General features: G+C 46.8%; 125 protein-coding genes and 3 pseudogenes (2 of these 128 cut by a window edge). 118 read left to right on the forward strand and 10 right to left on the reverse strand.

What is annotated here, in order from left to right; translation table 11 throughout:
* From LPY66_RS01400 to LPY66_RS01500, 18 genes are all read left to right on the forward strand, one after another.
* Window positions 1–224: the 3' end of a DUF3732 domain-containing protein gene (locus LPY66_RS01400; RefSeq protein ID WP_337986358.1), read on the forward strand. The gene continues 1,747 nt to the left of window position 1, outside the view; 224 of the gene's 1,971 nt are visible here — the last part of the coding sequence; its start codon lies beyond the left edge, outside the window; its stop codon occupies window positions 222–224.
* A gap of 276 nt (window positions 225–500) precedes the next feature.
* Window positions 501–1,046: a hypothetical protein gene (locus LPY66_RS01405; protein ID WP_337986359.1), complete on the forward strand. Its 546-nt coding sequence runs from the start codon at window positions 501–503 to the stop codon at window positions 1,044–1,046.
* Window positions 1,047–1,412: 366 nt separating this feature from the next.
* Window positions 1,413–2,198 (forward strand): ParA family protein, encoded by a 786-nt coding sequence (locus LPY66_RS01410; protein ID WP_337986360.1) that lies wholly within the window; start codon window positions 1,413–1,415, stop codon window positions 2,196–2,198.
* On the forward strand, window positions 2,188–3,198 hold the full coding sequence (locus LPY66_RS01415) for a ParB N-terminal domain-containing protein (RefSeq protein ID WP_337986361.1): 1,011 nt from the start codon (window positions 2,188–2,190) through the stop codon (window positions 3,196–3,198). The genes LPY66_RS01410 and LPY66_RS01415 overlap by 11 nt, the downstream gene beginning before the upstream one ends.
* A 1-nt stretch (window position 3,199) precedes the next feature.
* Window positions 3,200–3,391, forward strand: coding sequence for a hypothetical protein (locus tag LPY66_RS01420; protein WP_337986362.1), 192 nt, complete (start codon window positions 3,200–3,202; stop codon window positions 3,389–3,391).
* A gap of 14 nt (window positions 3,392–3,405) precedes the next feature.
* The gene (locus tag LPY66_RS01440) at window positions 3,406–11,778 is read left to right on the forward strand and encodes a GNAT family N-acetyltransferase (protein ID WP_443112450.1); all 8,373 of its coding nucleotides are present in this window, start codon (window positions 3,406–3,408) and stop codon (window positions 11,776–11,778) included.
* A gap of 197 nt (window positions 11,779–11,975) precedes the next feature.
* Entirely contained in the window at window positions 11,976–12,224 is a 249-nt protein-coding gene (locus tag LPY66_RS01445) for a hypothetical protein (protein ID WP_337986365.1), read from the forward strand.
* An 8-nt stretch (window positions 12,225–12,232) separates the two neighbouring features.
* Window positions 12,233–13,294 (forward strand): DUF3991 domain-containing protein, encoded by a 1,062-nt coding sequence (locus LPY66_RS01450; RefSeq protein ID WP_337986366.1) that lies wholly within the window; start codon window positions 12,233–12,235, stop codon window positions 13,292–13,294.
* Window positions 13,295–13,498: 204 nt separating this feature from the next.
* Window positions 13,499–14,470 carry a phosphoadenosine phosphosulfate reductase family protein gene (locus LPY66_RS01455; protein ID WP_337986367.1) on the forward strand — a complete coding sequence of 324 codons (972 nt, stop codon included), beginning with the start codon at window positions 13,499–13,501 and terminating at the stop codon, window positions 14,468–14,470.
* 21 nt (window positions 14,471–14,491) lie between these two features.
* Entirely contained in the window at window positions 14,492–14,794 is a 303-nt protein-coding gene (locus LPY66_RS01460) for a hypothetical protein (protein ID WP_337986368.1), read from the forward strand.
* Window positions 14,791–15,573, forward strand: a complete 783-nt coding sequence (locus tag LPY66_RS01465; protein ID WP_337986369.1) for a JAB domain-containing protein — start codon at window positions 14,791–14,793, stop codon at window positions 15,571–15,573. Before LPY66_RS01460 ends, LPY66_RS01465 begins: the two co-directional genes overlap by 4 nt.
* Window positions 15,574–15,605: 32 nt before the next feature.
* On the forward strand, window positions 15,606–16,103 hold the full coding sequence (locus tag LPY66_RS01470; protein ID WP_337986370.1) for a ribbon-helix-helix protein, CopG family: 498 nt from the start codon (window positions 15,606–15,608) through the stop codon (window positions 16,101–16,103).
* On the forward strand, window positions 16,084–17,319 hold the full coding sequence (gene mobP3 / locus LPY66_RS01475; RefSeq protein WP_337986371.1) for a MobP3 family relaxase: 1,236 nt from the start codon (window positions 16,084–16,086) through the stop codon (window positions 17,317–17,319). The genes LPY66_RS01470 and mobP3 overlap by 20 nt, the downstream gene beginning before the upstream one ends.
* 78 nt (window positions 17,320–17,397) lie before the next feature.
* Window positions 17,398–18,063: a hypothetical protein gene (locus LPY66_RS01480; protein WP_337986372.1), complete on the forward strand. Its 666-nt coding sequence runs from the start codon at window positions 17,398–17,400 to the stop codon at window positions 18,061–18,063.
* A 2-nt stretch (window positions 18,064–18,065) separates the two neighbouring features.
* Complete coding sequence (locus tag LPY66_RS01485; RefSeq protein WP_337986373.1) at window positions 18,066–18,749, forward strand: hypothetical protein; 684 nt, start codon at window positions 18,066–18,068, stop codon at window positions 18,747–18,749.
* A 3-nt stretch (window positions 18,750–18,752) separates the two neighbouring features.
* Window positions 18,753–19,052 (forward strand): hypothetical protein, encoded by a 300-nt coding sequence (locus tag LPY66_RS01490; RefSeq protein ID WP_337986374.1) that lies wholly within the window; start codon window positions 18,753–18,755, stop codon window positions 19,050–19,052.
* Window positions 18,991–19,383, forward strand: a complete 393-nt coding sequence (locus tag LPY66_RS01495; protein WP_337986375.1) for a hypothetical protein — start codon at window positions 18,991–18,993, stop codon at window positions 19,381–19,383. Before LPY66_RS01490 ends, LPY66_RS01495 begins: the two co-directional genes overlap by 62 nt.
* Window positions 19,384–19,482: 99 nt before the next feature.
* Window positions 19,483–19,947: a TRAG family protein gene (locus LPY66_RS01500; RefSeq protein ID WP_337986376.1), complete on the forward strand. Its 465-nt coding sequence runs from the start codon at window positions 19,483–19,485 to the stop codon at window positions 19,945–19,947.
* Window positions 19,948–20,055: 108 nt separating this feature from the next.
* Here LPY66_RS01500 and LPY66_RS01505 read toward each other — a convergent pair whose 3' ends face one another.
* Entirely contained in the window at window positions 20,056–20,589 is a 534-nt protein-coding gene (locus tag LPY66_RS01505) for an AAA family ATPase (protein ID WP_337986377.1), read from the reverse strand.
* 165 nt (window positions 20,590–20,754) lie between these two features.
* Here LPY66_RS01505 and LPY66_RS01510 point away from each other — a divergent pair, with 165 nt between their 5' ends.
* From LPY66_RS01510 to LPY66_RS01655, 30 genes are all read left to right on the forward strand, one after another.
* Window positions 20,755–22,356, forward strand: a complete 1,602-nt coding sequence (locus LPY66_RS01510) for a VirD4-like conjugal transfer protein, CD1115 family (protein ID WP_337986378.1) — start codon at window positions 20,755–20,757, stop codon at window positions 22,354–22,356.
* Between the two features lie 15 nt (window positions 22,357–22,371).
* Complete coding sequence (locus tag LPY66_RS01515) at window positions 22,372–22,731, forward strand: Mbov_0395 family pilin-like conjugal transfer protein (RefSeq protein WP_337986379.1); 360 nt, start codon at window positions 22,372–22,374, stop codon at window positions 22,729–22,731.
* A gap of 63 nt (window positions 22,732–22,794) precedes the next feature.
* Window positions 22,795–23,046, forward strand: coding sequence for a DUF6133 family protein (locus LPY66_RS01520; RefSeq protein WP_337986380.1), 252 nt, complete (start codon window positions 22,795–22,797; stop codon window positions 23,044–23,046).
* A gap of 78 nt (window positions 23,047–23,124) precedes the next feature.
* Window positions 23,125–23,424: a SpoVG family protein gene (locus LPY66_RS01525; protein WP_337986381.1), complete on the forward strand. Its 300-nt coding sequence runs from the start codon at window positions 23,125–23,127 to the stop codon at window positions 23,422–23,424.
* Between the two features lie 63 nt (window positions 23,425–23,487).
* Entirely contained in the window at window positions 23,488–24,321 is an 834-nt protein-coding gene (locus LPY66_RS01530) for a conjugal transfer protein TrbL family protein (RefSeq protein ID WP_337986382.1), read from the forward strand.
* Between the two features lie 25 nt (window positions 24,322–24,346).
* Window positions 24,347–24,550 (forward strand): mercury transporter, encoded by a 204-nt coding sequence (locus LPY66_RS01535; protein WP_443112451.1) that lies wholly within the window; start codon window positions 24,347–24,349, stop codon window positions 24,548–24,550.
* Between the two features lie 35 nt (window positions 24,551–24,585).
* Window positions 24,586–24,906: a hypothetical protein gene (locus LPY66_RS01540; RefSeq protein WP_337988178.1), complete on the forward strand. Its 321-nt coding sequence runs from the start codon at window positions 24,586–24,588 to the stop codon at window positions 24,904–24,906.
* A complete protein-coding gene (locus LPY66_RS01545; RefSeq protein ID WP_337986384.1) occupies window positions 24,906–25,067 on the forward strand; it encodes a hypothetical protein in 162 nt (53 codons plus the stop codon). The genes LPY66_RS01540 and LPY66_RS01545 overlap by 1 nt, the downstream gene beginning before the upstream one ends.
* Before the next feature lie 8 nt (window positions 25,068–25,075).
* The gene (locus LPY66_RS01550) at window positions 25,076–26,167 is read left to right on the forward strand and encodes a DNA cytosine methyltransferase (RefSeq protein ID WP_337986385.1); all 1,092 of its coding nucleotides are present in this window, start codon (window positions 25,076–25,078) and stop codon (window positions 26,165–26,167) included.
* A gap of 140 nt (window positions 26,168–26,307) precedes the next feature.
* On the forward strand, window positions 26,308–27,468 hold the full coding sequence (locus LPY66_RS01555; RefSeq protein WP_117415751.1) for a tyrosine-type recombinase/integrase: 1,161 nt from the start codon (window positions 26,308–26,310) through the stop codon (window positions 27,466–27,468).
* Window positions 27,465–29,282, forward strand: a complete 1,818-nt coding sequence (locus LPY66_RS01560; RefSeq protein WP_117415750.1) for a site-specific integrase — start codon at window positions 27,465–27,467, stop codon at window positions 29,280–29,282. Before LPY66_RS01555 ends, LPY66_RS01560 begins: the two co-directional genes overlap by 4 nt.
* Complete coding sequence (locus tag LPY66_RS01565) at window positions 29,272–30,819, forward strand: site-specific integrase (protein WP_117415749.1); 1,548 nt, start codon at window positions 29,272–29,274, stop codon at window positions 30,817–30,819. Before LPY66_RS01560 ends, LPY66_RS01565 begins: the two co-directional genes overlap by 11 nt.
* Complete coding sequence (locus LPY66_RS01570; RefSeq protein ID WP_018213979.1) at window positions 30,803–31,231, forward strand: DUF6262 family protein; 429 nt, start codon at window positions 30,803–30,805, stop codon at window positions 31,229–31,231. Before LPY66_RS01565 ends, LPY66_RS01570 begins: the two co-directional genes overlap by 17 nt.
* Complete coding sequence (locus LPY66_RS01575) at window positions 31,228–31,437, forward strand: hypothetical protein (RefSeq protein WP_018213978.1); 210 nt, start codon at window positions 31,228–31,230, stop codon at window positions 31,435–31,437. The genes LPY66_RS01570 and LPY66_RS01575 overlap by 4 nt, the downstream gene beginning before the upstream one ends.
* A gap of 156 nt (window positions 31,438–31,593) precedes the next feature.
* Entirely contained in the window at window positions 31,594–31,779 is a 186-nt protein-coding gene (locus LPY66_RS01580; RefSeq protein ID WP_337986386.1) for a DNA cytosine methyltransferase, read from the forward strand.
* Between the two features lie 46 nt (window positions 31,780–31,825).
* Entirely contained in the window at window positions 31,826–32,047 is a 222-nt protein-coding gene (locus tag LPY66_RS01585) for a hypothetical protein (RefSeq protein WP_337986387.1), read from the forward strand.
* Between the two features lie 22 nt (window positions 32,048–32,069).
* Window positions 32,070–32,525 (forward strand): prepilin peptidase, encoded by a 456-nt coding sequence (locus LPY66_RS01590; RefSeq protein WP_337986388.1) that lies wholly within the window; start codon window positions 32,070–32,072, stop codon window positions 32,523–32,525.
* A gap of 109 nt (window positions 32,526–32,634) precedes the next feature.
* Window positions 32,635–36,444 carry an S-layer homology domain-containing protein gene (locus LPY66_RS01595; RefSeq protein WP_337986389.1) on the forward strand — a complete coding sequence of 1,270 codons (3,810 nt, stop codon included), beginning with the start codon at window positions 32,635–32,637 and terminating at the stop codon, window positions 36,442–36,444.
* A gap of 77 nt (window positions 36,445–36,521) precedes the next feature.
* Entirely contained in the window at window positions 36,522–37,346 is an 825-nt protein-coding gene (gene cpaB, locus LPY66_RS01600) for a Flp pilus assembly protein CpaB (RefSeq protein ID WP_443112513.1), read from the forward strand.
* Complete coding sequence (locus LPY66_RS01605; RefSeq protein ID WP_337986391.1) at window positions 37,336–38,088, forward strand: ParA family protein; 753 nt, start codon at window positions 37,336–37,338, stop codon at window positions 38,086–38,088. The genes cpaB and LPY66_RS01605 overlap by 11 nt, the downstream gene beginning before the upstream one ends.
* Complete coding sequence (locus LPY66_RS01610) at window positions 38,081–39,433, forward strand: ATPase, T2SS/T4P/T4SS family (RefSeq protein WP_337988179.1); 1,353 nt, start codon at window positions 38,081–38,083, stop codon at window positions 39,431–39,433. The genes LPY66_RS01605 and LPY66_RS01610 overlap by 8 nt, the downstream gene beginning before the upstream one ends.
* Window positions 39,430–40,359 carry a type II secretion system F family protein gene (locus tag LPY66_RS01615; protein ID WP_337986392.1) on the forward strand — a complete coding sequence of 310 codons (930 nt, stop codon included), beginning with the start codon at window positions 39,430–39,432 and terminating at the stop codon, window positions 40,357–40,359. The genes LPY66_RS01610 and LPY66_RS01615 overlap by 4 nt, the downstream gene beginning before the upstream one ends.
* A gap of 30 nt (window positions 40,360–40,389) precedes the next feature.
* Window positions 40,390–41,262 carry a type II secretion system F family protein gene (locus LPY66_RS01620; protein ID WP_337986393.1) on the forward strand — a complete coding sequence of 291 codons (873 nt, stop codon included), beginning with the start codon at window positions 40,390–40,392 and terminating at the stop codon, window positions 41,260–41,262.
* Window positions 41,263–41,273: 11 nt separating this feature from the next.
* Window positions 41,274–41,672 (forward strand): DUF4320 family protein, encoded by a 399-nt coding sequence (locus tag LPY66_RS01625; RefSeq protein WP_337986394.1) that lies wholly within the window; start codon window positions 41,274–41,276, stop codon window positions 41,670–41,672.
* Window positions 41,669–42,214: a hypothetical protein gene (locus tag LPY66_RS01630; RefSeq protein ID WP_337986395.1), complete on the forward strand. Its 546-nt coding sequence runs from the start codon at window positions 41,669–41,671 to the stop codon at window positions 42,212–42,214. Before LPY66_RS01625 ends, LPY66_RS01630 begins: the two co-directional genes overlap by 4 nt.
* Window positions 42,215–42,324: 110 nt before the next feature.
* Window positions 42,325–42,849, forward strand: coding sequence for a DUF6550 family protein (locus LPY66_RS01635; protein ID WP_337986396.1), 525 nt, complete (start codon window positions 42,325–42,327; stop codon window positions 42,847–42,849).
* Between the two features lie 70 nt (window positions 42,850–42,919).
* Window positions 42,920–44,653, forward strand: a complete 1,734-nt coding sequence (locus LPY66_RS01640) for a hypothetical protein (protein ID WP_337986397.1) — start codon at window positions 42,920–42,922, stop codon at window positions 44,651–44,653.
* Window positions 44,654–44,673: 20 nt separating this feature from the next.
* On the forward strand, window positions 44,674–45,126 hold the full coding sequence (locus tag LPY66_RS01645) for a DUF3846 domain-containing protein (RefSeq protein ID WP_337986398.1): 453 nt from the start codon (window positions 44,674–44,676) through the stop codon (window positions 45,124–45,126).
* 149 nt (window positions 45,127–45,275) lie between these two features.
* Window positions 45,276–45,965, forward strand: a complete 690-nt coding sequence (locus LPY66_RS01650; protein ID WP_337986399.1) for a hypothetical protein — start codon at window positions 45,276–45,278, stop codon at window positions 45,963–45,965.
* Window positions 45,962–47,803, forward strand: coding sequence for a VirB4 family type IV secretion system protein (locus tag LPY66_RS01655; RefSeq protein WP_337986400.1), 1,842 nt, complete (start codon window positions 45,962–45,964; stop codon window positions 47,801–47,803). Before LPY66_RS01650 ends, LPY66_RS01655 begins: the two co-directional genes overlap by 4 nt.
* A gap of 45 nt (window positions 47,804–47,848) precedes the next feature.
* On the opposite strand, the gene LPY66_RS01660 is transcribed toward LPY66_RS01655, so the two are convergent.
* Entirely contained in the window at window positions 47,849–48,160 is a 312-nt protein-coding gene (locus LPY66_RS01660) for a helix-turn-helix domain-containing protein (protein WP_337986401.1), read from the reverse strand.
* A gap of 160 nt (window positions 48,161–48,320) precedes the next feature.
* Between LPY66_RS01660 and LPY66_RS01665 the strand changes: the two genes are divergently transcribed.
* From LPY66_RS01665 to LPY66_RS01695, 7 genes are all read left to right on the forward strand, one after another.
* Window positions 48,321–48,878 carry an SLOG family protein gene (locus LPY66_RS01665; protein WP_337986402.1) on the forward strand — a complete coding sequence of 186 codons (558 nt, stop codon included), beginning with the start codon at window positions 48,321–48,323 and terminating at the stop codon, window positions 48,876–48,878.
* 76 nt (window positions 48,879–48,954) lie between these two features.
* Window positions 48,955–49,773, forward strand: coding sequence for a C39 family peptidase (locus LPY66_RS01670; RefSeq protein ID WP_337986403.1), 819 nt, complete (start codon window positions 48,955–48,957; stop codon window positions 49,771–49,773).
* A gap of 43 nt (window positions 49,774–49,816) precedes the next feature.
* Window positions 49,817–49,966, forward strand: a complete 150-nt coding sequence (locus LPY66_RS01675) for a hypothetical protein (protein ID WP_337986404.1) — start codon at window positions 49,817–49,819, stop codon at window positions 49,964–49,966.
* Window positions 49,944–50,981, forward strand: coding sequence for a hypothetical protein (locus LPY66_RS01680; protein ID WP_337986405.1), 1,038 nt, complete (start codon window positions 49,944–49,946; stop codon window positions 50,979–50,981). Before LPY66_RS01675 ends, LPY66_RS01680 begins: the two co-directional genes overlap by 23 nt.
* Window positions 50,982–51,010: 29 nt before the next feature.
* The gene (locus LPY66_RS01685) at window positions 51,011–51,067 is read left to right on the forward strand and encodes a hypothetical protein (protein WP_337988180.1); all 57 of its coding nucleotides are present in this window, start codon (window positions 51,011–51,013) and stop codon (window positions 51,065–51,067) included.
* Window positions 51,068–51,521: 454 nt separating this feature from the next.
* The gene (locus LPY66_RS01690) at window positions 51,522–53,765 is read left to right on the forward strand and encodes a molybdopterin-containing oxidoreductase family protein (protein ID WP_337986406.1); all 2,244 of its coding nucleotides are present in this window, start codon (window positions 51,522–51,524) and stop codon (window positions 53,763–53,765) included.
* Between the two features lie 25 nt (window positions 53,766–53,790).
* On the forward strand, window positions 53,791–54,228 hold the full coding sequence (locus tag LPY66_RS01695) for a 4Fe-4S dicluster domain-containing protein (RefSeq protein ID WP_337986407.1): 438 nt from the start codon (window positions 53,791–53,793) through the stop codon (window positions 54,226–54,228).
* 2 nt (window positions 54,229–54,230) lie between these two features.
* On the opposite strand, the gene LPY66_RS01700 is transcribed toward LPY66_RS01695, so the two are convergent.
* The 3 genes from LPY66_RS01700 to LPY66_RS01710 all read right to left on the reverse strand — a co-directional run bounded on the left by LPY66_RS01700 (window position 54,231) and on the right by LPY66_RS01710 (window position 56,702).
* Entirely contained in the window at window positions 54,231–55,388 is a 1,158-nt protein-coding gene (locus LPY66_RS01700; protein ID WP_337986408.1) for an MFS transporter, read from the reverse strand.
* 88 nt (window positions 55,389–55,476) lie between these two features.
* A complete protein-coding gene (locus tag LPY66_RS01705; protein ID WP_337986409.1) occupies window positions 55,477–55,848 on the reverse strand; it encodes a prolipoprotein diacylglyceryl transferase family protein in 372 nt (123 codons plus the stop codon).
* A gap of 35 nt (window positions 55,849–55,883) precedes the next feature.
* Entirely contained in the window at window positions 55,884–56,702 is an 819-nt protein-coding gene (locus LPY66_RS01710) for a LysR substrate-binding domain-containing protein (protein ID WP_337986410.1), read from the reverse strand.
* Window positions 56,703–56,927: 225 nt separating this feature from the next.
* Here LPY66_RS01710 and LPY66_RS01715 point away from each other — a divergent pair, with 225 nt between their 5' ends.
* Window positions 56,928–57,941: a YeiH family protein gene (locus tag LPY66_RS01715; protein ID WP_337986411.1), complete on the forward strand. Its 1,014-nt coding sequence runs from the start codon at window positions 56,928–56,930 to the stop codon at window positions 57,939–57,941.
* On the opposite strand, the gene LPY66_RS01720 is transcribed toward LPY66_RS01715, so the two are convergent.
* Entirely contained in the window at window positions 57,925–58,152 is a 228-nt protein-coding gene (locus LPY66_RS01720; RefSeq protein ID WP_337986412.1) for a hypothetical protein, read from the reverse strand. The two genes, LPY66_RS01715 and LPY66_RS01720, sit on opposite strands and share 17 nt — an antisense overlap.
* Before the next feature lie 189 nt (window positions 58,153–58,341).
* Here LPY66_RS01720 and LPY66_RS01725 point away from each other — a divergent pair, with 189 nt between their 5' ends.
* From LPY66_RS01725 to LPY66_RS01770, 11 genes and pseudogenes are all read left to right on the forward strand, one after another.
* Window positions 58,342–59,157 carry a sulfite exporter TauE/SafE family protein gene (locus LPY66_RS01725; RefSeq protein WP_337986413.1) on the forward strand — a complete coding sequence of 272 codons (816 nt, stop codon included), beginning with the start codon at window positions 58,342–58,344 and terminating at the stop codon, window positions 59,155–59,157.
* Window positions 59,158–59,741: 584 nt separating this feature from the next.
* Window positions 59,742–60,425 (forward strand): Rossmann-like domain-containing protein, encoded by a 684-nt coding sequence (locus LPY66_RS01730; protein ID WP_337986414.1) that lies wholly within the window; start codon window positions 59,742–59,744, stop codon window positions 60,423–60,425.
* A complete protein-coding gene (locus LPY66_RS20940; protein ID WP_443112452.1) occupies window positions 60,391–60,510 on the forward strand; it encodes a hypothetical protein in 120 nt (39 codons plus the stop codon). Before LPY66_RS01730 ends, LPY66_RS20940 begins: the two co-directional genes overlap by 35 nt.
* Before the next feature lie 74 nt (window positions 60,511–60,584).
* The gene (locus tag LPY66_RS01735) at window positions 60,585–61,562 is read left to right on the forward strand and encodes an SLAC1 anion channel family protein (protein ID WP_443112453.1); all 978 of its coding nucleotides are present in this window, start codon (window positions 60,585–60,587) and stop codon (window positions 61,560–61,562) included.
* 133 nt (window positions 61,563–61,695) lie between these two features.
* A pseudogene (gene selD / locus LPY66_RS01740) lies at window positions 61,696–62,722 on the forward strand (selenide, water dikinase SelD).
* 11 nt (window positions 62,723–62,733) lie between these two features.
* A complete protein-coding gene (gene yedF, locus LPY66_RS01745) occupies window positions 62,734–63,354 on the forward strand; it encodes a sulfurtransferase-like selenium metabolism protein YedF (RefSeq protein ID WP_337986417.1) in 621 nt (206 codons plus the stop codon).
* A 17-nt stretch (window positions 63,355–63,371) separates the two neighbouring features.
* Window positions 63,372–64,514, forward strand: coding sequence for an aminotransferase class V-fold PLP-dependent enzyme (locus LPY66_RS01750; RefSeq protein WP_337986418.1), 1,143 nt, complete (start codon window positions 63,372–63,374; stop codon window positions 64,512–64,514).
* A complete protein-coding gene (locus tag LPY66_RS01755; protein ID WP_021315377.1) occupies window positions 64,511–64,747 on the forward strand; it encodes a DUF3343 domain-containing protein in 237 nt (78 codons plus the stop codon). Before LPY66_RS01750 ends, LPY66_RS01755 begins: the two co-directional genes overlap by 4 nt.
* A 103-nt stretch (window positions 64,748–64,850) precedes the next feature.
* On the forward strand, window positions 64,851–65,321 hold the full coding sequence (locus LPY66_RS01760; protein WP_337986419.1) for an HAD family hydrolase: 471 nt from the start codon (window positions 64,851–64,853) through the stop codon (window positions 65,319–65,321).
* A 93-nt stretch (window positions 65,322–65,414) separates the two neighbouring features.
* The gene (locus tag LPY66_RS01765; RefSeq protein WP_443112514.1) at window positions 65,415–66,194 is read left to right on the forward strand and encodes a radical SAM protein; all 780 of its coding nucleotides are present in this window, start codon (window positions 65,415–65,417) and stop codon (window positions 66,192–66,194) included.
* Window positions 66,195–66,371: 177 nt separating this feature from the next.
* Complete coding sequence (locus tag LPY66_RS01770; RefSeq protein ID WP_337986421.1) at window positions 66,372–67,316, forward strand: LysR family transcriptional regulator; 945 nt, start codon at window positions 66,372–66,374, stop codon at window positions 67,314–67,316.
* Window positions 67,317–67,331: 15 nt separating this feature from the next.
* Here the strand turns inward: LPY66_RS01770 and metF are convergent, their stop codons facing one another.
* Window positions 67,332–68,189, reverse strand: a complete 858-nt coding sequence (metF, locus tag LPY66_RS01775) for a methylenetetrahydrofolate reductase [NAD(P)H] (RefSeq protein WP_337986422.1) — start codon at window positions 68,187–68,189, stop codon at window positions 67,332–67,334.
* Window positions 68,186–70,462, reverse strand: a complete 2,277-nt coding sequence (gene metE, locus LPY66_RS01780) for a 5-methyltetrahydropteroyltriglutamate--homocysteine S-methyltransferase (RefSeq protein WP_337986423.1) — start codon at window positions 70,460–70,462, stop codon at window positions 68,186–68,188. Before metE ends, metF begins: the two co-directional genes overlap by 4 nt.
* Window positions 70,463–70,806: 344 nt before the next feature.
* Between metE and ymfI the strand changes: the two genes are divergently transcribed.
* From ymfI to LPY66_RS01975, 39 genes are all read left to right on the forward strand, one after another.
* A complete protein-coding gene (ymfI, locus tag LPY66_RS01785) occupies window positions 70,807–71,547 on the forward strand; it encodes an elongation factor P 5-aminopentanone reductase (protein ID WP_337986424.1) in 741 nt (246 codons plus the stop codon).
* 118 nt (window positions 71,548–71,665) lie between these two features.
* A complete protein-coding gene (locus LPY66_RS01790) occupies window positions 71,666–72,076 on the forward strand; it encodes a DUF3842 family protein (protein WP_158208028.1) in 411 nt (136 codons plus the stop codon).
* A gap of 10 nt (window positions 72,077–72,086) precedes the next feature.
* Window positions 72,087–72,275, forward strand: coding sequence for a CooT family nickel-binding protein (locus LPY66_RS01795; protein ID WP_337986425.1), 189 nt, complete (start codon window positions 72,087–72,089; stop codon window positions 72,273–72,275).
* A gap of 306 nt (window positions 72,276–72,581) precedes the next feature.
* Entirely contained in the window at window positions 72,582–73,394 is an 813-nt protein-coding gene (locus LPY66_RS01800) for a class I SAM-dependent methyltransferase (protein WP_337986426.1), read from the forward strand.
* Window positions 73,395–73,436: 42 nt separating this feature from the next.
* Window positions 73,437–73,967: an FmdE family protein gene (locus LPY66_RS01805; RefSeq protein ID WP_337986427.1), complete on the forward strand. Its 531-nt coding sequence runs from the start codon at window positions 73,437–73,439 to the stop codon at window positions 73,965–73,967.
* Between the two features lie 43 nt (window positions 73,968–74,010).
* Complete coding sequence (locus LPY66_RS01810) at window positions 74,011–75,096, forward strand: FecCD family ABC transporter permease (protein WP_337986428.1); 1,086 nt, start codon at window positions 74,011–74,013, stop codon at window positions 75,094–75,096.
* On the forward strand, window positions 75,093–75,845 hold the full coding sequence (locus LPY66_RS01815; RefSeq protein ID WP_337986429.1) for an ABC transporter ATP-binding protein: 753 nt from the start codon (window positions 75,093–75,095) through the stop codon (window positions 75,843–75,845). The genes LPY66_RS01810 and LPY66_RS01815 overlap by 4 nt, the downstream gene beginning before the upstream one ends.
* Window positions 75,846–75,916: 71 nt before the next feature.
* Entirely contained in the window at window positions 75,917–77,035 is a 1,119-nt protein-coding gene (locus LPY66_RS01820) for an iron ABC transporter substrate-binding protein (protein WP_337986430.1), read from the forward strand.
* Window positions 77,036–77,156: 121 nt separating this feature from the next.
* The gene (locus LPY66_RS01825) at window positions 77,157–77,732 is read left to right on the forward strand and encodes a flavin reductase family protein (protein ID WP_337986431.1); all 576 of its coding nucleotides are present in this window, start codon (window positions 77,157–77,159) and stop codon (window positions 77,730–77,732) included.
* An 85-nt stretch (window positions 77,733–77,817) separates the two neighbouring features.
* On the forward strand, window positions 77,818–78,312 hold the full coding sequence (locus tag LPY66_RS01830) for a flavodoxin family protein (RefSeq protein ID WP_337986432.1): 495 nt from the start codon (window positions 77,818–77,820) through the stop codon (window positions 78,310–78,312).
* A gap of 613 nt (window positions 78,313–78,925) precedes the next feature.
* Window positions 78,926–79,519 carry a DUF5714 domain-containing protein gene (locus tag LPY66_RS01835; protein WP_021315130.1) on the forward strand — a complete coding sequence of 198 codons (594 nt, stop codon included), beginning with the start codon at window positions 78,926–78,928 and terminating at the stop codon, window positions 79,517–79,519.
* Between the two features lie 14 nt (window positions 79,520–79,533).
* On the forward strand, window positions 79,534–79,854 hold the full coding sequence (locus LPY66_RS01840) for a biotin/lipoyl-containing protein (RefSeq protein WP_337986433.1): 321 nt from the start codon (window positions 79,534–79,536) through the stop codon (window positions 79,852–79,854).
* Window positions 79,851–82,178: a pyridine nucleotide-disulfide oxidoreductase/dicluster-binding protein gene (locus LPY66_RS01845; protein WP_337986434.1), complete on the forward strand. Its 2,328-nt coding sequence runs from the start codon at window positions 79,851–79,853 to the stop codon at window positions 82,176–82,178. Before LPY66_RS01840 ends, LPY66_RS01845 begins: the two co-directional genes overlap by 4 nt.
* On the forward strand, window positions 82,179–82,394 hold the full coding sequence (locus LPY66_RS01850) for a DVU_1557 family redox protein (protein WP_337986435.1): 216 nt from the start codon (window positions 82,179–82,181) through the stop codon (window positions 82,392–82,394).
* Between the two features lie 3 nt (window positions 82,395–82,397).
* Window positions 82,398–83,183, forward strand: a complete 786-nt coding sequence (gene trsM / locus LPY66_RS01855) for a DVU_1556 family methyltransferase (RefSeq protein ID WP_337986436.1) — start codon at window positions 82,398–82,400, stop codon at window positions 83,181–83,183.
* 66 nt (window positions 83,184–83,249) lie between these two features.
* Window positions 83,250–84,665 (forward strand): radical SAM (seleno)protein TrsS, encoded by a 1,416-nt coding sequence (gene trsS / locus LPY66_RS01860; RefSeq protein WP_337988181.1) that lies wholly within the window; start codon window positions 83,250–83,252, stop codon window positions 84,663–84,665.
* Window positions 84,649–85,041, forward strand: a complete 393-nt coding sequence (locus LPY66_RS01865; protein WP_337986437.1) for a hypothetical protein — start codon at window positions 84,649–84,651, stop codon at window positions 85,039–85,041. The genes trsS and LPY66_RS01865 overlap by 17 nt, the downstream gene beginning before the upstream one ends.
* Before the next feature lie 4 nt (window positions 85,042–85,045).
* On the forward strand, window positions 85,046–85,936 hold the full coding sequence (locus tag LPY66_RS01870; RefSeq protein WP_337986438.1) for a phenylacetate--CoA ligase family protein: 891 nt from the start codon (window positions 85,046–85,048) through the stop codon (window positions 85,934–85,936).
* A gap of 108 nt (window positions 85,937–86,044) precedes the next feature.
* Complete coding sequence (locus LPY66_RS01875; protein WP_337986439.1) at window positions 86,045–86,431, forward strand: PadR family transcriptional regulator; 387 nt, start codon at window positions 86,045–86,047, stop codon at window positions 86,429–86,431.
* 129 nt (window positions 86,432–86,560) lie between these two features.
* Window positions 86,561–87,259, forward strand: coding sequence for a class I SAM-dependent methyltransferase (locus tag LPY66_RS01880; RefSeq protein WP_337986440.1), 699 nt, complete (start codon window positions 86,561–86,563; stop codon window positions 87,257–87,259).
* 110 nt (window positions 87,260–87,369) lie between these two features.
* Window positions 87,370–88,362, forward strand: coding sequence for a radical SAM protein (locus tag LPY66_RS01885; protein ID WP_337986441.1), 993 nt, complete (start codon window positions 87,370–87,372; stop codon window positions 88,360–88,362).
* 37 nt (window positions 88,363–88,399) lie between these two features.
* Complete coding sequence (locus LPY66_RS01890; protein WP_337986442.1) at window positions 88,400–89,404, forward strand: ABC transporter substrate-binding protein; 1,005 nt, start codon at window positions 88,400–88,402, stop codon at window positions 89,402–89,404.
* 12 nt (window positions 89,405–89,416) lie between these two features.
* Window positions 89,417–90,211 carry an ABC transporter permease gene (locus LPY66_RS01895; protein ID WP_337986443.1) on the forward strand — a complete coding sequence of 265 codons (795 nt, stop codon included), beginning with the start codon at window positions 89,417–89,419 and terminating at the stop codon, window positions 90,209–90,211.
* Between the two features lie 8 nt (window positions 90,212–90,219).
* Window positions 90,220–91,029, forward strand: a complete 810-nt coding sequence (locus LPY66_RS01900; protein ID WP_337986444.1) for an ABC transporter ATP-binding protein — start codon at window positions 90,220–90,222, stop codon at window positions 91,027–91,029.
* Window positions 91,030–91,126: 97 nt separating this feature from the next.
* Entirely contained in the window at window positions 91,127–92,230 is a 1,104-nt protein-coding gene (locus tag LPY66_RS01905; RefSeq protein ID WP_337986445.1) for an ABC transporter substrate-binding protein, read from the forward strand.
* Window positions 92,231–92,248: 18 nt separating this feature from the next.
* Window positions 92,249–93,043 (forward strand): ABC transporter ATP-binding protein, encoded by a 795-nt coding sequence (locus tag LPY66_RS01910; protein ID WP_337986446.1) that lies wholly within the window; start codon window positions 92,249–92,251, stop codon window positions 93,041–93,043.
* Window positions 93,027–93,947 carry an ABC transporter permease gene (locus LPY66_RS01915; RefSeq protein ID WP_337986447.1) on the forward strand — a complete coding sequence of 307 codons (921 nt, stop codon included), beginning with the start codon at window positions 93,027–93,029 and terminating at the stop codon, window positions 93,945–93,947. The genes LPY66_RS01910 and LPY66_RS01915 overlap by 17 nt, the downstream gene beginning before the upstream one ends.
* A 61-nt stretch (window positions 93,948–94,008) precedes the next feature.
* Window positions 94,009–95,385 (forward strand): dihydrolipoyl dehydrogenase, encoded by a 1,377-nt coding sequence (lpdA, locus tag LPY66_RS01920; RefSeq protein WP_337986448.1) that lies wholly within the window; start codon window positions 94,009–94,011, stop codon window positions 95,383–95,385.
* Between the two features lie 81 nt (window positions 95,386–95,466).
* On the forward strand, window positions 95,467–96,465 hold the full coding sequence (locus LPY66_RS01925; RefSeq protein WP_337986449.1) for a lipoate--protein ligase: 999 nt from the start codon (window positions 95,467–95,469) through the stop codon (window positions 96,463–96,465).
* Between the two features lie 236 nt (window positions 96,466–96,701).
* Entirely contained in the window at window positions 96,702–97,085 is a 384-nt protein-coding gene (locus tag LPY66_RS01930; RefSeq protein WP_337986450.1) for a hypothetical protein, read from the forward strand.
* Window positions 97,086–97,178: 93 nt separating this feature from the next.
* Entirely contained in the window at window positions 97,179–97,778 is a 600-nt protein-coding gene (locus LPY66_RS01935; RefSeq protein WP_337986451.1) for a DJ-1/PfpI family protein, read from the forward strand.
* A gap of 368 nt (window positions 97,779–98,146) precedes the next feature.
* Entirely contained in the window at window positions 98,147–99,040 is an 894-nt protein-coding gene (locus LPY66_RS01940) for a metal ABC transporter solute-binding protein, Zn/Mn family (protein ID WP_337986452.1), read from the forward strand.
* Window positions 99,037–99,813, forward strand: coding sequence for a metal ABC transporter ATP-binding protein (locus tag LPY66_RS01945; protein WP_337986453.1), 777 nt, complete (start codon window positions 99,037–99,039; stop codon window positions 99,811–99,813). Before LPY66_RS01940 ends, LPY66_RS01945 begins: the two co-directional genes overlap by 4 nt.
* A complete protein-coding gene (locus LPY66_RS01950) occupies window positions 99,806–100,654 on the forward strand; it encodes a metal ABC transporter permease (protein WP_337986454.1) in 849 nt (282 codons plus the stop codon). The genes LPY66_RS01945 and LPY66_RS01950 overlap by 8 nt, the downstream gene beginning before the upstream one ends.
* 19 nt (window positions 100,655–100,673) lie before the next feature.
* Entirely contained in the window at window positions 100,674–101,087 is a 414-nt protein-coding gene (locus tag LPY66_RS01955) for a Fur family transcriptional regulator (protein ID WP_337986455.1), read from the forward strand.
* A 319-nt stretch (window positions 101,088–101,406) separates the two neighbouring features.
* Complete coding sequence (locus tag LPY66_RS01960) at window positions 101,407–102,609, forward strand: cation diffusion facilitator family transporter (protein WP_337986456.1); 1,203 nt, start codon at window positions 101,407–101,409, stop codon at window positions 102,607–102,609.
* Window positions 102,610–102,621: 12 nt separating this feature from the next.
* Window positions 102,622–103,071 carry a DUF362 domain-containing protein gene (locus tag LPY66_RS01965; protein WP_337988182.1) on the forward strand — a complete coding sequence of 150 codons (450 nt, stop codon included), beginning with the start codon at window positions 102,622–102,624 and terminating at the stop codon, window positions 103,069–103,071.
* Window positions 103,072–103,169: 98 nt separating this feature from the next.
* A complete protein-coding gene (locus LPY66_RS01970; RefSeq protein ID WP_337986457.1) occupies window positions 103,170–104,036 on the forward strand; it encodes a damage-control phosphatase ARMT1 family protein in 867 nt (288 codons plus the stop codon).
* Between the two features lie 4 nt (window positions 104,037–104,040).
* Complete coding sequence (locus tag LPY66_RS01975; RefSeq protein ID WP_337986458.1) at window positions 104,041–104,517, forward strand: DUF134 domain-containing protein; 477 nt, start codon at window positions 104,041–104,043, stop codon at window positions 104,515–104,517.
* Window positions 104,518–104,565: 48 nt separating this feature from the next.
* Here LPY66_RS01975 and LPY66_RS01980 read toward each other — a convergent pair whose 3' ends face one another.
* Window positions 104,566–104,931 carry a winged helix-turn-helix transcriptional regulator gene (locus tag LPY66_RS01980; protein WP_158208056.1) on the reverse strand — a complete coding sequence of 122 codons (366 nt, stop codon included), beginning with the start codon at window positions 104,929–104,931 and terminating at the stop codon, window positions 104,566–104,568.
* A gap of 168 nt (window positions 104,932–105,099) precedes the next feature.
* Here LPY66_RS01980 and LPY66_RS01985 point away from each other — a divergent pair, with 168 nt between their 5' ends.
* The 9 genes and pseudogenes from LPY66_RS01985 to LPY66_RS02025 all read left to right on the forward strand — a co-directional run bounded on the left by LPY66_RS01985 (window position 105,100) and on the right by LPY66_RS02025 (window position 111,630).
* Window positions 105,100–105,498, forward strand: coding sequence for a pyridoxamine 5'-phosphate oxidase family protein (locus tag LPY66_RS01985; RefSeq protein ID WP_337986459.1), 399 nt, complete (start codon window positions 105,100–105,102; stop codon window positions 105,496–105,498).
* 182 nt (window positions 105,499–105,680) lie between these two features.
* On the forward strand, window positions 105,681–105,890 hold the full coding sequence (locus LPY66_RS01990; protein WP_337986460.1) for a DUF5320 domain-containing protein: 210 nt from the start codon (window positions 105,681–105,683) through the stop codon (window positions 105,888–105,890).
* 26 nt (window positions 105,891–105,916) lie between these two features.
* On the forward strand, window positions 105,917–106,267 hold the full coding sequence (locus LPY66_RS01995) for a DUF5320 domain-containing protein (protein ID WP_337986461.1): 351 nt from the start codon (window positions 105,917–105,919) through the stop codon (window positions 106,265–106,267).
* An 84-nt stretch (window positions 106,268–106,351) separates the two neighbouring features.
* Window positions 106,352–106,800 (forward strand): annotated as a pseudogene (gene def, locus LPY66_RS02000) (peptide deformylase).
* Between the two features lie 221 nt (window positions 106,801–107,021).
* Window positions 107,022–108,398, forward strand: coding sequence for a thioether cross-link-forming SCIFF peptide maturase (gene scfB / locus LPY66_RS02005; protein WP_337986462.1), 1,377 nt, complete (start codon window positions 107,022–107,024; stop codon window positions 108,396–108,398).
* A gap of 11 nt (window positions 108,399–108,409) precedes the next feature.
* Window positions 108,410–108,655, forward strand: a pseudogene (locus tag LPY66_RS02010) (flavin reductase family protein); the annotation flags it as partial.
* 45 nt (window positions 108,656–108,700) lie between these two features.
* Entirely contained in the window at window positions 108,701–109,603 is a 903-nt protein-coding gene (locus LPY66_RS02015; protein WP_337986463.1) for an MBL fold metallo-hydrolase, read from the forward strand.
* 31 nt (window positions 109,604–109,634) lie between these two features.
* A complete protein-coding gene (locus LPY66_RS02020) occupies window positions 109,635–109,994 on the forward strand; it encodes a CGGC domain-containing protein (protein WP_337986464.1) in 360 nt (119 codons plus the stop codon).
* A gap of 55 nt (window positions 109,995–110,049) precedes the next feature.
* A complete protein-coding gene (locus LPY66_RS02025; protein ID WP_337986465.1) occupies window positions 110,050–111,630 on the forward strand; it encodes a hypothetical protein in 1,581 nt (526 codons plus the stop codon).
* A 148-nt stretch (window positions 111,631–111,778) separates the two neighbouring features.
* Here LPY66_RS02025 and LPY66_RS02030 read toward each other — a convergent pair whose 3' ends face one another.
* Window positions 111,779–112,333 carry a hypothetical protein gene (locus LPY66_RS02030; protein WP_337986466.1) on the reverse strand — a complete coding sequence of 185 codons (555 nt, stop codon included), beginning with the start codon at window positions 112,331–112,333 and terminating at the stop codon, window positions 111,779–111,781.
* Between the two features lie 554 nt (window positions 112,334–112,887).
* Between LPY66_RS02030 and LPY66_RS02035 the strand changes: the two genes are divergently transcribed.
* The 3 genes from LPY66_RS02035 to LPY66_RS02045 form a co-directional block, all read left to right on the forward strand.
* Window positions 112,888–113,589 carry a response regulator transcription factor gene (locus LPY66_RS02035; protein ID WP_337986467.1) on the forward strand — a complete coding sequence of 234 codons (702 nt, stop codon included), beginning with the start codon at window positions 112,888–112,890 and terminating at the stop codon, window positions 113,587–113,589.
* Window positions 113,589–114,503 carry a sensor histidine kinase gene (locus LPY66_RS02040; RefSeq protein WP_337986468.1) on the forward strand — a complete coding sequence of 305 codons (915 nt, stop codon included), beginning with the start codon at window positions 113,589–113,591 and terminating at the stop codon, window positions 114,501–114,503. The genes LPY66_RS02035 and LPY66_RS02040 overlap by 1 nt, the downstream gene beginning before the upstream one ends.
* 101 nt (window positions 114,504–114,604) lie before the next feature.
* On the forward strand, window positions 114,605–114,782 hold the 5' portion of the coding sequence (locus tag LPY66_RS02045) for an ABC transporter ATP-binding protein (protein ID WP_337986469.1). Its footprint extends 500 nt past the window's final position; the window shows 178 of its 678 coding nt (coding positions 1–178); it begins with the start codon at window positions 114,605–114,607; the stop codon falls past the right edge of the window.

A 114,782-nucleotide genomic window follows, 5' to 3' on the forward strand; every position in this document is an offset into this window, starting at 1 on the left:
ATGACAAAGAACTTGACCCAACATTGGATGATGAAGATAGGCTTGCTGTAGAAAAAATATTTAAAACTATGGCTTCTGCAATGGCAATGGCTAATAAACCAGTGCAAATTATAGTATTGGAGCATGCAGATGAAAGTGTATGGGGAAAGGTTGAGAGAGTACATGAAGTATGCGAATGGAGAGGCGAAAACCAGAAGTTAATACCAAAAGAATGGATTGATTAATATCCATATGCATGAAAAAGATAGAATACTGATATTAGTTGAAGGTAATATAAAACTTATGTTAGTAGTAGATCACCCAATTTGAGTTTTACTGCTAAGGGAACCACCAGCTTAGCACCTTTTTATCTACTCAAGGGGAAAGATCAAGACAAGCAATCTTGAACAAAAAACTCGGCATCTTGATAGATAAAAGGGAAAAAATCAAGCATAGCTTCAAGTACATACTGATCGAAATAACAGAGCTTTATAAACAATGATTTACAAGAGGAAAACCTTATGAAAGTATTTTTAGATGAAGCAGGAAATACAGGATGTGTAGATGAATATCAGGATAAAAATTGGTGGTACAGGTTAGATAATAACTGTATCATTATCAATGATGTTCATTTCAATATCCATTCATATTATGAAAACTTAAAGATTTTCACAGAAGAAAATATTGGAGATAAGGAAGCGTTAATTGAGATTACAAACTCAATTATGTCGCACCTTATAACACTAGCCGAAAAAGTGATTGGCTTATATAATGAATACCTGAATGGAACTAAAACAGAAGAAACCCTTGTTAAAGATATGGAAGCAGTTATTCCTTCAATTGATAAGTATTATTTTGAAGAAACTGATCTCGCTATACCCCCAATTGAGCTAAAAGAGTGGAGTCAGTGTTGCTCAAATTTATCTGCTACAATACACGATTTCACCTTGTTCTATAACAAGAGGTATTTGTCAACCAGAACAACTGATAATAGGATTGCGTGTATGAATATAACGGTAAGTAGATATTATGAGGATTTAGAAGCGCTTAAAAAAACTGGGTTATGATTAATGCCGGAATAATAATCGGTATTGCGGTTTAAAAATCAAAAAAAACAGCTATTTGTATCGAATAAAGCCTTCAAGAAGTCAACACGCTTTTGAAGGTTTTATTGCTTACAAATTACTTGGGTTGTAAAGCAAAATGTAGCTACTAATTCGACGAAAAAAAGCCTGCAACAGGCTATGGTTTCGGAATATACCCGGCCGCCAAGGGGATACCAGACTGGTACGGCATCTTCGCTGGTGCTATAATAGGGCTAAATTAGGGAAACCGTTGAAACAACAGGGTTTTCACTGATTAAGCCCTATTTTTTTACGCCCTTTTTAGGGCACAAAAATTAGCAATCTAAAATAAAAAGGAGGAAAGAGCAGATGTGCAAAATAATTACGGTTGCAAATCAGAAAGGTGGTGTATCAAAAACAACTAGTGTTCGCAACCTGGCCTACTCCCTTGGGGAGTTAGGCCTTCGTGTTTTGGCGGTTGACTATGATCCCCAGTCCAATTTATCAGCTTCCCTTGTGTTGGAAGATACCCATGAAATTGGCACAACGATAGCAAATTTAATGACAATGGCAATGGATGAGGAAAAACTGCCGTCTAAGAGTGAGTATGTTTACCGGCGTGGGAAACTTGACTTTATCCCCAATGACATCCATTTGTCGGTTGTCGAATCCAATCTGCGGTTGGAGATGGGAAGCGAAAAATTGCTTTTCAACATTCTTGAGCCTTTGTGTAAGGACTATGACTATATCCTCATTGATACAAATCCCTCCCTTGGCCCGCTGACAATCAACGCCCTTTCCGCAGCAGACAGCGTTCTCATTACAATCAACCCTGAGTTTTACGCAACCATAGGGCTCCAGGATCTGACCAAGACCATTCTGAAAATAAAACGCAGGATTAACCCTAAAATTGAATTTGAGGGTATCCTTATGACCATGTGCGATATGCAGACAAATCTGCACAAAGAAGTCAGCGCGGAAGTGAATGAAGCATACCGGGGAGGCATGAGAGTTTTCAAGACCTCCATTCCTCGCTCCATCAGGGTGGGCGAAGCAAACCGCTGCGGAATGAGCATCATGGAATACGACCCCAAATCCAAAGCCGGACTTGCATACATGGAATTTGCAAAGGAGTTGAGTGGGTATGCCGGATAGACCTGCACCGAAACGGATTAAATCAATGGACGAACTGCTTATGGCAGTGGAACCGGAGGGTCAAGCAACCGATATAAAAAACGGTGTAGTCCGCCTGAAGTTTACTGAGGTGGACCCATACCCCAATCATCCTTTTCGCTTGTACAGCGGTGAGCGTTTGGATGATATGGTTGCAAGCATCAGCAATTATGGCATCCTGACCCCAATGATTGCCCGCACCAAGGATAACGGAAGATATGAAATGCTTGCAGGGCACAACCGCATGAACGCCGGCACACTGGCAGGACTTGACGAAGGCGAATTTATTATCAAGGAAAACCTGTCGGATGAGGAAGCATGGATGTATGTCATCGAAACCAATGTCATGCAGCGTTCCTTTGCCGATATGCTGCCGTCTGAAAAGGCGGCAGTGCTTACTTTACGGCATTCAAAAATGTTCTCGCAAGGCAAGCGCAATGACATTATCGCAGAGCTTAAAATGCTTGAAAATCCGCAGTACATCAAGGGAAAATCGACTTCTCCCCTAATAGGGGAAAAGTTGCACAGCGATGTTCAGTTGGGCATTGAATATGGCTTGTCAAAAAACTCCGTATCGCGATTATTACGGATTGATAAATTGAACGAAGCGTTGAAAGGACGTGTTGATACTTCCGAAATAGGAGTTTACCCTGCCGTCGCCCTCTCCTACCTTGCCGAAGCGGAACAGCAGGAAATTGAAAAGGTGCTGTCCGAAAATGAATTCAAAGTGGATATGAAAAAGGCGGAAATGCTCAGAAGCTACTCCGAAAGCAGCATACTGAACGAGAAAACCGCCTATCAAATCCTTTCGGGTGAAATCAATAAAAAGCCGAAATCAACCACACCACCCCCTGTCAAAATCAAGCACAAGGTCTATTCCAAGTATTTCCCCGCAGACACAAAAGCAAGCGAGATCGAAAGAATCGTTGACGAGGCCCTCGAATGGTATTTTTCCAACAAGGTAAAAGAGGAGACGGCTTAAAATGACAAGAAATGTCTTGACCTGTGTGAAATGCGGAGGCAATGACTTTGAGGTATCCTACGGCACAGACTGCTCCCGTGACGAAAAAGGAAATGAAAATTGGGAGCTGGCGCTGGTCTGCAACCACTGTGGCTACTTGACAACCGTAGCCCGCACCAGAGGATATATAGCGGAAATCGAGCCTGTCAACTAAGAGGAGGTGAAATTTTGAGAAAGGATGAAAGACTGAGGACGGTCTATGAAACCATAGCGCCCCACATTACCCGTACCGAGAGCGCATGGCGGGATTATCTCGGTTTTGCGGCACGGTTTTATAAATACAGCTTTGACAACGCCCTGCTGGTGTACGCGCAAAATCCAAACGTCACCATGCTTGCCACTACACCGATATGGAACAGATTCGGCAGATACATCGATAAAGGCGCAACAGGACTGGCGGTCTGCGAGTATGACAAGGCCAGGCTGACCATTAAGCACCTGTTTGATATCTCTCAGACCCATGGCCGGGAAATCATACCGACAAACTGGCAGCTTGATGATAAGATGAAAACAGAGCTGACCAGCCGTCTTTCCTATGCTCACAATCTTACATCCTCCGGTTTTGGCGAGTGCCTGAACCAATTGGCGGAAGAAGCGGTTGACGAGCGCCTGGACGATTATCTGCAAGATTTTGACTTTGACCTTGAAGGCCACCTGTTTTCACAGTTGCCCCAGGACGGATTGCTCAGTCAAATCCAGGAGATCGTCAAAGACAGCGTAACCTACTTTATCGGCAAGCGATGCAGCCTTGCAGATGGTGAAATCCATACCGGCGACGGGATGATCACCATTGCCCATTTCGACAGCATTCCGTTGATTGCAAGGCTCGGATACACCGTGACCGATATCTCCAAAGGCATACTTCTGGAAATAGAACGGACAATCAGAATAATTGAACAGGAAAAGAGGATGACACATGAGCAAAATCGAGATGAACTACACCGAGAAGGACGGAGTGCTGCTCCCGAACCTTCAAATCTCCAACAACAGCGAGGACGACAGCCAACCCCTGGGCAAGTACGGCAGAATGGCGATGGAATACCTGCACAAAAACCATCCTCAGCGGTTTATGATTTTGAAAATGGATGGCACGCTGATGGGGATAATGCACCGGGTCCACAGGGAAGCGGTGGAGAAAATCGAATACATCACCCAGCAGATGCTGGAGGCCGAACCGATGCCGGCAACGGAGGACATCCTGGAGAAGACCCGCCATCTGAACAGCTTGCGGTCGGCAGCGGAGGAAATCGTGCTGAACGAGATCATATTCAAAGCGAGGTAAGCCCGCCGCCCCCAAATAATCAAAAGGCAGAGCCGCCCGAAAGCGAACAGGAGTCGCCGTCGGATGGCTCTTTTTTTATGCCAAAGGCACAGGTTGAGGCAGCGAGACAGACTGGACGAAAAGCATCCTATATAAATGTAGAATACACGGATGAACAGGTACGGGAATATTACGAAGACATTTTAAAAAGCACCGATCTCTATCCTCTTGAAATGTATGAGAAAATTCAGGAGCTCTTTACGGACAACATGCCTCTTGAAGACAAGGCGGTCGCCCTATCCAAAATTTACGAGGACTACGGCAACGCGGAATATCAGGCGGACGTATTGCTGAAAACCACTCACCGGGGTGCGGACGGGATGTCGTTTTCCTTCGGGAACGGTGATACACACATGCCATGGCACACCATCGCCCACATCATAGAAGTCCTTATGGACGAAGGCGAATATCCGGCGCCTATCCCGGAGGAAAGCCTTGCGGACAGAATCGGTGACTTCAACATCCCCGATGAGATTGATGAAATGCCCATTGCAGACGAGAATACTTCTCCCATCGCCCAGGAAAAAGATGAACCAAGCGAGCAGGAGCTGTATGCCTGTGTGGATAGGTATCTTTGCAATACGCAAATCGTGTATAAAGGCTGGCATGGTGAAATAGCGGCGGAGCTTGCCAATGATAATGAAATAGATGAATATCTGATGGCCGACTATTTCCGGGACCTGGATGAACGCGAAACGCGGATTGATGATCACATTGTCACCTGTTTTGTGGAGGATAACGGCGTTGAATTTCAGATTGACCGCTATGATGTCGCATTGTCCTGGACGGAGCTTGCTAAAAAGATAAGGACCCTAATCGAAATTGGCGCTTTCCCCGTGCCGAAAACCGTAGATATAAAAAAAGAGGGACAGCCACCATTGATCAATGTCCTGGTGGTGGAGCCGGAGAAAAAGCCCTGTCTCACCGCCATTCCAAGAGGAAGCAATGCCTTGCAGGAAAAAGTCGGCGGACGGATTACCACCCTTAAAATCGGGGACGGCATAGATGCTGTCTGCGCTGAGGATGCCGGCTTTGAAACCACACCCATCAACCGTATGATAAACGGCCAGCCTATCTTCGGCACCTTTGTTGTGGCAAGGGTGAACTACAATACAGGTGAATATGAATCTCTGCAAGAGGCCGACATCCAAAAGTACATGACAGAACTCGCCACCCCGCTTGTAGACATTACCAGACTGGTTGCGGAGTATGAGGAAATAGAAGCCACGCAGGAAGATACCGCGCAGGATATTGAAGCGATGGGCTTTTATCCCCCGCAGCTAGGTTATGAGGAAGACCCTAATGTCCGAGGCAGTGCTAACTTTACACAAATTGAGGGCAACCCCAGGTTTGACGAAACAGAACCCTTTGTCCCAAAGCCTGTAGCTAATCAGCAGATGACCCTGTTCGATATAGAAGCTATCCCGAAGGACAGGGAAGCGGAATTGATTGAATATGTGCTGCTGGAGGGCAGCTTAATCGTCGGAGGCAAACAGCGTGTCTATGAATTTGCCATGACCCGGCCCACCGGTTCTGCCTTTGAAAAAATGTTAAAGAACGAATACGGCATTGGCGGCCATACCGTCGGCAAGCATGGCATCGGTTTTGAAAACCATAACAGCAAGGGGATCGTGTTTGACTGGACCGATGATAAAGGAGAAAAGCACGAGACCAAAATCACCTGGATTCGGGCAGCTATTGGCATTCAAAGGCTCATAGATCAGGGACGGTATATCGGAAACCCCACACCCGCTCGTACAGTTGAGACTGAGAAACCCGATGAAGATAAAGAAATCGATTCCCATATCTTTTTTAATATACAGGTTCAAATCAGGGAAACCCATCTGGATTATCACAACGGGCAGCATGATTTTTTGTCTGAGGCGCTCTATAACGGCTTCCTCGTTGGAGCCTTACAATACAGCGAGTATGAAGGCATTCCCCATATCAGCCATATTGAAGTGCTTGCGGATTACCGCCGCCGGAGTGTGGGAACGCAGCTCCTTCAAGCGCTCCAAAGCAAATATCCCGACAGGGAGATCGAATGGGGCATGACGACGGAGGACGGTGCCGCCTTGAAAGATGCCGTCACCTTTGAGGTGGAGAATGAGGCGTATACCGAACTGCAAAAGGAATATGACCGGATTGCCGGCCAGCTTGCGGAGTTGGAGGCCGAATGGGCAGATAAGGCAGTACCCGATGAAATTTCAACACATTGGAACGGCCTGCATGACCGGCAGCAGGATATTGAAGAAACGCTGTATGATGAAAAACCGTATAAAAGCTTTGTGCAGACGGCTGTACCCCAAACAGAAACCGAGCCGGTTACGGAGCCTGTTTCCAAACCCAGTCCTGCCAAAATCAATTTCCGCTATTCCGGGGACTATGCCCTCTACCCAGGCGGCGAAAAAACCAAGTACAAAAACAATGTGGAAGTCATCAAGCTGCTAAACAAAATTGAAAGCGAAAAACGGCTTGCCACCCTTGATGAACAGATTATCCTGGCCCGGTATGTGGGCTGGGGCGGGCTTGCCAATGCCTTTTCCGATACGGCCAGCGGCTGGGAGAAGGAATACCACGAATTGAAGCACCTGTTGGATGAGAAGGAATACGCGGATGCCTTGAATTCCGTTATTACCGCCTACTACACAGAACCGGAGCTCATACGGCGAATCTACAAAGCTTTTGAGGGCTTTGGTTTTACAGGCGGCGAGGGCAGAAAGATACTTGACCCCGCCATGGGAACGGGGAACTTTTTTTCCGTGCTTCCCGAAAGCTATGAGGGAACGCCCTTGTATGGCGTGGAATTGGACAGCATCACCGGCAGGATCGCAAGGCAGCTTTACCAAAAGGCGAATATTCAGGTGCAGGGTTTTGAAACTACCCGTTTTGAGGACAACTCCTTTGACATTGCTATCGGGAACATCCCCTTTAACAACATCAAGCTCTATGATAAACGGTACGACAAAGAGGATTTCCTGATCCATGATTATTTTATAGCCAAATCCCTTGACCTTGTAAAGCCCGGCGGCATCATCGGCTTTATCACAAGTAAAGGTACGATGGATAAGAGGGATACCGCTGTCCGCGAGTATATTGCCCGCAGAGCGGACCTGATCGGAGCCATCCGGCTGCCGAACACGGCGTTTAAGGCTCTTGCCGGAACGGAGGTTACGGCGGACATCCTGTTCTTTCAAAAGCTGGAGCAGCAGCGTACCGGCGATAAATACTCCCTTCCCGATTGGGTATTTACCAACATGCGGAAGGCCGACTCTATCAGTCTCAATCAATATTATATCGACTATCCCGAAATGGTGCTCGGTGAAATGAAGTTTAGCAGAAATATGTATGGGCGTGAGGATGACACGGCCTGTATCGCTCCCGAAGGCCAGGACCTTTATGCGGAGCTTGACAGAGCCATCGGAAATTTGCACGCCGCCTTTACCGCCGAAGCAGACCAGCCCTTTGAGGAAATAGAGGAAGCCGGGGAAGAAAACGCGGGCGAACTGGACGCTCCCGAAGGGACAAAAAACTATACCTATGTGGTGCAGGACGACAGGATTTGCTACTGCGAGCGCAACAAGCTGATACCGCAGGACTACACCGGCAAACGCGCCGAGCGCATCAAGGGCTTGTGTGACATCAGAAAGGCGCTGTTGGAAGTCATCCGAATTCAGACCAATGATTACGCACCTGACGAATTGCAGCAGGCGCAGAAAACCTTGAACGGAGTGTATGACCGCTTTGTAAGACAGTGCGGCGCCATCAATGACAAGGCCAACATCGCCGTATTCTCCGATGACGACCAGTTTCCTTTGCTCCGTTCCATTGAGGACCAGAGTGAGGATAAAAAATCCTGGAACAAGGCCCCCATTTTTTATAAGGCCACCATCCGTTCCTACCGCCGCCCCATCCATGCCGAAACAGCCAAGGAAGCTCTGGAAATATCCCTGAACCTGAAAATGAAAATTGACCTTTCCTATATGGAAGAGTTGACGGGCAAATCGGCGGATGAACTTATCCATGAGCTTGGAGACCACATCTATCTCAATCCGCAGAAATACTACGGCAATTATTATGAAGGCTGGGAGCTGAACGAGGAATACCTGAGCGGACAGGTGCGGGATAAGCTGCTCTATGCCAAACAGAAGGCCGAAGAATATCCCGAACTGTTTAACAGGAACGTGCAGGCTCTGGAAACAGTGCAGCCCAAATGGCTGGAGCCCTCCGACATTGACTTCCGCATCGGAAGTCCCTGGATACCCATTGAATATTTCCAGCATTTCATGCACGAAACCTTTGGCACTACGAATTATCTGAGGGACTTAATTACAGTTGACTACATGGAATATACCACCACCTGGCGCGTCAACGGCAAGACAAGGGAGCTCACCTCCGTTAAGGTCAACAACACCTACGGCACAAAGCGGGTCAACGCCTATCAAATTTTCGAGGATTGCCTCAACCTCCAATCCACCACGGTCCGCGATCCGGTCCCCTATGTGGACAGAAACGGCAAGGACCAGGTTCGGTATGTGGTCAATGCCAATGAGACCATGATTGCGCGGGCCAAGCAGAATCAAATCAAGGAAGCTTTTGCCTCATGGCTTTTTAAGGATAAGGACAGAGCTGATATCCTGCTTAAACTATACAATGAGAAATTCAATACCATCCGTCCCCGTGTCTATGACGGCAGCCACCTTATCTTTCCCGGCATGAGCGAGGAAATGGAGCTGCGGCCCCATCAAAAGAACTTCGCGGCACGGGTTATTTACTCCGGTACAGGACTGGCCGGCCATGTTGTGGGCGCCGGCAAAACGGCGGCGATGATTGCGGCGAGCATGTATCTCAAAAATATCGACGCCATCAAGAAACCCGTCTATGTGGTGCCGAACCACCTGACGGAGCAGTGGGCAAAGGAGTTTTACCGGTTCTTTCCGCAGGCCAGCATCCTGGTTACCACCAAAAAAGATTTTGAAGCGAAGAACCGGAACAAGTTTGTTTCCAAGATCGCTATGGGTGAGTATGACGCGGTGATCATCGGCCATTCCCAGTTTGAAAAAATACCTATTTCCAAGGAACGGCAGGAAGCACAGATCAATCACGAGATCAACCAGCTTTCCTATATCATCAAAAAAATAAAGGAAGAAAAGGGAGAAAATTGGGCGATCAAACAAATGGTCATCTTTCAGAACAATCTCAAAGCCCGCCTCGACAGGCTGGCGGCAGAGGAAAAGAAGGATGACCTTTTGAATTTCGAGCAGCTTGGCGTGGATTATATGTTTGTGGACGAGGCCCATGCCTATAAGAACTGCTTTACCTACACTAAAATGCGCAACGTGGCAGGCCTTGGCCGATCCGCAAGCCAGCGGGCGACGGATATGCTTTTGAAATGCCGGTATTTGCAGGAAATGGGCAGCGGTAAAGGCGTGGTGTTTGCCACCGGTACGCCTATCTCCAACAGTATGAGTGAAATGTACGTCATGCAGCGGTATTTGCAGCCGCAGATGCTGGCAAGATTGGGACTCAACTATTTCGATTCCTGGGCGGCCACCTTTGGCGAGGTGATATCGTCCCTGGAAATCACGCCGGAAGGCTCCGGCTACCGCATGCGCAACCGCTTCGCCAAGTTCCACAACCTGCCGGAGCTGATGAATATCTTCCAGCTTGTGGCGGATATCCAGACCGCTGATATGCTGAACCTCCCCGTCCCTGAAATTGAGGGCGGCAAGGCAACCATTATTGCCACCGAAGCTACACCCTTCCAGAAGATGATTATGGAAAGCTTTGTGGAACGTTCGGAAAAAATCCGAAACCGCGAGGTGGAGCCCCATGAGGATAACATGCTCAAGCTCACAGGTGAAGCCAAACTGATGTCCATTGATCCCCGCCTGGTTTACGAGGATGCCCCCAATGACCAGGACAGCAAACTGAACATCGCCATCGGCAATGTCTTCGATATTTGGCAGGAAAGCACGGAACAAAGGCTGACGCAGCTTGTGTTCTGTGATTCCGGTACACCAAAGCCCGAACAGTTTAACGTCTATGATGAAATGAAAAGGTGTCTGATGGAGAAAGGTGTACCGGACGAAGAAATCGCCTTTGTCCATGACGCTAAAACCGATGAGCAAAGAGAAGCCCTGTTCGAGAAGGTACGCATGGGAGAAATCCGTATCCTGTTGGGCAGCACAGGCAAGCTCGGCACCGGCACAAATGTGCAGGACAGGCTGGTGGCAGTCCATCATCTGGAATGCCCGTGGCGGCCAAGCGACATTGAGCAGCGCGACGGCAGGATACTCCGCCAGGGCAATCAAAACCTTGTTGTCAGAATCCTGCGGTATGTTACGAAAGGAACCTTTGACAGCTATTTGTGGCAGATCCAGGAACAAAAATTGAAATATATCTCACAGGTGATGACAGGCAAGAGCATTTCCCGATCCTGTGAGGACATGGATGAAACGGTGCTTTCCGCTGCCGAAGTCAAGGCGATTGCGACCTCCAATCCTCTGCTGGCAGAAAAAATGGAAGTGGACAACGAGGTTATCCGGCTGAAGCTGCTCAAAGGCAACTGGAATAATGAGCATCTGACCCTGGGACGAAATATTAATAATCAATACCCCGAGACCATTGCTTATTGTGAGAAAAAGATTGCGAGTATCGGCAAAGATGTGGCATTGCGGGAGAAAACTGAGGGGAAAGATTTTTCCATAGTGATTGATGGCAAAACCTATAATGAGCGCGTCAAGGCCGGAGAGCAGCTCCTGCTGATGACGAAGCTCAATGACCTTGCGGTAAACGGCGAACCTTCGTTAGTCGGTGAATTTAGGGGCTTTCACCTCTTGCTTGTGCTGAATGCCTTTAAGCAATTGGAACTGCTGGTTAAGGGCAACAACACCTACAGCACGCCTCTTGGCGACTCATCCCTCGGTGGTATAACAAGGCTTGAAAACGTGATCGAAAAGATACCGGCGGTACTGATGAATATGGAACAAAAGCTGGCAGATACCCAAACGCAGCTTGAAGAAGCGAAAAAGGAAGTCCAAAAGTCTTTTGAGTTTGAACAGCGTCTGAATGAATGTTCCGCAAGGCAGGTGGAGATCAACACCAGACTGGAGTTTAAGGAGCTTCAAAAGCAGGAGGAAGTCATTTTTGACGAAAACACCGCGGCTGAGACAGAGAAGACCTGTAATGAAGAAGCCTGGGAGACGGAATATGCTTAAGCCGCTTCCCAGGCATAGTTTTTTTGAAATTCAAGGAAAGGATGTGATAGTTATACCGATGGTGGCAACACAAAAGCCTTATACCTTGTCTGTGGTACCTGATGACGATCCGGTCAGCCCGCGCGAGGACAGGGACAATTTCGGTACAATAGTCTGCTTCCATAGGCGGTACACGCTGGGCGACGAACATCATTACGATGGCGCCGGAAGACAAACGGCTGTTGGAATACCTGCTGACTCTGCCTGAAAACCGGGCAGAGCTTTTTAATCGGACAGAGTTAAATCAGATTTACACCCTTACTATTGCCGCCGGACAATCGGGCGATCTGGACAAAACTGCGCTTAAAACCCTGGAAGCCATCGTATATAAGCTGGACAGGGTGCTTCCTGCCCTGCCTGAAACGGCGGAAAATGTGCGGGAGATTGATAACGAATTGGAGGTGTGACGCAGCCTATGGCACAAACGGCAACGAAACCCCTTCGCTTCACAGAGGCACAGATCGAACAGGCCAACCGGATCAGCCTGATGGAGCTTGCTCAGCAGTACGGATTCAAGCTGGAAAAGGGAGGGCGCAAAGCCTTCCATGCCCAAAATTCCGGTGGTCTCTACATCTTCAAGGACAGCAACCGCTTTTACCACTGGACCTCTAATTCAAAGGGCAGTGCCATTGATTTTGTGATGAAGTATGACGGCAAAACCTTTACCGAAGCGGTAGCACAGTTAATTGGCGAAAGCTACGAGCCTTATGTCAGGGAGCGCATCCCCTACGTAAAAGCAGAAAAAGATCCTCTTGTCCTGCCCGACAAGGCCGCCAACTTCAAGCGGGCCTATTGGTATCTGGTGAGCATTCGGGGAATTGCACCGGAGGTTGTCTCTCTTCTGATGAACGAGCGAAAAATCTACCAGGAAGCGAAATACGGCAACTGCGTGTTTGTTGGCTATGACAGGGATAAAAACCCGAAATACTGCTCCATGCGGGCGGCTCGCAAGGAAAGCGATTTTAAGCAGGATAAAGAGAATTCCGACAAGAGCTACCCCTTCTATGTAGAGGGCAAAAATGATACCGTCATCGTTTCCGAAAGCCCGATCGACCTGATGAGCCATGCCACCCTTGCCAAAATGCACGGTCTGGATTGGAAGCAGGATCACCGCTTATCCCTCGGCTGCACCTGGGACGGCGCGCTGGAGAGATACCTGAAGGACCACCCTGAAATTAAAAAAATTGTCTTTGCCCTGGACAACGACTTCAACGTCAGGGATAAAGACGGCAAGCGAGCACCCAATTACGGACAGGTGGCGGCAGAAAAATACTGCGGAAAATACGGCGAACAGGGCTATGCCTGTGCCATTCACCGGCCCCACCTCAAAGATTTCAACACGGACCTGACGGAAACCCGTAAAGGCAAAAGCCCGAAGGAACTGGACGCCATGCGGGTTTCCATCCTGGAAGCCGAATTTGAGAGCGAGGTGCGGGATGAGCCGGAGGACGAATCGGAGGACGAGCTGGAGCTCTGATTTTCTTTTCACAGGAATACCCCTTCCCCAATCGGGGAAGCCCGAAACGAAAAAAACGAAGGTCGCAAGACCCTCGTTTTTTTCAGTTAAGGCAGGAATAGATTTGTTGAACAAATCGTCAAAACAGCTTGCCGACAGTGTCGGCAACGTTGTTAAAACCCTATATATATTGTTAGTTTTTTGTTAAAGCGAAAGGATGTGTTCATGGAACGCTGGCAGTTGGTACAGCGCCAGAGTCTCCCGCTTGAAGCAAAGATCATATTAACAGAGAAAAGAATTCGTGAGTGGGTGGATTACTATGGCCTTTACGGAACCTATGTTAGTTTTTCCGGCGGCAAGGATTCCAGTGTTCTCCTGGACATTTGCCGCCGCTTGTATCCGTCCATGACGGCGGCGTTTTGCGATACGGGCCTGGAGTATCCCGAAGTGCGGGAGCATGTAAAGCGGATGCCCAACGTGGAATGGCTGAAACCTAAAGTCCCTTTTAAGGAAGTTTTGCAGAAATACGGCTATCCCATCATCTCAAAAGAGTATGCCGACTATATCCACCGGTTGCAGCGTTCGCCGGACAATGAGGCGGTCCGCAATAAAGTGATTAACGGGATCTGCGTCAGCGGACGGCCAACCAGCTTTAAGCTTCCGCAGAAGTGGCATCATCTTATCGACAGCGGAATTAAAATAAGCGCGGACTGCTGCGGCGTAATGAAAAAATCGCCGCTGAAATCCTTTGAGAAGAAAAATAGAGTGTTTCCCATCATCGGTGTAATGGCGGCTGAGAGCAAACGCCGGGAACAGAATTATCTGAAAGACGGGTGCAACGCCTTCAAGCTAAAGCGGCCCCAGTCACGCCCCATCTCCACATGGACGGAGCAGGATATTTTACAGTATATCGTCATAGAAAAGCTGCCCATTGCCAAATGCTACGGCGAAGTCGTACCGGCAAGCGGGCAGCTTTCTTTATTTGACCCGCCTCTGCTGGAAACAACCCTGTGCAAGCGTACCGGTTGCATCTTCTGCGGCTTTGGCTGCCATCTTGAGAAAGAGCCGAACCGCTTTCAACGGTTGAAAGTGACGCACCCGAAGCTGTGGGAGTATTGCATGAAGCCTGTGGAAATGGGCGGGCTGGGGATGAGGATGAGGCCGGTGCTGCTTGCCTATGGCGTAAAAATCAAATAAACCAAAGGAGTTTTCACGATTATGGAACAAAATACTGCGATCAGGCAAAAAGACTATGAAAGGGCTTCGCAGCTTTTAGGGAGGCTCTTTGAAGTTGATTCGGATATTACCGAACAAATCAACAGATGCCTCCAAGATTACGGAGTCAATGGGTTTTTTAGAAATCTTGAGAGCTTCGGTTTTTCAGAAGATGTTTTTGAAAAGCTGAAGGCAGTCGCAATGGTGCTGTTTGGAATGGGCGAAGAAGCAGCAGTGACGGGTATGCCGAAAAATACCCCCGAAATACGGAAGCCTGAAGAACCGAAGGGTGGTGCGGGGCTGTGAAGCAAAACTACGATGAGGATTATGCCTCCAGCTTCATTAAAGGAATCACCCGCCTTACGGGAATTGCCGAAACCAAGCTGAGAAAATATGCGGCTGAGAACAATCTCTTTAATGTGCTGGAGCATCCCAATACCATTGACCCCAACAAACAGCAGCTTGAAAAAATCTATGTCTTAAACGAATTTATCTCTACTTACCGGCTTCTCAAGCTACAGGAGAATGAAAACAAGCTGGTATTTAATTCCTCCAAAGTGGCAGGAGAATACTTTGTATCCCTATTGGGCGGCATTAAGGACAGAGAGAAGTTTATGGCTGCTTTTCTGGATACCTGCAACAATATCATCGAGACAAGAACCTTCTCCGAGGGAAGTATCGGAGAAGCGCCCGTTTATCCGAGAATGATACTGAAAGCTGCCCTGGACTGTGATTGCAAAGCCATCATCCTGGCACACAATCATCCGGGAGGAAGCCTGTCTCCATCCATCCAGGACCGGGATCTCACCGAAAGACTGCTAGCTATTTTTGTGCCACTTCAGATTGATGTACTTGACCATATCATTGTCGCCGACACCAAATACTGCTCAATGATGGAGCAGGGCACCCTGCCGCAGCCGTCCAAAAATATCTGCTATGATGCAATTTCTTTGAATGACAACAAGGCGGTCAAGGAAGATGAAGCAGACTTCTATATGGATATTTCGGACAGGGACGATATAGACCTGGACGGTATGTCGTTTTTTGAACCTGAGGACGAGGAAGAAGATGAATGGGAGCTTTGAACGGCTGTCAAAAGGCGAAAGGAGCGTGTCTTATGGCAAAGACCGGTAAACAGCAGAATGAAAAAATCACCACCTCCATTTATCTTACAAAACAGATGTGCGATGAAATTGATAAAAAGGCAGACCGGGAACATATTTCCCGCAACGAGCAAATCCGCAAGTATCTTGAAAAGGGCCTGGCGATTGAAAGCTATGAAGAAAACATCGACCTCATCACCGCCATTATCCACCAGGAAATCGACGCCTCCATCAAGGCGCTGGGCAACCGTCTGGCCGGAATGATCAACCGTATGACCATCATCTCTGCGGCGGGCTACTATGCCAATATTGCCCTGATTGCCGACCTCATCGACACCGACCGCTATTCTTCCTTTGAAAAAATCGAGCGTCTTGCCCGTAAACGCGCCCTGGCCTATGCCAACATGAAAAGCGGCGACGCGCTCAAAGCTTTTCTGAACGACGAGGAAATGAAAAAGGCGGTCAACGAGCTAAAGGGAGGAACCTCGGCCTATGTCGATTTTGATGTATAAACAACGGTTCCGCAATCCCAATTACCGAAAGACCCCCAAATGCAACTACGCTCATATCGGCTATATCGCTACCCGCCCCGGTGCTTCTAAGAATGAGGGAATGCGGCACGGGCTGTTCGGAAAGCTTTCCCCCGGCGAGTTGGTGGAGTTTGAAACCTGGCAGGAAGTTGCCAGAGAAGTCCGGGAGCTTTCCTATAAAAAGGTCAACATCTTCCGCAGCATCATTTCCTTTGCCCCCGAAACCGCTGCGGAATTGGGGCTGAATGACCACAAGGCATGGGAGCAGTACATCGAGCGGCACATCCAAACATTGGCGCAGAGAAACGGCATCAGCGTAAAAAACCTGTCCTGGGCATGCGCCCACCACAACGAGCGAAGCCATCCCCATATCCACGTTGCCTTTTGGGACAAAAACCAGAGGGTAATGAAAAACTTCGTCCATCCTAAAATCGGCGACAGCATCCGCATACAGCTCATCAAGGAAACCTTTGCGGATAAGATTGAACAGTATTGCAGGGCGAAGGACAAAGCCAAAGGCGAAATCAAATCCGTCACCGATGAATTGGTATGCGAATTTGACGAGTACGTCAAGGCGGCCCATCCGAAGGAATACCAACGGCTAAAGGAGCTGGTGGGACGGATTGACGCGGACGAACTGGGTGCGGCTCCCCTGGACGGTATCCTGGGAGACATCGATTTAACCCCGCTGATTGTTAGATTGTTCGACCTGAAAGATAAAATGCCGAAGAAAGGCCGCCTGTTTTACAAGCTGCTGCCCGAAGAAGTCAAAGCCGAGGTGGACGCCTTTGTTGACGAACTGAAAAGCGGCAACGAGTATATCCGCAATCTGATCAACGATTACGCGGACAGCAAGTGCGCCCTGGCAATGCTCTACGACACCGACCCGGAGAATACGGAAAAACACCAAGAAAAGGCAGTCAAGGAAGCGGAAAAGCTGATTGCCAACAAACTGCTGGGCGTAATCAAAGCCATGCTGAACAAGGAACGGGAATTATCTCATATGGAGTATACCGAGGCCAGGAAGCACTACTATACCGAGCAGATGATTTGTGAAATCCTGATGATGCTGGAGCAGAACATCGTAAGCCTTGATATGGAATACGACGACAAAGCAAAGGTCATGAACACCGAGCTTTCAAAAGCGGCAAAAAAGGAATGGTACTTGCGGCATAAGGACAGGGGCATGGAACGGTAATAAAGCCTTGATTTTTTATTACCGTTCTGTAAGCGTGTAAAAACGCGGAGACGATTGCGAAAGGAGTGATACTTTGCCATGAAAGAATTAAGCGAACCGCTTTATCGGGCGTTCATCGGGCGGGTGCACAAATTGGGCTATACGGTTGTAGAGCCGGAGAACAAGGACCAGCCTGCGGAGCTTTTCAAGGATGACCAATATATCGGTTTCCTGCTGCCCAATGGGGCGATTTACTACAGAACCGGCATGGGGATGGAAAAAGAGGTACACAGGCTGACGGACATTTTGCTGGAAATGAAGCCTCCTTATGCCCTCTATGCTGATGCCGCTTATCTGCCCTTCAAGGGCGTTGAAAAATATAAAATGCTCTGTGAGTTTGGCGACAGCCTGTTGGCCGCAAGGCTGGATGATGATGGCGAACTCCGGTTTGTCACCTGGCTGTACGATTACGGCCATGAGGGTGTCAGGCACACCCGGTATTATGATACCGACTTTGCAGCGGCCAAACAGGATTTTGCGGTACGCTGCGGGCTAGTAGACGAAAAAAGGGTGTTTTCCGATAAGGAGCTTGCCGCTTTGTATGACGCCTGCGTGTATCGCGGCAGAAACGATGAAACCCTGAATTGCGACAGCGGAAAACTTCTGCAAGGGCTGGTGGAAAAACTGGAAAGCCTGGATTGTCTGGCGCCTGAGCTTTCCCGGCAGGAGCCTGAGCAGGAATCCGAAAATGAATTGGAGGTGTGACCATGCGCAGCAAGATTGATTTTTACAAGCAGTTTTTTGAGCAGCTTTCCAGGCAGGGGTTCGAGGTGAGGCGTTCCGATTCCTCCGATTACCTGGCCGACATCTACTACAAAAGGCAGCTCATCGCCTTTTACACCAAAGCCGACACCATCGAGAAAAATCCCTTTGTAACGGTCAAGGACAAGCTTCTGAACCTCATCAATGACACTGCGAAAGCTACAGCGGTCAGAGTCGGCATTTGCTCCGAATGCCCTTATACCGAGGACAATGAAAAGCTCCCCAACGGTTCCTACAAGCTGGCCGAGTATAACGGAGTAACTCTGGCCTGTAAGCAGCATCACCTGTTCGGCTATGTGTTTTCCACCTACCGGACTGTGCCGGAAACCGATCAGATCATCCAGCGGCAGTTTCATTATAATAAGGAATTTGCCGGACAGGACTTTGCAAAGCGCAGCGGCTTGGTGGACGAAAAGGCTTTGTTTAGCGAAATCGAGCTGATGGTCCTGCACTCCAATCTTGTAAAACTGTCCATGAAAAGCGAGCATCTCAACAATGACGAAATGCTTGAACTCGGCAGGATGATTGAGAAAATCGAGGAAGTTGTTCCCGAGCTGCAAGACAGGGACTACGACTTTGATTTTGAGGAAGAATTCCGGCAGGACATGGATGCTGAGATTGGAGGGTGACACATGGGCGGCAAAAGAAACCAGACCATTGCCATTGCAAGGTTTTTGGCCTACAAAAACGACTTGAACAAGCGGCTGGAGAATATGACGGACGAGCAGTACATGAAAAACCCCCTCGGCCTTGAGGTGGGACAGTATGTGGATGACCTGCTGAAATACTGCTCCGAAAGCACGGTGGACACGGTATTGAAGCATCAGGACGATTTGATTTTGCGGCTGGGCGAGGACTATCTGAGCATTGTTGCCTTTATGCCGTATGCGGAGGGAGGCGGAATCCATGCCGGACAGCAGGCCCAACGCTAACCTATGGGGCAATATCATCACCTGCGTCGAAATCGCCTTCGGCATTTATGAGATTGTGGGCGACAAAAGCAAGGGCATTATGATGACCAAGGCGGACGCCGAAAAAATACTGCCCGAAGCAGTTGCCGCCAGGGGTGAACCGGAGGGGGAAAACCTGTGCTTTACCGATGAGCTTTCCACTTCCCTGGTGGGAGACGAACTGGTCCGGCAGGGACTGGTCACCGACCCGGATTTTATCGCAAGGCAGGAAGCCGCAAAGCAGCTTGACGACGCGGAATACGATACGAGCTTTGAAACCTTCAACGAGATCGAGTTTGAACTGGAACTGTGAGGTGACTGAATTGAAACGGTGGCTGGAAAACACGCCTGTAAAAAATGAAATCGCCGAAACCATGATAAGCGAACAGGAGCAGGGCCTGGAGGTAGAGCCATGAAAATAAGACCAAAGCTGATGATATGCTCCCTGATATTTTTGACCGGCGGCTTTGTCAATCTCTTTTTTTCCACTGCCATCCACGGCCTATTGTCCAGGCAGATGACGGTGTTGAAGCTGCCGCCTATCGGCCAGTGCCTTGCCAGCCTGTTTTCAAGCAAGCAGCATTTTCTTCTTTACCTCTGCTTGCAGAGCTTCATACTGATTCTGTCGGTCATGTACTTTCTCACCAACCTGCGGCCCTATCAGTCGGATTTGACGGAGATCACGCCGGACATTAAGACACCCGTGGCGGTTGGACAGTACCAGCATGGCTCGGCGCGATGGCTCAAAGACGGAGAAAAGGGCAAAGCCTTTGCAAGCTTTGTTTTAAATCCCGACAATCCACAAATGAAAGAACTGATCGAAACAGGCTATGACAATTTGGAATTTTTCAAAAAAGAAAAGACCGGGGGCGGTTAACCCCCCGGTCAGATGGAATGGCATTATAGGGATTGTCCTAAAAAAGGCTTATGCTACATTCCCGTTTTGCTCATAATGTACGACAGCTAAAAGCAAATTCATTTATTACTATTTGATGGATAGAATATATAAATATTGTTTGACAATCATTTCGGCATTTTCAGAAATGGGTTTTGTCCCATCGACATGTATTATAGGACATACGAGAGTTTCTGCCCATTGCCCGATTTTGGATAAAGAACGCGACTCCACAAAATCAACAAATTTCAAATGCTGTTCGTACATATCACCGCCTTCACGAATGCGTTCTCCATGCTGTTCACAAGCTCGCTGTTTTATGCGTTCAATACGAATTTCAAGCGGTGCTGACATAAATACAGCCAGCTCGTACATTGACGAAATTTCTTCTCCAAAATTTCCAGTAACGGCAGAAATAACAAATAAACGATACTCTTTAATATCGGAAAGCATTAAATTTAAACAATCCTCTCGTGTACGCTCTACGGTGTATGGAATTCCTGATTTTACAAAGTGATAATCTTCAATGTCCATATTCTTGAAACCCAAAACGCGCGCTAACTCTCTTCCAAGAGAAGATTTTCCGCTACCGTTTGCACCAAAGACAATTATTCCTCTTGGCATCTTTGCACCTGCCTAAAATATAAATAATTGGAACTTTATGTCAATATTTACATCTGTACGAACTTCTGATGCCCCCAGAAATTCTATTTATATAAATCATAGCTTACCACTTATAAACACTTCCCTCAATTAATAATTTGTAAACAAAGAAAGGAGTCGTAGCCTATGCGAACAATCAAATACCTGTTTCATCACCCCAAGCTGATACCCAAACGAAAATTGAATACCGATGAGGACGCCGCCTTTGCTTTACGCGAGGGCGGCGTTGTTATTGGTGTAAAAAAGGAGGGCGATAACGAGCGTATTTATTATGTGGGCGAGGACAGCCATCTTTTGTGTATCGGAGCCACCCGCAGCGGCAAGACCCGCAATCTGGTGGTGCAGTCCATCTGCACCCTGGGATTGGCCGGGGAATCCATCGTGGTTAGTGACCCGAAAGCGGAGTTATACGACTACACCGCGGAGTTTCTCAAAAAACTCGGTTACAGGGTGCTGGTGCTGGATTTCAAAACCCCGTCCAAAAGTATGCGGTATAACCTGTTGCAGCCCATTATCAATGCGGTCAACCGGGGCGACACCGATCGCGCGGAAATGCTGGCCTGGGATCTGACCAACAACCTTGTTGGCAAGGCGGAGGGCGAAAAGATATGGATTAACGGTGAATGCTCCATCATTGCCGCCGCCATCCTCTGCGTGGTCTGCGATAACAAACGCCGGCCCGATTATCAGAACCTCACCAATGTCTACTGGTTTATTGCTGAAATGGTAAAGATGATCGGAAACAAAATGCCCCTCTTAGAGTACGTCAAAAAACTGCCGCCCTCCCATCCCGCCAAGGCGCTGCTCTCTATTTCCGATGTGGCGCCGTCAAGGACAAGGGGCAGCTTCTACACCTCTGCCTTGACAACACTCAGATTGTTTACCTCCAGGTCCATCTATTCCGTTACCCATACCAGCGACTTTGAATTGCAGGACATCGGGCAGGAAAAGCACGCATTGTTCATTATATTGCCGGACGAAAAGACCACCTTTTATCCGGTGGCCTCCCTCATCGTGTCGCAGCAATATGAGCAGCTTGCTAATTTGGCCGATGCGAGGGGCGGCAGGTTAAAGCAGCGGGTGAACTTCATGCTGGACGAATTCGGAAATTTCACCACTATCAGTGACTTTACGAACAAACTCACAGTAGGCGGCGGGCGTGGGATGCGGTTCAACCTGTTTATCCAGTCCTTTTCCCAATTAAAGGAAAAGTATGACGAGAACATTTCGGACACCATCAAGGCCAACTGCCAGACCTGGGTTTATTTGCAGGCCGACGACATGGATACTTTGCGGGAAATCAGCGAAAAGCTGGGGACCTACACCGTTTCCAGCTATCAGCTATCGGCCAGTCATGCAAAGTACACTACCCCTTCAAGCTCCCACAGTATCAGCCTGATTGAACGCAAGCTTTTGAATGTAGACGAAGTGCGGCGGGTTTCCCGTCCTTACCAGATCGTCACGTCCCGGACCCATCCCGCCATCATGGTTGCCCCCGACCTGTCGGAGTGGTATTTCAACAAAATGCTCGGCCTGGGGGACAAGGAGCATAATCGCAGGTTAAGGGAAGAACGGGAGCAGAAACGCCAGGTTGTCACCGACGTGGACAAGGAAATCGCCCTGTGGAATATCTGGGTCTACTATCAAAAGGACATCATGCGCAAGCTCCAGCAAAAGGCCGCCGAGGGCAAAGTACAGCCGGCAAACGGTGAAGATGATTCAGATTAAGGAAAGGAGGATTTTATGAAATCGAACAACGCAACAAAAAAGACAGGCAGGCTTTTGAAGAAAGTCCAGGTCTCCGTTGCCGTCTTAGCGGCAACGGCAATGACGGCGGTGCCGGCCTATGCTGCCGACGGCGTTCAGGGCAGCAAGCTTGTCACGGGGACGGAAAAGCTGATCGGCGATGTCACCACCTGGTTGATGGTGCTGGCTCCGGTGGTGACGGGCCTGCTGATCATCTATTTTTGCATCCGCCGCTCTGCCGCCGATGAAATGGACACCAAAAAATGGAACAACCGTATTACGGTAGCCATTGTTTCCTGTATCGGCGCCGTACTCGGTTCGGCCACCCTGAACCTGATTATCGGCTACTATCAGTAGCTCAGGCAGAAGTCTGACAAATACAGTATTTTTTTATCAATCATATTAAAGGAGGATTTTTCTATGCAAGACCTTATGAACAAGGCAAAGACAAAGGCGATGACAGTCGCATATTCCGCAAAGGCAGGACTGGACAAAGTGAAGGCCGCCGTATCCAGCCGTGACGGTCAGGGTGCGCTTGATACCGCTGTCACTGTCCTGATTTCGATTGTTTTGGGAGCCCTTATCCTTGGCGGCCTGTATCTCATCATCAATGGCACGGTGCTCCCTCAAATCACCGAGCGTATCAGAGAGATGTTCAATTACAAAGGTTGATTACAGGCAACCCAATAATCATATCTGACCGGCAGAGGCACCACCCCTGCTTACTTTATTTTACGGAGGATTTGGAAAATGAAGATTAAGGCTGAAATGAGGAGCATTTTTCAGAACAGCGGCAAGCTGAAAGCCGTGTCCAACCTTGTGCTGGAGGACAGCTTCGTAGTGAAAAACGTGCGGGTGATCGACGGCAAAAACGGCCTGTTTGTGTCCATGCCCAGCCGTCAAAACGCCGACGGCAGATACTCCGACATATGCTTCCCCATCCGGTCCGAAGTGCGGGAGCAAATCGAAAAAGAGGTGTTGGATGCCTACTATGAGGCGCTTGCAAAGGACGAACAGGCCGGGGACAGAACGGACAGCGACGCTTTGTAAAGCAAAATCTTTGAGGGAGTACCGCGCTGTGCGGTACTCCCCCGAAAGGGAGGTGAGGCCAATTTGGAAGTGCTCCTGGTATCGCTTATCGTCGCGCTTTTAAACGGTGCAATCGCCTATATCGACGGCCTTTTAACAGGAATTGTGCCCATGACCCTGTATGCGGAGCAATATATGACCACTGTATCCGGCACGAATATCGCGGATACCCTTTTCAATATTCTGTTCGGCTTCGGCGTGTCGCTCATCGTATTGAAGTTTCTAAAAAAAGGGTTTGAAACCTATGTGCTTTGGAGCGACGGCGACGCGGACGAAGAACCCCTTTCCCTGCTGACCAACTTTTTCAAAGCGTTGGCAGTGGCCGTCTGCTTTCCCACCCTGTACCAATGGATGGCTGCCATTGTGGAGAATATGACGGACCAACTGCTGGCAGCGGTGGGGGCGGCTACGGATTACGGCTGGAAGGCATGGGTAGACGGCATTTCCTCGATGGGGCTTGTGACGGCCATCTTCGGGCTGATTTTTATCATCTGCTATTTCATGCTGTACTTCCAGTTTCTCATGCGGGGGCTTGAAATCTTTATCCTGCGGGTGGGCATTCCCCTTGCCTGTGTGGGACTTCTGGACAATGACAAAGGGGTTTTCAAGGCGTACCTCAACAAGTTTTTCCAGTCCATGCTGGCCGTGGTGGTGCAGATTGTCCTTGCCAAGCTTGGCGTGGGGTTAATGCTCAATATGCATATTTTTTGGGGTGTGGCCTGTATGATACTTGCCATTCGAACACCGCGCTTTCTTCAGGACTTCCTCATCACGACGGGCGGCGGTGGCGGCGGGGTTATCAACAATGTGTACCATTCCGTGAGGCTGATCGGCATGGCGCAAAAATTAGCAAAGTAAAGGCGGTGGATGGGCATTGGTTACGATGGACGACATTTCAAAGGCAATTATCATCCTTGTCCGACTGGGTGCCGCCGCAAGGTTTATCTACTGCATGATAAGGCTCGCTGGTGCCGAGGAAGAACAGACAAAATATAAGAAACGGGCGAAAAACACCGTCATTTTCTACGTGCTGGCAGAATGTATCTGGCAGATTAAGGACCTGGTGCTGTATTACTATGCAGCGTAACGGCGTAATGACGATTGTTGGAAAAGGAGGGTTTTATGGAGGATGAAAAGTTGTATATCCCTATGGGGGTTAAGGCCGAAGCCGAGCTTTTCCCCGGCTTCGGCAAAAAGCAGCTCCTGCAAGCGGTGATTGGTTCGCTGGGTGCAGGAGTTGTTTCCGCTTTTGTATGGCTGCTTTCGCAAAGCGTCACCTTCACCGTTATTGGCGTACTGGCCGGCATTGTCGGCTCGGTGATGATGACCACCAAGGACCAGACCAATCTATCGGTGGTGGATCAGGTTCAGAATATGGTACGGTTTGCGAAAAGCCAGAAGATTTATCCATACCGGTACGGCGATGAATGGAGGTTGGGCTGATGTACGCGATGATACCCGTATATTACCCGTCCGTCGAGGTACACCCCTGTATTGTCAACGATATTTTCAGAGAGCTGATGAAAATAGAAGAACAAAAAAATATTGTGGAAGAAAACGAGCTGAATATGGAGCTTGATGAGGATATCGGACAGGAAATGTGAGGCCGCCCATGCAGACGACCTTCATAGACTTTTTTGCAGGTATCGGGGGCTTTCGTGCGGGGCTTGAAGCCTGCGGCATGAAATGCATCGGACATTGTGAAATCGACAAATATGCAGATAAAAGCTATCGGGCTATATTTGATGTGAAGGAGGATGAATGGTTTGCACGCGACATCACCAAAATCGAACCGGGAGATGTGCCCTGCGCCCATCTCTGGACTGCCGGATTCCCCTGCCAGGATATCAGCGTTGCTGGCAGCCGGCGAGGGCTTGACGGAGAACGAAGCGGCCTGTTTTTTGAAATTGTTAGACTCATCAAAGGCAAAGCTGCCGAAGATCGGCCCCAATGGGTTATCCTTGAAAATGTTAAAAATTTGTTTTCCGTTCATAACGGATGGGATTTTACGACCGTTCTCTTTGAAATGGCCGCCCTCGGCTATGATTTGCAGTACGGATTGGTTAATTCGAGAGATTTCGGAGTCCCGCAAAACAGAGAACGGGTCTACATTGTCGCTCATCGACATACTGGAGACGGATGTACCGGAAGGATATTTCCTCTCCCAAGCGGCAATGGAAAAGCTCTTATCCAAATCATAGGCGGGATGCAGGGACGGAGGGTTTACTGCCCTGAAGGAATCAGCGCCACCCTCACCGCACAGGGCGGCGGCGGTGGCTCCAAAACGGGGCTTTACTGCATGGGTTTGGGTGTCCACCGCATTGACGGTATTAAGGAAGGGCTGGAACTGGCCCATGCCATTACCGCCGGCGATTACCGGGGACTGGACCGGAACCAGACGCAAAACGCCGTGTTGGAGGGCTGCGAAACCTGCTTGCAGGCGGAGGATAAAAACGATTGCCCCTTCTGCTTCATCGATCTGAATAAAAACCCGAAGCTGACCGACATTGCACGGTGCATCAAGGCCCATTATAACGTCGGAGTGACCAACAGAGGCGCGGATAACTCCGGGGTTTTGCATTTGTGCAGGCGGGTTGGCAGGGGACTGGCGCAGACCCTGGAAACGAGCTGCAATCAGGGGATTATCTTGGCCTGTGGGCGGATACGACGCCTGACGCCAAGGGAGTGCTGGCGGTTTATTTAGGAACTATACACGGTAGTTAATTACACGATAGAAAGACGATGTAAAGCCATGTTACTACAGCCTTCTATAAGCGTGTTACAATATCTGTACCTGTAGGGTACTCTGCAGGAATTTTATTGTACATCGTATAGGAGGTTCGTATGGAAAAAGAACAACGAGTTTTCAAGGTGATGCGCGCACTGATGCCAGCACCGTCAGGTGGTGAAAGGGAACTATGGCTGATCACAAGGCACGGCATCCCGTTTTACCAGATCAATGAATGGCTGGACTTGAAGAGCATTCGAAAGATCAGCACCGGAAAGGAGTACGCACACAAGCTTTGTGTATATCTTAACTTTCTGCATGGGCAGGGAATATCGTTTGAGGATGCCGTAACAGATGATGTTATGGCATTTTTAATGCGGCTTATGGGTAGGAGCTATGAGGACGGAGGCGTTATTCGGCTGCGGGCCCCATTGTCATACAGCACCCTCAGCAAGTATGTCACTGTCATCACCGAATTCTACAAATGGCTCGAACAGACCGGTATGCATCATGTTGAGTTTCAGACAATGGACAATGCGAAGAGGGCCCAAAAATCGTTTCTCTATGGCCAGATCAGTTCTTATGAGTACAAATACATTATTGACCGACACATGTTAAGGCTGACCGCGAAACGGGAGTACATCAAATGGTATACGGATGATGAAGTGGTGACCATCTGCTCCTGTTTTCTGACATTACGCGATCTGGCTATATTTTTGGTCACGCTGGAAGGCTTCAGGATAGACGAAGTACTAAGCATGCAGCTTGAAGATTATGATTCTCAAGCTGGCCGTATCAGTCCGAGCCGGTCAAAAGGTAAACCGGACGCATCTTCGGGAGATTTCAAGCACCGCACTGTCTTTCTTCCGCAATCAACACGTGATGTGCTGGACCGCTATCTTTTGACAGAGAGGTCCCAGGCGGAAACACAATCCGGCCTGCTCAGTCAGACTATCTTTATCAATCTGAAAGCCGGGTGCAGCCAGGGTACTCCCCTTGCATACCGCAATTACTGGGAGATTTTGAAAAAGTGTGCGGCACGGGCGGGTCTTGACAGCAAAAAAATCCGTACCCACAGCGGACGCAGCACGAAAGTCATGCAATTTCTGGAGCATCAGGCGGCGCATCCGGAGAACAACATTTCCGATGCGATGATTTCGGAGCACTTTGGCTGGAAGAGCCTGGATTCTATCGAGCCATACCGCAATTACAACAATCCGATTATCGCCAAGGCGGTGTTTGATAAGCTTCAAAAGGCAAAGGAGGGGCAAAGATGAACTCCTCATTTACAGCATTGGAAGAATCACTGTGCTCTAGAAGCAGCCTACAGCCGGTACTGGATTCTGTCGGAGTATCGGAAATGATCCGGGCTATGGAAAATGCCCCGCCAAATTTGCTCACGGCATACTTTCAGGAGAAAGCAGCAGAATTTACTGTCAGGCGCGAGAACGTTACGAGTTTTAAGCTGCTCCAGGCCGCATTTACAGACAAAAAGCAGGCAAGCAGGTTTTATGGGACACCCATCGCTGATGTAGTTAAAACAATTGCTGACATCGAGTTTGAGAAGCAAAAATCACTTTTCAGGAGGGAAAACCGCCAACAATTGAGTGTCCATAACGATATATGGCAGCTGTTTTATCTAACCGGACCCAATTTGAGGAGCAACAGCTACGATTTCAGCAAGATCCATTGCGTCTCGCTGCGCTTGGAACTGAAATACTTTATGCTGTGGTACCTTCAAGGCCGTAGCGACTATCGGACCCCGGTTCTTGCTGCAGTAATCAAGGGAGTCAATTTCCTCAGCAGCAATAACCCAGGCATCCACTATTTCGCGGATATATCCGATGTGGATGCCCGTCAACTCTACAACTATCTGGAAAACGACTGCTTATCCAAGCACGGCGGCAGACTGTCCGTCAAGTCCGTTGCCAACACCATGCGTGCCTGCGGCCAAATCATAGACTACCTTTGCGGAGACATGCGTGATCCGAGCCTCCGGACACCGATACCGACGGGGAATCCATTTGCAAAGTACCGCTTTTTCAATCTGGACAACATGTCCAGAAATACTGAGATAATCCCCGACCCAGTAGCGGCGGCGATTGAAAAGCATAGTCACGAGTTAAGCGATACACACCGGGTTCTATACAGCATTTTTATCAATACCGGGCTGAGATTGTCGGAAGTCGTACTGCTGAAAGAGGACTGTCTGGCACCATCACGTTTTGAGGGGCTGATGCTCCTGCGCTATGTGCCGCACAAAACATTAAGCGCCCGGCGCAAGCGCGGCATCGGCGATACCTGTGAAATGCTGATCCCTGCTTTTCTGTCAAGAGAAATCACCCGTCAGATTAAGAGAACCCAAAGCCTGCGGGAGGAATATGGTGAGCCGTATATCTTCATTGTGAAAAATGGGAGCCAGCGTCCTTCGCTTCCCTGCGGTGACGGGTTTTGCGATGCGGTAAACAGGCTGATTGCGAAGCACTGCATTACTGATGAAAATGACCACCTCTGGAAGCTGACCACAAGGCAGTTCCGAAAAACCATTGCCGTCATGCTGGTCGAAAGCGGAGCATCCATGACGGAGCTTGCCTACTGGCTGAGCCATCTCTCACGCAAAACCTCAATGAAGTATTACGCCGAGGTTCGAAAGAAGCGGCTTGCTGAAATGAACACTTCCTTTTTTAGAGAAAAATTTGATCTTCTGCTTAACAACGAGCAGCTTGATCAATTCAGCGAAGAACAGCGGCGGCTCTTGTTTGTGGACTTCCGCCTTGAACAGCGCAGGGTTGAATTGGGATTCTGTATGCGCGTTTTTGCCGATGGAGAATGCCGGGAGCGCAGCCGTACGCTAAGCTGTGTAAACTGCAAAAATCTTTGTACAGGCAAACCGTATCTACAGTACTGGATAGCCCTGCGGGATTCCCAGCGCAAGCTCGTGGACGGGCTTGTTGAGTCCTACCGGGAGATGGGGATTGCGGATTACCAGTCATACCGGCAGTATCAGCAGGAAAAAGCGCTGCTTGATTCCTACTCGGATACCGTGACAAAAATCGAGGCAGCTTTTGGAGGTGGTTTGTATGCCAAGTAATGCTGCGGTGCAGGAAAACTTTCAGGAAGATCGTAAAGTGGAATACCGCGCCTTTGTTGCCAGTATTTCAGGCAGCGATTGCTTTGGTGACGACATATGGCACTGCGACAGGCTCAAAAAGCATCCGGCTGACAGATCCTGTGTGCTCCACTTTGTGAATGTCCCGGAACAATTTAAGGAAGCAGCCAAATACTTCATTGTGCTGAAACTGCTTGGAGGCATGCGAGTATCATCAGCCCGGCAGCACGTGATCCGGCTGATATGGTTCCTGCAGTTTCTAGAATTGCAGGGTGAAGAAGATGCTCTGTATTGTTGCACGCCGTCCTTTGTCGCTGGATTTAAAGCATATCTGGATGGGAATTGTACAAAGGAACAGGTAAAAAACGGCATATGGCAAGTCATCAAGAACTTTTTTGATGTCATGCAGGGATGGGAAGGCCGGAAGCTATACAATCATTTCGCCGGAAACCCATTCGTTCAGCCTTTACACTATGACGAAAAGCTGATTCCTCCTTTTGTTGAACGCCAGCTTGACCGGTTATTTCTAATGCCGGAAATACAGCTTCATATTCGGGTCGCGTATTGGATTATGAGGCTTTTTCCCACGCGGGTCAGCGAGGTCTGCGCAATGGAGCCGGACTGCGTCAAGCAGTTTGACGGGCATTTTATTCTGTTCCTCCCCTCATGGAAGCAAAACGGCGGCTACAACCTGGCAGAGATGCGCAGCCTCCACATTGAGTATGAGGGGATTGGGAAATATCTGATAGACCTTTTACATGAGCAGCAGGAAGCGCAGCGTGCCCTATCGCCTTATCTGCCGGAAAATCAGCGGGGACTGCTGCTGGCCTACAAGAAAGCCTGGTACAGATACGGAAAATGGGCCGAAACAGTTGTCCGGAAGCACAATGTCCTGACAGCTACCCCTAACCATATCAACGTGTTCTTCAAACGATACTGCGAAATGTATGATGTCCGTGATGAAAACGGAACCCTATATGTTCTGAAAAGCCACATGCTCAGACACAACGGCATTACAGACCGGCTGGCAGAAGGCTTTACCATAGAGCAGATCGCCCACATGACAGGCCACAAGAACGACCAGATGATTCTCAAATCATACAACCATCTCGACCTGCGTCCGGAGGTTCTTACGGAAAAGCAGAGGCTTGTTTTGGGGGAGTCTGACGAGTCATCTCCGGTTATGTTTCATGGGAGAATCCTGAGCATGAACCCGCAGACGGAGGCCAGGCTGCTGGAAAACCTGCGTGCCCACAGGGTGCGCGGCGGCATATGCAGTGATATTACCGGATGTAAATGCGATATGCAGGCTTGCTTGAACTGCCGCTATTTTATTCCTGAAATCGAGCAGATTCCGTTCTTTGAGGAACAGGCCGAAGCCTGGCGCATAAAAGCGGTGCGGTTCAAAGCCTTTCCTATCATTCAAAAAAATGCCGCTGCAAATGCTGTTCTATATCAGGAGGTTGTAAACAAAATGAAAACATATCTGGAGGTAACTGGCGATGAGAAAAATTCCTGATTCCCTGCTCAATCTACAGCAAAAGCAGCGTGAACAAACGATATCCGCTGTTAAAAGCACGATACAGGAGCTGAAGGCGGAAGGGTGTCCGGTTACCATAAAACGCTTATGCGAACGGACGGGGCTTTCACGTTCGGTATTCAGCAAGCCGCACGTGAAAGCCTTGATGGATGAGGAACTCTTCCATATCCCTGCAAAGACTGTATCCGAAGGGACGCTGGAGAGTCAATATGCGAAGCTACTCCTGCAATTGGAGAAATCCAAGCGCCGGGAAAGCGATCTTAAGTCTGCAAATATTCAATTGCGTGAAACTGTACAGGAATTGCGTTCTGAATGTGAGCTGCTGCGGGGGGAACTTCATTCCCTTATGCAGCGTGGAATGCGGCTTCAAGGAGGGGGTGAGCGAAAATGATATTGAACAGGAAAAAGCTGAGGGCTTGGGAAAAATCCGCGCACATTTTGTTTACCAAAGAGCAGGAGGCTATTATTCTTGAACGGTTTGGCACCGAACCGGGAGATGGGCATGAATGGTCTGAGCAGGATATTGCTGAGCAGATTAGAAAAATTGTGCGCGACAATCCGGCACCACCGCCAAAACTGCCTGATTTTCTGAAATGACATTTCCATATCTCCGCAGCATTGAATACAGCATATGGCCTCGGCCTGTGCTGTATTTTTTATCACCAAACATCACAAAACGGTTTTTCGACCAATATTTTTTGAATCGTGTATGTACACGATTCAAAGCCATGATAATCAGGAGGCGATTCTATCGTGTACACCACAAAAACTAAACAAAACTGGCGTTTGCAGGGCTTTTCGGACGAAATGTTTGACAGGACCAGGGCGGTCAATTCGGACAATCAGCTTTACCATCAGGCCGGAAACTCCGTCACCGTAACGGTGGTATACACCATCGGCATGAGGATTTTGGAAGCACAAAATAAGATGGGAGGGTAAAAAATGATTCAGACGGCTAAATACCTGCTGTGCGGCAGACTTTCCTGTGACGAGCACGGCAAAGCTCCTTTACTGCTATCTTACGGATACCGTGGGCCGCAAACGGAAGCTTGCCAGGTCATCTAAAAAAATCGGGGCCGCCGTCGGCATTTCAAGAACCGCTGTCAGCCGCAATATGCACCTTCTGCGGCAAAACGGGTTGATTGAAATCGTGCCCCAATTTACCGATGACGGCGGCAGGATTGCAAACAAATATATTTTAAAGTGACGGGAGGTGCATAGGCGGAGCCATGATCAACTGGCTGATATTGAAAGGCGTACTGTTTTCGGCTTTGCTCCTTACAGCGGCGGTTTGGGATATCCGCAGGCGTGAAATCCCTGATTGGATACCGCTGCTCATCTTTTTAACAGGTATTCCACTGATAAAGCCGCTGGACGCCTTTTCAGGGCTTGTGGTGACAGGACTGCCGTATTTGCTTGCGGCAGTCCTGTCCCGTAAAAGAGAAGGTTTTTCCATAGGCGGCGGCGACATCAAGCTGATGGCCGCCTGCGGCTTTGTCTTGGGTGCCTGGGGCGGTATACTTCAAAGTATTGCCGCCCTGACTCTTTCCCTTGTCGCTGGTATCGCCATTTGCGCTTTCCGGAAAACGAAAAAGCTGAATGCCGTTTTATTACCCCTTGCACCGTTTTTCTGTGCGGGGGGTATTTTTTCATACTGCGTGGTTGTGTTCTTAGCGCCGTCATAAAGCTGTAAGACGATAAGGATTACAACGCTTGTAGAGCAGAGCCAAGGTCAGATGTTATGACCCTGGCTCTTTGAATATCCATAAAAATTTTGGAAAGGAAGGAAAACCCATGAAACATAAAGGTAAAAAAATCGGCATCCTCGTCCTTGTTCTGCTGTTGCTGCTTGGCGTTGGCTTCTATGTTGAAACGCTTCTGGTGAAGGATGCCATGAATGAAAAGAAATCGGAACAGCCGGCAAGTATTTCCTCAGAGGTTAAAGATGCAGGTCAGGACAATCTGGTTATCGCAGATCTGGATGATCTGATAAACAGCAGTACCGACAATGGAAAACCTTCGGACGTTGAAATAACAGGGAAAGACAATCAGAATAATTATAATGAGTCAACGAACGCACCTGACAAAGACAAGCAATCCCCAGACAGCACGTCCGGTGATTCCGGCCAAGGAAGTCCGAGCGGCAGTGATTCTGACAACACCGGCTCTGCTGGCAGCGGTTCAGGCGGCAATGGGTCTGGTAGCGGAGGTTCAGACAATAATAGTTCGAATAGCGGCGGTTCAAACAACAATTCGGATAATAGCAGTTCAGGCGGCGGTTCTCACTCCTATCCGCAGTCGCAGGTGAGCTTTGAACTGCCAGCCACGGCACACACCGATACCCAACTCAATATAGCAACTTCCTTAAACTACACCAAAGCCCTCACCTGGTCGCTTGCCAGAGAAGCGGCAGACGGTGTGTCAATTCCAGTTGATACGACAACAGCAATAGACGGATCCCTTACAACCAGGGGCGGCACCATTACTTTCAAGGAAAGCGGCAGTTACACGCTGACCGCCACCGCTGTCAATTACGGGGGCAGGGAAACTGTCTTTTCCAAAAACATTACGGTTTATTCTGTGATAGACACAGGCTTTGACCTGCCGGAATACACGCACACGGATAAGACGGTAACCATTACCAATGACGCGGAGCTTGACGGTCTTGACATTGTATGGTCGGTCGCCAGGGATAGTGAAGCGGTGCAATGGGACAGTGCAATAGACGGCACCTTTTCCAACAAGGGGGGAACGATTGCTTTTATGGAAAAAGGCCGCTATACGTTGACTGCTTCCGCTACCGATGCCACCGGCAGAACATTTGCCCACAGCGAGGACATTGAAGTTTATTCGGTGGCGGGTGTTGCCTTTGAACTTCCCGCTGCCGCGCACACGGACACGGCCATCGAACTGACCACCACTCTGACGGAGATGGATGGGCTGACTGCCGAGTGGAGTCTTGCCCGCAACGGCGAACAGGTGCCCATCGGCGATTACATGGAAGGTAGTCTGACCGACAACGGAGGAAGCATTCGCTTTTTGGACAAGGGCGTATATGCTTTGACCGCCAAAGTTACGGATAAAACCGGCAGAGTTTTTGAAACCACGGCATCTATTGCGGTATATCCTGTTGGAGCAGCCGGATTTTATCTGCCTGAAATTACCCATACGGATACCCTTGTGAAGGTGGAGGCCACGTTCCTGAACATCGATACCGCCACCGCTGTCTGGAATCTGACCAGGAACGGTATGCCGGTCGCTCTCAACGATTATATTGAAGGTCCGTTGACCAATGACGGCGGCACCATCCGTTTCAAAGAGAAAGGAGAATATGTATTAGAAGCCGCCTTTACCGATGGCGCGGGCAGAATTTACAGTTACGCTTCATCAGCCATCGTCTACCCTGTTCCGAGCCTTGTATTTCAGGTGCCTGCCACTGCGCATACCGACAGCGTTATCAAGATAGATACCACAAGCACCGAGATGGACGGGCTGACAGTAGAGTGGCTGGTGGACAACACCTATGGATTTCAGGATTGGGACACTTACATTGACGGGAAGCCAGGCAATGACGGCGGCACCATCCGCTTCAAGCATGCCGGTGTCTACGAGCTGGTGGCGAGAACAACAGACGCTGCCGGGCGGGTATTCCTGTTTGAGAATGGGAATAAGATTGAGGTCCATCCTGTACTCAACATCCGATTTGAATTGCCGGAGACAACCTATCCCGACCGGACTATTGACCTCAGAACCAACGGCAATATTGGCGTTCTGCCCGTCGAATGGAACGTATCCAAGGACGGAAACATCGTCCCGCTTACTTGTGTCGAAGGTACGCTAAATTCTCAGGGCGGGAAAATCCGTTTTACCGAAGCGGGTCAATATACCCTGACCGCTTCCATGACCGACGCCCTCGGCAGAATATTCTCTTATACAGATTCCGTTGCGGTCTATCCCATACCGGAAATACAAATGGCATTGCCGCAGACTGTGTATGCGGGGGAAGCTGCTGCGGCAGCCGTGAGCGGAAGTGGCCTTGATAACCTCACTGCCGTCTGGACCATATCGGAAAATGGCGGAGAGAACAAATCGTATACCGAGTATGCCGATGGTGATCTTTCTAATCAGGGCGGCAATATTACCTTTAAAACAAAGGGGAGCTATGTGCTGACCGTTACCATGACGGACGAGCTTGGCAGAACGTTCTCCCAAAGCAAAACCATTACCGTCTATCCGATACCCGACATGCAAATCAGTTTGCCGCAGCTTACGTATAGTGGAGAAGCCCTTCCGGTCACAGTTGCGGGCAGCGAGCTGACCGGATTAGGCATGGCGTGGAGCATCTCAATAGACGGAGGCGCAACGGCGCCGTACACTCAATATGCGACCGGAACCCTCGGCAGCAATGGCGGGGAGGTGCGGATCAGCACGGACAAGACTATCACGGTAAAGTTTACGGCCATCGCCACAGATGAAAATAACCGCAACTTTACGTTTGTTTCCGGTACGGCAACCGTAAAGCCCGTCGTGCAAGGTTCCTTTAAAATCCCGTCCTCCGTTCATGTCGGCACAGGCTTCACGGTTACGATGGGGAGCGTCTCCGGCCTGGAGGGCAAGAGCATTGTCTGGTCGCTGACCCGCAGCGGCAACGCGGCAAGCTATACCGGAACCTTGACCAACGGCGGGGGCAGCATATCCATCAGCGCTACCGGAACCTATACCCTGACAGCCAGTGTCACCAATGATGTGGGCAGGACGTTTACTCACTCCGAAAGCGTCACCGCCACCAACACTGCCCCGAACAAGCCGACCGCAACCGCAACAGTGACAAGAACCGCCAGGGATGCGAAGCTGCTTGTCAACTTTGCCGTATCCGCTACCGACCCCGACGGGGATACGGTAACCTATGAATATTCCGGTCAGAGTGCGGACGGCTATTATGCAGTTGGCGCTTATGCCGTCAAGGTCAGAGCAAAGGATGCCCATGGCCTGTATTCCGACTGGACAACAATCAGCTTCACCGTCGCCAATTCAGAGCCAACCACGCCGGTTATCACAAGAACACCAAACGGCAACAGTGTCCCGCCGAATACACCGGTTACCATCACCGCATCCAGCACCGATCCCGATGGAGACGTCATTACCTATGTATGGGAGGGCCGACCGGCTCAAACATCCACCTATCCGCTGGGCAAAAATACTGTCCGTGTAAAAGCGGTGGATGCAACGGGCGCGGAATCCTCCTGGGCAGCGATTGTATTTTTTGTGTCAGACAGCACGAATGGCGGCGGCATGACGCTGACGGGTCCCGAATCGGTGATACTGGAGCAAGGCATCGCAGGCGCAACCATTACCGAGTATACCTTCACCGTTCCGCCTGTAAGCGGGCATTCCGGCAGCGACTATGGACGGGTGCGCGGCTATAATATACGGACCGGCGCATGGGATCAACTGGACTATCAGACAACAACAAACGGCATCACCTTCAGCCGGACACTGACACCGGGTGTATATTCGCAGTTGGAGTTTTATTACTACACCAATCACAATTGTATGTACAACAAGAGCAATATCACCTATTCGGTAACCTATTACTTTGAATAGCCAGGACAGGCAGCTTCCCCTAGCGGCGGGAGCTGCCTTTTTTACCCCAATATCAAAAAACAGGAGGAATTTCCATGATGAATCTTACCATTTTTAAAAATAGAACCGTTATCGGCCTGATTTGCATTGCCCTTTCCCTGATTATATGTTTTGCTCTGACACCGCTTCTTAACAGCGCGGCACGCGCCCAAACGGAAATCGTGCGGATTTCGGATACCGTTAAAAAGGGCGAGGTGATTACCGCGGGCAAGCTGGAAACGGTAAAAATCGGCGCCTACAATCTGCCGGACAATGTGGTGAAAAGCAAGGATGAGGTTATCGGCAAATATGCTGACGCCGAACTGCAAAAGGGGGACTATATCCTTTCCACCAAAGTGTCCGGGACACCCCTCACTGAATTTGAATACCTGGCCGGGCTTGACGGGACAAAACAGGCGATGTCCATCACCATCAAATCCTTTGCGGCGGGACTGTCGGGCAAGCTGGAGCCGGGCGACATCATATCCCTTATCTCTGCGGATTCCGGCAATACAGGGATTACCGCAGTACCGCCGGAGCTGAAGTATGTCAAGGTATTGGCGGTAACTTTAGGCACGGGAACGGACAAGGAATACAAGGCGGGCGAGATAAAGAGCGGTGACGGGGAAAAGGAGCTTCCTTCTACCCTGACCCTGCTGGTAAATTCCGACCAGGCCAAGGTGCTGGCCGGGCTTGAGCAAAACGGCAATCTCCAGGTAACCCTTGTTTATCGCGGGTCAAAGGACAATGCGGACAAATTCTTAGCGGCGCAGGACCGGTATTTTAAAACAGGTGAAAGCGCGGCTGCCGATACCGTTGAAAGCAGCCCGCAGTCGGTAGAAGCAAAAAACGCAACGCAGGAGGATAAAAACAATGCCGAATAAGGGAAAGCAGATTCTGGCGGTCTGGGGCAGCCCGTCCAGCGGCAAAACCGTAACGGCTGTGAAAATTGCCAAAGAGTTGTCCATAAACAGGAAAAATGTCGCGGTTGTTTTCTGTGATGGGGTCTGCCCGGCCCTGCCCACGGTGCTGAAAACCAAAAAAACGGTGGAGGGCTCCATTGGCGAGGTGCTTTCTGCCCCAAGCGTAACCCAGGAGCTTATCTTGAAGAACTGCATATGTCCCGGCAAGAATCCATATATCAGCTTTCTCGGCTACAAGGCGGGAGAAAATGTCTTTACCTATGCCGAATATGCCAAAGAACGGGCGGTAGACCTGCTGGTGCTGCTGCGCCATATTGCCGACTATGTGGTGGTGGACTGTTCCAGTGCCTTGACCGACAGCATTCTGTCCACGGCGGCCCTGGAGGTAGCCGACACGGTGCTGCGGCTGGGAAGCTGCGATTTAAAAAGCGTGTCTTACTATATGTCCTGCCTGCCGCTTATTGCCGACCGCAGGTTTAAACCGGAGAAGCACATCAGGGTGCTGTCCAACGTAAAACCCAGGCAGGATTCGGGCGGGTACGAAAACACTTACGGCGGCGTTTCCTACAGGCTGCCCCATGTGGCTGCCATCGAGGAACAGTTTTATTCCCTTGCCCTGCTGGACAGTCTTTCCGGCAAGGAAGCAAAAGCTTATCAGACTGTCATCCTGGCAATCACAGAGGAGGTGTTTGGGAATGCCTAAGAATATCGGCCTGTTTTTCAATACGGCCAAATATCAGAAAGCTTTTTCGGAGGTTTTGCAGGAGGTGCAGGAATACATTTCTGGCAAGTATGCCACCATGATAGCCCATAACCCGACGGAACAAAAACAGCAAATTACCGCCTATATCTCCAAATACCTGACCGACTACAGCCTGGGTGTGGAGGGGCTGACGCTGGATGAGCTTGTGGAAAGGCTCTACAGCGAGATGGCGGAGTTTTCGTTTTTGACCCAATACCTTTTCGCTACCGATATCGAAGAAATCAACATCAATTCCTGGAAGGACGTAAAAATCACCTATGCCGACGGCAGGGTGGTTCCCTCCGCTGAAAAATTCAACAGCCCCGAACATGCCGTCGATGTGGTGCGACGCCTGCTGCATAAATCCGGTATGATTCTGGACCAATCACAGCCAGCTGTCGTAGGGCATCTGAGCAACAAAATCCGCATCACCGTGTTAAGCAACCCATTGACCGACCATGACAAAGGGGTTGCGGCTTCCATCAGGATTGTCAATCCGCAGAAGCTCGAACGGGAGGACTTTATCCGCAACCGTACCGCAACCGCCGAAATGCTGGACTTTTTAAGCGCCTGCCTGCGGTACGGGCTTTCCGTGTGCGTGACCGGATCTACGGGCAGCGGGAAAACCACGCTGATGAGCTGGCTTTTGTCCACCATCCCCGATGATAAACGTGTGTTTTCCATAGAGAACGGATGTAGGGAATTCGACCTTGTGAAAGAGGACGAAAACGGCAAAGTGGTCAATAACGTAGTGCATACTGTCACCCGGTTTTCGGAGGACAAAAAGCAGAATATCGACCAGGAAAAGCTGCTGGAGTATGCCCTGACCTGCAACCCCGACGTGGTATGTGTAGGCGAGATGAAATCCGCCGAAGCGTTTGCGGCGCAGGAAGCAGCCCGGACGGGACACGCCGTCATTACCACCACCCATGCCAATAGCTGCAACGCCACCTACTACCGCATGGTAACGCTCTGCACGCAAAAATATGACATTAACGACCGGACGCTGTACAACCTTGTTACCGAAGCGTTTCCCATTGTCCTGTTCGTGAAAAAGCTGGAGGACAGTTCAAGGAAGTGCATGGAAATAACCGAGTGTGAGATCTTGCCGGACGGAGAGCGGAGGATTCATACCCTTTTCCGTTTTCATGTTGAAGAAAATGCGGTGGTGGACGGAGCGGTAAAAATCCGGGGGGGATTCGAGAGGGTAAATACCCTATCCGAGAGCTTGCAGAAAAGGCTGCTGGAAAACGGTATGCCTGTGAGTCTTTTGAATAAAATCACGAAAGGAGAGGGTACCGCATGACATTTCTTATTATGGTGGCGTTCATCGGGCTGATTGCCGGAAGCTTTCTGCTTCTGAGGCTTTCTCCCTTTGAATTTGCCGAAAACATGATCAGGCCGCTGCAAAACCGGAAGAAACCTATCGGAAAACAGATTGAGGAAGCAAAATTACCCAGGCAGGCGCGGGGCATCAGAAAAACTATTCAGGAAACCAAAGAAGTGCTTGTCCTTACAGGCAAAAGCACAAAATTCGGCGCGTTATGCGCCCTTTCTTGTTTTTTGCTTGTGGTTGGCGTGCTGGTTTCCATGCTGCTGGACAATTTCTTTATGATACCCGTTGCTGCCGTGGGAATGGCTCTCCTGCCTTTCTGGTACATCCTGTTCACTGCTCATTCCTATAAAAAGCAGATGAACGCCGAGCTTGAAACGGCGCTGTCGGTTATTACGACTTCCTATCTCAGAAATGAAAGCATCATCACGGCGGTAGAGGAAAACATCGCCTATTTGAATCCTCCGGTTGCAGACATCTTTCAGGGCTTCCTTGCCGAAACGAAATTGATCAACGTCAATGTCAAGCAGGCCCTTGGAGCCATGAAACCCAGGCTGAACAGCCCTGTGTTTCACGAATGGATCGACGCCATGACCGCCTGCCAGGAGGATAAAACCCTGAAAACCACCCTGACCCCGATTATTTCCAAGCTGTCGGATATGCGGGTAGTCTCTGCCGAACTGGATTATATGATGTATGAGCCTTTAAAGGAGTTTATCACGATGGCGCTGCTGCTCATTGGCAACATACCGCTGATCTATTTCCTGAACAAGGACTGGTATGCGGTGCTGATGAATACGGGTTTCGGCAAGTCCATACTGGCAGTCTGCGGCGCGGTGATATTCGCGTCCCTGGCCGCGGTAATCCGGCTGACGAAGCCGATTGATTATAAACGATAAAACGAAAAAATCTGAAATGAGGTGAAACTATTGGATGTCCTTCTATTTTTCTTTGCCCTATTTTTTGCGGCAGGGATCTATTTTATTATTGCCGACGCTTTGAATCTGCCGGCCCTTGCAGCCACGAAAGCGGTATTGACGGTGGCAAGGCAGGATAAAAAGCAGACCATGAATCTTGAAACAGTCATATTTGAGCTTTCATCAAAGCTTTCCAGGTTTATCACCATTGACGGTTACAAGCGCCGAAAGCTGGAAGCTTCTTTAAAATCGGCGGGGATGAAGCTGACCCCCGAAACCTATCTTGCCAAAGCATGGGTAAAGGCAGGACTGACGGCGTTTTTCATCCTGCCCGTTCTGCCCATTTTCCCGATCCTGGCTCCGGTGATTCTGTTTCTGGCGGTAGCAATATTTTTCAGGGAACGGCAGGCAGCCGATGAAATGGTGAGGCAAAAACGGGAAAAGATCGAATATGAGCTGCCGAGATTTGTTTCTACCGTTTCCCAGGAGCTAAAGGCTTCCCGTGATGTGCTCTCCATTCTGAAATCCTATCAAAAAAACGCGGAAGAAAGCTTCAAGCAGGAGCTCGAAATTACCATTGCTGACATGAAATCAGGCAATGAGGAAACGGCGCTGACAAGACTTGAGGCAAGAATCGGAAGCACCATGCTCTCCGACGTGGTCAGAGGCTTGATCTCCGTTAAGCGCGGCGACAATAGCACGGTCTATTTTGAAATGCTGAGCCACGATTTCAAGCTGCTGGAATTGCAGCGGCTGAAGCTTGTTGCGATGAAACGGCCCGGCAAGGTCCGGAAATACTCTTTCTTTATACTCGGCTGCCTTCTCCTGATGTATCTTGGTGTTTTGGGCTATGAGATTATGCATGCTTTTGGAAAGCTGTTTTAGGAGGTGGGGCTATGCTAAAAGTGCTGAAATCCAGAAGCGGACAGGGGTATATTGATGTGGTTGTGCTGGTCCTTGCGGTAATGATGGTGCTTGCCCTCGTGCTCAGGGTTGCCCCCGTGTTTTCCGCCAAACAGCAGCTTGATACCTTTGCGGCGGAGCTTTGCCGCACGGCTGAAATCGCCGGGCATATCGGAAGCGAAACCACGGCAAGAGCCAATCGGCTTAAAGATGAAACCGGCCTGGACCCGGCAATCAGTTGGTCGAAAACGGGCAACATCCAGTTAAATGAAGAATTCACCGTGACACTTTCCACCACGGTCAATATCGGCCTGTTCGGTGATTTTTCTTCTTTTCCCATTACCCTAACCGCCAAGGCGACAGGCGTTTCGGAGGTGTATTACAAGAAATGACAAAACTGAGGAAAATCATATCAGATAAATCCGGCAGCTCCGCTCCTTTAACGGTCGCGATTGTCCTTGTCGTGATGATACTGTCCTGTACGGTTTTTGAATATATGCGGCTGATGGTCATTGCCAGCGGTGTGCGGGATGCGGTTCAGGCGGCAATGGTTGAGGTTGCCACCGGGAATTGGGACGACGCCTACAACGGACTGCGCGAAGGCTACAGCGGAGGCTATACGTTAAGCGGAGCGGATTGGGTAGTCAAAATGGATACCGGAGATGTGTATTCCCGTTTGGAAAGCACCTTGGGCGTGAAAAAAGAAGGCGGAAAATATGTAAAATACACAGGCCCCGATGTGGAATACACCCTGTCCGGCCTATCCGTCAGTATGCAGAACGCTCCTCTTGCCCCATCCAACGTCAGCGGCATCTCCCAGCTATCCGCGACGGGGACTGTGGATATGGAAGTACCCTTATCCTTCGGGTGGGGCCATCTTCCCCCCTTGAAAATCACCATGAAGCTGAAAGGCGGATTTACGCCGAAATTCTAGCAGGAGGAGCGTGCATTTAACCTGTGGACACGGCGTTATTTTAAATGGTATAATATGTATGGAAATATACTTCGTTTTTATAGATAAAACCTATAAAGGAGGTTGATCTAATGAGCAAATTAAGTGCCAAAACTCAAAAGAGGCTGCTGGTCTCAGGACTTGCCGCCTTATGTGTCGTTCTGGCAGTTGCCGTTTTCTCCTTTGTCGGAGGCAGCGGTGAAAAGGATAAATCAAATATTACCGCAAAGAATATAAGCAATAAGGTAACAGTGGATGATATAAAGACCGGCAGCGGGACGGAAAACCAGGCTTCAGACAAAAATGTAGTCCTCGATATCGGTAAACAGCAGGATGTTGAAGTGCCGATTACCAAAACCCCCGAAAAAACAGCTGAACCGGAAAAACCTGTGGTCAAGGATGAAGACGCCTTGAAAAATTCCGATACACCGCCTGTATATGATAAAGAGCAGACCACTGTGGAGAAAAAAAGCAGTGAGCCCAAAAGCGGGGATAAAAAGGGCGGCAAGGTATATATCCCCGGCTTTGGATGGGTGACCGATGAAGGCGGCGGCGGAAAAGGTGAAGTTGTCGATTCGGACGGAGACATCAATAAACAGGTTGGACAAATGAATTGAAGAAATGAATAAAGTGCAAGGAGTATGGTGAATGTGCCATACTCTTTTTATTTTGACTGGAGGTGCTCATTTGCAAAGAATTATATCCCTCCTGCTTTGCCTTGGACTGCTTTTCTGCTTTTCGCCGCTGCCTGCGCTTGCCGATACGGGCGGCAGCGGCAATCTCGATGGAGGCGGAGCGGACATTGGACAGGGAACAGGTGAAAGCTATTGGAACAGCGGAGATGACGGCGTTCGAGTAACGGTTGTCAGTGCGGCTACAGGTTCGCCCGTTAAGACGCCGATTGATTTAACCAACCGAAAATCTGATAATACTGACTACCATTTTGGAAAAGTAAGCAAAGTCAGTTATCGAAATGGGGTACATTTATCTGTAACGACAAGCCAATATACCTATAAAAATCCGGTACAACCCTTGCCGCGTATTATCAGCAGTGATGGCAGTGTAAATATAGAGGCAATAAAAAATTATTTCTGCTCCGAATATGCGGTAAAACTAATTGCCGAAACGGCTGGAATTCCCTATGACATGCTGATCAGCGGAGAATACAAGCTTTTTTTGGAGCCCATTTCCTACTTCACCTTTCAAGGGCAGAAAGTGGCCATGACCGCGACGGAGGCAGCCCTGTACGACAACCTGTTAAGCGGTGGTTTGCGTTCCAAGATGGGCGCTCTGACCCATAAAAATCTGCCCCTTTCCATGTTCCTAGAAACGTCGGATTTGGGCTTTGCTGCTTATTCCGGAGCAACGAACCAAAACCAGTCCAACGATACCATTATTGCTGAGCTGGGGCTTGGCATTGTGCGGTTTGCTGGCCAGCCTGCAACTCCGCCCGTTGAAACGGATTACGATTATGAATACAGGGTTGATACCGATGTAATAACCCCGGTTATGCTCTATACTTCCGGGGAAATCAATCCTGACAGTCCTGCAAAAGTAACTTTCAGGATAAAGGGCAGTACGTATACCGTCAGCAATATCGTCATTCCCGCAGGCGAAAGCCAACTTGTATGGTGTAAGTGGCGTACTCCTGCCAATCCGGAGGAGATCAGCATTACGGTAAGCAGCACCAAAGGCACATTAAGCCAAACGTCAATTCAGGCAAAAATTATCCGTCTGGATGAAAATGAGCCGTCGAATCCGACGGCAACAGACAGAAATGACGGTTTCTCGACAGTCGGGATTCCGTCAAGGACAGTAAAAACCTCAGCCTCCTGGGGTGTTTGGTGGGCGCAATGGCATCCCTATTGGGTATGGATATCCCATTGGGTGTGGGTTGGCGGTGAGGACGACGGAAGCTGGGAAGATCATGGCCGATGGGAGGACCACGGCTGGTACGATTTTTTTAAGGACAACTATTCCGCATCCCTTTCCGGTAGCATGAGCCTTTTGCCGGATGATAAAGTACCTACCGCCAGCGGTAACACCATGAGATCAGGCTATGGGGTAAAGACCACCGTCAATGCGCAGTTTACAACCAACGCGCCGTCCTCCCATGTGACAGGGGCGCAGACGACGACTGCCTATTTCCCCGAATTCCATTATAAGGATTACTGGCGCTTGTTGGACCGGACGGCAAGCGGATATTCCGCACAATTCCAGTTTAAGACAAACAAGTATTCCACCTACAACCGCAGGGTTCACTTTTTGCCGCTGTGGTATCCCAACGGGCAGTACACGGTGGATACCTACATTCAGGATGCCTGGACCCCTGCCGGGATGCTGTCAATCAGCGAAAGGGATGATGTGACGGTTTCCGGCTCACTTTATGATGATTGGCACCTTGCGCCACTTGTCCCATAAACGCGGAAGGAGTTTTTTTAATGGAAAACGAAACGGATATGAGAAAGCTGCGTGTTTTGGTTGTGAAGCCTGAAAAGCCGCCTTATGTCGTCGAAATTGAAAACAATCTTCCGGTCCTGCAGGAGCTGGTGGGCGGAGATATACAGTATGTCGGGCTCGATAGGGACGCTTTCTTCTACTGCAATGAGGAAGGCAAGCTGTTGGGGCTTCCAGGAAATCGCAAGCTGGATAACGGTGATATTGTGGCAGGGACTTTTATCATCTGCCGTGAAGATGGAATAGGTGAAGAAGTTTCACTCACGGATGAACAAATTAAAAAATATATGCAGCGGTTTAAGGAACCGGAAAGATATGCCACCCGGGAGGTTGAGGACGCGATCTGTGTCAGCGTTAAATCTTATAATAGCAGGGACGACTTTTTTAAAGCTCTTTTTAATGACGAAGATGAGGACGAAGACGAAATGGAGCTATAATTAACGGGCCTTTTGGGGCTGTATCTAAACGGGTGCAGTTCTTTTTTATCTGGAGGCGGTTACGCCTGGGGCATAGAAGCATGTTCAAATCGGTACATTGCGAAGACCGAAGGCATTCAGGAAATCGAAGAAAGCGAGGTGGAAATAGCTTGATTTTCCCCATTATCATGATTATGGTATGCGCTGCCCTGGGGGGCGGCGCTTTTCTTTTCATCAGCCTGTCGGATAAAAAGAAAAAACAGGCTGCGGCAGCAGATGGTCAGCAAAAGACGGCCAACGAGTTTGTCAACGTCAAGGACATCAAGGGCAGGTATCTCTACACAAGAGATCAGCTTGTCCTTTGTTATTTGAAAATAAGCCCTATCAGCATCGACCTGTTCAGCAAGAGCGAAAAGCAGCAGTTGGTCAAGCAGCTTACGGCGAGCATGTCCGGCGTTCAGCACCCTTTTAAATTTCTTGCCGTATCCCGTCCGGTGGATATTACGCCTTTGATCTCCGAACTGTCAGCGGCGCTTGCCACCTCCGACCCCAAGCAGAAGGAGCTTTTAAAGCAGGAAATCCTGGAAATGACCACCTTTGCCCTGTCCGGCGAGGTGGTGGAGCGCCAGTTTTACATCGTCCTATGGGAAAAAGCCGACGAAGGCGCCGAAAAGGAACTGCTGGTGAAGGCCAAGGATTTCGCGGGAAACTTCGACGACTGCGGGATTGGCTGCGAGATTTTGGAGCAACAGGATATTGTGAGGCTCTGCAACCTCATCAACAACCCCGCCTATATGCACCTGGAGGACACCGACTTTACCCCTTCCATTCCCATTTTAGGCGGAGGTGTTGTATTTTGATAGGAATCTCAAAAAAAAAGGCCGAGTTCATACCGGTTAACGAGGCCCTGTTAAACGTCATTTCGCCGATGGGGCTTGAAATCAAGAAAAACAGCCTGGTGATCGGTGAAAACACCGGAAAGATTTACGGCGTTGTCCGCTATCCGCAAAAGGTGGATACGGGCTGGCTGAGTAAAATCACCAACATACCGGGCACCCTTGTTTCCATCGGCATTCAGCTTGTAGACAATGGTGCTTTAATTTCAGCCATATCCAGGAGTATTATTCAAAACCGGGCCACTGCCGATGGTGCCAAGGACCCTCTTACCAGGCAAAGAAGTGAAAAAGCTGCGGAGGACGGAGAACGCATTATGCTCCAGATCGACCAAAACGGCGAAACCGTGGCGCTGATGAGTCTTGTCATCATGCCGGTAGCCCATGACGAAAAAAGCTTTGTCAAAGGATGCCGGCGGGTGGAGAGTGTTATAACCGTGATGAAATGCAAGGTCAGGACTCTTGCCAACCTGCAAAAAGAAGGCTTACAGACCATTTCTCCCACCTATCCGTCCAATCCGGTTGTGGAGAGCATTGTGCAGCGTATTATCCCCATGAGCACCTTTGTAGGCGGCTTCCCGTTTGCAAGTTCCGGCTTCAATGACGGCACCGGCTATTATTTTGCCAAGGACAACAATGGAGGATTGATCATTGTGGACACCTGGAAGCGCGGCAATGACCGTACCAATTCCAATATGGTCATTATGGGCGTTGCCGGCGTGGGCAAATCCACAGCCGTCAAACATATTGCCCTGGCCGAATACATGAAAGGCATCAAGCTGATTTTTATTGACCCTGAATCAGAGTACCGGGATCTTTGCCTGAATTTGAACGGCGACTGGATTAACGCGGGGGGCGGTGCCAACGGCAGAATCAATCCCCTGCAAATCCGACCAGCACCGAGGGACAGCGAGGATGAGCCGGACGAAAAGGGCGGCAAGCTGTACCGGGACGAGGGCAACGGCATGTCGGACATGGCGCTCCACGTTAAGAATCTGGAGATATTCTTCAATCTCTACCTACCGAGCCTTACGGACATGCAGAAGGCCATCCTGAAACAGAGCGTTATCGAGCTTTACAACCGGTTCGGCATTTATTGGGAAACGGATATTGCTACACTGTCCAATACACAATTTCCCACCTTCAGCGATTTGCATGGGCTGATCACCGAAAAAGCGGAGAAGGACAAAAACAATCCCGTTTACCGTGACCTGGCTTTGCTGCTGTATGATGTAGCCAACGGCAGCGACAGTTTTTTATGGAACGGCCACACCACCGTTGAGACCCATTCCCGCTGCATTTGTCTGGACACTCATTCCCTGCAAAACACAAGTGAAAACATCAAACGGACGCAATACTTCAACCTGTTGACCTGGTGCTGGGAGCAGATGTCCAAAGTCAGGACCGAGCGGGTATTGCTCATTTGCGATGAAGCCTATCTGATGATCGACCCCCAGGTGCCGCAGAGCCTTGTGTTTTTGCGCAATGTGGAAAAACGGGCCAGAAAATATGAAGCAGGACTAATCATCATCTCCCACAGCGTCGTAGATTTTCTTTCCCCTGAAATCAAGATGTACGGGCAGGCTCTGCTGGACATCCCCTGTATCAAAATCATCATGGGGACCGACGGAAAGAATTTGCAGGAAACAAAAGAGCTTTACAATCTTACCGACGCGGAGGAAGAATTGCTGGAAGGAAAGAAACGGGGCCACGCCTTGTTTGTGATCGGCTCCAAGCGTCTGCACGTCAATTTTGAGATACCTGAATACAAGTTTGACTATATGGGTAAGGCTGGAGGAAGATAAAAAAAGCAGGCTGCATCGGTATCAATCTCATGCAGCCTGCTTTTCTCATTTTGTCTTTAAGTCCTTAATAATAGCCAGAAGATGCTCCAACTGGCCATCATCTAGTTTTTTTAACTCACCCATCAAGCCATTTAATTTTGTCGGAAAGTTTACTTCGTCATCAAAAAAATCCTTTGGGGGGACATTCAGATATTCGCAGATATAAAAAAATCCTGTCATGGACGGTAGCGACTTTTTGTTCTCAATTTTATTGATATAGCTTTCGCTTTGACCTAAAGACAGGCTCATATCCCTTGCGGAAACCCCTTTTTGTGTGCGGAGCCTGGTTAATCTTTCGTAAAATAAATCCTCATACATTACAATTTACCCCCTCATATATATGATTATAGACAATACATTGGCTCATTATACGGAATTACAGCATATGTTTTTATTGACACGGGGAAATGTATTCCATATAATGTAAGAATATATATGCTAAGATTCTTTATTATTAGGAAAAAGGTGGTTGCCTAAAATGATGATGTTTATTAAAGAAGCCAATATAAAGTCTGCCTGCTGCTTTGCGGGACCCCGCCCTCAAAGTCTTCCCCTTGGGTTTGACGAAGAAAACGCCGGTTTCCTGCGGTTGAAGCAGGTACTGAAGGAGCAATCGGTCCATTTGATTGAAGCTTTGGGAGTTACCCATTTCATCAGCGGTGTTGATTTAGGTGTCGGCCAGTTTGCCGCAGAAATCGTCCTTGACCTCAAAAGAGACTATCCCGAAATTACCCTGGAGTGCGTTATTCCCTGTGAGGATCAGGCGGCAAAATGGACGATAGCGCAGCGTGACAGGTACTTTTCTATTGTGGAACGATGTGATAAGGAAACCCTTTTGCAGCGTCATCACACTAAGGATTGCATCAAAAAGAAAAAAGAATACATGGTCAAGCAAAGTAATTATGTGCTTGCGGTATGGAACGGCAAACCTGGCGGCCCGGGCAACATCCTTTCTCTTGCCCGCACCCTGGGAAAGACTGTGATTCTGATTGACCCCAATACATTTGAAGTGCGAACTGATTCTAATAAACACTAGCGACACAGCCCAATAAACCGTAAAGGCGCTCCTGCTGACAGGAGCGCCTTTTAAATGATGGAGGTGATTCGATTTTATGGCAATTGATCCGGCAACGGCAAAATTTCTCGCACAGGCGGCCTTAAAGCTTGCAACTGATGAGGAAGCAAGAAAAAGGCTGCTGATGATTATTCTTACACCCTTGCTGTGTGTAGTTCTCATCCTGACGGCCTTCGTTTATATCCTTACCCACCCGCTGGAATTTTTGGGTGAGTTTTTCGATAGCCGGGCTATTACCGAGGTAGAGCGGCTGCAAAACGACTACGGGATGTACCAGTACCTTGCGACAACGGATTATGAAAGCGGCGTAATATCCTATAAGGGCGTGGTCTTTACCAATGGAGTCACGCCGGTGGTTTACTATAACCAGAGAGATGAGCGGTTCAGAGACAAGCCTTACGGGACGGACAACATCGGCGGGTACGGCTGCGGCCCGACCGCAATGGCTATAGTAGTATCCAGCCTGACGGGGAAAACAGCTGACCCTGTGGAAATGGCAAAGTGGTCTTATGATAACGGGTATTGGGCTCCCGGCAGCGGTTCCTATCATTCCCTCATTCCGGGCGCAGCCAAAGCCTTTGGTTTGCAGGTAGAAGGCTGCCCGGCAAAAGAACCGCAAAAAATCGTTGATGCGCTGTCCTCCGGTAAGCTGATGGTCGCACTGATGGGCAAAGGACATTTTACATCCAGCGGGCATTTCATCGTACTTAGGGGCGTGACTGCCGAGGGAAAAATCCTTGTGGCGGACCCGGCCAGCAAAAAGCGCAGCGAACAGGAGTGGGATTTGTCCGTCATACTGAATGAAGCAGGTAAAAATGCCGGGGCGGGCGGCCCGTTCTGGATTGTTTCGACATAAGAGGCCCTTTACTTTGGTTGATAGTTTAATACGGAGGTGGACAATGAATAACCGGAAAAAATTGATTGAACTGTTTATCTATGTACTGGTTGTGGTGATTGGGATTATCCTGCTTTTTACCGCAAATCTCAAAAAGCAGGATAACAAGCCCTATGACGGAGGTGTGAGCGTTGCTGCTGTATCTTTCGAGTGATGGGAAAAGCGGACTGGCCGACTTTATGGAAGGGCAGGAGCTTGTAATAAAGAAGCTCATCGGCAGGTTTTCCTTAAAGCAATTTGTCGCCAAGGATTTGAGGAATTATGTCGGCTGCAAGTATTTCGCCATAGATGTTTCCTGTATAGAGGAACAGCTTGATGATTTTATCATCGCTCTCCAGTCCTTTCAGATCATGTTTGACGCGAGAATCATTCCGGTTCTGTCGGATATGGAAAACATAGACTGCTATATCGGCAGGCTGGTCGATATAGGGGTAACGGATATTGTAACCGCCGACAGCATAGACGGCATCAGGGATGAGCTTGCCGAGTGCTTATCCGCAGATGGCAGGCAAAGGTATAAACAGTTATCTGAAAGCTTTAAGCAGGATACTGCCTTTGAAAAAGCCCAGAAGGCTAAAGAGATAGTCAAATACAAGTGGAACAGCCGAAATGTGAAAATTGCCATTGCCGGCACGCAGCGGCGGAGCGGCGTTACCGTCACCGCCTTTAATCTGGTGGCCTGGCTCATTGCCAGAGGGGCTTCCGCCTGCTATGTGGAGGCCAATACCAATCGGCATTTGAACTGGATCGTCAATATCTATGATGCGGAAAAAGACGGAGAAGCCTATCCGGTCGGCGGTATCGACTGCTATTTTACAAATGAGATGGATAAGGATTACAACTTTATTATCTACGATTGCGGGGAGTTCAAACAGCCCGACATGAAACCCGACACGATATTCAGGAAGGCGGACATCCGTCTACTCTGCGGAAGTATCCTGCCCCATGAGGCAAAAGATTATCTGCAAGTACTAAATGCTTGTAAGGATATGGACATTTATAAATTGGGTTTGTGTGTGCCGAAGCCTTTGCAGGAATTTTGCAGGGAATCGTTAAGCAAAGATATTCTCATAGCGGAAGCCTCCCATGACCTTTTTGATAATAATATTAACGGACATATCTATATGCCGGTGATGGAGCGGTATACTATAAAGGGACAAGAGGATTAGGAGGATTTAAAAAACTGGTAATCGGAAGTGTGGCTCAAAAAGTAGTAAGTTATTCGAAAGTACCGGTTATGGTTGTTAAAGAGTGAAAAACTTCAAGGTCTCAGACTGGATAGAAATCAAATAGTTTTTTCTAAAAATGTGGTGTAACTCAGATGAGGGGAGCATTCGCTCGCGCAAGTGGTCAGGGATTCGAGCTCCGTCATCTCCACCATATTTAATAAACAAAATTGATGATGGCCAATTGGAATATTCGAAGATGGATGCTAACTGTCAAAACATTTGAATGCCCATAATTTGTTGTTTTTGTGACTGATGGTTCAGCACACTGGAAGGAAATTAAGGAAACTTGTAGAATCGTTCAATCCAAGAATGCAGATTGAATACCGACGGAGTGCGTATAACAATCTTGCGACCGGTTGTCGCTGGCGGTAGTCTGTTAACGAAAAAACGGGCGAAGTCTAGCTAAACGGTTGAAAGGCACATTGAGATTCACTTCTGGAAAAATATTACCTTCTGAATTGTATTATAAGGGGTGAAAAGATGACAGCAAAAAATAATGGTATTCAGGCAGGAACCCTTGGGCTTACTATGGATGAAGCGTTAGCACTGGCCCAAAAGAATGGTGAACAGGTAGTTCCTGCCTTTTGCGCGATGTGTGGCCCCACACCAATGTGTTGCGGTATTTATGCTTTTGTTAAAGAAGGTCGGTTTACGAAGGCAGCAGGCATGCGGGAATTTCCTACGAATCAAGGCGCTCTCTGTCCGAAAGGGCAGGCGGCTCCGCAATGGGTGCATTCTCCGGATCGATTGAGATATCCGTTGAGAAGAGTGGGGAAAAAAGGCGAAGGTAAGTTTGAGAAGATCACCTGGGAGGAAGCGGTCGGGATTGTGGCCGATACCCTCAAACGCCAAAAAGAACAATACGGCCCGGAATCACTGGCCATACTGGCACCGGCAATGAGGACCTATAATGCCTATATTAAACGGTTTCTTACTGTTCACGGCAGCCCCAATTACGGCCATAGCGGGATTTGTGCGCTGCAGCGGGCCTTTTCTTTCATGTATACGCTTGGTGATTGGCCGCAAGCGGAGATTAACCAAAGCGATCTGATTATTTATTGGGGAAGGCAGCCGATATTTTCCGGCCCGGCCATGAGCGGGCCAAGAATGCTGCTCAAGGCCAGGGAAAGAGGAGCCAGGATTATCGCCGTTAAACCTTCTGTGGAATCCGATGTGAGCAAGGCGGATATTTGGGTTCCACTCAGACCTGGGACAGACGCGGCCCTGGCTCTGGCTATGCTTTATGTGGTTGTCAATGAGGAACTTATTGACAAGGAGTTTGTACAAAATTGGTGTTACGGCTATGAACACTTAAAAGAGCATATTCAGAAGTATCCTCCGGAATGGGCTGAAGAAATTACCGGAGTTCCGGCTAAGCAGATTGAAAAGGTTGCCAGACTTTACGCCACAACAAAACGGGCATCAATCGACCTGGGAAACGGGGTGGAACATGCTCCTTCGGCTAATGACGCCATCCGGTCCATCGCCATTCTTATAGCGATAACCGGTCATCTGGACCGCCCGGGTGGAAATGTCTTTACCATTCCTGATCCTGCCCAGCCTATGCCGCTAGACATCACCATGCGGGAATGGTACACCCGGGAAATGGTTGAAAAACTGGTTGGACCTGAGTTCCCCAAGCAGTTTCAGCCTTTTGTGGAAGGTTTTACTTCCGCTTATTACCGGGTTTTGGAAAGCGTACTCACGGAATCCCCTTATCCGGTACGGACAATCATTGCTCCGGGGACGCAGCCCGGAGCGAGTACCCGTGGCTCCAAAAGGGTCATCGAGGCCCTAAAAAAACTGGATTTTTACGTGGTGGTTGATGTGGCCCGGACTGCGGATATGGACTATGCCGATATCGTAATTCCCGTTACGACGTCCTACGAGTCGGACCATCCTTTTGAGGCTGTCGGCGGACGCCTGATGGCCCGCAATAAGATCATTGAACCTTTAGGCGATTATCATTCGATTTATAAATTTTTTCTTGATCTTGCTTTCAAAATGGGATATGGCACGGATTTTTGGAACGGGAGTATGGAGCAATCCATGAATGATCAACTGCAGCCATTTGGGCTGACGCTTGCTGAACTTAGAAAATATCCTACAGGTTTTGTTTATGAGAAACCGGTTCCCCGTACCTATGAAAATTACCGGCAGGTATTTACGAAAAAAAGCCCCAGGCTTAACCGCATGCCATTCTTGCCTCACGGGAAAGTGGAGATCTATAATACGTCCTTCGAAGAAGCCGGCTTTACGCCACTGCCCGTATGGCGGGAGCCGCCCGAGAGCTTGACCGGCACACCCCAGCTTACTTCAAAGTATCCGCTCATTCTTTCCGATTACCATACCTCGAAAAATTACACAGCCTCCTGGCAGCGCAACGTACCTTATCTCCGAGAACTGCAGCCTGATCCTGCAATCCATATTCACCCGGATACGGCTACAGCCCGGGGAATTCAAGACGGAGACTGGGTCATCGTCGAGTCACCTCACGGCTGGCTGAAAGTAAAGGCGGAGTTCTACCCGGGAATCAGGCCGGATACGGTGATGATACTCCATGGCTGGTGGCAGGGCTGCAAAGAATTGGGGCTGGCGGATTACCCGTTACTGGATGGCGGCGCGAATGTGAATATCATGTACAGCCTCGATCCGGAAAAAACGTTTGACCTCCTTATTACGGCGATGAGCAGCCAAACGTTGGTAGAGGTCAAAAAAGCGTAAATAGGAAGGAGCGGGCAGGAAGAAGATGACAACAGAGCATATTTCCTTTAGTCCTGAAGATTGTATTCAGTGCCATGGGTGTGAAGTGGCCTGTAAAAGTTGGAGAAATGTCGAACTCGGCGTAAAATGGCGAAGGATTGAACGAATTTGGCTGGGGCAGTATCCTGAAATCAAGAGTGTTTCCGCCTCGATCGCCTGCAGGCATTGTGACGATCCAGCCTGTATGCATGCCTGTCCGGCAGGGGCCATCGAAAAAGAGGCTTCGAAAGGGGTGGTCTTGGTCAACCGGGAAAAATGTACTGGCTGTAGGGTTTGCCTGGAAGCTTGTCCTTATTTTGTCCCTCAATTCGGTGCCGACGGCAGGATGCAGAAATGTGATCTGTGCTTTTCTGAGATTGATCATAATTTAAGCGTGCCGCCGTGTGTTGTTACTTGTCCAACCAAAGCATTACGCTTCAGGTAGCCTTAACGTTCAGAGAGGTCAGAGCGTTTTTTGGTTTTCAAAGTAAGGCCGAATAGCCCTGCTAGCAAGGGTAGCCATATTAATAAATTAATGGCAAAAGCAATACTTGAATATTCCACCAATATTCCTACTAATCCTACTCCAAGTCCGCCAATTCCAATTCCAAACCCCAGCATTAGCCCTGATGCCATCGCGGCATTTTTACTGATAATATTTTGGGCAACCACCACTGTAACTGAAAAGGAGGCCAAAAGTGCTGCACCAGCCAGAGCTAACAGTACATAGGCGTAAAAGCCATTCGTGTTGAGAAAAAAGAAAAACAGTGGACTGGCTAGGACCAACGAACCTACAATGACTGCTTTCCTTCCAATTCTGTCAGATAGATACCCGCCGACAACCCCGCCTATGGCTCCGCAAAAGAGCATCACAAACAGCAGATGGCTGCCGGCTAGGAGGGAGACATTCGTTTTTTGCAGGTATAACGGCAGAAACGACATCAGCCCAAAGTACGCCAGAGAACGGAGGGCTACGACGAATACTAATTTTGTAAGTTCAAACCAATTAGAACGCAGGATAGGCATCAGAGGGGGAACCGTTTTTGCCTCAGATGAAACCCTGGGTGCTGAAAACCAGAGCATAATGGCGACAAGCACTCCCGGCAGGATAAATAAAGGAGTCATAACCAAAGTATAGGTTTGAACAAACGGTACAACCAGCAGCGGAGTGAGTGCCCAGCCAACATTTCCTCCGGCAGTAAAACACGATTGCCAAAAACCTTTTCTATTACCGCTTACGGCCGAAACCATAGCGGATGCCTGGGGGTGAAAGGCAGCTGTTCCTAAGCCCGCGAGAGCTGCAACAAGTATAAGAAGAGAATAATTTTTAAGCAATCCGACTAAACTTATTAACACTGCCATCCAGATTGTTCCCACATATACCAACCAACGCTGATTTTTTTGATCGACCAGATAACCAAAAACCGGCTGAAGCACTGACGATGTGACAGTGAAAGCAGAAATCAAAAAAGCGCCTTTACTTACTCCGAGTCCGGCTGCTACCAAAAATGGCAGCAGAGTCTGAATGTAATTCATATAAAAATCATTAAACATATGGGCGAGCGAAAGGGAAAATATTTTGCCCTTATTGGATACCTTATTCAAGATGGAACATCTCCTTTTCCTAGAAATTATTATTTGAAAACTTCATTAATTTCTCCTTATATTTTTCGGGTTGAGAATATACTCAGTGTCAAAAGAATTGATTAATTATTCGCTTCCGGTTTTCTACAGCGGTAAGTATACCCCCGTAAATGGCCAGTCCTCCATTACGTATGTTAAAAACTTCAAGCAAATTATCCTTATAATTCGACCATTCGAAGGCGACATAATAGAGCCTTGCTCCGATAATAGCCAGAGGCGTTACAACCAGTAAAAGATCACTAACATCACTCTGTTTAATGCCAAAAGTATTAGAATCTTTATTGGCAAGCAAAAAAGCGAGTATAAAGCCAGTTACGATGATAATGCCGTACCAATGTACACCCATCCCAAAAATGCTGAAAGCAATTGGGTCAATTGTAAAACTTAGTCCTAAACCCGGAAATGTTATTGGTTGTGTCATTTGATTTCCCTCTCTAAAGTGATAAACAGTGAGACTTACAAGAATTTGAATGTTCTCAGTTTCTCCAGAAATTCTTCCATTGCTTTAGAACTTATTGGTTCTTTTCGATGGATAATACATAACCGGCGCGATAGAGGGAGCTTATCTTTGCTCTTTATGAACACTGCCTTCAGTTCCTTCGCTTCAATCTCTTTGCGCACAACCAGCAGGGAAATGACGGTAATTCCCAGGCCATTGATGACGGCTTCTTTAACACCCTCATTGCTGCTGAAAACAAAAGTGCGTTTCATTCTGACTCCCAATGACTGCAGGAGTTGATCGCTGAAAGCGCGGGTCCCGGAGCCGGACTCCCTTAAGATCCATACCTGATCCTGAAGATCTTGCACGGAAGCTTTGTTTAAAGCTGCGAGCGGATGGTCCAGAGCGACGATCAAGGCCATTTCGTCATGCATAAATGGTTCGATTTCGATATCAGGAAAGGTTACTCGACCTTCGACTACGCCGATGTCCAGTTGGTTTTGACGAAGGGCTTGCGTTATTTCTTCCGTATTGGCAATCGTAACTGAGACATCAACATTGGGGTAATCAGGCGAAACCTCAGTCAAAAAGCGGGGCAAAATATATTCGCCCACGGTAAAGCTGGCTCCGATTTTCAAAGTTCCTGTTACAATCTGTCGCAGATCGTCTATTTCTCTCTTGGCTTGGTCATAGTGGGAGAGAATTTCTTTGGCATGTTGAAAAAGAATTTCTCCGGCAGGAGTAAGGACGAGTTGTTTGGGCGAGCGATGAAGCAACTTGATTCCGAATTCATTTTCCAGATTGCGGATGTGCAGACTGACACTTGGCTGGGACATAAAAAGTTCTTCGGCAGCATGGGAAAAGCTGTTTTTTCAATAACAGCGATAAAGACCCTGAGAGATTCTGTGATCAAGCAAGTAACCTCCTGACTTGGGATAATCTTATTAAATTGCTTAATACTTTCTATAAGATATCCGAATTGTAAAGCAAGATTTCAACCCTTATAGTGAATATTGAACGAAAGAGACATGGACAGAACTAGAAAGGGTTGAAGGTTGAAGATGCCAAAGAATAAAGAATTGCCGGTTAATCCTAAATGGAGAAGTATAAATTTTTACGGAGGTATATTGTTTACCGTCCTGATTGCGGCAGCCGGTACAATAGCCGCCAAATTGCCGGTTCTGGACCAAATCGGAGCGATGCTGACTTCGATACTGATTGCGGTATTGTTCCGGAATTTTTTTGGCTATCCGGAAAGCCTGCGCACGGGTATTCAGTTTTCAGCGCAGAAAATTCTACGTTTTGCCATCATTCTCTATGGCTTTAAATTGAATATTGATGTGGTTTTAACCCAAGGCGGCTCGCTTTTGCTGCATGATGTACTGACGATTATTGTAGCTGTCGGTACGACCATGCTTTTGGCGAGACCTTTTAAAGCGGAAAAAGTACTTTCCCTCTTGTTGGGAATAGGCACCGGTGTGTGTGGTGCGGCAGCTATCGCTGCTGTATCTCCCATCGTGAAAGCGGATGATGAAGATACGGCAATTGGTGTCGGTATCATCGCTTTAACGGGCACTATTTTTGCGCTCGGGTATGCCATGCTGAGAGCCATTTTACCGATTACCCCGGAACAATTTGGAATTTGGAGCGGAATCAGCCTGCATGAGATCGCTCATGTTGCAGCCGCCGCAGCACCGGCAGGGTCAAATGCTTTGGCGGTCGGACTGTTGGCCAAGCTGGGCCGGGTTTTCCTGCTTATTCCTTTATGCCTTATCTTGTCCTTATGGATGCGGCGTAAAGACAAAGATAACGTGACACAGGGTGCCCCTTTCCCATGGTTTTTGGTTGGATTCCTGGCGACAAGCATCATTGGGACTTATATTCCTATTCCTAAAAATATCCTATCCGGGATCTCCAATGTGATCGGTCCCTTCCTATTAGCCTCCGCAATGGTCGGTTTGGGTCTCAACGTTCACTTGGCCAATCTGCGCAGCCGTGCGCTGCGGCCGTTTCTAGCGATGTTTGTTGCTTCAATCATTCTTTCCGTATTCTCTTATTTTACACTTTGGTTTTGATTTTCCCTTCTATTTCAGCAATGAGTCCCTGCAGCCGAATCGTATCCTCTTCATATTCGCGGGCCTGTTGGGCTACCTTGGAACTGGAGACATGCAAACCGGTTTGGCCCAAAACAAAATTTTTTTCTATTTGAAGTTCTTCCAGTTCTTCCTTTAGCACCGTCAATTGTTTCCTTAGCTCGGAGTCTTCCATTGTATTCGGTTTTTCCATGATTTCTATCTCCTTTTATAATTGTTTTTTAACAGTAAGCTTCCAAAAAATCCTGAAAAAGATAACAGGTTCTATTATATAAAAGTTTAGATATAATTTACGATTGGTAATAGGAAATTGTCAAGAAATGTTTATGATGATGGCCGAAAGGTAAAAAGTAAATTGTTCAATATATAAAAGGAGAACATAATGGAACAATTTTTATGGCTAATCCCTTTAGGTTTTATTGTTGGGACATTTGGAACGCTGATTGGGGCAGGCGGAGGCTTTATTTTAGTTCCTGTCTTGCTTTTGCTGTACCCTGGAAAAAGCCCTGAAACAATTACCAGCATTTCTCTGGCTGTTGTTTTCTTTAATGCGTTATCAGGGACTTTGGCCTATCGGAAAATGAAAAGAATTGATTATAAATCGGGTTTGATTTTTTCTGCAGCGGCCCTACCCGGCTCTATTTTAGGAGCGTTTACAACTTCGTATATACCAAGAAATATCTTTGATGTGATATTTGGTGTGCTGCTACTCGCAGCCTCGGTCTTTTTGCTGCTTCGCCCTAAAAAGGAGAGCGATTTGGCAAAAGAGGTGCCCAAAGGTTATATGATCCGCACCCTTACCGATGCGGAAGGCAATACGTATTCCTTTTCGTATAACCCTGTAGTTGGGATCAGCTTAAGCCTTATTGTCGGTTATGTTTCGAGCCTTCTGGGTATAGGCGGGGGAATTATTCATGTTCCGGCGCTTGTTCATCTTTTGAATTATCCTGTTCATATAGCTACCGCAACTTCCCACTTTATTTTGGCATTTATGTCCTTGTCGGGCTCCATCGTACATCTTGCGTCCGGCATACTCTCTCAGGGTATGTGGCAGACCATAGCTCTCGCTATCGGTGTATTGTTCGGGGCCCAATTAGGAGCCAGGCTATCCAAACGTTTTCAGGGGGTTTGGATTATCCGGTGCTTGGCGGTCGCTCTTGGACTCGTCGGTATACGCATTTTTATAATGGCCTTTTAAGAATGGATTTCCTTAAGAATGCATTCTTAAGGAATATCTTAAAACGCCTTCGCTTCAATGTCCTCTATTCTGAAAACCACTGCTAAAACCGCTATTTTGCCGACCGGAGAATCCACCTTGGCCCTTTTCAACGGACGCTGTTGTATTGATTAAAAAGCAAATACCGATAGAAATAATGACGGTAAAGATCAAAGGGATTAATGTGTTTCTGTTTTTTAATATATTGGCTGAAACTTTGGCTATCCATTTTTGATGCAGGATTAGATGGAGAAGAATAATGACTGCCGTCAAATATCCTGTCCAAATGTGAAGATGTTTAAGGTTTAAGTCAGAAAACAATGGAAGGACTGAATTGAGTCTCAAATGCTGAATGATTCCGGTTGAGATGCAAGTGAACGCAAAAATAAATAGAGAAGTATTTAACATAAAATTTTTTTCATTGGACGAAAGCATGGATAGCAAACCCCTTTCTTCCGTTCTGCCTGTAATTGACATATGTTCAAAATAACTATACAATTAATATCAGGCATATGTCTATAAAATATATGCGTCTGATCTTAAAAATAGAGTAGGGGGTTTTTGACATGATTTTAGAACGTGTTTATGATTTAGCCCTGCCAAGGATTGAGGGGAAGAAAATCAAAGATGTCAGGGTAGGACTGGGGCTGATGGCCGTTGTGCTTGATGACGGCTCCTTAGGCGTTACTTATGTATTAAGAAAAGAAACAATCGATGGCTGCTCACTCCTTCCCCAAGGCGGGAAACTCATCGGGATGCCGGCCCAAGAAATTGCCGGATGGGCTCTGCGGGGTAATAATGTTATCAGTTCCGCCATGGGGCTGGCGGTATTAAATTCAGTCGCTGAATTTAAAAAATTGGAACAGGTTGAAAATGCCGACGGCTCCGACGCCGCATTTTCCGTAGAAATTAAACCGACCGATACGGTTGGGGTTATTGGTCATATTGGACCCGTTATTTTTAACCTTAAAGACAAAGTTCAAAGCCTGCTTGTGTTTGAACGGGGCGAGAACCTCGCTGAAGGGGTTTACCCGGAAAGCAAAGAATCCAAGCTCTTGCCGGAGTGCCAGGTGGTTTTTGTCAGCAGCACTTCTCTAATCAACCGGACACTGGAAAATGTATTGGGTTATTGTACCGGCGCCCGGGATATGGTGATGGTGGGGTCCATCCAGCACGCCTTTATACCCTCAGGCTTTTCAGGGGAGCGGAGTGACGATGCTTTCCGGAATAAGATGGCTGCCGGAGCATAGGGACCCTATCCTCACCGGCATCAGCCAATGCGCCGGGATAAGGCAATTGATTCAATACGCGCAAAAGATGTCGGTACGCGTGTAGTTGTTGTCAACTCATATGAACGCAGCAATTCCGGACTGGAACAAAGAGAAAGTCAATCAAGAAAGGAAATGAGTATGGAGAAACAGTCGGCTGAGGAAGCAGTGCCCGAAAACAAACTGCAGTATTTCCCGATTAGCTTTTTCGCCAGCGTTATGGGGGTCAGCGGTTTGGCCATCGCAGTTGAGCGTTATGAACAAGTTTTTAAGCTGAACAGCAGAATCGGCTTAATACTACTGATTGCCGCTTACCTGGTTTTTGTTGCAGTAACAATTACTTATTCTTTAAAAATTGGCAAACATTTTTCGGCTGTGAAAAGTGAATTTAATCACCCGGTAAAAGCTAATTTTTTCCCCGCCTTTTCCATAAGCCTACTGCTATTAAGTGTCGGAACTGCCGGGTATCAGGGAAAATTGGCATATTATCTTTTTATTATAGGTGCAGCGGTACACTTTATCTTTACCATCATCATGATATCCCGGTGGATTACCCAAAAATATCAAATATTGCAACTTAATCCGGCGTGGTTTATTCCTGTAGTTGGAAACATTATAATTCCGATTGCGGGAATAAAGTTCGTAAATATAGAAATTTGCTGGTTTTTCTTTAGTCTTGGACTCTTTTTCTGGTTAATTTTATTTACGCTAATTTTTTACCGGATTGTATTCCACGATCCAATGCCGAAACAGTTATTCCCAACGCTCTTTATTCTGATAGCGCCACCATCTGTTGCCTTTATTGCTTACACAAAAATTGCAGGTCATATGGATAGCTTTTCAAGATTCTTACTCTACATAGCCTGGTTTTTCGTATTATTACTTTTATCTATGACGAGATATTTTCTAAAGCTGGACTTCAATATATCTTGGTGGGCCTATACATTCCCTTTGAGCGCAGTTACGATTGCTAGCATCTTAGCCTTTGAGCAGCTTAAATATCCGCTGTTTGGATGGATTGCCACCGGTTTGTTGATATTGACTTCTTTGGTGATTGTCGTGGTTATTTTGAAAACGATAATGGCAATCTTACACAATAAAGTATTCGTCCCCGAGTAGTGTTCTAAATAAATTTGACTTTTTCCCTACAACGAATTTTCTAAAGACATTATTTTGGAAGATTTGATGATTCAGTCTGAAAACATACTCCGTATGACGGAGAGAGGAATTAAATGTCAGGAGTGTCAGAAGAATGCATGAGGAGATTGTATTTTGTAAAGGCGGAGGTTGCACCGCTAAACTAGGGCCAGGAATGTTATCTTCAGTTCTTGATAAGTTGCCTAAAGTTGCAGATCCGCATTTGCTGGTAGGCTTCGACAGTTCTGACGATGCAGCAATATATCAGTTAACAGATGATTTAGCAGTCGTTCAGACTTTGGATTTTTTTCCTCCTATGGTTGATGATCCGTATACATTTGGACAAATCGCAGCGGCTAATGCGCTTTCGGATATCTATGCCATGGGAGGAGAGGTAAAGACAGCGCTAAATATTGTATGCTTTCCCGAAAAGATGGATCTGAATATTTTGGGTGAAATCATGCTTGGGGGAAGTGAAAAAGTTAGAGAGGCAGGAGGGATCCTGGTAGGTGGACATTCCATTGCCGACAGTGATGTGAAGTATGGCCTTTCAGTAATGGGTATTATTCATCCTGATAAGATTTATAAGAACAACACTTGTCAAAAGGGAGATCAACTGCTCTTAACAAAACCTCTGGGAGTAGGCATTGTATGCACTGCCCAGCGTGTAGGGGAGAGTTCCAAGGAAGCCATGGATCTGGCCATTCGTTCCATGACCACGCTTAATAAATATGCAGCGGAAATCTTCAAAGAGTACCAGGTGCATGCGTGCACAGATGTGACAGGGTTTAGTTTTCTAGGTCATCTTCAGGAAATGTTAGGAGCGGATTTCGGAGCGGAGATAGACACGCTGCAAGTACCGTATATTCCAGAGGCAGTTCATTACGCAAATGAGTTTCTTTTAACCGCAGCTGCTCAGAGAAACCGGAATCATGTTGGTAATGGGGTAGATTTTAGAAATGTTCCCTTTGCCATGGAAGAGATCCTTTTTGACCCACAGACAGACATCGGGGGGACTCCTAGTCAGCCTGCCGCAGGAAGAAGCCGAAATTGTTCTTAACGAAATTAAATCCTTGGGATTACCTTGTGGTATCGTTGGCGTGGTTACACAAAATGATGATAAAAGAATTATTGTCAGATAAGGAGGATGAATATGAAACAAACCATTGATGCTAGAGGGAAAGCGTGTCCAATACCGGTTGTGGAGACCAAGAAGGTATTGGCAACTCTTCATGAGGGAGATACTGTAGAAGTAACGGTAGATAATTTTATTGCCGTACAGAATCTGAGCAAAATGGCTGGACAGAAGAAGGTCCCTGTTTCCTCAGAAAAAGTCGATGAGAATAACTATATCGTGAAATTGACTATGAATGAAACTTCCGGCAAGGAAACAGCAGAAGGTACAGAAGAAACTGTTTGTATCCCTGATAGTAGAAAGAAGAAGACGGTTGTCGTACTCTCTTCAGATAAAATGGGAGAAGGGGATGAAAAATTAGGGTATGCCCTTATAAAGGGCTTTGTCTATGCATTGACTGAGCAGGACCAGCTGCCGGAAACAATATTACTATATAATAACGGAGCGCGTTTGTCTGTTGAAGGCTCAGATTCTTTAGCAGATTTGAAACTTTTAGAATCCCAAGGAGTAGAGATATTAACTTGTGGAACCTGTCTTAATCATTATGGATTGGCAGAAAAATTGGGAGTAGGCTCTGTCACAAACATGTACGTAATAGCGGAAAAACAGATGCAGGCAACTAAAATCGTAAATCCATAAAATGAAGGAATTAGATTATGATTTACTTGGATCACGCCGCAACTTCGTTTCATAAGCCCCCGGAGGTAGCTAAAGCTGTTTATCGGACTTTGCAGGGAATTGGCAATAGCGGACGCGGAGCACATAGCGCTTCACTGGATGCCAGTCGTCTGGTCTATCATACGCGAGAGGCTATATCCGAATTATTTAATGTAGGAGACCCGTCGCGAGTGGTGTTCACTTGTAACGCTACTGAGAGTTTAAATATTGCAATCCAAGGCCTGCTTAAGGCTGGAGAACACTGCATCACGACAGCTATTGAGCATAATAGCGTGTTAAGACCGCTTTATCTTATGGAGGAGCGCGGCGTTCATCTGACCGTTGTTCCTGCAGATGCAAAGGGATGTATTGGTGTATCTCAGATAGAAGCTGCAGTTCGAACTGAAACTAAGGCAGTGGTTTTAACCCATGCTTCAAATGTAACAGGGAATGTTCTGGATATTGAAGCAGTTAGTACGATATGTAGTAAGCATAACCTTCTTTTTATAGTAGATGCTTCGCAAAGTGCGGGTATCATTCCTATCGACATGCAAAAGATTGGCATATCAGCACTTTGCTGTTCAGGGCACAAAAGCCTTCTTGGACCGCAGGGTACGGGCGTACTGTGCCTTGCCGATGGGGTTTTCCCTGCGGCGCTTAAGCTTGGCGGAACAGGAGTTGTTAGCTTTTCGCGCATCATGCCAAAGTTTCTGCCTGCAGCGCTTGAAGCAGGTACCTTAAATACGCATGGTTTGGCGGGACTCTTAGCAGCCTGCAACTACTTGAAAACATACGGACAGTTAAGGATCTTTAAGGAAGCTAGCGAACACGCCAAGCTGTTTGAGGAGGGTATCAAGAATATACCTGGAATCACTTTATATGGTGATTTTGAAGCTGCAGTCAGAACACCAGTGGTTGCACTTAACCTAAGAGATATTGATTCAGGGGAAATAACTGATGAGCTTTTTCTGCGTTTTGGTATCGCAACGAGGGCTGGCGCACATTGTGCTCCAGAAGTTCACCGGACCTTTGGAACTGAGGAACAAGGCATGGTACGTTTTAGTTTTTCACATTTCAATACTAAAAATGAGGTAAAGGAAGCAATAACTGCCTTAAAGATACTGGAAGAGGAAAGCCGATGAGACCAAAAGAACTCCAATGCGTTGTAACGTTTCAAACTACCACAGAAGCCATGGCTTTTGAGGAAGCTGCAAGAAAAGAAGGCTTGAAAGGCCGCATAATTCCATTGCCTAGAGATATTGCATCTGGATGTGGGCTTGTTTGGAGAGAAGATCCGCTTTGCAGAGTGGTGATAGAAAAGCTCCTTAAGGAACATCACCTCAGATATGATAGCATTTATGAATTAGTGATTTAATAGATTTTTAAATGGAAAGCATAAATATACTGTCAAGAACATCAGCACCATGATGAATATGGATATTAAATGATAAGAGATATTTACAGATGGGCGGGGAATTATGATTAACGTTAACATACCTGGGTATGGTGAACTAGATATAAAGAATTTGGTGCTTGATTATAACGGAACCTTGGCAACAGGCGGACTGCTTATAGATGGTTTGAAGGAAATAATTGAGGAGTTAACCAAGAAAATCAAAGTGTATGTTATAACTGCCGATACGTTCGGAAGTGTTGAATCAGAATTAATTGATCTGCCGATTGAAATTATTAAGCTGAATAGCGATGATGAGAGAAGAGAAAAGCTTGATCTGATTCAAAGACTTGGGCCAAAAGAAACTGTATCGATTGGTAATGGGAACAATGATGAGTTTATGTTAAAAGAATCGATTATTGGAATCTGCGTAATGGGTTCTGAAGGTTGTTCGAAAAAAGCATTGGATAGCTCAGATTTGGTGATTAACAGTATCAAGAGTACGTTAGAATTACTCAAATATACAAACCGACTGAAAGCGACTTTAAGATTTTGATTGTATTGTTTTGGAGGATCTGATGATTCAGCCTGAAAAAATACTCCGTATGACGGAGAGTTTATGTCCAGTTTGCTTAGATAAAATACTAAAATACCTGCTAAACACGTTCTGATTGATGGAGATGTTTATCTACAGAAAATGTGTGCCGAGCATGGAAATTTTTCTACAATTATCTGGCGCGGTGACGGTGAACTGGATTATAGTGCCTGGGAAAAAGAAAAATTGCGGGCACATCCTCAGGTGTGTCTGACTGAGGTAGAAAAAGACTGTCCTTATGACTGCGGCATATGCGCGGAACATAGACAACAAACCTGTTGTGTAGTGCTGGAAGTGACTGAACGCTGCAATTTGAACTGCAACTTTTGCTTTGCCAGCAGTGGAGGAGAGAAGAAAGATTCTTCTTTTGAACAGATCAGAGAATGGCTGGAGCATCTCGTAGAAGCTGGAAAACCGTTTATCCATCTTTCCGGAGGAGAACCGACTGTGCGTAATGATTTACCGGAAATCATCAGCCTGGCAAATCAGATGGGTTTTCCTTATATCCAACTAAATACCAACGGACTTCGTCTAAGTCTAGATCCGGAGTATGTTAGAAGGCTTAAGGAAGCCGGTTTATCTTCGGTCTTCATGCAGTTTGACGGTACGAGGGACGAGATCTACCTACAACTCAAGGGTCGCAGTCTTTTAGCTGTAAAAGATAAGGCGATCCAAAATTGTAGTGACAATCATCTTGGAATTGTGCTTGTCCCAACAATTGTTCCGGGGGTTAATGCAGTTAATATCTGGTGCATGAAGAAACTGTGGATTATGAATTTGTTGAGGACAGTCAGACGGTCATTATCGGGACCCCGGCCTATGCAGCAGACTTAAGCTGGCAGTTGAAAAAGTGGTTCGATACGGATTGGAATTGCACGCTGGCAGGGAAACTCGGCGCAGCGTTTGCCACACAAATACCTTCGGTTGTTAATAAGGCAGTCAGGCAGTGCCATTGATAATTTCTCAAAATACTGTATAATCATAAAATAAAACTATGGGCTGGGTAAAATTATGACACTCCAACAACTTAAATATATCATAAAAATAGTTGAATGCGGTTCTATTACCGAAGCGGCAAGGCAGCTTTTTATAACACAACCAAGTCTTTCAACTGCTGTTAAAGAACTTGAAACCGAACTTGGAATAGAAATATTTTACCGCACGAATAAAGGAATATCCTTGTCTGTTGACGGTACGGAATTCCTCTCTTACGCACGTCAAATTATAGAACAGACAGAGCTGATGGAGCAGCGCTATAGAGGGAAAAAACCGGCAAAGCAGCTTTGCTCAGTTTCTACCCAACATTACGCTTTTGCTGTCAATGCTTTTGTCGATTTGCTCTTGACCTTGGATGTCGATGAATATGAATTTACGCTTCGGGAAACAAGAACGTATGAGATCATTGAAGATGTTAAAAATTTGCGCAGTGAAATCGGAATTATTTATTTCAGTGATTTTAACGAAAAGGTTTTGTATAAGCTGCTGAAAGAAAACCACTTGGTGTTCAATCCTCTTTTTGAAGCTGATCCTCACGTTTTTATCAGTTCAAAGCATCCTCTTGCCAAGAACACGTCCGTTACGCTTGAAGACTTGGCGGATTACCCGGTTCTTGCCTTTGAACAAGGTGAGTATAATTCCTTTTATTTCTCGGAAGAAATTCTCAGCACAGTCCCCCGCAAGAAAACAATCCATGTCAGTGACCGCGCCACTCTATTCAACCTGTTGATCGGGTTAAACGGATATACGATTTGCACCGGTGTTTTAAGTACTGATTTAAATGGCGAAAACATAATTTCCGTACCGCTGATGACAGACGAAAGAATTCGTGTCGGCTGGATTGCCAACGAAAAAGCTCGTCTCAGTTCAATCGCGCTTAATTATATCTCAAAACTGAAACGGTTGATTACCGAGTACGGATACACAGTTATCGAGAACAATGCCTCAGCTTTAAAGTAGGAGGAGGCATTGCTATCAGGCAACAAGCAAAGTATTTATTGCTTCATAGATTCGATGCGCAATATATGGATTATTCATTGTGTACAGGTGTATTCCATCTACCCCCTGAGCTATTAAATCGATTATTTGGTCGATGGCATAGGCAATACCTGCATCCCGAATTGCTTCCGGATTGTTTTCGTACCTGCCCATGACCGACAGGAATTTTTTCGGAAGGTTCACTCCGCAAAGGGTAACCATACGCTCAATCTGCTTCTTGTTCACAACAGGCATGATGCCTGCCTCAATCGGAACATTGATTCCCGCATTCACAGCCCGTTCCCGAAACGAATAGAAATATTGATTATCGAAAAACAACTGTGTAATCAGCTGGTCCGCTCCCGCATCCACCTTGGTTTTTAGATTGTAAATATCTTCAACCACACTTGCGCATTCTTTGTGTCCTTCCGGATAACAAGCTCCGATAATATGAAAGTCGCCGTTAGCTTTAATAAAAGAAACCAAATCGCTGGCATGCTGAAAATCGTTCTTTGTTGCAGAACTGGCATCGCCGCGAAGCGCAAGGATATTCTCTATACCCGCTTTTTTGCAATCATCCAATATTTTCAGAACATCTGTTTTGGAAAGGTTGATACATGGAAGATGGGCAACATTTTCAATCCCATAGGTATTTTTTACAACCGAAGCGATTTCCAACGTTTCGGTATTGTTTTTGCCTCCACCCGCGCCGTAGGTCACACTGATAAAGTCGGGATTCAATTCCTGCAGTTGGTCAACCGTATCGTAAATCGTGTTAACTGCGGAGGTAGGTTTGGGTGGAAATATCTCCAACGACAGTACCCTTTTCGTTTTAAATATTTCAGATATCTTCATTCTTGCAGTTCCCTCCTAGCCTTAACTGCCGCGGCAACCATATTTTCAAGGCTCGGCAGGACCTCTGCATTGCCTCTCGTTTTCAGTCCGCAGTCAGGGTTGACCCAAAGCTTTTGTCTGGGTATTTTCTCAAGCATTTTGGAAACAGCTTCTTTCATTTCAGAAACGCTTGGAATTCTCGGAGAATGGATATCATAAACACCCGGGCCGACTTCTGTTTTAAATTCGCATTCCCTTAATGCGTCGACAATCGTGAGATCGGAACGCGACGCTTCGAAGGTAATTACATCCGCATCCATCGCCTCAATCTCCTTGATAATATCCGAGAACTCGCTGTAGCACATGTGGGTGTGGATTTGCGTTTCCGGTTTCACGGAGCTGTGGACAAGCCGGAAAGCAGGAATTGCCCAGTCGAGATACTCACTGTGCCAATCGCTTTTTCTCAGCGGCAGTTTTTCTCGGAGAGCCGCTTCGTCAATTTGAATAATTTTGATGCCGTTTGCTTCCAGGTCGAGCACTTCCTCCCTGATGGCAAGGGCAATCTGAAAAGCGCATTCCTTAAGCGAGATATCTTCACGGGGGAATGACCAGTTCAAAATCGTTACCGGACCGGTCAGCATCCCTTTCATGTATTTCGATGTAAGGGACTGCGCATAGACAGCGTAATCTACCGACATAGGCCGGGCGCGGTATATGTCTCCCCATATAATAGGAGGTTTCACACACCTTGTACCGTAAGACTGCACCCACGCTTTTTCGGTAAATAAATATCCGTTAAGATTTTCACCGAAATACTCGACCATATCGTTACGTTCAAATTCGCCGTGAACAAGCACATCAAGGCCTATTTTTTCCTGCAACGCAACACATTTCGCAATTTTTTCCTTATTGAACCTGGTGTACTGCTCCAATGATATTTTGCCTTTTTTATAATCAGAACGGTTTGCCTTGACCTCTTCCGTCTGGGGGAAAGAGCCGATTGTCGTTGTCGGAAGTAAAGGCAGCTGAAACTTTTCTTTTTGAATGGTTTCACGCTCTGCGAAGGCAGGATATCTGAGAAAATCATCCTGAGAAAGCGCCGCAACGGCAGCTTGCACAGCTGGCTTATTGCAGTTCCTGTTTTTATTTATAGTTTGGGCATTTTTCATAGATTCTGCGGTTTCAAACGGATTATTGTTTGATAATATTTTCTTCAGCTCTGAAAGCTCACCGAGCTTTTCCTCGGCGAAGGCAAAATGTTTTTTGTGTTTTTCCGAAAGACCATCCTCATGCTTTAGGGTGTAGGGTACATGCAACAGAGAACAGGAAGTGTTTAAAACAACTTTTTTACAGCTTTGAGATATCTTCTCAATTAATCCGAGCGTCTTGGCATAATTGTTCCGCCATATATTCTTGCCGTTGACTACACCGGCAAAAAGCGTTTTGTCAGCAGGGAACCCCAAACTTTCAATAAGCTCTAGGGTCTTTTTTCCCTCAACAAAATCAAGACCTATTCCGTCAAAAGCCATTGCGGCAACCTCGCGATAACAATCCCGAATGTCGCCAAAATACGTTTGCAGGAGCACTTTGGCGTTCCCTTTATGCAAAAGGATTTCGCCGTACAATTGACCGAAAAGGTTTTTGTCTTTAGCCGTCAGGTCCATGACAAGAGCCGGTTCGTCGAACTGAATCCAAGTTGCGCCGAGGGTGTTAAATAAATCGAGAATATCCGAATACGCCTGAACGATATCCGCTATAAAATCCTCGGCTGTTTTTTCACCCGTAAATCTTGTCAGCTTTAAAAATGTATAAGCTCCGATCATAACCGGTTTTGTTTCTAATCCGAGATTTTTTGCTTCCAGATACTCATTGAAAGGTTTGGTTCCTACGAGATAAATATTCATGTCGTCTTCAATTTCCGGCACCATATAATGATAATTGGTGTTAAACCATTTTTTCATGGCAAGCGCCTTTACATCGCCTTTTTCGCCTTGATATCCTCTGGCCATTGCAAAATATTCATCAATCGGCTCAAGTTGCAATTGCTTATATCGTTTCGGAACAGCGTTCAGCAAAACGGCGATATCCAGCAGATTATCGTAAAACGAAAAATCATTTGACGAAATGAAGTCAATGCCGTTTATACTTTGCGCTTCCCAGTGTGTTTTCCTGAGTTCAAAAGCAGCTGCTAGAAACTTATCTCTCGATAATGCACCCTTAAAATACTTTTCCGTAGCAAATTTTAATTCCCTTAACGCACCCACTCTGGGATAGCCGATTACAGATGTTTGCATTATAATTCTCCCCCTCGGTGTTTCTGTAATGCCATTCTACTATGGGAGCTTCGTCATAGAATAATGTCTATTTTTTATGCTTTTGCATAGGATCAAACTATGGATTGGAAACTCCTCTATGGACACGGCAAAAATAATAGCATATAATTCAAGATATAATATTTGAGTCAAGAAGAAGACTGTGATTAACTTATTGCAGATTGATGGCGATAAAATGAACATTTAATGTAACGAACCACGAAGGTTGCATAATCCGCAGGAGCGGGTACTGGCTTTTGTGGTTTTGCTGTTCAAAAGCTGCACAAATTAATTTGCCTTATAATATAACTGATGGGAACGGAAAAATGGAAAAAAGAAAAACGGTTATTATTACCGGAGCATCAAGGGGTATTGGCAGAGCAATGGCGGTATTGTTTGCGTCGGAAGGCTATCATGTGCTTTTTACCTATAACCGGTCGAGAACCGAAGCATATAAAACACATAATGACTTAAAGAAAAAGGGTCAGTCAGTGGCAGTTTGTAAAACGGATATTACCAAACGCAAGCAGACCGATTTAATGGTCGAACGTTGTATTAAGCTATTCGGCAGTGTGGATATTTTGATTAATAATGCCGGGATAGCCCAACAAAAGCTTTTTTCGGATATTGCTGAAAAAGAATGGGATATGATGATGAATATCAATCTCAAAGGCGTTTTTAACTGTACCCAGAGTGTTCTTAAACACATGCTCGTACAGAAGGAAGGTAAGATCATCAATGTTTCTTCAATCTGGGGAATGGTCGGAGCCTCCTGCGAGGTCCATTATTCCGCTGCCAAGGCAGGCGTGATCGGCATGACGAAAGCCTTGGCCAAGGAACTAGCGCCAGCGAATGTCCAAGTCAATTGCATTGCTCCGGGCATCGTTCAGACGGATATGCTTGATTCATTTAGCGATGAAGAGTTAAATGCGTTAAAACAGCAAACTCCTTTAATGAAATTAGGCAGTCCAGAGGACATAGCTTCTTGCGCTTTATATTTGGCATCTGAGGGAGCGGATTTTATTACGGGCCAGGTGATAAGTCCAAATGGCGGATTTGTAATTTAGATTGGTAATTAAAAGGTTATTATCTGGACATGGAATGTTGAAAAGAGTATAATAACTTCAAAATTTTTAATACAAACAGTTTGAAGAAATTGCTTTCGTATTGTTTGAGGAGAATGGTATGCGGATTGCTGTAATAGATGGTCAAGGCGGCGGCATCGGCAAAGCGATTGTCGAAAAGCTTCGGAGGGAACTGCCTGAAGATATGGAAATCATTGCTCTGGGCACAAACGCACTGGCCACATCTTTTATGCTGAAGGCCGGTGCCAATGAGGGGGCTACAGGAGAAAACGCGATTGTGTTTAATGCAGGCAAAGTCGATATTATTATGGGAACGGTAGCAATTATTGCTGCAAATTCTATGCTTGGCGAGTTAACCCCCGTTATGGCCAAAGCGATTGCTGAAAGTCCAGCCAAAAAAGTTCTTCTGCCGCTAAACCGGTGCAATATTGACATAGTAGGAGCAGATAAAAGCCAGCCCCTGCCGCATTTGATAGATAGTGCCATCCAAAATATTAAAGCATTATTTTGAGGTGAGAAAAATGTGTGAAGCAAATGTTTATCTAATTGATGAAAAAGGAGAAGAAAAACTGTTTCTCGAATCGGTAGACAAGATATTTCCAGAAGAAGAAAACCTTGTGCTGGAGAATATCTTTGGTGAAAGGAAAATTGTTAAGGCGAAAATCAAAGGAATGGAACTGGTGGATCATAGAATCGTGCTGCAAAAATAAGTTATTTGATAAATATTTTTTTGATATAGACATGTAATTTAATATGTCTTATAATTTGACTATCAAAACTGAGTCATGAAGACTCATAGGTATTTAGATCCAAAAAACCAAACGAAAGATATGGATTAGAGCAAGCCACGAAGGCTGAGAAACATCCGCAGGAGCGGAGGTTCAGCTTCGTGGTTTTTTATTTTTGCGAAATTCCGCATTTGGTAACAAGAGAACAATGAGAATTTTAATCCCCCCCTAGCGGATTGTAGAATATGGGAAATCCTGATACTCTAATTTTCAACTGAGGTGATAAAAATGAATATCGAAGAAATCCGAGAAAGATGGAGCCTGAAAGAACAAAACAAAAAAGCCAGCTTAGATATGTGGAATTCAATGGCCGGAAGCTTCGGTGAAAATGTTCGCCCTGGTTTTGAGGAAGATGTGTTTTTGAAGCTGCTGATAAACAAGAATATGCTGAATCCGAAAGGACTGATCCTGGACGTCGGATGCGGAGCGGGCAAATATGCGTTGGCCTTAGCCGGCAGATGCAGTCAGGTGACCGGTGTTGACCTGTCTCCTCAAATGATTGAGATCGCCAAGCGAAAGAAAGTTGAGTTCGGAATAAAAAATGTGGATTTTCTCTGTGAAGACTGGCATTACTTGGACATTGAGAAAGCCGGATGGCAACACAAATTTGACCTCGTGTTTGCCCATATGACACCAGCCGTTCAAAGTGCGGATACTTTTGAAAAGCTGAGTACTGCATCGAAAGGCTGGTGTATACTCTCCAAGCCGATTCGGCGAACCGATCCGGTGTCTGATGCCGTTAAAGCGCTGGCTGGAATTAAGGAGAAGCGGGAAAGCAGTGACGAAGAGCTGGTATTCGCGTTTGAGCTTCTTTGGCGTCAGGGGTATCTTCCGGAACTGGAATATGAGAAACAGGTTTGGAAAATGAGGAAAACGTTGGAACAGGCAAAAGGTATGTATATCAACCGGATAAAAACTTACCGTGAAATTTCCCCAGCAGAAGAAAAAGAAATCGAAACCTATTTGGGCTCCTTGGCCAAGGATGGTTTTGTTCATGAAGAGGTTGATACAATCATCGCAACAATGGTTTGGCAGGTTTAATGTAAGACCGGATCAATAATAGCAAACAAGGAGGAACTGAAAATGTGTGTAAAACTTACCGAATGGGAAAAGGCGGTAGAATTCCATGGCCATCAATGTCCTGGACTGGCTATCGGTTATAAAGCGGCAGTCACGGCTCGGGAAAAAATGGGCGTGCGCTTTTCCATGGATGAAGAAATTGTCTGTGTTACCGAAAACGATGCCTGTGGTGTCGATGCGATCCAGGTCATGACCGGCTGCAGCATGGGAAAAGGGAATCTGATCTATAGAGGAACCGGTAAAATAGCGTTCAGTTTTTTTAACCGAAAAAACGGAGAAAGCCTGCGTTTAATTCTAAAGCCGTTTAAAGGGGAAATGAACAGGGAAGAGCGGCAGGCATATATCCTGAACGCCCCGGCAGAAGAGATTTTTCAGATGATGAAACCAAGTTATGAATTGCCTGAAACGGCAAGAATTTTTACCTCAGTGGTTTGTGAATCCTGCGGGGAAAGCGCGCCGGAACATAAAATCAGACTGCAGGACGGCAAAAAAGTTTGTCTGGACTGCTTTAAAGATTACGGCAGGGGCTGGTAGAGATAGGGTAATGAAAGAAAAAAGTTAGAAGGAATAAGACCTAATGAAGCATAAACAAACTGACGCATGCAATTTACAAGAAATGGATATCTATCGCCAATATACATATAAGAAAAAAATAGTGATTTTGGTGCTGGCTTTTTTAATTGTCTTGTTAGCTGTAGCCGCTGTCAACGCCGGCTCATTTAATCTCAATCCGATTCAGGTAATTCAATCGCTCCTGGGAAAAGGGAGCGATGCTTCCAGTGTTGTCATCTGGCAAATACGGATGCCCAGGATTCTGGCGGCGATAACTGCCGGCGCTGGGTTGGCGGTGGCCGGATGTGTCATGCAAAATAATCTAAGGAACCCGCTGGCCGCGCCTGATACGCTGGGTATTTCCCATGCGGCGGCTTTCGGAGCGAATATTGCCATTATTGTTTTAGGAGCCGGCAGTATTTCCAGTACAAGTACGGATGCGGTGACCATCAATAATCCCTATCTGGTTACGCTTTGTGCTTTTGCCTGTTCTATGGCGGCAACGCTGGTGATTTTGCTGTTGGCAAGAATACGGGGCTTTTCGCCCGAAGCTATGATCCTGGCAGGGGTAGCGCTGAATTCCCTGTTTATGGCTGGAACCATTCTGATCCAATATTTTGCCAGTGATGTCCAGGTGGCTGCCGCCGTTTTTTGGACTTTCGGGGATCTGGGAAGGGTTGCCTGGAGGGAAGTATTGATTCTGGCCTGTCTTGTGATTTTCGCCTTTATTTATTTCCTGTTTAAAAGGTGGGACTATAACGCGCTGGACAGCGGAGAAGAAACCGCCAAAAGTCTGGGCGTTCACGTGAAAAGAGTCCGGCAGGGAGGCATGTTTGTTTCGGCGTTAATAGCCTCAGTAGCGGTATCTTTTCTCGGTATTATCGGTTTTGTCGGACTTATCGCGCCTCAGATCATGCGCAGGATTATCGGAGGTGATCACCGCTACTTGATACCGGCTTCCGCTCTGATGGGATCCGTGCTGATGCTTTTTTCCGATACAATTGCCAGGACCATGGTTGCCCCGGTAGTGCTTCCTGTTGGAGCCATCACTTCCTTCTTTGGGGCGCCGCTCTTTTTATACTTGCTGATAAGGGGGTATCAAAGACGATGATTTTATCCGTCCAAGGATTGGCGTTTAAGTACCCGAGCCGGGGGGTATTGCAGGACATCAATTTTTCCGTGGCCAAAGGAGATTTTCTGGCTATTCTAGGAGTAAACGGCGCGGGGAAATCCACACTGCTCAAATGTCTGAATAAAGTGTTAAGCCCTCATGCCGGTACGGTGTTTATCCGGGAGGAAGATACCGGCAAACTTAGCCGGAGGGAACTGGCCAAAAGAATCGGTTATGTTGCCCAGCGTCAGGAAAATGCTTTCGCCACCGTATTTGATGCTGTTCTTTTAGGAAGAAAGCCGTATATTCAATGGGAAGCTTCCCAAAAAGATATAGAAATTACCCGCAAGGCTTTAAAATCTCTGGATCTGGAAGGATATGCCTTGCGTTACCTGAATGAACTCAGCGGGGGAGAACAGCAAAAAGTTGTCATAGCCAGGGCCTTGGCGCAAGAACCTGAACTGCTTTTGCTGGACGAACCGACCAGTAGCCTAGACTTGAAAAACCAGCTTGAGGTCGTCAAAATTGTCCGGAGTGTGGTCCAAGACAAGCAAATGTGCGCGGTGGTCACGATGCATGACTTGAATCTGGCGATCCGATATGCAAATAAGTTCCTCCTGCTGAAAAACGGCGTTATTTTTGCCGTCGGCGGTCTTGAAGTGATGACGCCCGAAAATATTGAAAGTGTTTATGCTGTACCGGTCAGAATCAAAGAAATAGAGGATATCCCGGTTGTGGTGCCGGTTTAAATATTCCGACCCAATGAGAGTATCCAAACAAAAGAATCGAACTGAAGAAAAATATGAATTGGAGGGTAAAAATGAAAAGGAAGTTTATCTCACAAAGACAATTAATCGCACTAACCCTGGCGGCTCTCTTCTGTCTGACCTTTGTGTTCAGCGGTTGTTCCGCCCAATCATCCCAGAATGCTTCCGCAAAGTTCACGGTAACGGATACGCTGGGAAGACAAGTTGAAATCAATGGAACAGCTAAAAAAGTGGTTGCGATCGGTCCTGGAGCTTTAAGGCTTTGCTGCTATTTCGAGAATACGGATATATTTGCGGGTATTGAGCAAATGGAAATCGATAGTCCGACAGGAAGACCATACTTTTATGCCAATCCGTCGCTGGCGAAGCTTCCGGTTATTGGGCCGGGAGGACCCAATAACGCTCCGAATCCGGAACAAATTCTTGCCGTAAAACCGGATGTTATTTTTACAACTTACGCAGCGGATCAAGCCACTGCCGATAACTTGCAGTCCAAAACCAGTATTCCGGTTGTGGCGTTAAGCTATGGCCAAACATCAACTTTTGATCCCCAGGTCGATGCTTCCCTGACACTTATCGGCAAAATTATCGGCATGGATAAAAGGGCTGAGGAATTAGTCGGTCTGATGGCCCAATACAAGACGGATCTGGATACCAGGACCAAAGATGTGGCTGACACTCAGAAACCGTCCGCTTATGTCGGCGGCTTAGGAATGAAAGGCGTCCACGGCATAGAGAGTACGCAGGGCAATTACTCGCTCTTTAATGCCGTCCATGCCATTAATGTGGTCGATGAAACTGGGAAAACAGGTTCTTTGATGATTGATAAAGAAAAATTGATCAGTTGGGATCCGGATAAGATCTTTCTTGATGGGGCCGGATATGCTTCGGTTCTTGAAGACTATAAGAAAAACCCTAAGTTCTATCAAAGTTTGTCTGCAGTAAAGAACGGAGAACTCTATGCCCTGCTTCCGTATAATTACTATACGACCAATATCGATACATCAATCACTGATGCTTATTACATCGGCAAAGTCCTTTATCCCGAACAGTTTAAGGATGTCGATACCGAGAAAAAAGCGGATGAAATTTATCAGGCGCTTTTAGGAAAAGATGCTTATGCCCAGATGGCTAAGGATTTTGGTGGGTTTAGGAAACTTGAGCTGAAGTAAAACGCTTTTTCTCAGTCAATCGTTAGCTTTAATTGATATAAACATAGGGATTAACACCCATCAGGCTGAAAAATACACCTGATGGGTTACTTCTAATCATGATAGTAAAGAGGTGTTTCATGTGATACTGGAACCGCGTAAAAGAGAACAGATTATGCCTTTACCGGTCGCCCTTATTTCGACAATGAGCAAAGACGGTGTGCGTAATATTGCTCCCTGGTCGAATATTACCCCGATTCTAAGACCCTATGAGGAAATAATTTTGGCTTCCTGGATAAAGAGAGATACATTAACCAATATTCGGGAAACAGGAGAATTTGTCATAAATGTTCCTCCGACTAATCTGGCTGATGCGGTGATGGTTTGTTCCAAAAATTATCCTCCGGAAGTTGATGAGTTTCTGAAAGCTGGTTTAACGCCGTTCCCGTCCAAACAGATCAAGGTTCCGGGAATTGAAGGGTGTTTGGCTTGGGCGGAATGCAAGCTGGTTGAAGAAATACTCCGGGAAAAGTATTCGCTGGTGATTGGTCAAGTTGTTCACCTGGAGGTAAATGCGTCCTTCTTCAATGAGGACGGAGACATGGATTTTGAACGTGCTCAGCCGCTTTCAGTGATGTTGGGTAATGAACAAATGTGGTTTACGAGGCCGGTTTTTACCGGAAGGAAAGCAGACTATGCCGAGATGTTCGTTAAATAATTTATTATAATAAACAATAGCTCTTTAAAGAATAAAGATTGCTTGCTGATTATTTGAGCTTAAAGATTATTACAGGGAGGCTAGCATGAAGATTACTGTTTTATATGTCAGTGTTACAGGCAATACGGAAAAAATGGCAGGGTATATTGAAGAAGGAATTGAAGAGACGGGATGCGTCGAAGTAAGACTGATGAATCTGGCCCAGGAAGAGACCATGGATTATGGTTTCATCGAAGACAGTAAGGCAGTCATTATCGGGACACCGGCTTATGTCGCGGATATGTGCTGGCAATTAAAAAAATGGTTCGATACGGACTGGAATTGCAGCTTAGCCGGAAAGCTCGGTGCAGCGTTTGCTACCGCAAACTGTATGCATGGCGGAGCAGACCTGGCGATTTCCAGTGTTTTGAGTCATATGCTGGTCAAGGGTATGCTGGTATACTCGTCCGGGATGGGCTGCGGCAGACCGTTCATTCATTTGGGACCTGTTGCGTTAAGAGACGATCTGGAGGGAAAAAAAGAACTATTTCAGTTATTTGGAAGACGGGTTGCAGAAAAAGCGGTGGAATTATTTCGCTAAAGTCGTATTAGGGGATGCGGCAGAGCAGTAAAACGATAAAAGAAAATAAGAAGGTTTCTGCTTACAGCCAGTTTAGTTTTCAGGGTCAAAAAACATAATCATAGTATGGAATAAAAAGCAGGGTACATCTCCTGCTTTTTATTATAAAAAAGTATCAAAATGATAAATGTTGTGCAAAATCGAAAAATAGCGCAATGATAAAAAAATAGGTAAAGCGTGGAAAGTCCCTGTTTTAAAGGATTGTAAGAAAAAGCATATTCTGGCACGAAAAATGCATCAATATTCTACGGTAAGACAATTTATATAATATTACTCATGAGGCATTGATAATAAAGAGAATTGTCGGTAAGACGAATTATACTTTAGCGAAATGAGGAGGTGATACTTTGTACAAATATTTGGTGAGTCTTAGAAAACAGAAAAACGCAATAAGCATGCCCAATAAAAGGAATATACCTTTAAATCCTTATGCTATAAACAAGCATTACGTTAAGCAAAGCTTGAACATAAACAGTAAAGACTCGCAACGGACAGATTTGCAGACAGTAAATTGATCTAAAAACAATCAAATGAATGACGGTCTGTCCGAACGAAACGAAAGGTAGTATTTTTTATGGAAGAACGGTTAAATAATTTTGATTTATACGGATATATTACAGCACAATGCCTGAAATATTACAGTGAATCTCCGTCCAAGCCCCCGCTGGAGATGGCGGAAGCCCTGATGGAACACCCGGATTTTCTTATGCATTGTCCGGAGCACCACTATCTGGTGCCGGCAGTGCTGCTCACGGCGGCCTGCCGGATGCAAGGGCGGCCGGCCGACGATTTGGCGAAGCTTCTGGAGGAAACTCAAACCCGTTCCAAAAATGTGCTGGGCGCTTTTTGCGGCTTGTATGGCGCTTGTGGCGCGGCCATCGGCATAGGCATCTATGCCAGTGTGCTGACCAACACCACTCCTTATTCAGTGGAAACCTGGTCCGCGGTCAATCTCGGCACAGCGGAAAGCTTGTTGGAAATGGCCAAAATAAACGGCCCGCGCTGCTGTAAGCGCAATACCTATCTGGCGCTGCAATATGCTTCGAGCTTCAGCCGGGAACACCTGGGAATTGATCTGGCGGATTGCGGCGCGATTCAGTGCACGCACAGTGCACGCAACAAAGAATGCAAACGTGGACAATGCCCGTTTTATCAGCAAAGCGTGTAAAAGGGGGACGATGAATGTCAAAAGTGGCGATAACGGTTCCGGATTTGGCCAAGAAAGTTGTCGGCAAATATGCCTGTGAATGTGAAAAGAATCCATTGGATATGCAGGATAAGGAAGGACAGGTTTTTTGGCTGGCGGACCTTGAGGATTGGGTGGAAGAAGGGGAAACTGTCTGCGAAGGCGAAGTCCAAAAAACCACCATTCAAATACCCGCTCCTTGTTCCGGCCGGATCGGGGAGATTTGCCTGGACGACGGCGAGACCTTCCGGCTCGGGGATATTTTAGGGTATATGGAAACAGATGGAATAGAGCACATCACTGAGGAGGAGCAATGATCTCGAATCAAATCAAAAAAACAGAGGCGCAATGCATAGCCGAACACGCGCCTTTTTGTCAGGCGGCTTGCCCGCTGCACCTGCCGGTGCGTAAGCTGGTAAGTCTCATCCGGAAAGAGAATTTAAGCGGGGCGGCGGGGCTAATCCAAAAGTACGTATATTTTCCCAGACTTGTGGCCAAAGCCTGCCCGGCCCCCTGCGAGCAGGCCTGTCAAAGGGCGGAGCTGGACGAGAGCATTGCCGTTAACCTACTGGAAAGAGCGGTTGCGGCCAATGCATCGTTCCCGGCGCCGCAGCTGGCACCGGAAATTCAAATCAGAAAAAAAGTAGCCCTTGTCGGCGGGGGACTCAGCGCCTTAGCTGCCGCCTGGGTTCTGTACGAAAAAGGGTTTGCCCTCACACTCTTTGAAAAAAGCGGAAATCTGGGCGGCAGAGTACATACAGTAGCGGGTGTCAGCGTGAAAGACGTCGCTTTGGATTTGGCCCCGCTTACGGCGCTGCCCATTGAATTCCGTCTGCAGACTGAGATCGGCAGAGATATTCCGTGGAAGCAAATTCTGGAGGAATATGACGGCGTCTACCTGAGCGGAGATGAGACCTTAGCTGAAGCTGTACTTGGTGATCGTGACATCGACATCAAGATCTTGCAGACCGGCAATCCTAAGGTTTTCATCGGCGGCGGCATCTTAAGGGAAGGCGAAGATTACTCTATTGTCCAGTCTATTGCCGACGGGCGCAGGGCGGCTGTATCCCTGGACCGTTTTTTAAAAAATAAATCGCTGACAGCGGCCCGTTATGGGGAAGGGGCTTATGAAAGCCAACTTGAATTTCAACCACAGGTCCAGGCGATAACGAGCCGGGTTAAGCCGGCCCAAAGCGAATACAGCGTGGACGAGTGTCTGGCGGAAGCCGCACGTTGTCTGGACTGCCGCTGCACCAGCTGCAGCCGGGAGTGCAGGCTGGCGGAACGTTTCCAGAAATTTACCAAGTCTTATATTAAAGAAATTGCCGACGCTGCTCCGGTTATGGGCGGCGGCGCGGATAAAGGGGAAGAGACAGGCTGCACGCGCTGCGGTTTGTGCGAGGATATCTGCCCCAATGCCCTGCCTTTATCCGGCGGGGAAGGGCCAGAGAGAAGAAATAAGCTGAATAAGCCTGGTAAACTTGATAAGCCAGGCCAACTGGAACAGTCAGGGCACGCTGTCGTGCAGGCGGAGACGAAGACGGACGATCTCCCGGTAAGAGACATGATTTTTTCCAACAGCGACGAATTTAGCTTATGCCGTCACCGCGCCGGCCGGGAAGAAAGCGCCTACCTGTTTTTCCCGGGCTGTCAAATGGCAGCGACCATGCCGGAATATATTGCCCCGGCTTACCGCTATTTACAGGAAAAATTGGATAGTGTCGGAATATTCCTGGGATGCTGCGGCGCGCCGGCGGACTGGGCCGGGCAGCCGAAGCTTTTCGAGCAAACTATGGCTGAATTGCTGGCGAAATGGTCCCGGCTGGGCAAACCGGTTATGATCGTCGGCTGCGGAACTTGCTACCAGCAGTTTAAAGCGGCCGAACCCCAGATGCGGGTGAAGTTTTTGTGGGAGGTTTTTGCCGAATACGGGTTGCCTCAGGCCCGGAGACAGCCGCGCACGGTTGTGGTGCACGACAGCTGCACAGTCCGTCATGAAAAAGAGGTTCAGGACGCTGTCCGGCATATATTGCAGGAAGCCGGCTATCAGATCGAAGAACTGGAATACAGTAGGAATAAAACCAAATGCTGCGGCTACAGCGGTTTGGTTTTCTGTGGAAATAAAGATGCCGCCCTGAAGGCGGCGGTGAAAAGAGTTGGCGAGAGTCCTTTGGATTATCTGGCTTACTGTGCGGTTTGCCGTAATTTTTTTGTCAGCGTCGGCAAGCCGACCTATCATATTCTGGATGTGATTTTTGGTCAGGATACGCCGGAAAAAGCCTGCCGTCCCGCGCCGGGCCTGAGGCAAAAGGAGGAAAACCGCCGGGGCTTGAAAATAGCCTTGCTGCAGGAGTTTTATCCGGACGGCCGGGGACCGGACCAGGATGACGGACCGCTGCTTTTCATCAGCCCGCCGATCCGCCGCCTGATGGAGGAGCGGCTGATTGATGAGGACAATATCCGAAAAGTTATTCGTTTTGCCGAAGCGCAGAACCGGAAGTTGATCCGTCCGGCGGACAATCATTTTCTTGCCGGCTATAAACCGGGGATTATCACCTACTGGGTGGAATACGCGCCCAAAGACGGGGGCTACGAAATCTATAACGCTTATAGTCACCGTATCAGCATTGGGGAGGATTAAATGGCAAATTTTCAATTGGAAGTCAAAAACGACGAACGGATCCGCTGCGTGGCCTGCGATGTCGAACTGGAACCTTTGCCGGTAACGATGAGCTATCTGGAGAGCACGTTCCCGGTGAAAATCCTGAGCTGTCCGCGGTGCGGCCAAAGCTATATATCCGAGAGCCTGGCTTTAGGCAAGATGCTGGAAGCGGAAACGGCTTTGGAGGAGAAATAAAGGATGATAAAAGACGATAGGACAGAAAGATTAACGTTTATGAGTGAATTACAGGATGAGGCGCAAGGTTCGCCCGAAGACACCAGCGTCTTATATGAAAATGAAGAATTTCAGCAATACACGGAAGAAGCCTTACGTCCCGGCGGATTGGAACTGACCAGAAAAGCTCTGAAAATTGCCGCGTTTCCTGTTGGCAGCCGCCTGCTGGATATCGGCTGCGGCTGCGGCAAAACAACGGAGTTTTTAGCTTTGGAGTGCGGGATGGAAGCTTTGGGCATTGATATTTCCGCAGAACTGATCGCCAAGGCCAAAGCCCGCAACAGCACGCTGAACGTTCAAGTGGGGAGTGTATACGACCTGCCGTATGCAAATGACGCTATCGACGGCGTGCTGACGGAATGCGTCTTTACCCTTTTTGAGGATAAACCGCTGGCTTTGGAACAGATCCGGCGCGTTCTGGCCCCCGGGGGCAAGCTGATTATCAGCGATTTGTATATCCGGGAAAATGCCCAGGCTTTTTCCCAGCTGCCGATGGTGACCTGCATTAACGGCATCACCAGCCAGGATGTGGTTTGTCAGGAAGTGGCCGGCGCTGGCTTCAAGCTGAAGGAGTGGCATGACGAGACCTCTGTCTACAAGGGTTTTCTGGCCGGTCTGATCATGAATTACGGTTCAATCTCCGCTTTTTGGGAGAGCCTTTTGGGTTCCTGTGACAAGGCGTGTACGGTGCAGCAAAATATCAAAAATGTTAAGATCGGCTATTATTTGTCCGTTTGGGAAAAAGAGTAGGTGGTGGGAATGGTGCGCAAAGATAATGAAACCAATGAAACAAGTAAAATCATTGAAGCCAATGAAATGAACGAAAGCAACGAGCGAAAAGCCAGGAGAAAAGTCCTTAAGGAGACGGTCAGCGTGTGCCCGGTTTGCCTGGAACGAATTCCGGCCCAAAAGACCGCTTATGGCGATAATATTTACTTGGAAAAGACCTGCCCGGAGCACGGTGACTTTAAAAGCCTGGTCTGGGAAGGCAAACCAAGATATCAAGTCTGGCTGCGCCAGGAGGACAACAACAAGCCGGTGATCTGTGATACCGAAACGGAAAGGGGCTGTCCTTACGATTGCGGCATCTGTCCGCAGCACGAGCAGCAGGCTTGCTGCGTCCTGATCGAGCTGACCCAGCGCTGCAACCAGAACTGCCGGTTCTGCTTCGCGGACGCAGGGCATGCCATGGCGGAAATGAGTCTGGAAGAAATAAGCAGCCTGTACGATTCTCTGCTGGAACGCAGTCCCGGACGTCCGTTCAATATCCAGCTTTCAGGCGGTGAACCGACTTTAAGGAAAGATCTGGCGGAGATCATCCGGCTGGGAAAGGACAAAGGCTTTCCTTACATCCAGGTCAACAGTAACGGCAAGCTGCTGGCGGCGGATCCGGCTTACGCCCAAAGCTTGGCGGCAGCCGGACTGGACTGTGTGTTTCTGCAGTTTGACGGAACCGATGATGAAATTTACCGGGAGATCCGTTCCGAGCCGCTCCTGGCTATTAAAAAGCAAGCAATCAAGAATTGCGGGCAGGCCGGGGTCAGTGTGGTATTGGTCGTCACGGTCGTTCCGGGCGTCAATGACGGGCAGATCGGAGCCGTCGTCGATTTCCTGTTGGCCAACCTGCCGGTGGTGCGCGGCATCCATTTTCAGCCGGTCAGCTATTTTGGTCGTTTTCCGAAGGAACCCAGCGATGAGATGCGTTATACTATCCCTAAGCTTTTGCGCGATCTGGAAGACCAGACACAGGGCCGCTTAAGGACCGCAAATTTTATCCCGTTGGCTACCGGTCATTCTCTTTGTTCCTTTCACGGCACGTTTCAGATTAAGTCCGACGGCCAAATTGCGGCTATTTCCACTCCGCCCGAGAAGGCCTGCTGTTCCTGCGGGCAGGACGCGATTATCGGCGCCCGTAATTATCTGGGACGCAAGTGGGGGGCGAGAACAGGAAACGCCGCAGGCGGGAGTACAAGCGACGGCGACAGCGGCAGCGGCGTTGTCAGTGAGCACGGCGAACCCGCTTTTGACGATTGGGACCTGTTTATCAAACAGATCCATGAAAACGGCTTCAACATTACAGCCATGGCTTTCCAGGACGTCTGGAACATCGACTTGGAACGCCTGCAGAAATGCCGGGTCCATGTGGCCACCCCCACCCATAAATTGATTCCTTTCTGTGCTTACAATTTAACCGATCAGGAAGGAAGGAGCCTGTATGGGCGGTATTGCTAAGCTTACCGAGCTTACCCCTCTGGAAAGCTGGGTGGCGAAAAAAATAGACGTGAATAAGCTCAGCCTTCCGGCTCTCCGGGCGTATCAGGAACGTTCCGCGCTGGCCGGACTGGCTTACGCGGCGGAACGTTCCGCTTTTTACCGTTACTTGTATAAGGATATTTTATTAAAACAAATTCGCAGCCTAGCGGATTGGGACAAGCTGCCGCTGATCAGGGACAGGGACGTGCGGGAGCAGGGTTCCCGAATGCTTTGTGTTGGGCAGGAGGATATCCGGCGGATTGTCACCCTAGACAGCAGCGGGACAACCGGTATTCCGAAACGGATTTTTTTTTTCCCGGGCCGATCAGGAACTGACCATGGATTTCTTTGCTAACGGGATGACGACCATGTCGAAAAACGGTGATAAGGTGCTGATCCTGCTGCCCTGCGCCCGTCCCGGCGGGGTGGGGGATTTGCTGGCGGCGGGCCTGGAACGTTTTGGCGCGGTACCTCTGAAGTACGGACCGGTTGATGATTGTGATAAGGTCGTCGCATTACTGTTTCGAGAAAGGCCGCAGGTTATCGTGGCCAATCCGGTGCAGATGCTCTTAACAGCCTATTACTACCGACAGAAGGTAAACGAAGGGGTCGCGCCCATTGACCTGCGGGCTATCCTGCTGAGTACGGATTATGTCGCCGATAGTCTGAAAGAATGCTTGGCGGAGATTTTTCATTGCCGGGTCCACGAGCACTACGGGATGACGGAAATGGGGCTGGGCGGCGGCGTGTCCTGCAGCGCGCTTAAGGGCTACCACTTGCGGGAAGCGGACATGTACTGGGAAGTGGTGGACCTCAGCGGCAGGTCTTTGCCGCCCGGGGAATATGGAGAAATCGTCTTTACCACCCTGACCCGGGAAGCGATGCCGCTGATCCGCTATGCAACCGGCGATAAAGGCCGTTTCCTCAAAGAACCCTGCACCTGTGGCAGCGTTCTGCCCCGATTGGACAAGGTCAAAGGGCGTTTAGACAGTCCGCTGGATCTGCCGGCCCTGGACGAGATTATTTTTGCTTTCGACGGGGTTGTAGATTTTCAGGGCCGACTGGAGGGCGATGAGCTGCTGCTGACGGTCTGCTGTCTGGAACCGGGGTACAAATGGCAGGCTGCGGACATCGAAAAAGCCTTGCCCTGCAGGGCAAGGCTGGAAATTCAATACGGCATCCGGTCCCATATGTACCAGTTGAAGAAACGGCAGATCAGCACAAAGACAGCGGATGAAGAGATGGGATAAACAAACATTTTCGATTGATACCGGCGAAATACTGGGGATTTGCACGTGAAGTTCCGGTATTGTTAGGGTGTAGGTTTCTTCAATATACTGGTAAAGAGGTGATTTTTGGTGAAAAACAACGAACAAAATCTTATCAATAATGATAAAGGCAAATGCTCCTGTGAGGGCTATAACCTCGACAAGCTGATCCAGCCAAAGATACTGGTCCTGTTGAACAAACATCATGAAGGGCTGCACGGGTATCGGATTATTGAGATATTGAACCACCAACCACTTTGGAATGAACCGGTCGACAGTACGGGAATATACCGGGCACTAAAGATAATGGAAGAAAAGAAACTCCTGCTGTCAGACTGGGATACCAGCGGAACAGGCCCTGCTAAAAAAGTTTATAAGATAACGGAACCAGGCCGAATATGTCTTAATAACTGGGTGAAAACCCTGAAGAAGTATCAGGAGAGCATTTTGCTGATCCTAAGCGATTTTGAAAAATAAGATTTTTTTTGGCCGCTAACAGATTAAGTCTGATAAGTGAAAATCTCAAGCAGTAATTGAAATAGAGAATAACGATTTTAACAAAAAGACTAGAAAAGAAGATGCAATGAAATTGGAGGATTTCAAACAATGAATGCTGGCAAGACCTCACCGGTAGCCCCTGAGTACGACCAAAAGATAGAAATCACTATGCCTATGTACAGGTTGTTTCACACAGAAACGATTGATCTGATAAAAAGTATTCATCCAGCGCCGGGAAAGTGGCTTGATACGGGTTGCGGAACAGGCAATTTGATTCTATCTGCGCTAAAAACATTTGACTGCACGAAGTTTGTGCTGGCTGACCCTTCCACGGAAATGATCAATATTGTCAGAAAAAAGCTTTCTTGTTCACGAGACCGTCTGGACCGGAGAGCGCAAATCGAATTGCTGCCACCCGTCGCGTCTGAAAATATCGGTTTGCCGGACTGGGAATTTGATATTGTCACGGCAATTCAGGTGCATCATTTCCTGAGTCCGGAAGAAAGGAAAAGAGCGACGGGAAATTGCTTTCGAATGCTAAAACCGCAGGGGATATATATCACTTTTGAAAATATCAGGCCGTTTTCGGAAACAGGTGTGGCAATTGGTCTGGCGAGGTGGAAACAGTATCAAATAACGCAGGGCAAGAGTAAAGAAGAGGCTGAAAAACATATCCAAAGATTTGATCAAGAATATTTTCCTATTAATATTAAAGAACATCTGCTTTTATTAAAAGAAGCGGGATTTTCAATGGCGGAGGTATTCTGGGTATCTTTTATGCAAGCGGGTTTTTATGCGGTTAAATAGACATCCTCTACCTTGATTGAGGATTAGTAAAAATGAAGACAGACAATTTTCTGAGTGAAGAATTATATGGCCTAGATTGAGAAATAAAAAAACAAATAGGAGATTGAGTGATGACGGATTTGGAATTAATAGACTTTGCAAAGCAGAACGCGCTAGCCGGAAAAACGTTGGATAAAGCGAGCATTGTCCAGTTGCTGTCGATTCAGCCGGACTCTCCCGCAGACAAGGCTCTCGGAAAAGCAGCCAGGGAAGTGGCCGCGTCCGTAACCGGAAACCGGGGCTATCTATGGGGAGCCATTGGCCTTGACGCGGTACCGTGCAGTATGAACTGCGAATTTTGCTCCTTGGGGGAAAAATGGGGGATTGTTCAAGAAAGTAAAAAAATTAGTGATGAAGAGATCATGGCTAAGGTTAAGCAGTTTGCTGAAATCGGAGCAAGCTGGATTATTCTCCGCACGACAGAATTTTATGATCTGAAGAAGTTAGGCACTTTTGCTGCCAGAATAAAGAAGAAGGTGCCCGGGCAGTACCTGCTTGGAATAAATGTCGGAGAGTTTGATTTAGAAACCGCAAATTATTTATACAAATCGGGAGTGGATATCGTTTATCATACCGTAAGACTTGGCGAGGGTAAAAATACCAGGTTTTCAATAGAGGAAAGGTTGGAAACGATTAGGGCTATCAGAGAATCCCCTCTGCAATTGGCTTTCTCTGTTGAACCTGTCGGCATAGAACACACAAATGAAGAAATCGCCGATCTGATTGTCGTAGCCTGCGAAAACGGGTCTGTCCAGACAGGTGGAATGGCGCGCATTCCAGTGAAGGGAACCCCTCTTGGCGATTTGCCCCAGGTCTCTGATGAAAGGATGGCGCAAATCGGAGCGGTCATCCGCTTAGCCAACGGGCAAGGGGATGTTTGCATTTATCCGCCGTCAGAACAGGCCTTAGAGAAAGGGGCAAATGTACTTATTATAGAAACGGGAGCTATTCCCAGGGACAGCGATTGTTATTCCGAAAAAGAATGGAAACAATTCAGCGCGGATAAAGCAAGAGCTTGGTTTGATAAACATGGTTTCCAGTCCGGAGTCAAGAAAAACGGCTAGAAATTTATTGAGTGTTAACTGAAAGGAAGAAAATTTTATGAAAAGAGTTATTAAATCGATTAGTGTCCTTGTTATTGCCTTATTATTGGCAGGCATGTTCACAGGGTGCAGCGGCACAGAGAAAGCGGCAAAAACATCTTCGGATCCTGCCACAAAAGGGTCAGTCCAGATGAAGGTGGGGACATCCAAATCGCCTCAAGCCATGATCCCGTATTTTTATCAGCAGTTCCTTCCGGAAAAATATTCAAGTGAAGTCATATATTTCTCCAGTATTTCTGATTCCGTAAACGCACTTATGGCAGGAACGCTGGATGCGACTTCCTGCAGCATGGTAAATGTGATTTCAGCAGCCTCAAAAGGTCAACCGGTCGTTGTTTTATGCGGGATATGCAACAAATGCTCGGCTCTGGTAGCCGGTGTCAATTCCGGGATTGAAAGCGAAAAGGATCTTAAAGGGAAAAAAATCGGCTATTTGCCGGCTTCGGCGCACCACTTGCTGCTTTTGGACGTTTTACGCCGCAACGGGCTGACCCAGGACGATGTGACCCTGGTGCGCCTGGAAAGGGAAACCGCGAATGACGCTCTGAAAAACGGGGACATCGACGCTTTCATGATCGGCGAACCAAGGCCTTCGCAGGCTGTAGCCGGCGGTTACGGGAAAATCATCAGCTATCCTTATTTTGACGACAGTGTGGGTACAATTAATGCCGTTATGATTACGACAAAAGAAAATGCCGAAAAAAACAAGGATATGATCCAGGACATGGTGACAGCTCATTGCGAGGCAACCGATTATTGCAATGCCAATGTGGATGTCTGGCAGGAAAAGGCTGCCGCTGAATTAGGTTTCGATCCCAAAGTTCTGAAAATTGCCCAAAGCAATACAGAAATTTTCTATGATATTACCCCGGAATATATCCAGCAAACCAAAAACCTGGCTCAGCAGATGCTGGATTTAAAGATGATTACCCAAATACCGAATATAGAGGCTATGTTTGATTTGAGCTTTTTGGAAGAAGCTGAAAAAGAAATCAAGAACTAAGGTTTTTCAGGTATGAAAACAAAACGATTTACGTTGAAGTTATGGGGCTTGCTTATCCCGTGTTTGGTTATCGCCGTGTGGCAGTGGGCGGCAGTATCTGGCATTCTGCCGCCCTATAAGCTGCCGGTGCCTTCGCACTTGTTCAAGGTATTGCTGGACTACTCTTTTGGCTGCTATGAAATTACCTTTTGGTCCGGCAAGCTGCTGAAAAATTTTGTCGCAAGCTTCTACCGCGTCCTGGCAGGTTTTGCGCTTGCCGCTTTTTGCGGCGTTTTGCTGGGCTTGCTCAGCGGGCGGATTGAACGGATCAAGGCCTTGGTGGAACCGCTGATCGACGCCTTGAGGGCCATTCCGGGAATTGCCTGGCTGCCTATCGCCATCGTCTGGTTCGGGATCGGGGAAAAAAATACCTTGTTTTTAATCTCTCTGGCTGCATTTTTCCCGGTATATGTCAATACCTGTTACGGCGTACTCGGCATTTCCCCGTTAAAAATCCGTGCGGGGCAGATGCTCGGCACAAAGCGGAAGAATTTATTTTTGAAGATCATCCTGCCGGCTGCTTTTCCCAGTATTTTTATAGGGCTGCGCTTGGGGTTGGGCGTATCCTGGGCCCATCTGGTTCTGGGAGAAATAACCGGAGTGCCGACCGGACTGGGGGCGGTCCTGACAGATGCCAGGTGCGAAGGCCATGTGGATATGGTCATTGTCTCCATGGTTGTTATTGCGATAGCCGGCAAAGTAAGCGATCTGGTATTAGGATGGCTTTGCCGCCTCTTCTATCCGTTGAAAGTGGGTGCGAAAAAATAATGCTGTCAATGTTGTCGGAACAGATTGTCTCCAATCAATTAGTCCTAGATAAAGTGAGCAAGTCCTTCCAGAATTATAACGGCAATTGTATTGAGGCTTTGGATCAGGTATCCATGACGGTAAATGAAGGAGAATTTGTTGCTATATTAGGGCCGAGCGGCTGCGGGAAAAGCACTTTGTTAAATATTATCGCCGGGTTTGAAAAAGGTTATCAGGGAATTGTTTCGTTTAACGGGGAGGCCATTAAGACTCCGGCTCCGGAAAGGGGAGTCGTTTTCCAATCCCCCGTTCTATTCGAATGGTTAAATGTCAAAGACAATATTGCCTTTGGCTTAAAAGAGAAAAAGATTGGCAAACAGGAAATTGAAACAATGGTTGCCCAATATATCAAGCTGGTTGAGTTGGAGGGCTTTGAAAACTATTATCCCGAAGAGTTGTCCGGCGGCATGCAGCAAAGGGCGGCTCTGGCGCGCACACTGGTCATGCATCCCAAGCTTCTGCTGATGGATGAGCCTTTCGCCGCGCTGGACGCCCAGCTGCGTTTTACCATGCAGCAGCTGCTTCTGACGATCTGGAAGAATCTGAAGCAGACGATTATCTTTGTGACGCATGATGTTGAGGAAGCTATCCTTGTGGCCGAGAAGGTTTATATCATGGGCAGGCGTCCTGGGTGGATTCTGGAGGAAATTGATGTTGCCAGGAAAAAGAAGGATAGCCCGGATTTCACCGGAAGCTATGAATTTTATCAGCTAAAAAATACGATTATGGAAATGCTTGGTTTGAAGGCCGGCGGAAAATCTATGGAATGCAAACATTAGTAAGATATTATTAAGAAATAGAAGTTGAAAATCTCTAAATAGAAGCTTGTAGCGGATGAAAAACAATAGTAAGGAAAAAGAAATGAGGAGTACTGTTATGAAAAGCAAATGGAAAAGAATTGGAATCGTTATGATGTTGGCGGCGTGCCTGCTGATGCTGTTTGGCTGCAGTGCAGAGGAGGAAGCAGCGCAAGGAAAGACAGGGAATAAGAACACCGGGACCGTGGAGACCATCACCGTCGGCAGGCCCGGGCTCGATATCAAAATCGCCTGCATTATCGTGGCTTCCGAGATGGGTTATTATGAGGATGAAGGCGTCAATGTGCAATTTGAACAGATTTCCAATCTGGCCGACGGCATGACTGCCGTTACCCAGAATAAACTGGATGTTCTGCCTTTCGGCGTCATTCCCTCCGCCACCTTTATTGCGCAAGGCGCGGATGCCATTGTTTTCAGCGGGACTATTTCCGAAGGCAGCGAAGCCATCACTCTTCCTGAAAACGCGGAAAAATATAAGACTCCGGAAGATTTCAGAGGGAAAAAGATCGGCTGCTACCGAATGGAAACCGGCCATATGGTGATGAAAGGCGTTCTGCGTGAAGCCGGACTGGATGTCAATTCGGATGTGCAATTTATCTATCTGGACAGTATGCAATCCATTGCCGAAGCCATAAAGAAAGGGGAAGTGGACCTCGGCTTTGTCAATAGTGGTTACGGCTATATTGCGAAAAAGAGCGGCCTGGCGGTTGCTTTCCAAACGGCTGAGTTCAGCCCGGATTTCCCCTGCTGCCGCCAGACTACCAACAGTAAGGTGCTGGCGGAGAAACGCGATGCGCTGGTCAAGTTTATGATTGCCAATCTGCGCGGCTATCAAACCCTGATGACGGATAAAGAAGCCTCCATTGCCGCCCTGGCTAAATATTCGGGACAGGATGCGGCCTATGTGGAAAACGTAATTTACGGAACCGACACTTATGACGCCGCCATGAAGATTTCCCTGGACCCCAACAAAAACAGGGTCTGTGAATTCTATGAAATCATGAAAGCCAACGGCGATATCGCCGCCAACACGCAATATATGATGGAAGACCATTTGGATACAACCGTCTATCAAGACGCTTTGAACGAAATGATCAAACGGGATCCGAACAACACCCTGTTCACCGGGCTGATGGATGAATTTAAAGTCAATAATCAGTAATGGAATAAGGAGTTGCACATGTGCGCCATTACAATTGAACATCTTTCCTATTCGTATATCGATCATCATGAATCGTATTTGGCTTTGGACAGCGTGGACCTTCAAATTCACAGCGGTGAATTTGTCTGTCTGATCGGGCATTCCGGCTGCGGGAAAACGACGCTGCTGAAAGTTTTGGCGGGACTTCTTTCTCCTAGCGCAGGCGGAATCTATATTGATGACCAGCTGGTAAATGGGCCGGGAACAGAGCGGGCCGTGGTTTTCCAGCACTATTCCTTGTTCCCGTGGATGACTGTCCAAGACAATGTCGTCTTCGGTATCCGGCAGGCAAAAAAAAACATACCCAAGAAAGAGGCGGGGCTGCTGGCGGAAGAATACCTGCTCAAGGTGGGAATGGAAGACTTCAGCGCTAAATATCCCTATCAATTGTCCGGCGGGATGCAGCAACGTGTGGCGATCGCCCGCGCTTTAGCCATGGATGCGGAAATCCTTTTGCTGGACGAGCCGTTCGGCGCACTGGATACCAAAAGGAGAAGCGAATTGCAGCGGCTGCTGGCTCATTTATGGGACAACGGCAAACAGCGCAAAACGGTGGTTTTTGTGACTCATGATATCGACGAGGCTATCATCCTGGCGGACCGTATCGTCTTTATGCGCCCGGGTAAAATCGCGGCTTGTTTGCGGGTGCCTTACGCCAGGCCCCGCAAGCAGGAAGACCTATTGAAGTCCACTGATTATGAAAGGCTCAAAGCCGATTTGCAGCAGTTATTTTATCTTGATCAGGAGTTGAAAAAGCATGAAGAAGATCTATAGCCTGTCCTTCGTTGTGGCCCATCTCCTGTTTCTGGCCCTCATTGTGGCGGTTCTTTACCCAGGACAAAAAACCGTTCAGCCGAATCCGGCGTTTTTGACGGGTATGGGTGTCATCGAATTATTGTACTTGTATAAAATTTGGCGTGCGCTTCGCAAAGGGAAATCCCTTCAGGTGCCATCGGATATCGTCATTTTGGTCTGGCTGTTTTTGCTGGTCTGGGAGCTGCTGGTCACACAGTTGAATCTCATGCATCCGGTATTGGTCCCGGCGCCGGAAGACGTTTTTCATGTTTTTAGAACCCAATATCAAACACTTCTGGAGGGCGTTGTTTCCTCCCTGGAATTATTGTTGATCGGATTTTTCTTAGGTTTAAGCCTTGGTGTCATACTGGGATTGCCCGCCGGCTGGATACCGCGCTTACGAGATGTCTTCTATCCGATTGCCAATGTGCTCGCTCCGATTCCTCCCGTTGTTTTTGCGCCTTATCTGATTGCGATTATGCCTACTTTCCGTAGCGCTTCCGCGCTGGTTATCCTGCTGGGCATTTTCTGGCCCACATTTTTGGGGATGATTATCAGGGTAGGTTCTATCGACAGCCGCATCCTGGAATCGGCTCGCGTCCTCAATGTTGACAACCGCACCATGGTTTTGAAAATATTGTTTCCGTATGTCCTTCCCGGGGTGGTCTCCGGCCTGAAGGTGTCGTTGACCACCTCCGTCATGATGCTGACCTTTGCCGAAATGATGGGCGCCACCAAAGGAATGGGTTTCTATATCATCAACTATACCCATTACGCCAATTATACCAATGTGGTTGCCGGATTCATCGTGGTCGGCGTGGTCGTCACATTTTTGAATTGGATTGTCAATATCATTCAGACCAAAGCGATCAAATGGCAGTAAAAAACTCACGCTAGGATATGGGTTACCGGAATTTTTACTGCCGGAAAAGGAAGGAGTCAAGATGAAAGACTTAATTATTATCGGCGGCGGCCCGGGCGGCTGCGCCGCCGCCCTGCGGGCTGCCGGACTGGGAGCGAAGGTCATCCTGGTCGAACGGGAGCAATTAGGGGGAACCTGCCTGAACAGGGGGTGCATCCCGACCAAAGCCCTGTATAAAAACGCGCAGGTTATGAGGACCATGCGGGAGGCGGTTAATTATGGCATATCCCTGAGCGGGTATGAATTGGATTTTCCTACAGTCCAGGCCAGAAAGATAAAGATTGTCCTGCAATTGCGTTCCGGGATGGAGCAGCTGCTAAGAAACGCCGGTATTCAGGTCGCCACCGGCAGCGGGCGGCTGATCGACCGTCATACCGTGGCGGTAACGGCGGCAGACGGCGGTGTGGAGAAGATCAAAGGCAGCCGGATTCTCCTTGCCGCCGGTTCGGAGGACGCCGGATTGGCTGTGCCGGGGGCGGATCTTCCCGGGGTTTTAACTACGAAAGATATCCTGGAGATCAAGCAAATACCTCAACAACTCGTCATTATCGGGGCGGGAGCGGCGGGAATAGAACTGGCCGGAATTTTTGAAGCCTTTGGCTCCCGGGTAACCGTCCTGGAAGCGCTTCCCCGTATCCTGCCTTCCATGGACAAAGATATCAGCAAACGGCTGAGCATCCTGCTGAAAAAGAAAGGGATCCGGATTGAAACAGGGGTCCAGATCCAAAGGATCTGCCGCGATGAGAACGGTCTTTCTGTCCTGGCTGCGGGAAAACAGGGAGAAGAGAAATTCCCCGCCGAGGTGGTCTTGACCGCGGCAGGGAGAAAAGTGAACATCGAAGGCTTGAACCTGGCGGAAGCCGGGGTGGCCTGCGAGCACAACCGGATTCCGGTCGACGACAGTTATGCGACTTCTGTTTCCGGCATTTTCGCTGTGGGCGACGTGATCGGCGGAAAAATGCTGGCCCATACGGCTTTAGCCGAAGGAAAAGCTGCGGCGGAAAGCATGTTTGGCATAGCGGCAGCGGTCAAGAACCAAGCAATCCCTTCCTGTGTTTTTACTTTTCCGGAGGCCGCTGCAGTAGGTTTAACGGAACAGGAAACGCGCGACTGGGGAATCCCGCTTTTGGTCGGCAGTTCTCCTTTAACAAACAACGCTAAAGCCCTGACCATGGGAGAAAACGACGGCTTTCTGAAAGTGGTGGCGGATGCGGAGAGTAAAAAAATACTTGGTGTGCATATTTTAGGGCCGCAGGCCACGGAACTTATCCAGGCTGGCACGATGGCGGTGGAACTGGGACTAAGCGCCGGGGACATCGAAAGGGTCATGCAGGCTCACCCCACTTTAGCAGAAAGCTTTCTGGAAGCGGTATTGCGGCTGGAGCCCAAGTCAATTTAAGCGGCACACATGAAGCTGAAAACAAACAATAAATTTTTATACTTATATAAATTTTTAGGAAATTGTTGGGAGATCGCAAAAATGTCTGAAGCAAATCAAACGATACTTGTTTATTCTGATTCCGTGGATCCCTGGCTGAACCTGGCTGCTGAAGAATACCTGCTGGCTAATCTGCCTCCAGACTCGGTGCTTCTTTTTCTCTGGCAGAATGAAAATACGGTGGTAATCGGTCGTAACCAGAACGCCTGGAAAGAATGCGCCTGGCAGCAGTTGGAGCTGGACGGCGGCAAGCTGGCTCGAAGGCTGTCGGGCGGCGGAGCTGTCTATCATGACCTGGGAAATTTAAATTTCAGCTTTTTGGCCAGTAAAGAACAATATGACGTTGAAAAGCAGCTGGGCGTTATCCTGGAAGCTTTAAAAATGAATCAGATTGACGCTTCTTTTGCGGGAAGGAACGATTTGCTGGTTGGCGGCAAAAAAATTTCCGGGCAAGCCTTTTGTTCCGGTGCGCAGGCTGATTTGCACCATGGGACGCTTTTGGTGCAGGCCGATCTGGACAAGATGTTTACTTACCTGCATCCTGCCCGCCAAAAAATGGTTTCCAAAGGCATCGATTCGGTTCGGGCTCGGGTTGGGAACCTTACGGACTTTAATGACCGGATCTCAGTCTCCATGCTTTGGCGCAGTTTAGAGGAAAGCTTTGCCCGCAGGTATGGAAAATCGCAGCGGGTGGCGAGTATGCGGGAAATTACGGACGGCAAGCTAGATCAGCTTTATGCCAGGCATACTTCCTGGGAATGGCGGATAGGCCGCTCCCCAGTTTTTGATGTTTCCTTTAGGGAATATTTTAAATGGGGAGAAATAGAAATTGGTCTAGGTGTCAGGAAGGGACGCATTGACAACTGCATCGTTTTTTCCGATGCCATGGATGAAGCCTGGGTGCGGGGTCTTGCCCGTGCTTTTACTGGTCTTTGCTTAGATTTGGGAGAACTGCTAGCGGCAGTCGACCAACTGGCTCCAGGGGGTGAACCTCAGGTTTTAGCGGATTTAACGGTCTGGATGCAGACCTGGAGAATTTAGCCGGTGATTCAGAATCACAATGAAGATGTTCATGGGAAAATTAGAGAGGTAACGTTGGAAAAATATGTTATTCTTCAACCGGCTTTAGTAAGTAGAGTTTGCTCGTAGGGACATACTCAGTGGCGGGATATCCTTTTAGCCGCTTTTCCAGAAGACAACGGCATTTTGGAGGATCTTTGTTTAATATTCAGCTAATAAGGTTCGGTAAGTTCTAGCTCGGGCTAAGGAGGGAATTTATGTCAGCGGAACTCAGGTCGGTAACTGTAAAATTTCATTCAGAAATGTTTGAGCAAATATCTTTTTTGGCGCAGAAAAGAAGTGAAACTCTTTCTGATACGATTCGCTATTTAGTTGATCGGGGGTTAGAGGAAAAAATTCATCTAGAAAACACAAAACTTCTGGCTGAAGTAGTACGGGAACAGGTTGAATCGGTAATGAAATCGTATACAATTTATCCATCTTTGGACGTTATCGGAAATTTCTCATGGGCCCCGGATTATCCATCGTTAGATGATACTGAAAATCCTTCATGGGCTACTGGGAAATTATTTAATAGCAGAGTGAATATATGCAGAAAAGATAAACGTACAAATAAAAAAGTATATAGCCATATAGCTTAAAATTCTGGAATAAAGATCAACATCCAAATAAATAAACAAACAAGCAAATCTATCTGAAACAATTCAAATTTTTAAAAGATTGAGGTGAAGACAATGACCGAAAAAAAGGTACTCCTCTTTTTGGGAGAAGGGTTTGAGGATCTGGAAGCGGTCACGGTTCTCTCGGTTTGCGGCTGGACCGAGTATCGCAGTCACTTGGAGAAAGTCAAAGTAGAAACTACCGGATTGCATCGGGAAGTCCATGGAAGATTTGGGCTTCGCATTGCAATCGACCACCTTATTGATGAGGTTGATCCGCAGGAGTATGCAGCTCTCGTTGTTCCAGGCGGTTTCCATTCTCATGGTTTCGATGAAGCATACTGCCAACCCCTCCGGGATTTGGCTAAAACTATTCACCGTCAGGGCGGTATTATCGCCACCATGTGCGTCGGGATTTTGCCCATCGCAGAGTCTGGTTTGCTGGAGGGGGGAGAAGCGACCAGCTATGCTTTTAGCCGTTCTCATGATAACCTAGGCCGACTGAGGGAGCTAGGCTGCAAATCAACGTCTGGTCCGATCGTAGTGTGGAACCGCATTATCTCTTGTTCTGGCCCGGCTTATTCTGTTGATGTAGCAAGTTTGCTTTTAGCGAGCCTTGTCGGTATTGATGAGGCAAAAGAAATTGCATTGTTCATGGCTGGTACAAGTGTCTGAAAAAAGGTTAGTGAACACAGATTAAAAACGCCACTATTTGATACTGGGAAAAGTACGTATATCATTAAAAATTCTGACAAACGAATAAAATGTAAAATACAAAAAAAGGCCGAAGACAGATGATAATAAGGATTGCATTTGCGAGAAATGCCCGTATTACCCTCAACCATAGCCTTTAGTTCTAAATCCTCTCAGAAAATTGAGGGGATTTTTAGCGGTTTAGCAGGGACGTTTTTTTGAGATAAAGGCAATAATCTTGAGAAGGAAGTTATTTACATTTGATATTGACATATGTTTATTATAGCTTTAATATACTAATTGCAAATGCGAATCATTTGCAATTAGTATGAGAGCGCAGGTGGATAAAAATGAAAAAAGCTTTAAGTACGATGTTAGGTTTAACGCTTATTCTTAGCCTTTTGGTTGTAACCGGCTGCAACAGCAAGGAGAAAGCGGTAGAAACAAGTGAAGCCGCAGGCAAGGCAACAGTTTCAAAACCGATCATTGCCGTTACAATTGTTCCGGAGCAGACCTTTGTGGAAGCGGTCTGCGGAGATTTGGCCGAGGTCGTTACCCTGGTCCCCCCTGGAAACAGTCCCGAAAACTACGAGCCTACGCCTCAAGAAAGGGAAAAGTTTAGCAAAGCATCCCTGTATTTCTCGATTGGCGTACCGACGGAGGAAGCGAACATTCTGCCGAATGTCGGGGACATTAAAGTAGTTTCCCTCCAGAAGGTAGTTGCTTCTGTTTATCCGGAAAGAATGTTTGCATCAGGAGAAAGAGACCCGCATATCTGGCTTTCTCCCAAGAGAGCCAAAGTAATGGTAGAGACCATTGCCCGGGAGATGGGTGAACTTGACGCAGCGAACAAGGAAACCTATGCTAAAAACGCCGCGGCGTACATAGCGCAGCTTGATGAGCTTGACAAAGAAATATCATCGGCGCTTAAGGGTGTTCAAAGCAAAAAGTTTATTGTCTATCACCCCGCTTTTGGGTATCTTGCCGACGATTACGAACTTACCATGTATGCCTTGGAACAGGAAGGAAAAGAGGCAACGCCCCGGCATCTGCAAGAAATGATTGAGCTGGCTAAGAAAGAAAATATCAAGGCCATTTTCTATCAGGAAGAAATTGACAGCAGCCAGTCCGAGGCTTTTGCCGAGGAAATCGGCGGAAAGACCATCCAGCTTGCGCCCTTGGCCGCGGATTATATCGGAAATCTAAAAAAGATGGCGGAAACGATGGCAGAGGTTATGCAGTGAAAAATACAGCTGTTCAGATCGATAATTTGTCGGTGTATTACGGACAAACGCCAGCGCTTACAAATGTTTGCCTTGAGGTAGCCGACGGGGACTATTTGGGAATCATCGGACCAAACGGCGGCGGAAAGTCCACGCTGCTCAAGGCCATTCTGGGGCTAGCCCCCGTGGCTGAAGGAACCGTGCAAATCTATGGAAAAAGCCCGGAAAAAAGCAGAGCATTGGTGGGATATGTCCCGCAATTTGCCGCCATGGACAGAAGGTTCCCCATCACGATGTTTGAGGTTGTTTTAACCGGACGCTTGAAGCAGGGCCTAACTCCTTTTTTTAGATTTACAGTGAAAGATAAAGAGATTGCCCATGAACTCCTAGACAGAGTCGGAATCGCCAGTCTTGCCAACCGTCAGATAGCGGAGCTTTCGGGTGGGGAATTCCAAAAAATGCTCATTGCCAGGGCGCTTGCCGTTAATCCCAGGATTTTGCTTTTGGACGAGCCGACCGCCAGTGTGGATGCTGTCTCCCGTGACCAGATCTATGGTCTGCTCGCCGAACTAAATAAAGATATGACCATTATCCTTGTCACCCATGACCTACTTGCTGTTTCCTCGCAGGTCCACAAGCTCGCCTGTCTTAACGGAAGGCTTATTTATCACGGGGAACCGGAGCTTACCGGAGAGATTGTCAACAGTCTCTACGGTTGCCCGGTCGACCTGATCGCTCACGGAGTGCCCCACAGGGTGCTGAAAGAGCACGGGGAGGGAAGTCAAATTGATTAAAGCGCTTTGGGAATACCAGTTTTTGCAGAATGCTTTTTTCGCGGGCATATTGGCAAGCGTAGTATGCGGCATCATCGGAGTCATCATCGTTGAGAAAAAACTAGTCATGATGAGCGGAGGTATTGCCCATACCTCGTATGGAGGAGTGGGGCTGGGATATCTGATGGGCTTCGAACCGATCATCGGTGCTTTCTTGTTTTCCATTGGCGCAGCCCTGGGAATAGGATATATCAAAAGAAAAGGCGGCGCACGCTCCGACGTTGTCATCGGCCTGTTTTGGTCGCTTGGGATGGCTTTAGGAGTCCTTTTTATCGCTCTAATGCCCGGATATCCTCCCGAATTAAGCTCTTATCTTTTCGGAAGTATTCTGGCGGTGACAAAGTCCGATCTTTACCTAATGATGTGCATAACATTGATCGTGACGCTTGTGATTGTGTCTTTATATAACTATTGGAAAGCATATCTTTTTGACGAGGAATTTGCTTTCATCATTGGCCTCAAAACCGCTTTTATGGAATACCTGCTTTTGCTTCTCGTAGCAATGACCGTAGTCGTTTTAATCCGGGTGGTTGGAATCATCCTTGTGCTTGCCTTACTTACAGCTCCAGCCGCAACGGCGGGGATGCTGACTTCCAACCTGAAAAACCGCATGCTGTATTCCATTTTGTTTGGCAATGTTTTTTGTATTGCGGGACTGTGGATTTCCTATGCGTTGAATATTGCCTCCGGAGCGGCTATAGTAGTTATATCGGTAATGTGTTATTTTTTATTTTATATAGTGCACATTTTTTTTCTTAAAATTAAAAGAAAAAACATTGTTGTGGCAAGCGGGAAATCTTAACGATTAGGCAGAGGGAATCATGACAAAAAATACGGAGTTTGGGGATGACTTAAAGCGAAGCGGGCTAAAGAACACCAAGCAGCGCACCGCTATACTTGAGATTCTGGAACAAAGCGATCAGCCGATGGCAGCCGAGCAGGTTTTTCTTGAATTAAAGTATAAGGACATGTCGGTAAATCTGTCTACGGTTTACAGAACCCTGGAGACTTTAACCGATATAAACTTGGCAACAAAGCTGGACATCGCAGGAGAACACAGAACGCTGTTTGAATACAACCAAAAAGTACACGGGCATCATCTCGTTTGCCTTCAATGCAAAAAGATTCTAAAAATCCACCGCTGTCCTTTAGAAAGTTATGAGGAAGCGCTTGAACGGGAAACGTATTTTAAAATTTCTGGTCATAAGCTTGTAGTTTATGGGCTTTGTCTGTAATGTCAGAAAGATATTGAATAAAGCAATCGTCATGATATAAAATATAGTTTATTCTTTACCCGGCTAGGTGCTGTCTGCTCAAGTCGGGTACTTTAGTTTGGTGAAAAGTTAAAATAATAAGAGGTTATTGACATATGCCCAATACGTTGTATCATATAAATAGGACATAGCGTAAAACCATACTGTTGTAATGACTTTTTAAGGGTATGAAATGGGAGTATTGCTATTCCCGCATTTATTGTCGGCTGGGAAGAACTGACCATGTGACAAACATACGGCAAATGTTTTTTACGGTCAAATCGGAAAGGATGTGACGGGTATGGAAGAAAGTGAAAAGGTTGCATTGCTTGCGGTAGCAATGAATCTAGCTCTGTTTGGAATTAAATATGGAGCTGCTTTAGCTACCGGTAGTATTGCCTTAAAAGCGGAAGCTTTTCACAGTCTGGCTGATTTAGTTGCATCTTTAACTGTTTTTGCCGGTTTGAAGCTTTCAAAACGTAAAACCAAGGCATTTCCTTATGGTTTGTACAAGATTGAAAATTTGATATCTGTGTGTATAGCTTTGATTATATTTTACGCAGGCTATGAAGTTGTGATGGAAGTAATGACGACTACTCTTACCGAGCTGAAGAATTCAGGGATTGCTATTTCCGTTTTACTGATTGCAATGCTGATTACCTTTTGTTTTTCCAGATATGAGAAAAAAATTAGCCGAAAAATAAATTCGCCGGTTCTTTTAGCTGATGCCGCTCACATCCGTACGGACGTATTAAGCAATGCGATTGTTTTAGTTGCAGTTGTTTCAGGTTTATTTGGTTTTCAATGTGATAAGATTGCCGCTTTGATTGTTGTTGTATTTATTGCCAAGACAGGAATTGAAATATTGATAGGCGGAGCCAGGGTACTTTTGGATGCTTCCGTAGATTACGAAACACTCAGCAAAGTTGAAAAAATCATTTTGGAAACTCCGCAGGTTGTTGAACTTAAAACTTTGACAGGACGCAATTCAGGACGGTATAAATTTATTGAAGCCGATATTGTTCTGAAAACTCACGACTTAGATCGGGCGCATTCTATTGCAGATAGCATTGAACGAAATGTAAAAAATGAAATCAAGCATATTGAACAGGTTCTTATTCATTATGAACCCCAGCAGAATGAAACAATGATCTATGCATTGCCATTAAGCGGTGACCGAGAATCAATCAGCTCTCATTTCGGCGAGGCGCCGTATTTCATGCTTGTAACATTTAATGCTGAAACAAAGGCTGCCGATAAAGTTGAGATACTCAAAAATCCATATACAAATACAGAAAAGAGCAAGGGCATTCTGGCTGCAGAATTGTTAGTAAAAAATAGGGTTGATTTTGTGCTGGTTAAAACCAATTTTGATAGCAAAGGCCCGCACTATGTATTTTCAAATGCTGACATCGAGGTTATTATAACCGATGAGGAATTGCCGGAGCTTGCCTTTGAGAAACTAGGATTGACAGTCAACTTACACCTTTCAGAAGAGGAATAATTAGTAATTAATATATGCCCAAATATAAGGCTGTTATATTTAAAAAGAGGAGTTGAGGACATGTCGGCTTTAGTAAACAGAGAAAACTGCACCGGTTGCGGCCGATGCAGGGATATTTGTCCTGTAGGGGCAATCACGCTGGAAAACGGCAAAGCGGTTATAAACGATACATGCATTGAATGCAGCACATGCATAACAGTATGTCCGAAAGAAGCAATAGGCTTACATCCTTTGAATACGGATTCCCGTATGCCGGAAAAAGACAGGACAAGACTACCGGGGAAAGGATTGATGAAAAAAAGAGGAGGTAGTCTTAGAGGACAGCGTAGAACAGCAGGTACAGATCCGGCAGGATATTGTATCTGCTCAAATTGTGGAGAGAAATGCATTCACATGGCGGGTATTCCTTGTAATCTTATGAATTGTCCAAAATGTGGAACGCCAATGACAAGAGGCTTTTAGGAGCAACGATACCTTCCTGATTGATGATTGGCATTTAATACTTGTAAACTGCATTTATATTTAAAAAAATGGTATCAAAAGATTAGTGAGGAGAAGTAATGGAAATATTTTTGGATTGCCTGCCATGTGTGCTTAGGCAGGTGCTTGAAGCTTCACGAATGGCAACGGTAAAGACTGAATTGCAGGAAAAAATTATGGAAGAGTCGATCAGAATACTTGCTGATTATAAGAGATATGGATGCTCGCCGGAAATGGGCAGGGCTGTTCACTGGACGGTAAAGGATATTACTGGGATCTTTGATCCTTATGAAAAAATTAAAGAAAGGGATATCAAGGCGGCAAAGAGAATATTGCCTTTTCTTGAACGTTTTTTGCAACAGAAGCAAAATACCCTCTATTGGGCCTTAAAAATAGCAGCAACTGGAAACATTATTGATTCTGCAATCAATAATAACTTAAATATAGAAAACTGTATTGAAAAAGAACTGGAAAAAGAGTTTTCAATTTATGATATTGAAGTATTTGAAAAGAAATTGAAAACAGCAAAAAGCCTTCTAATTATTGGCGACAATGCGGGTGAAACCGTATTTGACCGGGTGCTGGCAAAACACCTGTCGCATCTTAATATTACCTATGCAGTCAGAAGCGAGCCAATCATAAACGACGCAACTGCAAAAGAGGCTTTTGATTCAGGACTGGGTAAATATGCTAAAATTGTTTCCACCGGCTGCAATATCCCTGGGGCGGTTCTCCAGGAATGCAGTGAGGAATTTATAGATATATTGAATAACGCTGATCTTGTAATCAGTAAAGGGCAAGGCAATTATGAAGCTCTTTCCGATTGCGGGAGAAAAATATTTTTCCTTTTAAAAGCGAAGTGTCCTGTGATATCCGAAAAGCTGAATGTCAGCTTAAATGATTACGTTTTTAAGTACGATGAAGAAAGTCTGGAAAAACGGAGTTGATAGAATGGTAAGACCAATTAAATGGAGAAAAATTGAGAAAATTCCCAGCATTTCCTATTTTATTCCATCCACAAAAGATTCTTCAGAGTATCCGGAGAATATATTGAAGCTTGAAGAACTGGAGGCTTTACGCCTGAAAGACCTTGAGGGACTTGAGCAGGAAGAATGTGCCGTAAAAATGGAGGTATCCCGTCCAACCTTTCAGCGCATCCTTTTATCGGCAAGAGAAAAAGTAGCCGACAGCCTGGTAAACGGGAAAATTATTCACATTGAGGGTGGTAATTTCACCCGAAATATCTGCCCCGTCAGATGTTTGGATTGCGGAAAAGAATGGATGGAAAGCTTTGAAAATCTTGAAGCTATAAACAACAGAGAGTATTCCTGCCCAGCTTGTGGCTCAACGTTAGTTATGTGCAGTCAAAACTGCAAAGGAAAGTTTGGCCGGAGAAATTGCCGGCGGCATGGCAGAAATAATGAATGAAGAAGTATAAAAAAATATAAACCAAAGTTCAATAGTTGATTCTGTCGTTTAAGCCTTGTTAAGAGGCTCACATTGCTGACAGTAAGAACATTTGACAGGATGCAGGGAATCATTATTCAGACCCCATTTACGCATTTCAGTTAAGATTGCGAGCATGCTTGTCCCCATCTCACTTAATTTATATTCAACACGCGCTGGAACTTCTGCATAGACGGTACGGATAATAAGGCCGTCCTTTTCCAGTTCTTTTAACTGCTGAGTCAGAACCTTGGAACTTATTAGGGGAATTGCCTTGTTTAGTAGGCCGAAACGGACAGGACCTCTAATAAGTTCTTTTAAAATAAGTATTTTCCACTTGCCGTTAATAAGAGATAAAGTGGTTTCAATCGGACACCTGGCTTTTTTTTTATCCATTTTGACCTCCAATGGTATATTGGTTACCTGTAGGATGGTAATGTTACTAATTGGTGCATACTTGCAGAAATACTCTAACAAGCTTAATATAACATTAGCGGCCGCAAAAAAACAATAAATTTACATCTGAAAATGTTTGTCTTTTCAGGTGAAAAAAGGAGAAGTAGTATGAGTATTCTTAATGAAAACGTCAGTAAATTATTGAATGAGGCTAAAACATGGACGATAGCCACATTAGGTGAAACGCCGAATGCGGTTCCTATTCTTTTTAAAAAAGTTCGGACAGACGAAAGTCTGGTGCTTTTTGATGTTTTTATGCAAAAAACTTTAGATAATATTGTAAAAAACAATAATGTTGCTGTGACAGTATATAATGAGTCAACTTTAGAGGGCTATCAGATAAAAGGTACGGCCGAATATTCCACCGCGAAGGACTTAGTGGATGAAGGTAATACAGCAACCAGCGCTTTTAAATTAACAACAAAGGGTGCTGTAATTGTTAAAATCAAACAAGTCATTGTTCTGACCCCTGGTCCAGATATTGGCAAAGTATTATTTTCAAAGTAAAATTATTGAGCACAAAAGGAAATCCGACAGTTTTATGAACTGCTCCTCTTATAGTGACAGAGAGCAGTTCATCAGGCGGTTGGGTTTTCTTTTTTTAAAAGTAGAACAAGTTATTGACATATGACCAAAACAGTATTAAAATAATAATGAGCATATGCCAATAAAGTATGGAGGTGTTATATATGCCAGGTTTTGACAGAACAGGTCCTGCGGGAAAAGGTTCAATGACCGGAGGGAGAAGAGGAAATTGCATGTCGGCTGCTACCGAAACCAATACGCCGGAACAGAATGGATCTACAGGCAGAGTTTTTCTTAGAAGAGGACTTTCCTTGGATGGCGGTTTTGGCTGTGGAGGAGGTAAAAAATCTTCAGGAAGAAGACAGGGTAGATAATTTTTACTGAGGGGAAGTGAGCAGTTATGCCAAGAGGAGATGGAACCGGTCCACAGGGAATGGGATCGGTGACAGGCAGAGGCGCAGGTTTTTGTGCAGGTGCGATGCCGGGATTCAGGAACGTAGGAAACGCTCGTGGAATGGATAAAGGCAATGGCCGGGGAGGATGCGGTGGACGCGGAGGACGCGGATTCAGGAGAATGAATTGCGTTAACGGTTTTCCGGCAGAGGGTCGTTTTGACTATTCCACATATTACGGAGCCAATATGCCTGCAGGAAGTGAAAAGGAATTTCTGAGCAAAAAGGTAAAATTTTTAGAAAAGCAGCTTCAATTTATGAAAGAACGTTTAAATGAAGTCGGTAAAGAGGCTGAATAATATGTAACAATATTGTTTAGTAAATAGGCAGGGCAAAAGTCTCTGCCTACTTTTCTATATTATTTTGTGATGAGGATGGTAAATATGGCTTTACGTAATGTGATGGATTATCGAACTGATGATATTCTCAGAAAGAAATCAAAAAAAGTAGAGAAGATCGATGATAAAATAGTAGCCTTGCTGGACGATATGGCTGAAACGATGTACCATGCCAAAGGGATTGGTCTGGCAGCTCCTCAAATTGGTGTTCTTAAGAGAATGATCGTTATCGATATAGGGGAAGGAATTATAAAATTAATAAATCCGGAAATTGTTGAAATGAGTGGCGAACAACAAGAAATCGAGGGATGCTTGAGTGTACCCGGAGTTTATGGCGAAGTCAACCGTCCACAAAAGGTTCTAGTCAGGGCGCTTGATCAAAAAGGCGATGAAGTAAATTTGGACGGAACCGGTTTGCTGCATGTGTATTTTGTCACGAGATCGATCATTTGGAGGGAACTTTGTTTATTGACAAAATGATTAGGCATATATAAGCGTAGTTATGATGACAAAAATTATTTTATAAGGAAAAACTGAGCCAGTAAATTTAGAGGTTGATTGTTTACATTTACCCGAAACAGTGCTACTATTTGATTGTTTTTAGATATGGGCAAAAGCCCATAATTATTATTAGACATTTTTAATAACAAGTTTAAAGAAGAATGTTAGTTGAGAAAACCATTTATAGATTAAAGGCAAAGGAAAGCGATAGAAAATGATTCATGTATTTACAATGAATGGCTGCAATATAGCGGTTGACGGTAACAGTGGCAGCGTGCATGTGCTTGATAATATAAGTAATAATATTCTTAAGAATATGGAGAAATTTACCCCGCTTGATGAAATTCTTGATCTTTCGGGTGTAGATTATTCAGCAGAAGATATTGTTGAAGCCTACAATGAAATAATGATCCTAAAAGAACAGAACCTTCTTTTTAGTTCTGATGAAATCATTTCTGAGGCCATAGCAACGAAGAAGAATACCGACGGGATGAAGGCGCTTTGTCTTCATGTTTCCCATGACTGCAACCTGAATTGCGAATACTGTTTTGCTTCCAAGGGAGATTATCGTAGCGGACGGAAGCTAATGTCCGGGGAAGTGGCGTTAAAAGCTGTAGATTTCTTAGTTGAAAACTCCGGAGAAAGGCAGCATATCGAAATTGATTTCTTCGGGGGTGAACCCCTGATGAATTTTGAAGTAGTTGAGAAGGCTGTCGTTTATGGAAGGCAAATCGAAAATAAAAGCGATAAGAAATTTCATTTTACGATTACAACGAATGGGACTTTGCTGGATAAGTATAAAATCGAATTTATCAATGAGCAGATGGATAATGTCGTGATTAGTCTTGATGGGAGAAAGGAAGTTCATGATGCTATCCGCTATGATAAAGCCGGAAGAGGAAGCTATGACAGGATTGTTCCTCTTGCTCAGGAACTCGTTGCCGGAAGAAAAGGAAAGAGTTATTTTATCAGGGGAACTTATACCGCCAAAAATAAGGATTTTTCAAAAGATGTAATGCATCTGGCTGATCTTGGCTTTAAAGAAATATCGATTGAGCCGGTTGTTGGCTCAGAAAACAAATTTTTTATCAAGGAATCGGATAGCCCGGAGATACTTCGAGAATATGAAGAATTTGCAGTAGAATATTTAAAATGCCTGCGTGAAGGAAAAGATATTCGCTTTTATCATTTTAATGTGGATTTATATAAAGGCCCTTGCATCTATAAAAGAGTTGCAGCCTGTGGGGCAGGATTTGAATATTTTGCGGTGTCGCCGGAGGGTTATCTTTATCCGTGTCACCAATTTGTGGGTCAAGAGGGGTTTGTCGTGGGCGATATATATAATGGGATTAACAATGTGCTGCTTTGTAATAGCTTTAAAGGCAATAATATTCTAAGTAAAGAAAAATGCAGGGACTGCTGGGCCAAATTGTTATGTGCAGGCGGTTGTCATGCCAATGCCTGGTATTCTAACGGAGATATTGCCCAACCCAATGATATTGCCTGTACTTTGCAGAAAAAGAGAATCGAATGTGCCATTATGATTCAGGTAGCAAGACAGATAGATAGTAAAGTTCCTGCAGGGGGGTAAATGGAGAAAACAACGCTCTTGCAGTTGCTTATTGCTGTAATTGCAGTTATGATCCTCCCATGGTGATGGTAGGAATTGTTCCTTCCCGGTATTCTTATAAAATGATTAAGGAATCGGGATGTTTTGTAGTAAATTTGGTCGGCAAGGACTATAAGAAAGTTTTTGATTACCTAGGAAGTCACAGTAAACGTGACGAAGATAAGCTTGCTAAAATGAATGTTAAGCTGAGTGAGGCTGTAATTGACATATGTTCTTAACAAATATACAATAAATATTGGGCATATGACTATAACTTATGCGTAGTGTTTTTTGGAGCAAGCATTGTTGCCGGCATCAGCAGAATACTTATTCTAGGAGAGGCAAAGGTTGAACAAATGATCATAAAAGCACTGGTAGAAAATACATCAGTTTCTGAAGAGTACAAAAATGAACATGGACTCTGCTTGTACATTGAGACTCTAAATCATAAACTCCTGTTTGATTTGGGGGCAAGCTCTTTGTTTGCAGAAAATGCTAAAAAGTTGGGGGTTGATATTTCGGAGGTTGACCTGGTTGTAATATCCCACGGCCATTATGACCACGGGGGCGGGCTTAAAACTTTTTTGAATGTAAACGCCAAGGCAAAAATATATGTAAACCGGCAAGCATTTGCTAAACACTATGCGAGCAGACAGGGCGGAGAAAAAGTTTATATAGGCCTAGATGAAGCGCTGATGCAGAGTGAACGCTTGATTTTTGCCGGGGAGCATTTCATTATCGATCAAGAACTTGAATTGTTTTCCAACATCAAAGGCAGAAAACTTATTTCGTCAGGCAATCAGGATCTATTAATGGAGTCGGGTGGTATGCTTGTGCAGGATGATTTTAGTCACGAGCAGAACCTGATTATCAGCGAAGGTGGGAAGACATTGCTGGTAGCAGGATGCGCTCATAACGGAATCGTAAATATTATTGATCATATGATCGAGATAAAACATAGTCCTCCGCACTATGTTATCGGAGGCTTTCATTTATACAGCCGTTCGGCAGACAAGCATGAAGATCCGGCCTTAATTAATCTAATAGGGTTATACCTCAAGGATACAGGATCATTTTGCTATACTTGCCATTGTACTGGTATTGAGCCCTATCAAAGTTTAAAAGAAATTATGAGAGAAAAAATCAAATATTTATCTACAGGGAGCCAATTAAAGATACTATCTTGAAAGATTGGTATTCCATGCAAGGGGTGTCAGGATGAAAAAGATTGGGATTATTATTTGCGGCCGTTATCAGAATTGCGGCGGTGGGAAGTGTTTGCGGTCCTTAAAAGAACATACCGGAGGATTTTCATTATATCCAAAGGATGAAGAGCTGGAACTTGTCGGCTATTCATATTGTGGAGGATGTCCTGGTGGTAATATAGAGTACGTTCCTCAGGAAATGATAAAAAACGGTGCTGAAGTGATTCATTTAGCAACAGGAATGATTGTTGGATATCCTCCTTGTCCAAGATATAGCCTCTCGGCATTCGCCGAGGTCGATGGCACAAGGATTTGCTTGAACCATCAATATCGATTTCCTCCTACCTTTTCGGTAGGGGGATTTCTTTTTTGAGTCCCCAATTGGAAATCGATCCATAAAATATTTTCGTATTTTAGGCCGAAAACACTTGACTTTTCAAAATGACCCCAATAATCAGCGCGAAAGGAGTTATTTCCTTACCTTATTATCTGGGGTGGTTGTTTTGAAGCCTACTGTCTCTCCGCATGATGTCTATCAAGCTTTTGTCATGGATCAACTTCAACGCCATTATTCCGGCGGTATTTTAACCTTAGTTTCTAACGATTGGCCTGTTATCGCCAAGCTTTGGATCACCGATTTATCCGGTATTTCAGCTACCCTTTTGGATTCTTACAGCCTGAGAGGCCCTCAACCTCGCGACCCTTCGGCTATGCTTCGCTCCTACCTGCTTTTTCTCCTCACTCATCCGGAAAAAGGCATCACTCAATGGGTAGATCTTCTGTACCGGGTTCCTCTCTATGCCATCCTTAGCGGGTTTGAACCGGGCGATGTTCCCGGTGTCGGCACGTTTTACGATTTCTTTAAACGCTTTTGGGCGACTGCGGGCAATAACCTGAAACCTCGTCTACAAAAACGCTCCCGCAAACTTAAGAAGGGTAAAAAGAAGGGGGAGAAAGCTCCTTCCACGACTCCCAAACGGGTGGAACGCTTAGTCCGTTGGATGATCGAGCATCAGGATCGTCGCAAGGTCCTACCCATGGACCGTTTGTTTGATTTCTTTCAGTCCCAGTTCCTTGCGGTTTCCCATCATTTGGGCTTGCTTGGCTCTAAGGATTCTCTCACGGTAGCCGCTGATGGGACTCCTGTGGTGACTCAAGCCTACCCTCGCAGCAAATCCACCTGTCTTTGTCATGCCCAAGGCCTTGCGAAATGCAACCATCCTCGCTTGTATTCCCAACCCGACTGCAACTCAGGATGGGACAGCTCACGAGAGCGTTTCTTCAATGGTTACCACCTTTACACACTCACGGCAGCCAACAGTCCGTTTGATTTGCCGTTGTATCCCCGCCTGCATCCTGCTTCCCGGCACGATGCGGTCAGTTTCGTCTTAAGTTCGGTTGAATTTGCGCAACGGTTCTCCTTGGGCATGGTAGTCGATAAAATGTTGCTTGATGCCGCTCATGATGCGGGGCCCATTTATGATCTGTTACTCCATCAGAAGATCGAACCGTTTATTGATCTCAATGACCGGAGTACCAAAAATTCGAACACCCAAAGCGATATCTTGATTTCTTCGCAGGGCATCCCCATTTGTCCGAGTGGGAAGGCAATGAAGCCCTATGGGCTAGACCATTCTCAGAAACGTCAGAAATGGATCTGTCCGACGATGAAGCGGCGAACCACTTATACCTGTCCAAAACCTTGTTCAACTGCCAAATACGGAAGAACCTTTCATACACGTTGCACTGACAATCCCCGGCTGTTCCCACAAACTCCCCGGAATTCAGAGAAGTGGAAGCTCACTTACAAGCGGCGAACGTCTTCTGAGAGAACCAATAAACGCGAGAAAATCGACTACAGGCTGGAATCTGGTCGCCATCGCTCTACGATGATGTGGTACCTACGCATTTACGGCATTATGATGTGCCAGCACATCGATGCTTGGTATGCTCATCGTTATGATGAGTTAAAGAACCTCAAATATCTCATTTTCAATCCGGTTGCCTAATGGCCGTTTTTTTAATAGTCGGTTAGGTTTATTTGGCATGCTCTTTTTTAGAATTGAGTCTCAGATCCCTTTGGATCACTTCCTTCAGATTGAATTTCCAGTTGTTTTTTTGCTTCTAATCCAGTTCATCCCTTTTTATTCCGAGAGGCTATTTATTAAAACTAGCCGAATTACTTTTTATATTTATAAAGCGGGGACTTAGAACGAAAGCCAGAACAAACTGTTTTGGGATTTTATATTTTGTACCAACAATCAGGGATTGGATTTCTTTCTTTTGCAATAGCTTCAATACGGTATTATGGTTTAATCCCGTCATCTCGGAAACATCATGTGAGCTTACGACATCAGGATAATCGGCGTAGATATATTCAAAGTAACTTCTAAGCTCGCTTTCTGATCCAGGAGAGAGTATGGCCGATAATGAAGCTCTTGCGGGGTTAGGTGTTTTGCTCCGAGAGTTAACACATCCCCGTGGTATCATACTGTTAAGCGTCTTATCGCGCTTTTCTAAATAAACAATTATGTCATTTAACGCAATCCTGTATTTCCGTGTCTTTTTCCCATTATTCTCGCAAGGGATTATGCCATTATCCAAAAGATATTTGGCGCTCCGTTTCGCAATATGACAAATTTTATACAGTTGACTTTCACTGACATATTCGGGATACTGCTCCCGTAAATATTCGTATTTTCCTTTTTTCATAGCATCCTCCCGGAGTAATCCAGTTTTTTTGTCAATGGTAGGTGATGCTATTCTTTTAAAGTGTTTTTTAATGATGTCCGTCCTATGTCTGTCTAACGTGCATAAAATTCCGCAAAAACGGGTGACGATTGGAACCCGCTAAGTTTCAGGGAAAAACAAATAGGGAGCCCCCAAAACCCTTGTCTATAAGGGTTTTGGGGGCTCCCTAAATTCCATCACTGTACATCATCTTCCACGAATGTTATAATAAGACGACAGACTCGAAATGCGGCGTACCTGCAAAGGTACCGTGGGTTCGAATCCCACCTTCTCCGCCAGAAATAAGACGCCATCGGAAGATGGCGTTTCATAATAGAAGGTGGGATTCGAACGCGAGGAAAAAGAAAAATATAAATTCAACTCTGGTATATTGCCAGAGTTTTAACATTTTTACTTGGAAAGTTGATGCTAAACAGAAAGACGGGTGTCGTCAAGAAGGGATTTGTCGGTTTAACCCGAAATTACATGTATATCTATTTATGGCCCGTTAACGAGATATCCTGCAACGTCTTTGCATGAATGAGCAGGGGGTGTATGCGATTAAAAAGATTCTGATTATTGAAGATGATATGGCCTTAAGCAATGGAATTGCACTGGCTTTGCAAGATAATGATTTTTCGTTTGTTCAAGCCCAAGAACTGTGTCTGGCAAAAAAGTGCATGAAGGAAATACCGATTGATCTGATTATTTTGGACATTAATCTGCCTGATGGAAACGGCTTGGATTTTCTCAGAGAGCTGCGCAGATCATCCGCCGTTCCGGTAATCATACTGACAGCCAACGATATGGAAACGGATGTCGTTACCGGACTGGAACTGGGAGCAGACGATTATATTACCAAACCTTTCAGCTTGATGATTTTGCGCGCCAGGGTGCACGCACGGCTAAGGAAAGGAAATTTTGCACCTGCCGAAATCATCAGCATCGACTGTTTTCAGTTTGCTTTTGATAAAATGGAGTTTTCCAAAAACGGTATTCCAATCGAACTCAGTAAAACCGAGCAAAAGCTTTTGCGCATATTGATCGCGAACAGGGGTAATACGCTTACCAGAACAAAGCTTGCTGATACCATTTGGAGCGATGGAACGGAGTATGTGGATGAAAACGCCCTTTCCGTATCGATCAAACGGCTGCGCGATAAGCTGGAGGATAAACCTTCTGAACCAAAATATATTAAAACAGTGTATGGAATCGGCTATACATGGGCGGTGAAGTGATGGATCAACTGGTCGTGATGTGTATCCTCGTTGCAGTGGCTGTAGTGTTGATTGGCACGATGGCCATTCTCTTTTATCGCAGAAGAACCCGGCGTACAATTGAAAAGCTGGGGACTATTCTTGACAAAGCGATCAGCGGAGACTTCTCAGAAAGTATATTTGATGAATCCGAATTGTCGGCAGTAGAAGCAAAAATGGCCCGGTTTATGTCCATTTGCACCGTATCATCCAAAAACCTGACTGAAGAACGGAATAAAATCAAAAGCCTGATTTCAGATATATCCCACCAAACCAAAACGCCTATCGCCAACATCCTTCTATACTCACAACTGTTAAACGAGAAACACCTTCCGGAGGATTGCGCCGTATGCGTGAAGGCTTTATCCGCGCAGGCCGAGAAACTGAACTTTCTGATTAGTTCTCTTGTCAAGGCGTCGCGGCTTGAGACAGGTATCATCTCAGTATTGCCAAAGCAGGAAAACGTACAGCGCCTGATTGAACAGGCGGTTCAACAGATTATTCCGAAGGCAGATGAAAAAGGAATATCTGTTTCCGTTGAAAATACCGAAATTCAGGCTGGCTTTGATTTAAAATGGACTACCGAAGCGTTGTATAATATTCTGGACAATGCGGTGAAATACACGGATTGTGGTGGCGCCATCACGGTAAAAGCTGCAGCCTATGAACTTTTCTGCCGTATCGATGTTACAGATAACGGAATCGGCATAGAAGAAGAGGAACACAGCAAAATATTCATCCGGTTTTACCGTTCGACTGCCGTATCCAATCAGGAAGGTGTCGGTATCGGCCTTTATCTGGCCAGAGAAATCGTTTCTGCGGAAGGCGGTTATATAAGGGTGTCATCAACACCGGGCAGCGGTTCAACGTTTTCGGTTTTCTTACCGATGGTTTAAATCTTTCAAAATTGTTAGATTGCAGAAAGAATGTGGAAAGATTGATATGGTATAGTCTGTATTGTAAACGGCAATACAGATTTTTTTATGGAGGAATATAAATGCCAATATTGGAGACAAAAAGCTTAAGAAAATATTATCGAAGCGGTGAGACCGCAGTCCATGCGCTGGATGGTATCGATTTGCAGGTTGAGAAGTCGGAATTTGTTGCGGTTGTTGGAACTTCGGGCAGCGGAAAATCTACACTGCTGCATATGCTTGGCGGTCTTGATCGGCCTA

Source organism: Dehalobacter sp. DCM (assembly GCF_024972775.1).
Taxonomy (GTDB): Bacteria; Bacillota; Desulfitobacteriia; order Desulfitobacteriales; family Syntrophobotulaceae; genus Dehalobacter.

What these genes read in the sequence shown, in the direction of transcription:
- LPY66_RS01405 (WP_337986359.1), top strand. Translation starts at nt 501, where the DNA reads ATGAAAGTATTTTTAGATGAAGCAGGAAATACAGGATGTGTAGATGAA.
- LPY66_RS01410 (WP_337986360.1), top strand. Translation starts at nt 1,413, where the DNA reads ATGTGCAAAATAATTACGGTTGCAAATCAGAAAGGTGGTGTATCAAAA.
- LPY66_RS01415 (WP_337986361.1), top strand. Translation starts at nt 2,188, where the DNA reads ATGCCGGATAGACCTGCACCGAAACGGATTAAATCAATGGACGAACTG.
- LPY66_RS01420 (WP_337986362.1), top strand. Translation starts at nt 3,200, where the DNA reads ATGACAAGAAATGTCTTGACCTGTGTGAAATGCGGAGGCAATGACTTT.
- LPY66_RS01445 (WP_337986365.1), top strand. Translation starts at nt 11,976, where the DNA reads ATGGCGCCGGAAGACAAACGGCTGTTGGAATACCTGCTGACTCTGCCT.
- LPY66_RS01450 (WP_337986366.1), top strand. Translation starts at nt 12,233, where the DNA reads ATGGCACAAACGGCAACGAAACCCCTTCGCTTCACAGAGGCACAGATC.
- LPY66_RS01455 (WP_337986367.1), top strand. Translation starts at nt 13,499, where the DNA reads ATGGAACGCTGGCAGTTGGTACAGCGCCAGAGTCTCCCGCTTGAAGCA.
- LPY66_RS01460 (WP_337986368.1), top strand. Translation starts at nt 14,492, where the DNA reads ATGGAACAAAATACTGCGATCAGGCAAAAAGACTATGAAAGGGCTTCG.
- LPY66_RS01470 (WP_337986370.1), top strand. Translation starts at nt 15,606, where the DNA reads ATGGCAAAGACCGGTAAACAGCAGAATGAAAAAATCACCACCTCCATT.
- mobP3 (WP_337986371.1), top strand. Translation starts at nt 16,084, where the DNA reads ATGTCGATTTTGATGTATAAACAACGGTTCCGCAATCCCAATTACCGA.
- LPY66_RS01480 (WP_337986372.1), top strand. Translation starts at nt 17,398, where the DNA reads ATGAAAGAATTAAGCGAACCGCTTTATCGGGCGTTCATCGGGCGGGTG.
- LPY66_RS01485 (WP_337986373.1), top strand. Translation starts at nt 18,066, where the DNA reads ATGCGCAGCAAGATTGATTTTTACAAGCAGTTTTTTGAGCAGCTTTCC.
- LPY66_RS01490 (WP_337986374.1), top strand. Translation starts at nt 18,753, where the DNA reads ATGGGCGGCAAAAGAAACCAGACCATTGCCATTGCAAGGTTTTTGGCC.
- LPY66_RS01500 (WP_337986376.1), top strand. Translation starts at nt 19,483, where the DNA reads ATGAAAATAAGACCAAAGCTGATGATATGCTCCCTGATATTTTTGACC.
- LPY66_RS01505 (WP_337986377.1), bottom strand. Translation starts at nt 20,589, where the DNA reads ATGCCAAGAGGAATAATTGTCTTTGGTGCAAACGGTAGCGGAAAATCT.
- LPY66_RS01510 (WP_337986378.1), top strand. Translation starts at nt 20,755, where the DNA reads ATGCGAACAATCAAATACCTGTTTCATCACCCCAAGCTGATACCCAAA.
- LPY66_RS01515 (WP_337986379.1), top strand. Translation starts at nt 22,372, where the DNA reads ATGAAATCGAACAACGCAACAAAAAAGACAGGCAGGCTTTTGAAGAAA.
- LPY66_RS01520 (WP_337986380.1), top strand. Translation starts at nt 22,795, where the DNA reads ATGCAAGACCTTATGAACAAGGCAAAGACAAAGGCGATGACAGTCGCA.
- LPY66_RS01525 (WP_337986381.1), top strand. Translation starts at nt 23,125, where the DNA reads ATGAAGATTAAGGCTGAAATGAGGAGCATTTTTCAGAACAGCGGCAAG.
- LPY66_RS01535 (WP_443112451.1), top strand. Translation starts at nt 24,347, where the DNA reads ATGGACGACATTTCAAAGGCAATTATCATCCTTGTCCGACTGGGTGCC.
- LPY66_RS01540 (WP_337988178.1), top strand. Translation starts at nt 24,586, where the DNA reads ATGGAGGATGAAAAGTTGTATATCCCTATGGGGGTTAAGGCCGAAGCC.
- LPY66_RS01545 (WP_337986384.1), top strand. Translation starts at nt 24,906, where the DNA reads ATGTACGCGATGATACCCGTATATTACCCGTCCGTCGAGGTACACCCC.
- LPY66_RS01550 (WP_337986385.1), top strand. Translation starts at nt 25,076, where the DNA reads ATGCAGACGACCTTCATAGACTTTTTTGCAGGTATCGGGGGCTTTCGT.
- LPY66_RS01555 (WP_117415751.1), top strand. Translation starts at nt 26,308, where the DNA reads ATGGAAAAAGAACAACGAGTTTTCAAGGTGATGCGCGCACTGATGCCA.
- LPY66_RS01560 (WP_117415750.1), top strand. Translation starts at nt 27,465, where the DNA reads ATGAACTCCTCATTTACAGCATTGGAAGAATCACTGTGCTCTAGAAGC.
- LPY66_RS01565 (WP_117415749.1), top strand. Translation starts at nt 29,272, where the DNA reads ATGCCAAGTAATGCTGCGGTGCAGGAAAACTTTCAGGAAGATCGTAAA.
- LPY66_RS01570 (WP_018213979.1), top strand. Translation starts at nt 30,803, where the DNA reads ATGAGAAAAATTCCTGATTCCCTGCTCAATCTACAGCAAAAGCAGCGT.
- LPY66_RS01575 (WP_018213978.1), top strand. Translation starts at nt 31,228, where the DNA reads ATGATATTGAACAGGAAAAAGCTGAGGGCTTGGGAAAAATCCGCGCAC.
- LPY66_RS01590 (WP_337986388.1), top strand. Translation starts at nt 32,070, where the DNA reads ATGATCAACTGGCTGATATTGAAAGGCGTACTGTTTTCGGCTTTGCTC.
- LPY66_RS01595 (WP_337986389.1), top strand. Translation starts at nt 32,635, where the DNA reads ATGAAACATAAAGGTAAAAAAATCGGCATCCTCGTCCTTGTTCTGCTG.
- cpaB (WP_443112513.1), top strand. Translation starts at nt 36,522, where the DNA reads ATGAATCTTACCATTTTTAAAAATAGAACCGTTATCGGCCTGATTTGC.
- LPY66_RS01605 (WP_337986391.1), top strand. Translation starts at nt 37,336, where the DNA reads ATGCCGAATAAGGGAAAGCAGATTCTGGCGGTCTGGGGCAGCCCGTCC.
- LPY66_RS01610 (WP_337988179.1), top strand. Translation starts at nt 38,081, where the DNA reads ATGCCTAAGAATATCGGCCTGTTTTTCAATACGGCCAAATATCAGAAA.
- LPY66_RS01615 (WP_337986392.1), top strand. Translation starts at nt 39,430, where the DNA reads ATGACATTTCTTATTATGGTGGCGTTCATCGGGCTGATTGCCGGAAGC.
- LPY66_RS01625 (WP_337986394.1), top strand. Translation starts at nt 41,274, where the DNA reads ATGCTAAAAGTGCTGAAATCCAGAAGCGGACAGGGGTATATTGATGTG.
- LPY66_RS01630 (WP_337986395.1), top strand. Translation starts at nt 41,669, where the DNA reads ATGACAAAACTGAGGAAAATCATATCAGATAAATCCGGCAGCTCCGCT.
- LPY66_RS01635 (WP_337986396.1), top strand. Translation starts at nt 42,325, where the DNA reads ATGAGCAAATTAAGTGCCAAAACTCAAAAGAGGCTGCTGGTCTCAGGA.
- LPY66_RS01645 (WP_337986398.1), top strand. Translation starts at nt 44,674, where the DNA reads ATGGAAAACGAAACGGATATGAGAAAGCTGCGTGTTTTGGTTGTGAAG.
- LPY66_RS01660 (WP_337986401.1), bottom strand. Translation starts at nt 48,160, where the DNA reads ATGTATGAGGATTTATTTTACGAAAGATTAACCAGGCTCCGCACACAA.
- LPY66_RS01665 (WP_337986402.1), top strand. Translation starts at nt 48,321, where the DNA reads ATGATGATGTTTATTAAAGAAGCCAATATAAAGTCTGCCTGCTGCTTT.
- LPY66_RS01670 (WP_337986403.1), top strand. Translation starts at nt 48,955, where the DNA reads ATGGCAATTGATCCGGCAACGGCAAAATTTCTCGCACAGGCGGCCTTA.
- LPY66_RS01675 (WP_337986404.1), top strand. Translation starts at nt 49,817, where the DNA reads ATGAATAACCGGAAAAAATTGATTGAACTGTTTATCTATGTACTGGTT.
- LPY66_RS01690 (WP_337986406.1), top strand. Translation starts at nt 51,522, where the DNA reads ATGACAGCAAAAAATAATGGTATTCAGGCAGGAACCCTTGGGCTTACT.
- LPY66_RS01695 (WP_337986407.1), top strand. Translation starts at nt 53,791, where the DNA reads ATGACAACAGAGCATATTTCCTTTAGTCCTGAAGATTGTATTCAGTGC.
- LPY66_RS01705 (WP_337986409.1), bottom strand. Translation starts at nt 55,848, where the DNA reads ATGACACAACCAATAACATTTCCGGGTTTAGGACTAAGTTTTACAATT.
- LPY66_RS01710 (WP_337986410.1), bottom strand. Translation starts at nt 56,702, where the DNA reads ATGTCCCAGCCAAGTGTCAGTCTGCACATCCGCAATCTGGAAAATGAA.
- LPY66_RS01715 (WP_337986411.1), top strand. Translation starts at nt 56,928, where the DNA reads ATGCCAAAGAATAAAGAATTGCCGGTTAATCCTAAATGGAGAAGTATA.
- LPY66_RS01720 (WP_337986412.1), bottom strand. Translation starts at nt 58,152, where the DNA reads ATGGAAAAACCGAATACAATGGAAGACTCCGAGCTAAGGAAACAATTG.
- LPY66_RS01725 (WP_337986413.1), top strand. Translation starts at nt 58,342, where the DNA reads ATGGAACAATTTTTATGGCTAATCCCTTTAGGTTTTATTGTTGGGACA.
- LPY66_RS01730 (WP_337986414.1), top strand. Translation starts at nt 59,742, where the DNA reads ATGATTTTAGAACGTGTTTATGATTTAGCCCTGCCAAGGATTGAGGGG.
- LPY66_RS20940 (WP_443112452.1), top strand. Translation starts at nt 60,391, where the DNA reads ATGCTTTCCGGAATAAGATGGCTGCCGGAGCATAGGGACCCTATCCTC.
- LPY66_RS01735 (WP_443112453.1), top strand. Translation starts at nt 60,585, where the DNA reads ATGGAGAAACAGTCGGCTGAGGAAGCAGTGCCCGAAAACAAACTGCAG.
- yedF (WP_337986417.1), top strand. Translation starts at nt 62,734, where the DNA reads ATGAAACAAACCATTGATGCTAGAGGGAAAGCGTGTCCAATACCGGTT.
- LPY66_RS01750 (WP_337986418.1), top strand. Translation starts at nt 63,372, where the DNA reads ATGATTTACTTGGATCACGCCGCAACTTCGTTTCATAAGCCCCCGGAG.
- LPY66_RS01755 (WP_021315377.1), top strand. Translation starts at nt 64,511, where the DNA reads ATGAGACCAAAAGAACTCCAATGCGTTGTAACGTTTCAAACTACCACA.
- LPY66_RS01760 (WP_337986419.1), top strand. Translation starts at nt 64,851, where the DNA reads ATGATTAACGTTAACATACCTGGGTATGGTGAACTAGATATAAAGAAT.
- LPY66_RS01770 (WP_337986421.1), top strand. Translation starts at nt 66,372, where the DNA reads ATGACACTCCAACAACTTAAATATATCATAAAAATAGTTGAATGCGGT.
- metF (WP_337986422.1), bottom strand. Translation starts at nt 68,189, where the DNA reads ATGAAGATATCTGAAATATTTAAAACGAAAAGGGTACTGTCGTTGGAG.
- metE (WP_337986423.1), bottom strand. Translation starts at nt 70,462, where the DNA reads ATGCAAACATCTGTAATCGGCTATCCCAGAGTGGGTGCGTTAAGGGAA.
- ymfI (WP_337986424.1), top strand. Translation starts at nt 70,807, where the DNA reads ATGGAAAAAAGAAAAACGGTTATTATTACCGGAGCATCAAGGGGTATT.
- LPY66_RS01790 (WP_158208028.1), top strand. Translation starts at nt 71,666, where the DNA reads ATGCGGATTGCTGTAATAGATGGTCAAGGCGGCGGCATCGGCAAAGCG.
- LPY66_RS01795 (WP_337986425.1), top strand. Translation starts at nt 72,087, where the DNA reads ATGTGTGAAGCAAATGTTTATCTAATTGATGAAAAAGGAGAAGAAAAA.
- LPY66_RS01800 (WP_337986426.1), top strand. Translation starts at nt 72,582, where the DNA reads ATGAATATCGAAGAAATCCGAGAAAGATGGAGCCTGAAAGAACAAAAC.
- LPY66_RS01805 (WP_337986427.1), top strand. Translation starts at nt 73,437, where the DNA reads ATGTGTGTAAAACTTACCGAATGGGAAAAGGCGGTAGAATTCCATGGC.
- LPY66_RS01810 (WP_337986428.1), top strand. Translation starts at nt 74,011, where the DNA reads ATGAAGCATAAACAAACTGACGCATGCAATTTACAAGAAATGGATATC.
- LPY66_RS01815 (WP_337986429.1), top strand. Translation starts at nt 75,093, where the DNA reads ATGATTTTATCCGTCCAAGGATTGGCGTTTAAGTACCCGAGCCGGGGG.
- LPY66_RS01820 (WP_337986430.1), top strand. Translation starts at nt 75,917, where the DNA reads ATGAAAAGGAAGTTTATCTCACAAAGACAATTAATCGCACTAACCCTG.
- LPY66_RS01830 (WP_337986432.1), top strand. Translation starts at nt 77,818, where the DNA reads ATGAAGATTACTGTTTTATATGTCAGTGTTACAGGCAATACGGAAAAA.
- LPY66_RS01835 (WP_021315130.1), top strand. Translation starts at nt 78,926, where the DNA reads ATGGAAGAACGGTTAAATAATTTTGATTTATACGGATATATTACAGCA.
- LPY66_RS01840 (WP_337986433.1), top strand. Translation starts at nt 79,534, where the DNA reads ATGTCAAAAGTGGCGATAACGGTTCCGGATTTGGCCAAGAAAGTTGTC.
- LPY66_RS01845 (WP_337986434.1), top strand. Translation starts at nt 79,851, where the DNA reads ATGATCTCGAATCAAATCAAAAAAACAGAGGCGCAATGCATAGCCGAA.
- LPY66_RS01850 (WP_337986435.1), top strand. Translation starts at nt 82,179, where the DNA reads ATGGCAAATTTTCAATTGGAAGTCAAAAACGACGAACGGATCCGCTGC.
- trsM (WP_337986436.1), top strand. Translation starts at nt 82,398, where the DNA reads ATGATAAAAGACGATAGGACAGAAAGATTAACGTTTATGAGTGAATTA.
- trsS (WP_337988181.1), top strand. Translation starts at nt 83,250, where the DNA reads ATGAACGAAAGCAACGAGCGAAAAGCCAGGAGAAAAGTCCTTAAGGAG.
- LPY66_RS01865 (WP_337986437.1), top strand. Translation starts at nt 84,649, where the DNA reads ATGGGCGGTATTGCTAAGCTTACCGAGCTTACCCCTCTGGAAAGCTGG.
- LPY66_RS01870 (WP_337986438.1), top strand. Translation starts at nt 85,046, where the DNA reads ATGACGACCATGTCGAAAAACGGTGATAAGGTGCTGATCCTGCTGCCC.
- LPY66_RS01880 (WP_337986440.1), top strand. Translation starts at nt 86,561, where the DNA reads ATGAATGCTGGCAAGACCTCACCGGTAGCCCCTGAGTACGACCAAAAG.
- LPY66_RS01885 (WP_337986441.1), top strand. Translation starts at nt 87,370, where the DNA reads ATGACGGATTTGGAATTAATAGACTTTGCAAAGCAGAACGCGCTAGCC.
- LPY66_RS01890 (WP_337986442.1), top strand. Translation starts at nt 88,400, where the DNA reads ATGAAAAGAGTTATTAAATCGATTAGTGTCCTTGTTATTGCCTTATTA.
- LPY66_RS01895 (WP_337986443.1), top strand. Translation starts at nt 89,417, where the DNA reads ATGAAAACAAAACGATTTACGTTGAAGTTATGGGGCTTGCTTATCCCG.
- LPY66_RS01900 (WP_337986444.1), top strand. Translation starts at nt 90,220, where the DNA reads ATGTTGTCGGAACAGATTGTCTCCAATCAATTAGTCCTAGATAAAGTG.
- LPY66_RS01905 (WP_337986445.1), top strand. Translation starts at nt 91,127, where the DNA reads ATGAAAAGCAAATGGAAAAGAATTGGAATCGTTATGATGTTGGCGGCG.
- LPY66_RS01910 (WP_337986446.1), top strand. Translation starts at nt 92,249, where the DNA reads ATGTGCGCCATTACAATTGAACATCTTTCCTATTCGTATATCGATCAT.
- LPY66_RS01915 (WP_337986447.1), top strand. Translation starts at nt 93,027, where the DNA reads ATGAAGAAGATCTATAGCCTGTCCTTCGTTGTGGCCCATCTCCTGTTT.
- lpdA (WP_337986448.1), top strand. Translation starts at nt 94,009, where the DNA reads ATGAAAGACTTAATTATTATCGGCGGCGGCCCGGGCGGCTGCGCCGCC.
- LPY66_RS01925 (WP_337986449.1), top strand. Translation starts at nt 95,467, where the DNA reads ATGTCTGAAGCAAATCAAACGATACTTGTTTATTCTGATTCCGTGGAT.
- LPY66_RS01930 (WP_337986450.1), top strand. Translation starts at nt 96,702, where the DNA reads ATGTCAGCGGAACTCAGGTCGGTAACTGTAAAATTTCATTCAGAAATG.
- LPY66_RS01935 (WP_337986451.1), top strand. Translation starts at nt 97,179, where the DNA reads ATGACCGAAAAAAAGGTACTCCTCTTTTTGGGAGAAGGGTTTGAGGAT.
- LPY66_RS01940 (WP_337986452.1), top strand. Translation starts at nt 98,147, where the DNA reads ATGAAAAAAGCTTTAAGTACGATGTTAGGTTTAACGCTTATTCTTAGC.
- LPY66_RS01955 (WP_337986455.1), top strand. Translation starts at nt 100,674, where the DNA reads ATGACAAAAAATACGGAGTTTGGGGATGACTTAAAGCGAAGCGGGCTA.
- LPY66_RS01960 (WP_337986456.1), top strand. Translation starts at nt 101,407, where the DNA reads ATGGAAGAAAGTGAAAAGGTTGCATTGCTTGCGGTAGCAATGAATCTA.
- LPY66_RS01970 (WP_337986457.1), top strand. Translation starts at nt 103,170, where the DNA reads ATGGAAATATTTTTGGATTGCCTGCCATGTGTGCTTAGGCAGGTGCTT.
- LPY66_RS01975 (WP_337986458.1), top strand. Translation starts at nt 104,041, where the DNA reads ATGGTAAGACCAATTAAATGGAGAAAAATTGAGAAAATTCCCAGCATT.
- LPY66_RS01980 (WP_158208056.1), bottom strand. Translation starts at nt 104,931, where the DNA reads ATGGATAAAAAAAAAGCCAGGTGTCCGATTGAAACCACTTTATCTCTT.
- LPY66_RS01985 (WP_337986459.1), top strand. Translation starts at nt 105,100, where the DNA reads ATGAGTATTCTTAATGAAAACGTCAGTAAATTATTGAATGAGGCTAAA.
- LPY66_RS01990 (WP_337986460.1), top strand. Translation starts at nt 105,681, where the DNA reads ATGCCAGGTTTTGACAGAACAGGTCCTGCGGGAAAAGGTTCAATGACC.
- LPY66_RS01995 (WP_337986461.1), top strand. Translation starts at nt 105,917, where the DNA reads ATGCCAAGAGGAGATGGAACCGGTCCACAGGGAATGGGATCGGTGACA.
- scfB (WP_337986462.1), top strand. Translation starts at nt 107,022, where the DNA reads ATGATTCATGTATTTACAATGAATGGCTGCAATATAGCGGTTGACGGT.
- LPY66_RS02020 (WP_337986464.1), top strand. Translation starts at nt 109,635, where the DNA reads ATGAAAAAGATTGGGATTATTATTTGCGGCCGTTATCAGAATTGCGGC.
- LPY66_RS02030 (WP_337986466.1), bottom strand. Translation starts at nt 112,333, where the DNA reads ATGAAAAAAGGAAAATACGAATATTTACGGGAGCAGTATCCCGAATAT.
- LPY66_RS02035 (WP_337986467.1), top strand. Translation starts at nt 112,888, where the DNA reads ATGAATGAGCAGGGGGTGTATGCGATTAAAAAGATTCTGATTATTGAA.
- LPY66_RS02040 (WP_337986468.1), top strand. Translation starts at nt 113,589, where the DNA reads ATGGATCAACTGGTCGTGATGTGTATCCTCGTTGCAGTGGCTGTAGTG.